General features: G+C 61.6%; 114 protein-coding genes, 2 pseudogenes and 1 riboswitch (1 of these 117 running past the window's edge). Of the genes and pseudogenes, 43 read left to right on the forward strand and 73 right to left on the reverse strand.

The genetic code is table 11. The features are described 5' to 3' along the window. On the reverse strand, positions 1–508 hold the start of the coding sequence (rmuC, locus tag PspS04_RS20455; RefSeq protein WP_162530235.1) for a DNA recombination protein RmuC. 857 nt of this gene lie to the left of the window's left edge; the window shows 508 of its 1,365 coding nt (coding positions 1–508); the start codon lies at positions 506–508; its stop codon lies off the left edge, out of view. 175 nt (positions 509–683) lie between these two features. Further along, on the reverse strand, positions 684–1,007 hold the full coding sequence (locus tag PspS04_RS20460) for a hypothetical protein (protein WP_095170322.1): 324 nt from the start codon (positions 1,005–1,007) through the stop codon (positions 684–686). An 870-nt stretch (positions 1,008–1,877) separates the two neighbouring features. On the opposite strand from PspS04_RS20460, the gene PspS04_RS20465 reads away from it, so the two are divergent. From PspS04_RS20465 to PspS04_RS20475, 3 genes are all read left to right on the forward strand, one after another. Continuing rightward, complete coding sequence (locus PspS04_RS20465; RefSeq protein ID WP_007898912.1) at positions 1,878–2,102, forward strand: hypothetical protein; 225 nt, start codon at positions 1,878–1,880, stop codon at positions 2,100–2,102. 277 nt (positions 2,103–2,379) lie between these two features. Further along, entirely contained in the window at positions 2,380–2,862 is a 483-nt protein-coding gene (locus PspS04_RS20470) for a hypothetical protein (RefSeq protein WP_095170323.1), read from the forward strand. A 145-nt stretch (positions 2,863–3,007) separates the two neighbouring features. Next, complete coding sequence (locus PspS04_RS20475; protein ID WP_159997458.1) at positions 3,008–4,279, forward strand: OmpP1/FadL family transporter; 1,272 nt, start codon at positions 3,008–3,010, stop codon at positions 4,277–4,279. Between the two features lie 87 nt (positions 4,280–4,366). Here PspS04_RS20475 and PspS04_RS20480 read toward each other — a convergent pair whose 3' ends face one another. The 14 genes from PspS04_RS20480 to cobO form a co-directional block, all read right to left on the reverse strand. Further along, positions 4,367–4,918 carry a glutathione peroxidase gene (locus PspS04_RS20480; RefSeq protein WP_159997460.1) on the reverse strand — a complete coding sequence of 184 codons (552 nt, stop codon included), beginning with the start codon at positions 4,916–4,918 and terminating at the stop codon, positions 4,367–4,369. A gap of 70 nt (positions 4,919–4,988) precedes the next feature. Further along, positions 4,989–5,111, reverse strand: a complete 123-nt coding sequence (locus PspS04_RS27945; protein WP_256585528.1) for a hypothetical protein — start codon at positions 5,109–5,111, stop codon at positions 4,989–4,991. Beyond that, the gene (locus PspS04_RS20485) at positions 5,108–6,307 is read right to left on the reverse strand and encodes an MFS transporter (protein ID WP_162530236.1); all 1,200 of its coding nucleotides are present in this window, start codon (positions 6,305–6,307) and stop codon (positions 5,108–5,110) included. The genes PspS04_RS27945 and PspS04_RS20485 overlap by 4 nt, the downstream gene beginning before the upstream one ends. Before the next feature lie 61 nt (positions 6,308–6,368). Next, entirely contained in the window at positions 6,369–6,773 is a 405-nt protein-coding gene (locus PspS04_RS20490) for a MarR family winged helix-turn-helix transcriptional regulator (RefSeq protein WP_095170327.1), read from the reverse strand. Positions 6,774–6,834: 61 nt separating this feature from the next. Further along, a complete protein-coding gene (locus PspS04_RS20495) occupies positions 6,835–7,566 on the reverse strand; it encodes an adenosylcobinamide-GDP ribazoletransferase (RefSeq protein WP_159997462.1) in 732 nt (243 codons plus the stop codon). Between the two features lie 2 nt (positions 7,567–7,568). Beyond that, positions 7,569–8,144, reverse strand: a complete 576-nt coding sequence (gene cobC, locus PspS04_RS20500) for an alpha-ribazole phosphatase family protein (protein ID WP_159997464.1) — start codon at positions 8,142–8,144, stop codon at positions 7,569–7,571. Next, on the reverse strand, positions 8,141–9,196 hold the full coding sequence (gene cobT, locus PspS04_RS20505) for a nicotinate-nucleotide--dimethylbenzimidazole phosphoribosyltransferase (protein WP_159997466.1): 1,056 nt from the start codon (positions 9,194–9,196) through the stop codon (positions 8,141–8,143). Before cobT ends, cobC begins: the two co-directional genes overlap by 4 nt. Then, the gene (gene cobU, locus PspS04_RS20510; RefSeq protein ID WP_159997468.1) at positions 9,193–9,714 is read right to left on the reverse strand and encodes a bifunctional adenosylcobinamide kinase/adenosylcobinamide-phosphate guanylyltransferase; all 522 of its coding nucleotides are present in this window, start codon (positions 9,712–9,714) and stop codon (positions 9,193–9,195) included. Before cobU ends, cobT begins: the two co-directional genes overlap by 4 nt. Positions 9,715–9,798: 84 nt before the next feature. Next, a complete protein-coding gene (locus PspS04_RS20515) occupies positions 9,799–11,250 on the reverse strand; it encodes a cobyric acid synthase (RefSeq protein WP_159997470.1) in 1,452 nt (483 codons plus the stop codon). Then, positions 11,238–12,239 carry a threonine-phosphate decarboxylase CobD gene (cobD, locus tag PspS04_RS20520; RefSeq protein WP_095170333.1) on the reverse strand — a complete coding sequence of 334 codons (1,002 nt, stop codon included), beginning with the start codon at positions 12,237–12,239 and terminating at the stop codon, positions 11,238–11,240. The genes PspS04_RS20515 and cobD overlap by 13 nt, the downstream gene beginning before the upstream one ends. After that, positions 12,232–13,140, reverse strand: a complete 909-nt coding sequence (gene cbiB, locus PspS04_RS20525) for an adenosylcobinamide-phosphate synthase CbiB (protein ID WP_095170334.1) — start codon at positions 13,138–13,140, stop codon at positions 12,232–12,234. The genes cobD and cbiB overlap by 8 nt, the downstream gene beginning before the upstream one ends. Continuing rightward, on the reverse strand, positions 13,137–13,787 hold the full coding sequence (gene bluB, locus PspS04_RS20530; RefSeq protein WP_095170335.1) for a 5,6-dimethylbenzimidazole synthase: 651 nt from the start codon (positions 13,785–13,787) through the stop codon (positions 13,137–13,139). Before bluB ends, cbiB begins: the two co-directional genes overlap by 4 nt. Further along, the gene (locus PspS04_RS20535) at positions 13,784–15,115 is read right to left on the reverse strand and encodes a cobyrinate a,c-diamide synthase (RefSeq protein WP_095170336.1); all 1,332 of its coding nucleotides are present in this window, start codon (positions 15,113–15,115) and stop codon (positions 13,784–13,786) included. Before PspS04_RS20535 ends, bluB begins: the two co-directional genes overlap by 4 nt. 10 nt (positions 15,116–15,125) lie before the next feature. Continuing rightward, the gene (cobO, locus tag PspS04_RS20540; RefSeq protein WP_095170337.1) at positions 15,126–15,737 is read right to left on the reverse strand and encodes a cob(I)yrinic acid a,c-diamide adenosyltransferase; all 612 of its coding nucleotides are present in this window, start codon (positions 15,735–15,737) and stop codon (positions 15,126–15,128) included. A gap of 81 nt (positions 15,738–15,818) precedes the next feature. Continuing rightward, a riboswitch (cobalamin riboswitch) is annotated at positions 15,819–16,055 on the reverse strand. Between the two features lie 137 nt (positions 16,056–16,192). Between cobO and PspS04_RS20545 the strand changes: the two genes are divergently transcribed. Then, positions 16,193–17,506: a PQQ-dependent sugar dehydrogenase gene (locus tag PspS04_RS20545; protein WP_159997472.1), complete on the forward strand. Its 1,314-nt coding sequence runs from the start codon at positions 16,193–16,195 to the stop codon at positions 17,504–17,506. Positions 17,507–17,515: 9 nt separating this feature from the next. Here PspS04_RS20545 and PspS04_RS20550 read toward each other — a convergent pair whose 3' ends face one another. From PspS04_RS20550 to PspS04_RS27465, 7 genes are all read right to left on the reverse strand, one after another. After that, a complete protein-coding gene (locus PspS04_RS20550) occupies positions 17,516–18,178 on the reverse strand; it encodes a class I SAM-dependent methyltransferase (RefSeq protein WP_159997474.1) in 663 nt (220 codons plus the stop codon). A 26-nt stretch (positions 18,179–18,204) separates the two neighbouring features. Beyond that, positions 18,205–18,738 carry a C40 family peptidase gene (locus PspS04_RS20555; protein ID WP_095170340.1) on the reverse strand — a complete coding sequence of 178 codons (534 nt, stop codon included), beginning with the start codon at positions 18,736–18,738 and terminating at the stop codon, positions 18,205–18,207. Between the two features lie 232 nt (positions 18,739–18,970). Beyond that, positions 18,971–19,594, reverse strand: coding sequence for a C40 family peptidase (locus PspS04_RS20560; RefSeq protein WP_159997476.1), 624 nt, complete (start codon positions 19,592–19,594; stop codon positions 18,971–18,973). Between the two features lie 213 nt (positions 19,595–19,807). After that, the gene (hda, locus tag PspS04_RS20565; protein ID WP_008033543.1) at positions 19,808–20,512 is read right to left on the reverse strand and encodes a DnaA regulatory inactivator Hda; all 705 of its coding nucleotides are present in this window, start codon (positions 20,510–20,512) and stop codon (positions 19,808–19,810) included. Positions 20,513–20,658: 146 nt separating this feature from the next. Further along, positions 20,659–21,732 (reverse strand): AI-2E family transporter, encoded by a 1,074-nt coding sequence (locus PspS04_RS20570; RefSeq protein WP_095170342.1) that lies wholly within the window; start codon positions 21,730–21,732, stop codon positions 20,659–20,661. Positions 21,733–21,766: 34 nt separating this feature from the next. Beyond that, positions 21,767–22,807, reverse strand: coding sequence for a DUF2066 domain-containing protein (locus PspS04_RS20575; RefSeq protein WP_174244592.1), 1,041 nt, complete (start codon positions 22,805–22,807; stop codon positions 21,767–21,769). Beyond that, positions 22,794–22,967 carry a hypothetical protein gene (locus tag PspS04_RS27465; RefSeq protein ID WP_162530191.1) on the reverse strand — a complete coding sequence of 58 codons (174 nt, stop codon included), beginning with the start codon at positions 22,965–22,967 and terminating at the stop codon, positions 22,794–22,796. The genes PspS04_RS20575 and PspS04_RS27465 overlap by 14 nt, the downstream gene beginning before the upstream one ends. 226 nt (positions 22,968–23,193) lie before the next feature. Here PspS04_RS27465 and purM point away from each other — a divergent pair, with 226 nt between their 5' ends. The 4 genes from purM (at position 23,194) to PspS04_RS20595 (ending at position 26,087) form a co-directional block, all read left to right on the forward strand. Further along, positions 23,194–24,252: a phosphoribosylformylglycinamidine cyclo-ligase gene (gene purM, locus PspS04_RS20580; RefSeq protein ID WP_095170344.1), complete on the forward strand. Its 1,059-nt coding sequence runs from the start codon at positions 23,194–23,196 to the stop codon at positions 24,250–24,252. Continuing rightward, complete coding sequence (purN, locus tag PspS04_RS20585; protein WP_095170345.1) at positions 24,252–24,902, forward strand: phosphoribosylglycinamide formyltransferase; 651 nt, start codon at positions 24,252–24,254, stop codon at positions 24,900–24,902. Before purM ends, purN begins: the two co-directional genes overlap by 1 nt. A gap of 8 nt (positions 24,903–24,910) precedes the next feature. Further along, positions 24,911–25,624, forward strand: a complete 714-nt coding sequence (locus PspS04_RS20590) for a DUF3108 domain-containing protein (protein WP_095170346.1) — start codon at positions 24,911–24,913, stop codon at positions 25,622–25,624. Positions 25,625–25,898: 274 nt separating this feature from the next. Beyond that, the gene (locus tag PspS04_RS20595) at positions 25,899–26,087 is read left to right on the forward strand and encodes a hypothetical protein (RefSeq protein ID WP_095170347.1); all 189 of its coding nucleotides are present in this window, start codon (positions 25,899–25,901) and stop codon (positions 26,085–26,087) included. Positions 26,088–26,143: 56 nt separating this feature from the next. On the opposite strand, the gene PspS04_RS20600 is transcribed toward PspS04_RS20595, so the two are convergent. The 8 genes from PspS04_RS20600 to PspS04_RS20635 form a co-directional block, all read right to left on the reverse strand. Next, the gene (locus tag PspS04_RS20600; protein WP_237234936.1) at positions 26,144–27,094 is read right to left on the reverse strand and encodes a hypothetical protein; all 951 of its coding nucleotides are present in this window, start codon (positions 27,092–27,094) and stop codon (positions 26,144–26,146) included. Positions 27,095–27,325: 231 nt separating this feature from the next. Further along, entirely contained in the window at positions 27,326–27,868 is a 543-nt protein-coding gene (locus tag PspS04_RS20605) for a DUF2058 domain-containing protein (protein ID WP_095170349.1), read from the reverse strand. A 24-nt stretch (positions 27,869–27,892) separates the two neighbouring features. After that, complete coding sequence (mazG, locus tag PspS04_RS20610; RefSeq protein WP_159997482.1) at positions 27,893–28,726, reverse strand: nucleoside triphosphate pyrophosphohydrolase; 834 nt, start codon at positions 28,724–28,726, stop codon at positions 27,893–27,895. 178 nt (positions 28,727–28,904) lie between these two features. After that, positions 28,905–31,148: a GTP diphosphokinase gene (gene relA / locus PspS04_RS20615; protein WP_095170350.1), complete on the reverse strand. Its 2,244-nt coding sequence runs from the start codon at positions 31,146–31,148 to the stop codon at positions 28,905–28,907. A gap of 122 nt (positions 31,149–31,270) precedes the next feature. Then, positions 31,271–32,623: a 23S rRNA (uracil(1939)-C(5))-methyltransferase RlmD gene (gene rlmD, locus PspS04_RS20620; protein ID WP_159997484.1), complete on the reverse strand. Its 1,353-nt coding sequence runs from the start codon at positions 32,621–32,623 to the stop codon at positions 31,271–31,273. After that, positions 32,623–33,525, reverse strand: a complete 903-nt coding sequence (gene cysM / locus PspS04_RS20625) for a cysteine synthase CysM (protein WP_095170352.1) — start codon at positions 33,523–33,525, stop codon at positions 32,623–32,625. Before cysM ends, rlmD begins: the two co-directional genes overlap by 1 nt. A gap of 126 nt (positions 33,526–33,651) precedes the next feature. Continuing rightward, positions 33,652–35,013: a sensor histidine kinase gene (locus PspS04_RS20630; RefSeq protein WP_159997486.1), complete on the reverse strand. Its 1,362-nt coding sequence runs from the start codon at positions 35,011–35,013 to the stop codon at positions 33,652–33,654. Then, entirely contained in the window at positions 35,000–35,722 is a 723-nt protein-coding gene (locus tag PspS04_RS20635) for a response regulator transcription factor (RefSeq protein WP_095170354.1), read from the reverse strand. Before PspS04_RS20635 ends, PspS04_RS20630 begins: the two co-directional genes overlap by 14 nt. A 207-nt stretch (positions 35,723–35,929) precedes the next feature. Between PspS04_RS20635 and PspS04_RS20640 the strand changes: the two genes are divergently transcribed. The 4 genes from PspS04_RS20640 (at position 35,930) to PspS04_RS20655 (ending at position 40,661) form a co-directional block, all read left to right on the forward strand. After that, on the forward strand, positions 35,930–38,680 hold the full coding sequence (locus tag PspS04_RS20640; protein WP_159997488.1) for a response regulator: 2,751 nt from the start codon (positions 35,930–35,932) through the stop codon (positions 38,678–38,680). 71 nt (positions 38,681–38,751) lie between these two features. Beyond that, positions 38,752–39,741, forward strand: coding sequence for a 2-hydroxyacid dehydrogenase (locus PspS04_RS20645; protein ID WP_159997490.1), 990 nt, complete (start codon positions 38,752–38,754; stop codon positions 39,739–39,741). Between the two features lie 81 nt (positions 39,742–39,822). After that, entirely contained in the window at positions 39,823–40,257 is a 435-nt protein-coding gene (locus tag PspS04_RS20650; protein ID WP_159997492.1) for a hypothetical protein, read from the forward strand. After that, a complete protein-coding gene (locus tag PspS04_RS20655) occupies positions 40,257–40,661 on the forward strand; it encodes an META domain-containing protein (RefSeq protein ID WP_095170358.1) in 405 nt (134 codons plus the stop codon). Before PspS04_RS20650 ends, PspS04_RS20655 begins: the two co-directional genes overlap by 1 nt. Positions 40,662–40,719: 58 nt before the next feature. Here PspS04_RS20655 and PspS04_RS20660 read toward each other — a convergent pair whose 3' ends face one another. Then, positions 40,720–41,187, reverse strand: a complete 468-nt coding sequence (locus PspS04_RS20660) for a TlpA disulfide reductase family protein (protein WP_159997494.1) — start codon at positions 41,185–41,187, stop codon at positions 40,720–40,722. Between the two features lie 116 nt (positions 41,188–41,303). On the opposite strand from PspS04_RS20660, the gene arsC reads away from it, so the two are divergent. The 4 genes from arsC to PspS04_RS20680 all read left to right on the forward strand — a co-directional run bounded on the left by arsC (position 41,304) and on the right by PspS04_RS20680 (position 44,746). After that, complete coding sequence (arsC, locus tag PspS04_RS20665; RefSeq protein WP_159997496.1) at positions 41,304–41,657, forward strand: arsenate reductase (glutaredoxin); 354 nt, start codon at positions 41,304–41,306, stop codon at positions 41,655–41,657. Next, positions 41,654–42,277 carry an NAD(P)H:quinone oxidoreductase gene (wrbA, locus tag PspS04_RS20670; protein WP_095170361.1) on the forward strand — a complete coding sequence of 208 codons (624 nt, stop codon included), beginning with the start codon at positions 41,654–41,656 and terminating at the stop codon, positions 42,275–42,277. Before arsC ends, wrbA begins: the two co-directional genes overlap by 4 nt. Further along, positions 42,270–42,695 carry a DUF2069 domain-containing protein gene (locus PspS04_RS20675; protein WP_095170362.1) on the forward strand — a complete coding sequence of 142 codons (426 nt, stop codon included), beginning with the start codon at positions 42,270–42,272 and terminating at the stop codon, positions 42,693–42,695. Before wrbA ends, PspS04_RS20675 begins: the two co-directional genes overlap by 8 nt. A gap of 498 nt (positions 42,696–43,193) precedes the next feature. Further along, positions 43,194–44,746 (forward strand): IS3 family transposase gene (locus PspS04_RS20680; RefSeq protein WP_194240661.1). Its coding sequence is split into 2 segments (ribosomal slippage): positions 43,194–43,656 and positions 43,656–44,746, totalling 1,554 coding nucleotides; the frame shifts between segments, so codons are not numbered across the junction. 321 nt (positions 44,747–45,067) lie between these two features. On the opposite strand, the gene PspS04_RS20685 is transcribed toward PspS04_RS20680, so the two are convergent. The 3 genes from PspS04_RS20685 to ttcA form a co-directional block, all read right to left on the reverse strand. Next, positions 45,068–46,372, reverse strand: coding sequence for an IS4 family transposase (locus tag PspS04_RS20685; protein ID WP_159994352.1), 1,305 nt, complete (start codon positions 46,370–46,372; stop codon positions 45,068–45,070). Positions 46,373–46,630: 258 nt separating this feature from the next. Beyond that, complete coding sequence (locus tag PspS04_RS20690; protein ID WP_159997498.1) at positions 46,631–47,302, reverse strand: DNA-3-methyladenine glycosylase I; 672 nt, start codon at positions 47,300–47,302, stop codon at positions 46,631–46,633. 67 nt (positions 47,303–47,369) lie between these two features. Beyond that, positions 47,370–48,194 (reverse strand): tRNA 2-thiocytidine(32) synthetase TtcA, encoded by an 825-nt coding sequence (gene ttcA / locus PspS04_RS20695; RefSeq protein ID WP_159997500.1) that lies wholly within the window; start codon positions 48,192–48,194, stop codon positions 47,370–47,372. Between the two features lie 299 nt (positions 48,195–48,493). Between ttcA and PspS04_RS20700 the strand changes: the two genes are divergently transcribed. Together PspS04_RS20700 and PspS04_RS20705 are read left to right on the forward strand one after the other, a co-directional pair. Beyond that, complete coding sequence (locus PspS04_RS20700; RefSeq protein WP_159997502.1) at positions 48,494–49,096, forward strand: Yip1 family protein; 603 nt, start codon at positions 48,494–48,496, stop codon at positions 49,094–49,096. Positions 49,097–49,278: 182 nt separating this feature from the next. Beyond that, the gene (locus PspS04_RS20705; protein ID WP_095169746.1) at positions 49,279–49,773 is read left to right on the forward strand and encodes a SprT family zinc-dependent metalloprotease; all 495 of its coding nucleotides are present in this window, start codon (positions 49,279–49,281) and stop codon (positions 49,771–49,773) included. A gap of 63 nt (positions 49,774–49,836) precedes the next feature. Here the strand turns inward: PspS04_RS20705 and PspS04_RS20710 are convergent, their stop codons facing one another. Both PspS04_RS20710 and PspS04_RS20715 read right to left on the reverse strand, forming a co-directional pair. Continuing rightward, positions 49,837–51,018, reverse strand: coding sequence for a CaiB/BaiF CoA transferase family protein (locus tag PspS04_RS20710; RefSeq protein WP_159997504.1), 1,182 nt, complete (start codon positions 51,016–51,018; stop codon positions 49,837–49,839). Between the two features lie 176 nt (positions 51,019–51,194). Further along, positions 51,195–52,529, reverse strand: coding sequence for a dicarboxylate/amino acid:cation symporter (locus PspS04_RS20715; RefSeq protein WP_095169846.1), 1,335 nt, complete (start codon positions 52,527–52,529; stop codon positions 51,195–51,197). A 336-nt stretch (positions 52,530–52,865) separates the two neighbouring features. On the opposite strand from PspS04_RS20715, the gene PspS04_RS20720 reads away from it, so the two are divergent. Beyond that, positions 52,866–53,864 (forward strand): AraC family transcriptional regulator, encoded by a 999-nt coding sequence (locus tag PspS04_RS20720; protein ID WP_159997506.1) that lies wholly within the window; start codon positions 52,866–52,868, stop codon positions 53,862–53,864. A 9-nt stretch (positions 53,865–53,873) separates the two neighbouring features. Here the strand turns inward: PspS04_RS20720 and PspS04_RS20725 are convergent, their stop codons facing one another. The 3 genes from PspS04_RS20725 to PspS04_RS20735 all read right to left on the reverse strand — a co-directional run bounded on the left by PspS04_RS20725 (position 53,874) and on the right by PspS04_RS20735 (position 56,609). Further along, a complete protein-coding gene (locus PspS04_RS20725) occupies positions 53,874–55,220 on the reverse strand; it encodes an ATP-binding protein (RefSeq protein ID WP_159997508.1) in 1,347 nt (448 codons plus the stop codon). Beyond that, on the reverse strand, positions 55,217–55,894 hold the full coding sequence (locus PspS04_RS20730; protein ID WP_095169750.1) for a response regulator: 678 nt from the start codon (positions 55,892–55,894) through the stop codon (positions 55,217–55,219). The genes PspS04_RS20725 and PspS04_RS20730 overlap by 4 nt, the downstream gene beginning before the upstream one ends. Before the next feature lie 115 nt (positions 55,895–56,009). Further along, complete coding sequence (locus PspS04_RS20735; protein WP_159997510.1) at positions 56,010–56,609, reverse strand: hypothetical protein; 600 nt, start codon at positions 56,607–56,609, stop codon at positions 56,010–56,012. 155 nt (positions 56,610–56,764) lie between these two features. On the opposite strand from PspS04_RS20735, the gene PspS04_RS20740 reads away from it, so the two are divergent. Further along, a complete protein-coding gene (locus PspS04_RS20740; protein WP_159997512.1) occupies positions 56,765–57,490 on the forward strand; it encodes a 4'-phosphopantetheinyl transferase family protein in 726 nt (241 codons plus the stop codon). A gap of 9 nt (positions 57,491–57,499) precedes the next feature. Here the strand turns inward: PspS04_RS20740 and PspS04_RS20745 are convergent, their stop codons facing one another. Continuing rightward, a complete protein-coding gene (locus tag PspS04_RS20745) occupies positions 57,500–59,116 on the reverse strand; it encodes an ATP-binding protein (RefSeq protein ID WP_095169753.1) in 1,617 nt (538 codons plus the stop codon). Further along, positions 59,113–59,838, reverse strand: a complete 726-nt coding sequence (locus PspS04_RS20750; protein WP_095169754.1) for a response regulator — start codon at positions 59,836–59,838, stop codon at positions 59,113–59,115. Before PspS04_RS20750 ends, PspS04_RS20745 begins: the two co-directional genes overlap by 4 nt. 731 nt (positions 59,839–60,569) lie before the next feature. Here PspS04_RS20750 and PspS04_RS20755 point away from each other — a divergent pair. After that, positions 60,570–63,464 (forward strand): ribonucleoside-diphosphate reductase subunit alpha, encoded by a 2,895-nt coding sequence (locus tag PspS04_RS20755; RefSeq protein ID WP_095169755.1) that lies wholly within the window; start codon positions 60,570–60,572, stop codon positions 63,462–63,464. Between the two features lie 265 nt (positions 63,465–63,729). Here PspS04_RS20755 and PspS04_RS20760 read toward each other — a convergent pair whose 3' ends face one another. From PspS04_RS20760 to rpoE, 4 genes are all read right to left on the reverse strand, one after another. Beyond that, positions 63,730–65,160, reverse strand: coding sequence for a DegQ family serine endoprotease (locus tag PspS04_RS20760; RefSeq protein ID WP_095169756.1), 1,431 nt, complete (start codon positions 65,158–65,160; stop codon positions 63,730–63,732). 249 nt (positions 65,161–65,409) lie between these two features. Then, the gene (locus PspS04_RS20765) at positions 65,410–66,369 is read right to left on the reverse strand and encodes a MucB/RseB C-terminal domain-containing protein (RefSeq protein ID WP_095169757.1); all 960 of its coding nucleotides are present in this window, start codon (positions 66,367–66,369) and stop codon (positions 65,410–65,412) included. Between the two features lie 8 nt (positions 66,370–66,377). After that, a complete protein-coding gene (locus tag PspS04_RS20770) occupies positions 66,378–66,965 on the reverse strand; it encodes a sigma-E factor negative regulatory protein (protein WP_095169758.1) in 588 nt (195 codons plus the stop codon). A gap of 31 nt (positions 66,966–66,996) precedes the next feature. Next, the gene (rpoE, locus tag PspS04_RS20775; protein WP_003172477.1) at positions 66,997–67,578 is read right to left on the reverse strand and encodes an RNA polymerase sigma factor RpoE; all 582 of its coding nucleotides are present in this window, start codon (positions 67,576–67,578) and stop codon (positions 66,997–66,999) included. A gap of 558 nt (positions 67,579–68,136) precedes the next feature. Here rpoE and nadB point away from each other — a divergent pair. Beyond that, positions 68,137–69,753, forward strand: a complete 1,617-nt coding sequence (nadB, locus tag PspS04_RS20780) for an L-aspartate oxidase (protein WP_095169759.1) — start codon at positions 68,137–68,139, stop codon at positions 69,751–69,753. On the opposite strand, the gene PspS04_RS20785 is transcribed toward nadB, so the two are convergent. Next, on the reverse strand, positions 69,722–70,171 hold the full coding sequence (locus PspS04_RS20785; protein ID WP_159997514.1) for a protein YgfX: 450 nt from the start codon (positions 70,169–70,171) through the stop codon (positions 69,722–69,724). The genes nadB and PspS04_RS20785 overlap by 32 nt on opposite strands. Next, complete coding sequence (locus PspS04_RS20790; RefSeq protein WP_095169761.1) at positions 70,155–70,409, reverse strand: FAD assembly factor SdhE; 255 nt, start codon at positions 70,407–70,409, stop codon at positions 70,155–70,157. Before PspS04_RS20790 ends, PspS04_RS20785 begins: the two co-directional genes overlap by 17 nt. Before the next feature lie 149 nt (positions 70,410–70,558). Between PspS04_RS20790 and ygfZ the strand changes: the two genes are divergently transcribed. The 5 genes from ygfZ (at position 70,559) to PspS04_RS20815 (ending at position 75,707) form a co-directional block, all read left to right on the forward strand. Beyond that, the gene (gene ygfZ / locus PspS04_RS20795; RefSeq protein WP_159997516.1) at positions 70,559–71,500 is read left to right on the forward strand and encodes a CAF17-like 4Fe-4S cluster assembly/insertion protein YgfZ; all 942 of its coding nucleotides are present in this window, start codon (positions 70,559–70,561) and stop codon (positions 71,498–71,500) included. Between the two features lie 36 nt (positions 71,501–71,536). Further along, positions 71,537–72,358 (forward strand): HDOD domain-containing protein, encoded by an 822-nt coding sequence (locus tag PspS04_RS20800; protein ID WP_095169763.1) that lies wholly within the window; start codon positions 71,537–71,539, stop codon positions 72,356–72,358. A 453-nt stretch (positions 72,359–72,811) separates the two neighbouring features. After that, positions 72,812–74,059: a ribonucleotide-diphosphate reductase subunit beta gene (locus PspS04_RS20805; RefSeq protein WP_095169764.1), complete on the forward strand. Its 1,248-nt coding sequence runs from the start codon at positions 72,812–72,814 to the stop codon at positions 74,057–74,059. 206 nt (positions 74,060–74,265) lie between these two features. Then, positions 74,266–75,225, forward strand: a complete 960-nt coding sequence (locus PspS04_RS20810; protein ID WP_159997518.1) for a hypothetical protein — start codon at positions 74,266–74,268, stop codon at positions 75,223–75,225. A gap of 164 nt (positions 75,226–75,389) precedes the next feature. Further along, the gene (locus tag PspS04_RS20815) at positions 75,390–75,707 is read left to right on the forward strand and encodes a helix-turn-helix domain-containing protein (protein WP_095169766.1); all 318 of its coding nucleotides are present in this window, start codon (positions 75,390–75,392) and stop codon (positions 75,705–75,707) included. Positions 75,708–75,728: 21 nt separating this feature from the next. Here PspS04_RS20815 and PspS04_RS20820 read toward each other — a convergent pair whose 3' ends face one another. Beyond that, on the reverse strand, positions 75,729–76,784 hold the full coding sequence (locus PspS04_RS20820; protein ID WP_159997520.1) for an MBL fold metallo-hydrolase: 1,056 nt from the start codon (positions 76,782–76,784) through the stop codon (positions 75,729–75,731). Positions 76,785–76,986: 202 nt separating this feature from the next. Here PspS04_RS20820 and PspS04_RS20825 point away from each other — a divergent pair, with 202 nt between their 5' ends. The 3 genes from PspS04_RS20825 (at position 76,987) to PspS04_RS20835 (ending at position 79,440) form a co-directional block, all read left to right on the forward strand. After that, positions 76,987–77,595: a TetR/AcrR family transcriptional regulator gene (locus PspS04_RS20825; protein WP_095169768.1), complete on the forward strand. Its 609-nt coding sequence runs from the start codon at positions 76,987–76,989 to the stop codon at positions 77,593–77,595. A gap of 188 nt (positions 77,596–77,783) precedes the next feature. Beyond that, entirely contained in the window at positions 77,784–78,842 is a 1,059-nt protein-coding gene (locus PspS04_RS20830) for a diguanylate cyclase (protein ID WP_095169769.1), read from the forward strand. 58 nt (positions 78,843–78,900) lie between these two features. After that, a complete protein-coding gene (locus PspS04_RS20835) occupies positions 78,901–79,440 on the forward strand; it encodes a DUF1003 domain-containing protein (RefSeq protein ID WP_095169770.1) in 540 nt (179 codons plus the stop codon). Between the two features lie 7 nt (positions 79,441–79,447). Here the strand turns inward: PspS04_RS20835 and PspS04_RS20840 are convergent, their stop codons facing one another. After that, positions 79,448–80,398, reverse strand: coding sequence for a LysR family transcriptional regulator (locus PspS04_RS20840; protein ID WP_159997522.1), 951 nt, complete (start codon positions 80,396–80,398; stop codon positions 79,448–79,450). 14 nt (positions 80,399–80,412) lie between these two features. Between PspS04_RS20840 and PspS04_RS20845 the strand changes: the two genes are divergently transcribed. Further along, complete coding sequence (locus PspS04_RS20845; protein WP_159997524.1) at positions 80,413–81,123, forward strand: CTP synthase C-terminal region-related (seleno)protein; 711 nt, start codon at positions 80,413–80,415, stop codon at positions 81,121–81,123. Next, the gene (locus tag PspS04_RS20850) at positions 81,120–81,443 is read left to right on the forward strand and encodes an antibiotic biosynthesis monooxygenase family protein (RefSeq protein ID WP_159997526.1); all 324 of its coding nucleotides are present in this window, start codon (positions 81,120–81,122) and stop codon (positions 81,441–81,443) included. The genes PspS04_RS20845 and PspS04_RS20850 overlap by 4 nt, the downstream gene beginning before the upstream one ends. Here PspS04_RS20850 and PspS04_RS20855 read toward each other — a convergent pair. Further along, complete coding sequence (locus tag PspS04_RS20855; RefSeq protein WP_159997527.1) at positions 81,440–81,766, reverse strand: DUF2025 family protein; 327 nt, start codon at positions 81,764–81,766, stop codon at positions 81,440–81,442. The two genes, PspS04_RS20850 and PspS04_RS20855, sit on opposite strands and share 4 nt — an antisense overlap. A gap of 236 nt (positions 81,767–82,002) precedes the next feature. Between PspS04_RS20855 and PspS04_RS20860 the strand changes: the two genes are divergently transcribed. After that, entirely contained in the window at positions 82,003–83,130 is a 1,128-nt protein-coding gene (locus PspS04_RS20860; RefSeq protein WP_159997529.1) for a glycerophosphodiester phosphodiesterase, read from the forward strand. Continuing rightward, a complete protein-coding gene (locus tag PspS04_RS20865) occupies positions 83,131–83,814 on the forward strand; it encodes a helix-turn-helix domain-containing protein (protein ID WP_159997531.1) in 684 nt (227 codons plus the stop codon). A gap of 4 nt (positions 83,815–83,818) precedes the next feature. On the opposite strand, the gene PspS04_RS20870 is transcribed toward PspS04_RS20865, so the two are convergent. Next, positions 83,819–84,706 carry a sterol desaturase family protein gene (locus tag PspS04_RS20870; protein ID WP_159997533.1) on the reverse strand — a complete coding sequence of 296 codons (888 nt, stop codon included), beginning with the start codon at positions 84,704–84,706 and terminating at the stop codon, positions 83,819–83,821. A 153-nt stretch (positions 84,707–84,859) separates the two neighbouring features. Between PspS04_RS20870 and PspS04_RS20875 the strand changes: the two genes are divergently transcribed. Continuing rightward, positions 84,860–85,180, forward strand: coding sequence for a PepSY domain-containing protein (locus PspS04_RS20875; protein ID WP_159997535.1), 321 nt, complete (start codon positions 84,860–84,862; stop codon positions 85,178–85,180). Positions 85,181–85,322: 142 nt separating this feature from the next. Beyond that, positions 85,323–86,507, forward strand: a complete 1,185-nt coding sequence (locus PspS04_RS20880; RefSeq protein ID WP_159997536.1) for a GAF domain-containing sensor histidine kinase — start codon at positions 85,323–85,325, stop codon at positions 86,505–86,507. Positions 86,508–86,519: 12 nt separating this feature from the next. Here the strand turns inward: PspS04_RS20880 and PspS04_RS28150 are convergent, their stop codons facing one another. Together PspS04_RS28150 and PspS04_RS28155 are read right to left on the reverse strand one after the other, a co-directional pair. Further along, complete coding sequence (locus PspS04_RS28150; protein WP_442966650.1) at positions 86,520–87,287, reverse strand: methyl-accepting chemotaxis protein; 768 nt, start codon at positions 87,285–87,287, stop codon at positions 86,520–86,522. A 165-nt stretch (positions 87,288–87,452) separates the two neighbouring features. Continuing rightward, positions 87,453–88,160: pseudogene (locus PspS04_RS28155) on the reverse strand (methyl-accepting chemotaxis protein); the annotation flags it as partial. A 195-nt stretch (positions 88,161–88,355) separates the two neighbouring features. Here PspS04_RS28155 and PspS04_RS20890 point away from each other — a divergent pair. Further along, entirely contained in the window at positions 88,356–89,378 is a 1,023-nt protein-coding gene (locus PspS04_RS20890; protein ID WP_159997540.1) for a transporter, read from the forward strand. 51 nt (positions 89,379–89,429) lie between these two features. Here PspS04_RS20890 and PspS04_RS20895 read toward each other — a convergent pair whose 3' ends face one another. The 6 genes from PspS04_RS20895 to PspS04_RS20920 form a co-directional block, all read right to left on the reverse strand. After that, positions 89,430–90,755: a purine-cytosine permease family protein gene (locus PspS04_RS20895; RefSeq protein ID WP_159997542.1), complete on the reverse strand. Its 1,326-nt coding sequence runs from the start codon at positions 90,753–90,755 to the stop codon at positions 89,430–89,432. Positions 90,756–90,866: 111 nt separating this feature from the next. After that, positions 90,867–91,841, reverse strand: a complete 975-nt coding sequence (locus tag PspS04_RS20900; RefSeq protein WP_095169783.1) for a biotin-dependent carboxyltransferase family protein — start codon at positions 91,839–91,841, stop codon at positions 90,867–90,869. Continuing rightward, the gene (locus tag PspS04_RS20905; protein ID WP_095169784.1) at positions 91,838–92,710 is read right to left on the reverse strand and encodes a 5-oxoprolinase subunit B family protein; all 873 of its coding nucleotides are present in this window, start codon (positions 92,708–92,710) and stop codon (positions 91,838–91,840) included. The genes PspS04_RS20900 and PspS04_RS20905 overlap by 4 nt, the downstream gene beginning before the upstream one ends. After that, the gene (locus tag PspS04_RS20910; protein WP_159997544.1) at positions 92,707–94,080 is read right to left on the reverse strand and encodes an acetyl-CoA carboxylase biotin carboxylase subunit; all 1,374 of its coding nucleotides are present in this window, start codon (positions 94,078–94,080) and stop codon (positions 92,707–92,709) included. Before PspS04_RS20910 ends, PspS04_RS20905 begins: the two co-directional genes overlap by 4 nt. A gap of 10 nt (positions 94,081–94,090) precedes the next feature. Beyond that, complete coding sequence (locus PspS04_RS20915) at positions 94,091–94,336, reverse strand: acetyl-CoA carboxylase (RefSeq protein ID WP_095079351.1); 246 nt, start codon at positions 94,334–94,336, stop codon at positions 94,091–94,093. Between the two features lie 93 nt (positions 94,337–94,429). Beyond that, on the reverse strand, positions 94,430–95,188 hold the full coding sequence (locus PspS04_RS20920) for a 5-oxoprolinase subunit PxpA (protein WP_159997546.1): 759 nt from the start codon (positions 95,186–95,188) through the stop codon (positions 94,430–94,432). A gap of 126 nt (positions 95,189–95,314) precedes the next feature. On the opposite strand from PspS04_RS20920, the gene PspS04_RS20925 reads away from it, so the two are divergent. After that, positions 95,315–96,232, forward strand: coding sequence for a LysR family transcriptional regulator (locus tag PspS04_RS20925; RefSeq protein ID WP_095169788.1), 918 nt, complete (start codon positions 95,315–95,317; stop codon positions 96,230–96,232). 29 nt (positions 96,233–96,261) lie between these two features. On the opposite strand, the gene PspS04_RS20930 is transcribed toward PspS04_RS20925, so the two are convergent. Then, on the reverse strand, positions 96,262–96,696 hold the full coding sequence (locus tag PspS04_RS20930; protein WP_159997548.1) for a multidrug/biocide efflux PACE transporter: 435 nt from the start codon (positions 96,694–96,696) through the stop codon (positions 96,262–96,264). Positions 96,697–96,785: 89 nt separating this feature from the next. Between PspS04_RS20930 and PspS04_RS20935 the strand changes: the two genes are divergently transcribed. Further along, positions 96,786–97,640 (forward strand): LysR family transcriptional regulator, encoded by an 855-nt coding sequence (locus PspS04_RS20935; protein ID WP_095169790.1) that lies wholly within the window; start codon positions 96,786–96,788, stop codon positions 97,638–97,640. 8 nt (positions 97,641–97,648) lie between these two features. On the opposite strand, the gene PspS04_RS20940 is transcribed toward PspS04_RS20935, so the two are convergent. The 4 genes from PspS04_RS20940 to PspS04_RS20955 form a co-directional block, all read right to left on the reverse strand. After that, positions 97,649–98,890 (reverse strand): RNA polymerase sigma factor, encoded by a 1,242-nt coding sequence (locus PspS04_RS20940; protein ID WP_159997550.1) that lies wholly within the window; start codon positions 98,888–98,890, stop codon positions 97,649–97,651. Next, on the reverse strand, positions 98,890–99,381 hold the full coding sequence (locus tag PspS04_RS20945) for an SRPBCC family protein (protein ID WP_159997552.1): 492 nt from the start codon (positions 99,379–99,381) through the stop codon (positions 98,890–98,892). Before PspS04_RS20945 ends, PspS04_RS20940 begins: the two co-directional genes overlap by 1 nt. A gap of 39 nt (positions 99,382–99,420) precedes the next feature. Next, positions 99,421–99,765 carry a YciI family protein gene (locus PspS04_RS20950; RefSeq protein ID WP_159997554.1) on the reverse strand — a complete coding sequence of 115 codons (345 nt, stop codon included), beginning with the start codon at positions 99,763–99,765 and terminating at the stop codon, positions 99,421–99,423. Positions 99,766–99,832: 67 nt separating this feature from the next. After that, entirely contained in the window at positions 99,833–100,267 is a 435-nt protein-coding gene (locus PspS04_RS20955; RefSeq protein ID WP_159997555.1) for a YybH family protein, read from the reverse strand. Between the two features lie 141 nt (positions 100,268–100,408). Between PspS04_RS20955 and PspS04_RS20960 the strand changes: the two genes are divergently transcribed. Then, positions 100,409–100,894: a GNAT family N-acetyltransferase gene (locus PspS04_RS20960; protein ID WP_095169794.1), complete on the forward strand. Its 486-nt coding sequence runs from the start codon at positions 100,409–100,411 to the stop codon at positions 100,892–100,894. 42 nt (positions 100,895–100,936) lie between these two features. Here the strand turns inward: PspS04_RS20960 and PspS04_RS20965 are convergent, their stop codons facing one another. From PspS04_RS20965 to PspS04_RS20975, 3 genes are all read right to left on the reverse strand, one after another. Next, positions 100,937–101,434 (reverse strand): GNAT family N-acetyltransferase, encoded by a 498-nt coding sequence (locus PspS04_RS20965; protein WP_095169795.1) that lies wholly within the window; start codon positions 101,432–101,434, stop codon positions 100,937–100,939. Positions 101,435–101,520: 86 nt separating this feature from the next. Further along, complete coding sequence (locus PspS04_RS20970; RefSeq protein WP_159997557.1) at positions 101,521–102,009, reverse strand: GyrI-like domain-containing protein; 489 nt, start codon at positions 102,007–102,009, stop codon at positions 101,521–101,523. 67 nt (positions 102,010–102,076) lie between these two features. Further along, positions 102,077–102,739, reverse strand: coding sequence for a LysE family translocator (locus PspS04_RS20975; RefSeq protein WP_159997575.1), 663 nt, complete (start codon positions 102,737–102,739; stop codon positions 102,077–102,079). Positions 102,740–102,889: 150 nt separating this feature from the next. Between PspS04_RS20975 and alaC the strand changes: the two genes are divergently transcribed. Further along, positions 102,890–104,098 (forward strand): alanine transaminase, encoded by a 1,209-nt coding sequence (alaC, locus tag PspS04_RS20980; RefSeq protein WP_095169798.1) that lies wholly within the window; start codon positions 102,890–102,892, stop codon positions 104,096–104,098. Positions 104,099–104,154: 56 nt separating this feature from the next. Here alaC and PspS04_RS20985 read toward each other — a convergent pair whose 3' ends face one another. Together PspS04_RS20985 and PspS04_RS20990 are read right to left on the reverse strand one after the other, a co-directional pair. Then, positions 104,155–105,507 carry a GntP family permease gene (locus tag PspS04_RS20985; protein WP_095169799.1) on the reverse strand — a complete coding sequence of 451 codons (1,353 nt, stop codon included), beginning with the start codon at positions 105,505–105,507 and terminating at the stop codon, positions 104,155–104,157. 82 nt (positions 105,508–105,589) lie between these two features. Then, positions 105,590–106,123 carry a gluconokinase gene (locus PspS04_RS20990; protein WP_095169800.1) on the reverse strand — a complete coding sequence of 178 codons (534 nt, stop codon included), beginning with the start codon at positions 106,121–106,123 and terminating at the stop codon, positions 105,590–105,592. A 215-nt stretch (positions 106,124–106,338) separates the two neighbouring features. Here PspS04_RS20990 and PspS04_RS20995 point away from each other — a divergent pair, with 215 nt between their 5' ends. Next, positions 106,339–107,370, forward strand: a complete 1,032-nt coding sequence (locus PspS04_RS20995) for a LacI family DNA-binding transcriptional regulator (RefSeq protein WP_159997577.1) — start codon at positions 106,339–106,341, stop codon at positions 107,368–107,370. 9 nt (positions 107,371–107,379) lie between these two features. Here PspS04_RS20995 and PspS04_RS21000 read toward each other — a convergent pair whose 3' ends face one another. Further along, positions 107,380–108,258, reverse strand: coding sequence for a LysR family transcriptional regulator (locus PspS04_RS21000; RefSeq protein WP_159997579.1), 879 nt, complete (start codon positions 108,256–108,258; stop codon positions 107,380–107,382). Positions 108,259–108,378: 120 nt separating this feature from the next. Here PspS04_RS21000 and PspS04_RS21005 point away from each other — a divergent pair, with 120 nt between their 5' ends. Further along, positions 108,379–108,810 (forward strand): PACE efflux transporter, encoded by a 432-nt coding sequence (locus tag PspS04_RS21005; RefSeq protein ID WP_159997581.1) that lies wholly within the window; start codon positions 108,379–108,381, stop codon positions 108,808–108,810. 58 nt (positions 108,811–108,868) lie between these two features. Here PspS04_RS21005 and PspS04_RS28160 read toward each other — a convergent pair whose 3' ends face one another. Together PspS04_RS28160 and PspS04_RS28165 are read right to left on the reverse strand one after the other, a co-directional pair. Next, a complete protein-coding gene (locus PspS04_RS28160; RefSeq protein WP_371917601.1) occupies positions 108,869–109,408 on the reverse strand; it encodes a methyl-accepting chemotaxis protein in 540 nt (179 codons plus the stop codon). A gap of 3 nt (positions 109,409–109,411) precedes the next feature. Next, positions 109,412–110,194, reverse strand: a pseudogene (locus PspS04_RS28165) (PAS domain-containing protein); the annotation flags it as partial. Between the last annotated feature and the right edge of the window lie 551 nt (positions 110,195–110,745).

Raw genomic sequence — 110,745 nt, forward strand, 5'->3', positions numbered from 1 at the left:
GGGAGAAACGCTCGCGCGCCTCGGCCTGATAACTTTCCTCGACGCGCTTTTCGAAGGATTGAATGCGCTCCTTCAGCGGGTCGAGCAACTGGCCCAGGCGCTGCTGGCTGGTCTCGGCAAAGCGCTGCTCGCGCTCATCGAAGATCTTCCCCGCCAACTCGGCGAACTGCGCGCGCAGCTCATCGCGCGAACCTTGCAGGTCGTTGAGGCGTTGCTGATGGCTGTCCTGTTGCTCACGCAATTCGGCATTCAGCGAAGCGGCCTGGGCGTCCAGGCGCCGCAGCTCGGTCTCTTTGCTGTTGCGCTCGAGGTTCCAGGCATGGGCCGCGTCACGGGCGTTGTCGCGCTCTATCTGCAGCAGTTCGACTTCCCGGCGCACAGCCGCCAGTTCGGCTTGCTTGCTGGCGTTGGCTTGTCCCAGGTCGCTGATTTCATCGCGGCAGGCGTCCAGTTGCGCGCTCAGGCCGTCCTGGGCCAACTGGGCGGTACCCAGGCGCTCTTCCAGCAGCGCCCGGTCGGCCTGTGCCAGGCTCAAGCGCCGCTGCAGTTGCCACGCCAGAAACAACAACGGCAACCCAGCGCCCGCCAGACCGAGCAACACACTGGTCAAGTCCATAGCCATGACGACTCCTGCCGAAGAATTAAAGCCCGAAGGTTAACCAAGCCGCCCGGGCTTGGACAGCTCAGTCTTCGATCTGCCCGAGCTCGCGCAGGGCCCGCCGGTCACCGGCACGTGCAGCCTGGCGCAGCAGGTCCTGGCCAATGCGGCGGTCGCGGGCATTGCCACATTCGCGGCACATCAATTGACCCAGGCGACTTTGCGCGGCCACCACCCCTTCACGGGCAGGTGCCTTGAGCAAACGCCCGGCAAAATGTTTGACGTTGGGGTTATCGCCCAGGCGGGGACTGTCAAGCAGCCACTCGGCCACTCGCATTGACATGCGCTTGGGGGCGGTAACACCTGAGGGTGGGGAGGTAACAGAAGTTGATACTGAGCGAAACTTCATAAAGCACTGTGGGACAGATCGGAAGGCGCGCCACTTTACTCCTTTTTTCGTACGGGTAAAGCCGAAAAAAACCCAGCACGCCCGTCCTAGAGCAAGCGCTCGGGACAATCCACAGAAGCTGTGGATAACTCAGTGGACAACCCGCCCCGAACTCGCCAGAAGCCCTGTGGAATGGGGCTCCCGCTCAAACTGACGATTTTTTCACCAGTAAAAAAAAGCGATGTTTTTCATTGACTTAAATTTTCACTACAGGCACCCACTGTACCCAGTGGGGAAATGTCGGCGGGGTGACACCCTGCCCGGCTATTGTGCACAAGTACCTGTGCACTGGTTATATCACCGCACTTTTTGCGTGCGTTTTGCCAAGCAGAGGTAACAACCCAGCAAACGTAAGCAAATGTTTTTTGCCTAACACACTTCCCTTAAGCATTTCAATCCGTTAGTATCCGCAGCGTTAGTACCAAGCTGAAAGTCAATTCTGGTCGAACACCTCCCGCGGTATACCTTCCCTAAAGAGAAGCTTCTACCGACATCACGGGATCGACCACCTCGATGGTTTCCAGGTAACGCTTGCGACAACACAGCCTTTGAATCGAATGCAAAGGGTGTTGCGAAGCTCACTTACTCTGACCGAACCAACCTGCAAATTGATCAGGATCTTCACCCCGGGCCCAGAACCTTTGCCCTTGATGTGTTGCCTGCCCTCCTAAGTACCTACCTGCCGGCCCAAGCGCGCACATTTAATAGCGCTTCAACTGGCTGCTTTGTTCCAGTCGGGTTCTTCGTTCGATCAATGGTGATCGACGTTACTGGAACGTTTTAACGCTGCACGGATCAGATTCCGTGTCATTTGCAGGAACACCAATAATTATGTCGACTCAAATCCATACTCAGGATGCCATTCGCACCCTAACCAACGCTTTTGCCCCAATGAACTGCCTGATCATGGCCGCTCGCAAAGGCTGCTTCAGCTTCACGCTGGTCAACGAACACGGGATCGCTCGTCACAGCGAACGCCTGTATCCCGACCAGTACTCCAGCGCCGAGCCGCTGCAGGCCGTGATCGAGCGTACTCGCCAGGCACTGGTTGCCTGAGACGCGAGAAAGGCTGAACACCACAAGAGCCCCGCTGAAAATGCGGGGCTTTTTATTGCCTGATATTTCCCATCGCCCCACCCTGGCTTAAGCACCAACCGATATAACGGTTATAACTGCGAGCTGGAAATATTTTAAAAACAGTCCTTTACAGCAAGAATATGACACTACACTTCAACTCAAGCGGCATGATCCGCTTCCGGCGAGCCTGAGTCGACCTACCGCTGCCAAGCCCCCCATTCAGGTATCGCCGCTCACTTAATGTTTCGAGGGCCTTATGGGTATCGCTGCCAGCGAACTGTGCCGTTTTGTGATCCGTCCTACCCTGATTTACCTGGGACGACATAGCACGACTGCCGAATCCCTGCTGCTGGGTGTCGCCGCCAGCCAGTCAGCCCTCGGCTCCGCCCTGCATGACCGCCGTGGCCACGGCCTGTACCGGATTGCCGAGCTTCGCCACCAGGCCCTGTGGGATGACTACCTGGCCCTGGATCCGGAACGTGCCAGCCTGGTGCGCGGCCTCGCCAGCCAGCATGCCTTTCTCAGTGGTCCGCACCTGGAACTGACGGTCAATCTGCGTTATGCCACGGCCATTGCCTGGCTGCTGATCGAAGAGCAAAACACCCCGCTGCCCGAACCCGACGACCTGTTGGGAATGGCCCGAATCTGGCGCCAGACCTTCCAACCCCAAGGACGCCTGCGCGACTTCACTTGTGCATGGCGCGACTGTGTTTCACCGATGAATCAGGTCGCCTGCTGACCGGGCAATTTGCAAGATCGGTGAAAACCCCGCGATTATGGTCGGATTGTCCTACAAAACCGCTCTATCTCAAGCATTACCGGCTATAGCGCTGAGTCGAAAATGTTGGTAATTTTCGCCCCGGTGATCACCCGGAGTTCTAATAATGAAAAAAGTCATGCTCAAAACCACCCTTAGCCTCGCCGTTACCTTGGCATCCACCCAGATCTTCGCAGCTGGCTTTGCCATCAACGAACAAAGCATCAGTGGGATGGGTACTGGTTTCGCCGGGCGTTCTTCTGTCGCCGATGATGCAAGCACAGTTTTCGGTAACCCTGCCGGCATGGCGCGCCTCAAGCGCGAACAAGTCACTGGCGGGGTCGCCATGCTCGATGCCCACACTGACATCAGCAATGCCACCTCCAGCCCTAACAATGGCACCAACCAGGGCGACATGGTTCCGTTCATTGCCGTTCCCATGGGCTACTACGTCAAGCCGATCGATGACCAATGGGCCGTCGGCGTTGGCATGTACGCGCCATTTGGCCTGGTCACCGACTACGAGAACGGTTTTGCCGGCAAATACTTCGGCAGCAAGAGCGACGTTAAAGTCGTGACCCTGCAGCCAACTGTTTCCTACGCATTCAATGACAAGGTCTCCATCGGTTTTGGTCCGACCATCAACCGTATCCAAGGCAAGCTGGAATCCGACCTGTCGATTACCCAGGCTGCTCCCGATGGCCACGTGCGCATCAAGGGCGACGATACCGCCCTGGGCTACAACATCGGGATCCTGGCCCAGTTGACCGACAGCACCCGCGTCGGCCTGACCTACCACTCGAAAGTGAAGTACAAGCTCGAAGGCAACACCAAGGTCAACTACGGCCTGCTGCCGCTGGCTGGCCAGAGCAAGGACCAGAAGTACGACGCGTCCCTGGACCTGACCACCCCTGAGTCCGTGGACTTCTCGGTGACCCACGCTCTGGACGACCAGTGGACCCTGTACGCAGGCAGCACCTGGACCCGCTGGAGCCGCCTGAAAGAAATCACCGTAGAGAACAAGGGTGTACCTGGCGTGCTGGGCTCGCAGTTCGGTGAAATCACCGAAGAGCAGAACTGGCATGACACCTGGGCGCACGCCGTCGGTGCTTCGTACAAGCTGAACAAACAGTGGGTACTGCGTACCGGCCTGTCGTTTGACCAGGCCCCGACCAACAACGTCGATCGCTCCCCACGCATCCCGACTGGCGACCGTACCATCTTCAGCCTGGGCGCCGGCTGGAGCCCAACGGAAGACCTGACCATCGACATGGCCTACTCCTACCTCAAGGAAGAAGCCGTCAAGGTCAACAATCAGAACGATCGTGGCCAGAGCTACAACGCCAAGTATGAAAACTGGGCAAACGGCTTTGGTGTGGGCGCGACCTACCGCTTCTGATTCACGGCGCGCCTGAATGGCGCGCTTGCTGAACAGCAAAAAGCCCCGCTCTCTGGTTCAGAGGCGGGGCTTTTTAATGGCTGGCATTCAGGGTTTCGAGGCCAGGGCCTGCTCCACCGCCGCGATGAATTCCGGGCTTTCGGGTTTGGTCAGGCTGGAGAAGTTGGCAATCACCTTGCCCTGGCGGTCCACCACGTACTTGTAGAAATTCCACTTCGGCGAACTGCTTTGCTCGGCAAGCACCTTGAACAGATGGATGGCGCTGGCACCGCGAACTTTCTGCGGCTCGGTCATGGTGAAGGTCACGCCATAATTGACGTAGCAGACCTTGGCCGTCTCCGCGCCATCCGCGGACTCCTGCTTGAAATCATTGGACGGCACGCCAAGCACTTCCAGCCCCTGCTCCTTGTAGCGCTGGTACAACGCCTCAAGGCCTTTGAACTGCGGAGCGAAACCACAGAAGCTGGCGGTATTGACCACCACCAGCGGTTTGCCGGCAAAACGCTGGCACAGCTCAATGGATTCCTTGGCATGCAGCTTGGGCAATGAGCCCGACAGCAGTGCCGGGCACTCAGCGGCCAACGCCGGGCCTGCGACCAGCAACAGCAGAGCGGGAACAGCTAGCCAGCGCATCAGCATATCGGGTGTCCTCGAGAAATCGTCAGAGGGCGACGTTACTCGCCCTGCACGAATGATGGCAAGTGGCTATTTAGCAAGCTCCCAGTCCCAGCTGCATCATGGCCAGGCCGCCCTGATGCCAGCCCCACCAGGCCAGCGCCAGCAGCAGCGCGACAACCGCCGTCGCCACCAGCCTCAAGGCGATCCACCTCATGCCGCGCTCGCCTGGGCTTGCAGGCGCGCCACCGGACGCTCACGCACAGGCCAGTTCAAGGCAGCCGCCAACAAGCTGAGGAGAATCGCCACTTGCCAGATCAAGTCGTAGTTTCCTGTTCGGTCATACACCACCCCGCCCAACCAGCCACCGAGGAACGAGCCCAATTGGTGAAAGAGGAAGACGATACCTCCCAGCATAGAGAGATTTCGCACACCGAACAGGGTCGCCACCGTACCGTTGGTCAAAGGCACCGTCGACAGCCAGAGGAAGCCCATGGCCATGCCGAACAGGTAGGCGCTGGTCTGGGTGACGGGCATCCACAGAAACAGCCCGATCACCACCGCGCGCAGCAGGTACAGGCCGGTCAGCAGGCGCGGCTTGGACATCCGCCCGCCGAGCCAACCGGCGGTGTAGGTGCCGAAGATATTGAACAGGCCAATCAAGGCCAGCACCGTGGTGCCGACGGTGGCCGGAAGATGCTGATCCACCAGGTAGGCCGGCAAGTGCACACCGATGAACACCACCTGGAAACCACAGACAAAAAAGCCGAACGCCAGCAGCCAGAAGCCGGAGTGCGAACAGGCCTCGCGCAGGGCCTCCTTCAGCGTCTGCTCATGGCCCAGCACTGGCAGCGGCTTGTCCTTGAGCATGCTCACCAGCGGCACAATCAGCGCCACCAGCACGCCCAGCACCAGCAGCGCGCTGGACCAGCCGAGCCAGCCGATCAGGCCCAGGGTGCCGGGCAACATGGCGAACTGGCCGAAGGAGCCGGCAGCACTGGCGACCCCCATGCCCATGCTGCGTTTCTCCGCCGGCAAGGCCCGCCCAACCACGCCGAGAATCACCGAAAAAGACGTCCCGGACAGGCCGATACCAATCAACAGGCCGGCGCTCAGCGACAGTGACAGGGGCGAGTCGGACAGCCCCATGAACACCAGGCCCACCGCATACAAGACACCTCCCACCAGCACCACTTTCGCGGCGCCGAAGCGATCGGCCAGCGCGCCGGTAAAGGGCTGCGCCAGGCCCCAGATCAGATTCTGCAAGGCGATGGCGAAGGCGAACACTTCACGCCCCCAGCCGAACTGCTCACTCATCGGCGGCAGGAACAGACCGAAGCCATGCCGCACGCCGAGGGACAACGCCAGAATCAGCGCACTCCCGAGTAAAATCCAACCGCTGGTACGCCACATCGATGTCATTGTTATTCTCCAATCGCGGGTATATACCCGCTTAAACTCGAAAAAACCCGCTTCATGCGAGTTCGTCCAGCAAGGCCAGCAATGTTGCGCGCTTCTCGGCGCCCAACCGATCGATCAAACGTTGTTGCGCCGCCTCCCAGGCCGGCAAGGCCGCCGCCAGGCGCTCACGCCCGGCCTCGGTCAATTGCACGATGCGGTTGCGCTGGTCTTCACCCTCGACCATCCGCACCAGCCCCTCACCTTCCAACACCCGCAGGTTACGCCCCAGAGTACTGCGATCCAGCCCCATGGCCTCGGCCAGGGTGGAAATACTCGGCTGATCCAGGCGCTGCAGATTGCACAGCAAAGAATACTGGGCAACGTTGATCCCGAAGCCGTCGAGGGCGCCGTCGTAATGCCTGCTGACGCCACGGGCGGCGCGACGCAGGTTGGTGCATAAACACTGAGAGGCTAGCATGGTGCGTGTATATACCCGCGTTTAACTTTATGCAAGCTTTGCTTACGATTTTCGCCTCCCCTCAAACCAGCGCCAAAGCCATCAGCACCGCCACTTCCAGCAATTCCAGCAACGCCCCCGCCGTATCCCCGGTTGTCCCGCCAAGGCGGCGCATCATCAAATGACGCACGCCGGCGAACACCCCGACCGCCACCACCAGCGCAATCACTCCACCCCAGCCCGCGATCAGTACACAGGCCAGCGCACTGAGCAGCAGCACCCGCCGGCCGGCCTGGCGTGGCAAGTGGTCAGCCAATGCCTGCCCCAGCCCCCCCGCCCGCACATAAGGCGTCGTCAGGAACAAGCCGAGCAAGGCCGTGCGCCCGAGCAGTGGCGCGAGGATCAGCGCGACCGTGGCCTGCTGTTCGATCAGTGCCAGCAAGGCGGCGAACTTGAGTAGCAGCACCAGCACCAGGGTGACCACGGCAATCGGTCCGCTGCGCGGGTCTTTCATGATGGTCAGGGTGCGTTCGCGGTCACCAAAACCACCGAGCCAGGCATCAGCACTGTCGGCCAGGCCGTCCAGGTGCAAGCCGCCACTGAGCACCACCCAGACCGTCAGCAGGATGGCCGCGTGCAACAGCGCCGGCGCGCCCCCCAATAGTCCGTTCAGGCCCCACAACAGCCCACCAAACAACAGGCCCACCAGCGGATAAAACAGCAGCGAGCGCCCCAGCTCCTGAGGTGACGGCATGCCCGGCAGGCGAATCGGCAGGCTGCTGAGAAATTGCAGGGCGATCCACATTGGCAACATGTCTACGCCTCTTCCCGAAGCATGGCGTCAGCCTCGACCCGCAGGAAAAACAGCCCGCCGTGGCCGACTTCGACGTTCAGCAACTGCTCGCGCGGCAGCCCGCGCGCGCGCGCCAGTAGCAGGCGCATGACACCGCCATGACTGACCAGCAACACCCGCTCACCGGCATAGGCCTGGTGCAAGCGCTGCACCGCCGCCAACACCCGCGCCGAGAAGTCGCTGACTGGCTCGCCCTCGGGCGGGGTAAAACCATAAGGGTCCGACCAGAACCGGCCAAGGGCATCAGCGTCAGTCTCCATCAACGCCGCCGCGCTGCGCCCCTCCCAGGCGCCAAAATGCAGCTCTTGCAGGTCCTGCTCCAGGCTTACCGGCAGGCCCAGTTGCGCGCCCAGTTCCTCGGCAAACCGCGCACAGCGTTGCAGGGGCGAACTCACCAGGCGGTCCCAGGGGCCAGCGCCTACGACGGCGTCGCGCATCTGCTGCCAACCCAGCGGCGTCAGCGTGTCATCCAGACTGCCTCGCAGGCCGCCACCCAGTTCGGTTTCACCGTGGCGTAGCAGGTCCAGGTGCAAGGTCATGCCGGGCGATCGGCAACCGCCGCCTCGGCAAAGGTCGCCATCTGTCCGTGCAGGTCGCAGGCCAGGCGCAACAAGGGCACCGCCAGCGCCGCACCACTGCCCTCGCCCAGGCGCAAGCCGAGTTCGAGCAGCGGTTGCGCATTCAACGCTTGCAGGACATACCGGTGACCCGGCTCCGCCCCGCGATGGCCGAACAGCAGCCACTCGCGACACGCAGGATTGAGGCGCACGGCAATCAGGGCCGCAACGCTGCAGATAAAGCCGTCCACCAGCACCGCCAGCCCCTCTTGGGCACAGGCCAGGTAAGCACCGACCAGCGCGGCGATTTCAAAGCCGCCGAGGTTGAACAGGGTTTGCAACGGATCACCTCGCTGCGCCGCGTGCAAGGCCAGGGCGCGTTCGATGACCTGGGTCTTGTGGCTGACGCCCGCCGTGTCCAAGCCAGTGCCCGGGCCGGTGAGGTGGGCCACCGGGCAATCCAGCAAGGCACAGGCCAAGGCACTGGCCGCAGTGGTATTGCCAATGCCCATCTCGCCGCCGATGAACAGCTCCGCGCCTTCGGCCAGGGCTCGCAACACCGTGTCGCGCCCGGCTTGCAAGGCTTGTGCGCCTTGGGCCGGAGTCATCGCCGGGCCACGGGCGAAGTTGGCGGTGCCAGGGCCCAGGTGCAGGTGGCGCACCCCCGGCAGATTCAGCGACGGGGTCACGGTGCCTAGGTCGACCACCTCCAGCCGGGCTTGCAGTTGGCGCGCCAGCACGCTGATGGCCGCGCCGCCGTTGACGAAGTTGCGCAACATCTGCCCGGTGACTTCCTGGGGGAAGGCCGAGACACCTTCGGCCACCACCCCGTGGTCACCGGCAAAAATCCCGATCCACAACTGGTTCACGCTCGGCTTGAGCCGGCCTTGCAACCCCGCCAACTGCACCGCCAGCGTTTCCAGCTGCCCCAGCGAACCGGCCGGCTTGGTCAGTTGCTGCTGCAACTGCTCTGCATCTTGCAGGGCTTGGCGATCAACGGCCTTGCACGGGTTCAGCCACCAGGATTGAGTCATAACGCAGTACCTTTCAAAGTCAGGGGCAGGCCGGCGACGGTCAACACGACACGCTGACAGCGCTCAGCCAGGGCTTGATGCAACCAACCGGCTTCATCGACATAACGGCGAGTCAATTCGCCCAGTGGCACGACCCCCATTCCGGTTTCGTTGCTGACCAGAATCACCTCTCCCGGCAACGACGCCAGGCAGTCCAGCAGGGCTTCACGCTCCTGGGCCAGACGCTCGGGGTTGTCGAGCATCAGCAGGTTGGTCAGCCACAGGGTCAGGCAATCCACCAACAGGCAACGCTCGGCACTGGCGGTTTCGCGCAGTATCCGAGCCAGCGCCAGGGGTTCCTCGATCAAGGCCCACTCGGCCGGGCGGCGTGCCCGGTGATGGGCGACCCGGGCATTCATTTCGCCGTCCAGCGGCTGGCTGGTGGCAATGTAGGTCACCGCCAGGGAGCTGTCGGCGGCGAGCTTTTCAGCCAGGCGGCTTTTGCCGGAACGGGCACCGCCGAGGATCAATTGCAGCATGGTCTTAACCTTCTATGAGCGGTATCAGGGTCGGCGGCTCTGTGTAGGAGCGGGCTTGCCCGCGAAGAGGCCAGACAGGTCACCCTACAAACCACAGAGCTCACGCAACAACCCGGTATCCAGATGCTTCTCCACCAGGTCCGCCAGGCGCTCGATATCGCGCTCGCGCAAGCCGTGATAATCGACTGCCTGCACATCCGCAAGCCCGGCCCAGCGCAACAGTGCACTGCACGCCGCCGGGGACTCGAACAAGCCATGCAGGTAAGTCCCGAGGACTTGTCCATCGGCACTCTGGGCGCCATCGCTGCGGCCATCGTCGAGTAATACAGCGGGCTGCTCCAGGGCCTCGCCACGGGTGACCCCGGCATGAATTTCATAACCACTGACCTCGGCGTTTTCCAGGAGCAGCCGGCCACGCACATTGCGCAGCTGCTTCTCGGCCTCAAGCACCGTGTCGAAGGCCAGCAAGCCGAGCCCGGCACTGGAGCCCGCGGCCCCTTCCAGGCCCAGCGGATCATGCAACTGCGCGCCGAGCATTTGCAGGCCACCGCAGATGCCCAGCAGCTTGCCGCCGTAGCGCAGGTGACGGACGATGGCGGTGTCCCAGCCATTGGCGCGCAGGTACGCAAGGTCGCTGCGCACGCTCTTGGAGCCCGGCAGGATGATCAGGTCGGCAGGCGGTATCGCCTGGCCCGGCCCGACGAATTGCAGGTCGACCTGGGGGTGCAGGCGCAGTGGATCGAAATCAGTGTGGTTGCTGATGCGCGGCAATACCGGCACCACCACCTTGAGCACCTGTTCGGCCTTGTCGGCCTGGCGCTGGTCGATGCCGTCCTCGGCCTCCAGGTGCAGGTCCATGACATACGGCAAGACTCCGATCACCGGCTTGCCGGTCCGCGCCTCCAGCCAGTCCAGGCCCGGCTGCAGCAAGGCGATGTCACCGCGAAAACGGTTGATGATGAAGCCCTTGACCCGCGCCTGCTCACTGGCCGAGAGCAACTCCAGGGTGCCCACCAGATGGGCGAAGACGCCACCACGATTAATGTCGGCAATCAACACCACCGGGCAATCGACGGCCTCGGCAAACCCCATGTTGGCGATGTCGCCGGCCCGCAGGTTGATCTCGGCCGGCGAGCCTGCCCCTTCCACCATCACCAGCGGATAGGCCGCGCTCAGGCGTTGGTGCGAGGCGAGCACCGCCTGCATGGCGATGGCCTTGTAGTCGTGGTAGGCGACGGCATTCATGCTGGTCACCGCGCGCCCGTGAATGATCACCTGGGCACCGGTATCGCTGTTGGGCTTGAGCAGCACCGGGTTCATGTCGGTGTGGGGTTCGAGGTTCGCGGCCTGGGCCTGTACCGCCTGGGCCCGACCGATTTCGCCACCGTCGGCGGTGACAGCGCTGTTGAGTGCCATGTTCTGCGGCTTGAACGGCACCACCGCCACTCCCTGGCGCGTCGCCCAACGACAGAGCGCCGTGACCAGAGTGCTTTTGCCGGCATCGGACGTGGTGCCTTGAACCATCAACGTTGGCATGGGGTTTCCTTGGCGTAGGCGACAAAGGCCCGCTCCAGGCGCAACCAGTCGGTTTCGTCGGCTGGCAGGCCGAAGCGCAGGCTGCTGTTGTGGCTGAACAGGCGCAGCAAAATGCCCTGGCGCGCCATGAATTCATACAAGTGCTCGGCCCGTTCGGTGCTCAACCACTGGAACAGCGCGCAGCCGCCCTGAGGCTTGAAACCATGGCGCTCCAGCAGTTCGACCAGGCGTTCGCTCGCCTCTTCGCTACGCTGGCGTTGCCGGCGATGACCTTCGCTGTCGAGCAGGCAGGCCTGCCCCAGCACCCGCGTCGGCCCGGCAACCGCCCAGGGGCCCACCTGCTCGGCGAGCAGATTGAGCAGCCGCCGTTCGGCCAGGACAAAACCCAGGCGCACCCCGGCCAGGCCGAAGAACTTGCCGAAGGAGCGCAACACGATCAGCCCGACCTGATGGGCAAAAGACGCCAGGCTCAGGTGCGGGGTGTTGTCCATGAACGCTTCGTCCACCACCAGCCAGCCGCCTCGCTGCGCCAAGCGGGCATGCCAGTCGAGCAGGCGCTCCGGGGTCAGGCTAAGGCCCGTGGGATTGTTGGGATTGACCACCACCAGCACGTCGAGGTTGTCGATGAAAAATTCCACCTCCTGCTCCAACACCTCGCGCACGATGTAGCCGTTACGCCGCCAGGCTTCGGCGTGTTCGGCGTAACAAGGCGACAGTACGCCGACCTTGCCGGCCCGCCGCAAACGCGGCAGCAACTGGATGGCCATCTGCGAACCGGCGACCGGCAGCAACTGAGTCGCGCCATAGTATTGCCGGGCGGCCTGCTCCAGGCCGTCCTCGGTTTCCGGCAAGCGGGCCCAGGCCCTGGCGGGAATCGGCGGGATTTCCCACGGCCAGGGCGCCAGCCCGCTGGAGAGGTCGAGCCAGTCGGCTTCGGCAATCCCATAGTGCAACGCCGCCTTGCGCAGGCGACCACCGTGTTCAAGCATAAAACTCAGCCCCCACACAGAGGATCAACAGCCATAACCATACCCCGCGCTGGACCAACTGCCAGCCACGGTCGATGGAGCTGGCGTCCGCCGGCACGCCTTCGCCCAAGGGTGGACGCTGGTGCAGCTCGCCATGATAGATCGCCGCCCCGCCCAGCTCGACGCCCAGCGCCCCAGCCCCGGCAGCCATCACCGGGCCGGCATTCGGGCTGTCCCAGGTCGGTCCCTGGGTGCGCCAGCACTTGAGGGCCAGCCGGGTCTTGCCGAGCACAGCGTAGGTCAGGGCCACCAGGCGTGCGGGAATGTAGTTGAGCACGTCGTCGATTTTCGCCGCCGCCCAGCCGAAGCGCTCGAAACGTTCGTTGCGATAGCCCCACATGGCGTCCAGGGTATTGCTCAGGCGATACAGCACCACCCCGGGCGCACCGGCCACGGCAAACCAGAACAGCGCGGCAAACACTGCGTCGCTGCCATTTTCCAGGACCGACTCGGTGGCCGCGCGAGCCACTTCAGTGGCGTCCAGCTCACTGGTCTGGCGGCTGACCAGGTAACTGACACGGGTGCGCGCTTCGTCCAGGTCATCGCTGCGCAGCGCCTGGGCCACCGGCTCGACGTGTTCGCCCAGGCTGCGCAAGCCCAGGGCGCAATACAGGGCCAGGATCTCGACGATCCAGCCGAGGTAAGGTAGCCAGGACAACGCCGTGGCCAGCAGGGTCAGCGGCACCACGGCCAGCACCCACGCGGTGACTCCATGACTGCGCCAGCCACGCCCGGCAGAATTGAAACGCTGCTCGATGCGCCCGGCAAATCGACCGAACGCCACCAGCGGATGCCAGCGCTTGGGTTCGCCCAGCAGCGCATCCAGCGCAACGGCAGCGACACTCAACAACGCCACACTCATTGATTCACTCCCCAGACATTTTCGTACAGCAGTTCATGCAGCGGACGCACGTGCGCCCAGCCTTCAAGGGCCAGCATCGGCGCCGGGTAAAAGGCCTTGACCGGGCCCAGGCAGAGAATCGCCACGGGCTTGGCTCCGGCCGGCAGTTGCAACAGATCGGCCAGTGCCTGGGGCTCGAACAGCGAAACCCAGCCCATGCCCAGGCCCTCGGCACGGGAGGCCAGCCAGAGGTTCTGGATTGCACAGGACAACGACGCCATGTCCATTTCCGGCAAGGTACGGCGGCCGAAAATATGCCGTTCGCGATCGTCCATCAACGCGGCAACCAGCACTTCGGCGCAGTCATTGATGCCTTCGACCTTGAGTTTCATGAACTCATCGCTGCGCTCGCCGAGGGCTTCGGCGGTGCGGATGCGCTCCTCCTCCACCAGCGCCTGGAGCTGCCCGCGCAAGGTCCGGTCGCTGATGCGAATGAAGCGCCATGGCTGCATCAGGCCAACACTGGGCGCCTGATGCGCAGCTTCAAGCAAACGACGCAGCAGCTCAGGCTCCACCGTGCCACCGCTGAAGTGGCGCATGTCACGGCGCTCGGCGATGGCGCGGTAAACCGCTGCGCGTTCGGCTTCGCAGAATGCGTTATTGCTCATGGCCTCTTCGCGAGCAAGCTCGCTCCCACCGGGTCTGGCGCAAACAACGCGGCTACAGCGCTGGGATTGGACGGAAAATAAAAGTGCACATAAGAAGCCGTCATCCGCCCCTCACGATAAACCGCCTCCGCTCCTCGCCCGCCGTTCGGGCTCAGTCCACGCGCAATCGGCTCAAGCTCGGTGCTGGTCAGGGAATGGTGATAGGTGTGCCCACGCAACGCGCCTTCCGGCAGCTCGACCGCCTGCAGCGCCAGCGCCGCCAGACGTTTTTGCATCGTCGCATCGCCTTTGAGCAAACCCACCAGTTCGGCCCGCGTGCCTTGCACGTCGGTCAGGGAATCCAGCAGATACAGCATGCCGCCGCATTCGGCGAGCAGCGGCTTGCCGGCGGCGTGATGACCACGAATGGCATCGAGCATCGCGGTGTTGCCTGACAAGGCCACATGGTGCAATTCCGGGTAGCCACCAGGCAGGTACAGGCTATCTGCCTCTGGCAACTGGCTGTCGCGGATCGGCGAGAAGAACCGCAGCTCGGCGCCCATCGCACGCAATAAGTCCAGGCTCGCGCCATAGGTGAAAGCAAAGGCTTCATCCCGGGCCACGGCGATCCGCACACCGGCCAGCAAAGGCTCGGCTGGGATCACGTCGGGCGCGGCAAATTCCACTGCGGGCGGCAAGGCCACCTGGCAACTGCTACCCAAGGCCTCGGCGGCTGCATCGAGGCGCAGGTCGAGGTCGTTCAGCTCACTGGCTTGTACCAGGCCCAGGTGCCGACTCGGCAATTCAATCCCGGTTTCCCGGGACAATGCGCCATACCAACGCAAGCCCTCGGTAAGGCTGCCTTCGAGTAACTGAGCGTGGCGCAGGGTGCCCACCCGATTGGCCAGCACGCCGGCAAATGGCAGGTCCGGCTGATAACGCGCCAGACCCAACGCCAGTGCACCAAAGGTCTGGGCCATGGCGGTGCCGTCGATCACCCCCAGCACCGGCACGCCGAAGTGGCGCGCCAGGTCGGCACTGGACGGGGTACCGTCGAACAAGCCCATGACCCCTTCGATCAGGATCAGGTCAGCCTCGGCGGCGGCTTCCCACAACAGACGGCGACTTTCCTGCTCGCCGACCATCCACATGTCCAACTGATACACCGGCTGGCCACTGGCACGTTCGAGAATCATCGGGTCGAGAAAATCCGGGCCGCACTTGAACACCCGGACCTTGCGCCCCTGATTGCGGTGCAAACGGGCCAGGGCCGCGGTGACGGTGGTCTTACCCTGCCCGGAGGCTGGCGCGGCGATCAGTACCGCCGGGCAAAAACGACTGCTGGTCATGAAAAGAGGCTCACAGCTCGACGCCTTTTTGCGCCTTGATCCCGGCCTGGAACGCATGCTTGATCACGCCCATTTCGGTGACGGTGTCAGCCAGTTCGATCATTTGCTCTTTGGCCGCGCGGCCGGTAACCACCACGTGTTGCATCGGCGGGCGGGCTTGCAGGTCGCTGAGCACCTGATCGAGATCGAGGTAGCCATGCTTGAGGGCGATGTTCAGCTCATCGAGCACCACCAGGCCGATGGCCGGGTCGCGCAGCAGTTCGCGGGACACCTGCCAGGCGGCCTCGGCAGCGGCGATATCGCGCTGGCGGTCCTGGGTTTCCCAGGTGAACCCTTCGCCCATCACATGAAACCGCACCTGCTCCGGGAAGCGCCGGAAGAACAGCTCCTCGCCCGTGCTGTTGCGGCCCTTGATGAACTGCACCACACCGCACTGCATGCCATGGCCCATGGCGCGGGCGAGCATGCCGAACGCCGAACTGCTCTTGCCTTTGCCGTTGCCGGTCAGCACCAGCAGCAGGCCACATTCGTTGGGTGAGTTGGCAATACGCTCATCGATCACGGCTTTTTTGCGCTGCATGCGCGCCAGATGGCGTTCGTCACGATCAGGGGAATCAGTCATGGGGGAGCTCTCCGTTGAGGCTGGATAACGGCGGGCAGGCATAGAAATAGACGGCAAGAAGCCTGGCATCGCCCACCGTGATGCCGCTGGATGGATCAGGCCGGTCTCCGGGCTCATGAGTGGCGCGCTGGCCGGACGACGCGCCTTCCCATATCGGACACCGATACAGTGGCTCAAAGCGTCGTTTTCACTCATTTACCGTTGCGGGGGCAGCGCCGGGATCGTCACCCGTTCTGTCATAGAACGCGCGCTCACCGGCTTCCCTGTTTCACTCGATCGACCCTGGGGTCACCGAGCACCTGAAACAAGTCGCGAAGGTTAGTGGGTTGGGGGTGGAGCGTCAATTAAAGCCGGGCTAATCGGCAGCAAGAATGCAAAGCGCCACCTGACGAATTGAACCTAAGGTCATGCTGACGCCTCTATGGCTTAAGCAGTGCATTCTAAGGGAGAGCCGCATGTCCACGTCCCGCCTCGTTGGTGTCATCGCCCTGGCCGCAGGCCTGGTCGCCTGTGGAGAATCCTCGAGCCTCAGGGTCGAGGATGGCACCGGGCCTTCGCCCAAGCTGCCTGAACCCAACAAAACCCTTATTCCCACGGTCAACATCGCGCCCGCTGTCGGCTGGGCCAATGGCGCCAAGCCAACCGCAGCGCCCGGCACCCAGGTAGTCGCCTTTGCCGAAGGATTGGAGCATCCGCGCTGGCTCTATGTACTGCCCAATGGCGATGTACTGGTCGCAGAAACCAATGCGCCAGCCAAGCCTGAAGATGGCAAGGGCATCCGTGGCTGGGTCATGGGCAAGGTCATGGACCGCGCTGGGGCCGCGGTGCCCAGCGCCAACCGCATCACCCTGCTGCGCGACAGCAACCACGATGGCGTGGCCGAAACCCGCAGCAGTTTTATCGAAAACCTCAATTCGCCGTTTGGAATGACCTTGGTCGGCAACGACCTATACGTCGCCGACACCGATCGTTTGCTGCGCTTCAACTATGTCGAGGGACAAACCTCGATCACCACCAAACCCATGAAAGTCATCGACCTGCCCGGTGGCACGCTGAATCACCACTGGACCAAAAACGTCATTGCCAGCCAGGACGGCAGCAAGTTGTATGTCACGGTGGGCTCCAACAGCAATGTCGGGGAAAACGGCCTGGAGCAGGAACAGGGCCGCGCCGCTATCTGGGAGGTGGATCGTGCCACCGGCAATCAGCGGATTTTCGCCTCCGGCCTGCGCAATCCCAACGGCATGGCCTGGGAACCGAGCTCGGGCAAACTGTGGACGGCGGTCAATGAGCGAGACGAGATCGGCAGCGACCTGGTGCCGGACTACATTACGTCGGTCATGGATGGCGGCTTCTATGGCTGGCCGTTCAGCTACTACGGCCAACACGTCGATGTCCGCGTCAGCCCGCAAGATCCGGATCAGGTGGCCAAGGCCATCGCCCCGGACTACGCAGTGGGCCCACACACAGCCTCCCTGGGCCTGGCCTTCGCCGAAGGCAGCACGTTGCCAGCCCCGTTCACCGAAGGCGCGTTTATCGGCCAGCACGGCTCGTGGAACCGCAAACCGCACAGCGGTTACAAAGTGATCTTCGTACCCTTCAGTGCCGGCAAGCCAAGCGGGCAACCGGTGGATGTGCTCAGCGGCTTCCTCAACCAGGACGAAGAGGCCATGGGGCGGCCGGTTGGCGTGGTGATCGATCGGCAGGGTAACTTGCTGGTGGCCGACGATGTGGGCAACAAGGTGTGGCGGGTATCCGCCCGCCAATGACCCCAGCGCCTAGCGTTTGCGGCACAGCGTCAGGCCATCCCCCAGGGGCAATAACGACAGGTCGACCCGCGGATCATCCTTCAAGGCCAGGTTGAGTGCCTGGATGGCGCGGGTATCGGCACTCTCGGGTTGGCGCTCCAGGACCCGGCCACTCCACAGGGTGTTGTCGAATACCGCCAGGCCGCCGCTGCGCAACAAACGCAGGGCGCTTTCCAGGTAGGCCGGATAGTTGGCCTTGTCGGCATCGATGAAAATCAAGTCGAAAGCGCCGCCCTGCCCTTGCTGCTCGATCTGCTCCAAAGTCTGCAACGCCGGCGCCAGGCGCAGTTCGATGCGCTCGCTGAGGCCGGCTTCCCGCCAGTAGCGCCGCGCTGTGGCGTTGTAGTCACCAATGATGTCGCAGCAGATCAGTTGCCCGTCGTCCGGCAGGGCCGCGGCCATGCACAGGGCGCTGTAACCGGTGAACGTCCCCACTTCTATCACCCGGCGCGCACCGCTGAGCTTGACCAGCAACGCGAGGAACTGGCCCTGCTCCGGCGCTACTTGCCAACGCGCCATGGGCAGCGCCTGGGTTTCGTCACGCAGACGACGTTGCAGCGGCGTTTCGCGCAGCGAGACGTCGAGCAGGTACTGATAGAGGGCATCGTCGAGATTGAGCGTACGCGCGGTCATTACCACCTCTGCCAACCCGTTGTGAACTAGGGATTGTGCGCCAGGTGCTCGGGTTGCAGTACGCGCTTGGCGCTCAGGTAGGCTTTTTGCCAATAGGCTTTGGACAAGCTGTCGAGCTTGACCGTACCACCGGTGGCCGGCGCGTGCACGAAGCGTCCTTCGCCGACGTAGATGCCGGCGTGACTGACCCGTGAGCCGCCGTTGGTGGCGAAGAAGATCACATCGCCAGTCTGCAGGGCCTCTTTGCCGACGCTCGGGGCCTGCATGCCGATCATTTCACCGGTGGTGCGCGGCAGGGAAATACCCGCTGCATCCCGGTAGACATAGCCAATCAAGCCACTGCAATCAAATCCCGAATCCGGAGTATTGCCGCCCCAGCGATAGGGAGTGCCTACCAGGCCCAGGGCGCGAAACAGCACGTCTTCGGCAGCCGGGGAGAAATTCTGGGTAGGGGCAAAAATCGGTGCGCGGACCACCTTGGCCGGTGGCGGCGTGCGACTGGCGCAGGCGCTGAGCAGCGCGACGCAGAACATGAGTGCAAGGCGGGCCGACATCGTCATTACCGAACATCCTGATCTGGCTGCGGCTGTCACTGCCGGGAGGCTGAAAACAAAACCGCGTAAGCAGGGCTTACGCGGTTAGTTGATCAACAATAGATCAGGATTCTAGCGGCTACGCGCCAAACTTCAAGTAAGACTTTAAGTTTGCACTACAAAAAGAAGGGGTATTGCCGGGAAGATGGTCTTTGCGCTGGCCGGCGCTCGCCTGGAGCGCCGTTGCCAGCCTGCCCGCTTACTTGCGGGCAGTGACCGTGGTCGGAGCCATGGCGAGGGCGCGCTTGGCTTCGATGAAGGTCTTGCTCCAGTAGCTGTCGCCCAGGCTATCGACCCGGACACCGCCGCTGCGGCTGCTGCTGGAGTGGATGAACTGGTTGTCACCGAGGTAGATCCCGGCGTGGCTGACACGCCCGCGACGACCATTGGTGGCGAAGAACAGCAGGTCGCCCGGTTCCAGCTTGCTGCGCGAAACCAGTGGCGCATCAACGTTGATCATTTCGCGGGTGGAGCGTGGCAGGTTCATGCCCGCTTCTTCGCGAAACAGGTAGCCGATGAAGCCGCTGCAATCGAAACCGGCTTCAGAGGTACCACCGAAACGGTAACGGGTACCGATCAGGGACATGCCACGTTCGAGGATGCTGTCGGCCAGGACCGGCATCTGGTAAGGCTTGCGGCCCGCAAACGCGGCCAGCTCTTTTTCGGTTGCCAGTTCTTCCTGATAAACAGCGGAAGACTGCGCGGTAACAGAGTTCTTGACCTGTTGCTGGGGCTCTTGCTGGGACACTGGGGAGTGTGCAGAGCAACCAAACAACAGGGTGACGAGTGCGAGAGGCACGAGGGGTGCGAAGCGCTTTAGCATGGGCACGACCGTGGCTGAATTGTGTAAAGAAGCCGAGACTATGCCTTCTATCACCCTCATTTGCAAATTCAATCGATTTAAATGTGACTTTGCAGTTTCGCCCCGCCATCTAAGCGCTTAAGCCCATTTTAAATCTGCACGCATGACGAACGCCGTTCGCCTGCGGGTTTTCTGACGCCTGAAATTTGCCGAAACGCGCTACAGGCCGCGGTTTTACCAGCCCAGGGTTTCTTTGAGGAAAGGAATGGTCAGCTTGCGCTGAGCCTGCAGGGACGCCTGATCGAGGCGTTCAAGCAGCTCGAACAGGGCACTCATGCTGCGGGTACCGCGAGTCAGGATAAAATGCCCGACCTCGTCGGTCAGGTGCAGACCGCGGCGCGAGGCACGCAGTTGCAGGGCGCGCAATTTGTCCTCATCGGACAGCGGACGCATCTGGAAAATCAACGCCAGGGTCAAACGGGATTTGAGGTCGGCCAGCTTGACCGGCAACTCCCGCGGCGAAGTCGACGCTGCGATCAGCAAACGCCGACCACTGTCGCGCAGCCGATTGAACAGGTGGAACAGCGCCTCTTCCCAGTCTGCTCGCCCGGCAACCGCCTGCAGGTCATCCAGGCACACCAGCTCGTACTGCTCGAGGTTGTCGAGGATCTCGATACCCCGGTCCAGCAATTCGGCCAACGGCAGGTACACCGCCGGCTCGCCCAACTGCTCGAAGCGCAGGCACGCCGCCTGCAACAAGTGCGTACGCCCCACGCCGTCCTTGCCCCACAGATAGATCAGGCTTTCGGTCCAGCCGGCGTCGGCTTCGCACAGGCGTTCGACATAGCCGAGTGCAGCGGCGTTGGCGCCAGGGTAGTAATTGATAAAGGTGGCGTCATCACGCAGACGCACACCTAGGGGCAGCTGAATCGGTTTCATGCTGACTGAACAGTTCCAAAGGAACCGTTAGTGGCCTCTGTGTAAAGTTTGCAAAGTTTATACCCGTGAAGCCAGCCGCACAATGCAACAGACCATAAGCAAAATCAAAGGTTTGCGTTAACTTGCCAGTATCGGGCCAGACGCGCTCACGCCTCGGGCCCCTGGGCCCCACTATACATTCCCGAATCCTTGTACAAATCTTGCACGTGACGCACCAGCACCATGATCACCGCCGCCACCGGTAACGCCAGCAGGATCCCGGTAAAGCCGAACAACTCGCCGCCGGCCAGGATCGCGAAGATCACCGCCACCGGATGCAGGCCAATCCGGTCACCCACCAGCAATGGCGTCAGTACCATGCCTTCCAGGGCCTGGCCGACCATGAACACCGCGACAATCCCGATCATCGGGTACGGGTCGCCACCAAACTGGAACAGTCCGGCAATCAACGCCGCGCCAATCCCGATCACAAAGCCCATGTAGGGCACGATGGCCGCCAGACCGGCAATCAGGCCGATCAACAACCCCAGTTGCAGGCCGACCAGCATCAGGCCCGCCGCGTAGATCACCCCCAACGCCAGCATCACCAGCAACTGCCCACGCACGAAGGCGCCCAGCACCTCATGGCATTCGCCGGCCAGCGACACCAGCCGCGCCTCACGATCACGCGGCAGCAGGCTGCGGATCTTGGCCATCATCACATCCCAATCACGCAGCAGGTAAAAGCTCACCACCGGGATCAACACCAGGTTGGCCAGCAATCCGATCAGCGCCAGGCTGGACGCCGTGGCCTGGCTCAGCACCACCCCGACGATGTCGGTGGTCTGCCCCATGTGCTCACTGATGGCAGCCTTGACCTTGTCGAACTTCCAGAACCCGTCCGCCAGCCCCAACTTGGCCTGCACCCATGGCATCGCGGTGTGCTGCAGCCAGTCGAGCATCTGCGGAGCCAGTTCGTACAGGCTGAACAACTGCTTGGCCAGCATCGGCACCAGCACCAGCAACAAGGCCATGACGATCAAGGTGAACACGGCAAACACCGCCACCACGCCCCAGGTCCGCGACAGACCGTACTTTTCCAGACGGTCGACCATCGGATCGAACAGGTACGCCAGCCCCAGCGCCACCAGGAAAGGCGTGAGGATCGGGTGCAACAGATAAATGAACAGACACAGCAGGACGACCCCACCCAGCCAAACCCAACGCCGCGAATCGGCCATGTACCACTCCTGCTTCTATATAGGAAAAGAAAAACTACCAGCGAAAACTCAATTGCGCCTTGGGTGCTGCCGCCACTGCCGCAGGCGTACCCTCGGCGCCCGGGGCCAGTGGTGCAGGCGCCGCTACGGGCACCTCCTGCAACTTGGCCAGGCTCAACTGCGCACGCAGTTGCTCGCTGCTGCCATTGACCCGATACACGATCCGGTCACCCTCCACCCGCTGCAAACGGGCACCAAAGGGCTCCAGCAAGCGCCCCAGCGCAGCATAGCGCTCAAGGTTCATGCCCTGCACTTCAAGCACCTGCTCGCCGGACGCCCCCGGCTTGGAGGCAAAGCGCGGCGCCAGGCGCTCACTCACTGCCAGCAACACCGCGTCGGCAACCGCCGCGCTGTCCGCCCCCTGCACGCTGCCCTGCTCACGCTGGTCCCCCAGCCACAGATGCCATTTGGCCTGCCATGCACCGCCATCCTCACGCGCATGTACCGCCAGCAGGCCATCGGCACCATAACGCTCGGAGGCGCTGCGCAGCGCAGTGGCATCGCTACCTTGCAGATTGGGTGCGGTGGCGACCAGTTGCTCGCTCAGGTCGGCCAGCGGCAGGCGCAAGGGTAACCCACGATGCTGGGCCGCACGGCGCAAGGGCTCTGCACTGGACTGGCCGTCCCCCACCAGACTCGAGCCTTCACTGGAGTCGTTGAGCCACCAACCGAGGATCGATGGCCGATTGGCGCCCCACACCGCCAACCCGGCCTGGCGCAACGCGCGATCGGTGCTCGCCGGATCGAATTCGACCTGCAGGCTTTCCGGCGGCCCGGCATCGTAGCCGTACTGACTGATAATTTGTTGCGGGTCCTTGCGCAAGGCGGCCAGGCCGGGGCTTTGCAAGGCCTTGGCATCTCCGGTAAGGCGCAACACCAGGGTGTCGAGCGCACGCTGGGTGGCCTGGTCGCGCTCTTGCGGGGTCTGGTTGCTGACCGGTTCGCGCACCTGATAGAGACCTTTGACGGTTTGGGCCTGGCTGGCCAGGCTGAGCACTGACAACACACCGGCAAACAACAATTTACACAGACGCATGGAAGATTCCCGACGACAGAAAGCGGCTGGAACGCACCGCATGAATCAATTTGAACAGGGCTGTGACCACGCGCCCCAGCAAAACATTCACGCGATCGCTGGAAGTTTTTACTCCGTCATAACCATAGACGGTAAACAGCTCTACCTTATACAGCGACACACGAGATCACCAACGCTGGCATTTTTTGCTTTTTTTTGCCGATATGCCCCTGCCCGTCGGCCCGAGGATGGCCGCTGCCCCTCAAGCCTGATAAAATCGCGCGCCTTCGCAGACCGGCAATGGCCGGGTGATCTGAAATGTTTTGCGCGGCACTCCCGCCAGGACGCTTTCAGCCTTCCCGCCAGACTCGGTCGTTACCCCTGAATCCCCCCTAAAGGCCTGGATCATGAGCAAGCAACCCTCCCTGAGCTACAAGGACGCCGGTGTAGACATCGACGCCGGTGAAGCATTGGTCGAACGCATCAAGAGCGTCGCCAAGCGCACTGCGCGCCCGGAAGTCATGGGCGGCCTGGGCGGTTTCGGCGCCCTCTGCGAAATCCCGGCCGGCTACAAGCAGCCTGTACTGGTTTCCGGCACCGACGGTGTTGGCACCAAGCTGCGCCTGGCACTGAACCTGAACAAGCACGACAGCATCGGCATCGACCTGGTGGCCATGTGCGTTAACGACCTGGTGGTGTGCGGCGCCGAACCGCTGTTCTTCCTGGACTACTACGCCACCGGCAAGCTCAACGTCGAAACCGCCACCCAGGTGGTCACTGGCATCGGCGCTGGCTGCGAACTGTCCGGCTGCTCCCTGGTTGGCGGCGAAACCGCTGAAATGCCTGGCATGTACGAAGGCGAAGACTACGACCTGGCCGGCTTCTGCGTCGGTGTGGTCGAGAAAGCCGAGATCATCGACGGCTCGAAAGTGGCCGCCGGCGACGCCCTGCTCGCCCTGCCTTCGTCCGGCCCGCACTCCAATGGCTACTCGCTGATCCGCAAGATCATCGAAGTATCCGGTGCCGACATCGAGAACATCGAACTCGATGGCAAGCCGCTGACCGACCTGCTGATGGCGCCGACCCGTATCTACGTCAAGCCGTTGCTCAAGCTGATCAAGGACACCGGCGCCGTAAAAGCCATGGCCCACATCACCGGTGGTGGCCTGCTGGACAACATCCCGCGCGTCCTGCCAAAAGGCGCACAAGCCGTGGTTGACGTTGCGAGCTGGACCCGTCCTGCCGTGTTCGACTGGCTGCAAGAGCAAGGCAACGTCGACGAAAACGAAATGCACCGCGTGCTGAACTGCGGCGTGGGCATGGTCATCTGCGTCGCTCAAGAGCACGTTGAAACCGCGCTGAACGTACTGCGTGAAGCCGGCGAGCAGCCTTGGGTCATCGGTCAGATTTCCACCGCTGCCGAAGGCGCGGCTCAGGTTGAACTGAAGAACCTCAAGGCTCATTGATGTCCAAGACCTGTGATGTGGTGGTGCTGTTGTCCGGCACCGGCAGTAACTTGCAGGCCTTGATCGACGACGCACAGCATGCGGACAACCCTGTCCGCATCCGCGCCGTGATCTCGAACCGCGCCGATGCCTACGGCCTTCAGCGCGCCAGGGACGCGGGTATCGACACCCGCGCCCTGGATCACAAAGCTTTCGAAGGCCGCGAGGCCTTCGATGCCGCCTTGATCGAACTGATCGATGAATTCCAGCCCAAGCTGGTGGTACTGGCCGGTTTCATGCGCATTCTCAGCGCTGATTTCGTGCGCCACTATCAGGGCCGCCTGCTCAATATCCACCCTTCGCTGCTACCCAAATACAAAGGGTTACACACTCATCAGCGAGCGTTGGAGGCCGGCGACACTGAACACGGATGCAGCGTGCACTTCGTTACCGAGGAACTCGACGGCGGCCCACTGGTCGTACAGGCAGTAATACCGGTAGAGTTGCATGATTCGCCGCAAAGTCTGGCGCAACGCGTACACGTACGCGAGCACCAGATTTATCCGTTGGCTGTTCGCTGGTTTGCCGAGGGCCGCCTGAGCCTTGGCGAAGAAGGTGCTTTACTGGATGGCCAGTTGCTCGAGGCCAGCGGTCACTTGATTCGTAACTAGGAGATTTTATGCGTCGCGCCCTGCTCTTCGCTTGCGCTCTGTTCGCCCTGCCACTCGCGCAGGCTGCAGACCTTCAACCGTTCTCCGCCAGCTACACCGCCGACTGGAAACAGCTGCCGATGAGCGGCACTGCCGAACGCAGCCTGGCCAAACAAGCCAATGGTGTCTGGAAGCTCAGCTTCAAGGCCTCCATGATGATTGCCAGCCTGACCGAAGAAAGCACCCTGACACTCGACAAGGACACCCTGCTGCCGCAGTCGTATCATTTCGAGCGTGGCGGCCTGGGCAAGGCCAAGAAGGCTGATCTGGATTTCGACTGGACCACCAAGATGGTCACCGGCACTGATCGCGGTGACGCGGTCAAGATCCCGCTGAACCGCGGCATGGTCGACAAATCCACCTATCAGCTCGCCCTGCAGCACGATGTCGCCGCCGGCAAGAAAAGCATGAGCTACCAAGTGGTCGATGACGGCGAAGTCGATACCTACGACTTCCGCGTCCTGGGCTCCGAGAAAGTCGACACCAAGGCCGGCCAGATCGACGCGATCAAGGTGGAGCGCGTACGCGACCCGACACAAAGCAAACGCATCACCGTGATGTGGTTCGCCAAGGACTGGGACTACCTGCTGGTTCGCCTGCAACAGGTCGAAACCGACGGCAAGGAGTACAACATCATGCTCCTGGACGGCACCGTCAACGGCAAGTCGGTCAAAGGCAGCTAAGCCTGGAAACACCCAAAAGCCTCGCGAAAGCGGGGCTTTTTTTCGCCTGTAGATTCGCCGTCACCGGCCCGCGAAGCCCTTCGGCTCATGAAACTTCTGTCATGAAACTTTCCAGCCTGCGACCGAATGTCACGCCCTGCGCGGGCTGCAGGACTTTCTCAATTTCTGCAACAGACCGTTACCGATTCTGCCGATTTACTTAGCAAGCTATCAAAATATATAACAAAGGCCTGCACACGCCTTGCTGCAGATCAATCAGGATTGGAGCTAGCAGATGACAGTTAAAGTGACAGAACGCGACGATTCACACATGTCCCACGAAGGGGTAGCCGCCGGTATCCGCATCTGGGATGTGCATCAACAAGACTTACTGGTGGGAATGTTTCATTCCGAAAGCGACGCCCACAGCTATCGCATCGAATTGGAAACCCTGGAGCAGCAACGCGAAACCGCTACGCGCTGACCTTTGAAAACTGCAGCCGCCAACCCAGCCAAGCGCCGAGGCTGGCGGCTGCAGACTCAGCTCAGTTCCAGTTGCACAAAGTGCAACGTCTCCTCGACTTTCATAGCCTGCAGTTCGTGGCTGATCCGGCCGCAACTGACTTTAGCGAACTGACAATGCCCCTCGCCCATGCCATCGTTCCTGACCGCAAACTGCACACTCGGCGGGTACGGTCGGTTTTGATCAAACGGCATGCCACAGGCGATCAGAAAATCAATTTTCGCCTCGATCTGCTCCGTCTCTTCATCTCGCTCACCCTCTTCGAGTTGCGCGTAGTCCAGGCACACATTGATACTAAAAGGGCACTGTTCGATCATCGAGTTAAACAACATCGGACCATAACCCTGCGCCGTATTGTGCTCGGACAGCGCCGAACTGAGCTTGCGCACTTTGACTTTCAAGTTATTGGAAAGCTGAAAGTACCAATAATACTCATCACTGCCGACATTACTGCCAAAGTCGATACCGGAAACATGACGCTTTGGCCACATCGATAGCTCCGGGAAGCCGTCGCCCAGAAACTTGAAGTTACTCGCCAGCAACACTGAGTTGACCACTTCAAAATACTCACCTTGAGGATCCTCGACCTTGATCAAGCTGGCACAGGTGCCGGCCATCAGGACGACCCTGCCATAGTCGTTGAGCGGCAGCCACTTGATGAGCTGCGCGATACTCCCCGGCAGTTGCTCCAGGTAACAACTGCTCAGCTGCAGCAGCTCCTCCTCGGTGCCTGCACTGGCCCAGGGTACGTTCCAGAAGAACTCGGGCAAGGTGAAGAACAGGCACTGACTGTCGACGTAATCATTGATGGTCAGTTCGGCACTCAGGTTCAGCCTGTCACTGACGAATTGAACTCGCCGATCGAGTTCCTGGGTGACATAACTGACGATGCTCTGGCCCGGTTTACGCGCCCAGGAGAATTCCGAATGAAAGGTGGGTTGTTGCAAAGACGCAATAGTCACAAACATTAAGCACCTCAGAATCATTAATAGATCAAATACTCTCCTTGCCGTTGGGCCATTAAAAGATCAACCGCAGGATCGGTATTACACCGACCTGAAGCCAGACATAAATAAATATTAACCGCCGTATAACAGAAGAGCCCGAAAGAGCGTAGCGATACACTCTTTCGGGCTCAACATGTTTGACCGCCTGAAGTACTAACGCGTGTGTAGTTGTCGCCAACTACCCATGTCGTATTACCACATCAGATCATCAGGAATCTGATAGGCCGCGTACGGATCGTCCTCGGCATCGACCTCTTCGGTCTGCACGTTCATCTGCACGATGCGCTGTGGATCGCGCTCCTGGATCTTCAGCGCAGCCTCACGTGGGATCACTTCGTAGCCGCCGCCATGGTGCACGATGGCCAGCGAGCCGCTGCTGAGTTTGTTGCGCATCAGGGTGTTGACCGACAGGCGCTTGACCTTCTTGTCGTCAACGAAGTTGTAGTAGTCCTCGGTGGTGAGCTTGGGCAGGCGCGAGACTTCGATCAGTTGCTTGATCTGTGCGGCACGGGCCTTCTGCTCGGCTTTCTCCTGCTGCTGGCGGTTGAGCTCCTGGTCGCGCTTGACCTTCTCGGCCATGGCTTCCTGGGCCAGGCGTTGCTGGCTGTCGTCGAGCTCGATCTGGCCTTTGTGGGCCAGGCGTTGTTGCTTCTGCTTTTCTTTACCGACCTGCTTGGCCTGCTTTTGATTGACCAGCCCTGCTTTGAGCAACTGGTCGCGAAGGGAAATGCTCATGTGCTTACTCACTTAGGCAACTGCTCAACCGCAGCTGGGCAAATTCTTTTCCTGACGTTTGGCTTCGCCCCACAAGGCGTCCAACTCTTCGAGGGTGCAATTTTCTATGGGTTGGTGCGTGTCGCGCAATGCCTGTTCGATAAATCGGAAACGTCGCTCAAACTTGGCATTGGCCCCGCGTAGCGCGGTTTCCGGGTCGACCTTGAGGTGCCGCGCCAGATTGACCACGGAAAACAACAGGTCGCCGACCTCGTCACTGATCGCCGCCTTGTCGTTATCGGCCATGGCCTCAAGCACTTCATCGAGCTCTTCACGCACCTTGTCGAGCACCGGCAACGCATGCGGCCAATCGAACCCTACCTGCCCGGCGCGCTTTTGCAACTTGGCCGAACGCGACAGCGCCGGCAGCGCACTGGGCACATCGTCGAGCAAGGACAACTGCTCGGGTGCCTGGGACTTCTCGGCCCGTTCTTGCGCCTTGATCTGCTCCCAACGCTGCTTGACCTGCTCCTCGTCGAGGCGCGGGACATCCAGCGGCGCGTGCAGGTCGCCAGTGGGAAACACGTGGGGATGACGGCGGATCAACTTGCGGGTGATGCTGTCGATGACGCCGGCAAACTCGAAACGCCCCTCCTCTCGGGCCAACTGGCTGTAGTACACCACCTGGAACAGCAAGTCGCCCAACTCACCCTGCAAGTGATCGAAGTCCCCGCGTTCGATGGCGTCAGCTACTTCGTAGGCTTCCTCCAGGGTGTGCGGGACGATGCTCTTGTACGTTTGCTTGATATCCCACGGACAGCCGTACTGCGGGTCGCGCAGACGGGCCATGAGGTGCAGCAGGTCTTCAAGTGAATACATCAAAACGGCCTCTGCCCGCTTACTGTAGGAGCGAGCCTGCTCGCGATGGACATTAACGATGACGCGCGTCATCTGAATAAATGCGTCGCCCTCAAATCCTTCGCGAGCAAGCCGCAAGCGGGCGCCGCAAGCGGGCGCCGCAAGCGGGCGCCCGCTCCTACAATAAAGCTCTTGCGTCTTATGGCGTACGGTTACGCCGGGTCTCAATGATGTTCGGCAACTGGGAAATTCGCCCCAGCAGCCGCCCCAAAGCGTCCAGCCCCGGAATCTCGATGGTCAGGGACATCAACGCAGTGTTGTCCTCCTTGTTCGAGCGGGTGTTGACCGCCAGCACGTTGATCCGCTCGTTGAGCAGCACTTGCGAGACGTCACGCAGCAGACCGGAGCGGTCGTAGGCACGGATGATGATGTCCACCGGATAGGTGAGCACCGGCACCGGGCCCCAGCTGACCTGGATGATCCGCTCGGGTTCGCGCCCGCCCAGTTGCAACACCGAGGCACAGTCCTGGCGGTGAATGCTGACACCGCGGCCCTGGGTGATGTAGCCGACGATCGCGTCGCCTGGCAGCGGCTGGCAGCAGCCGGCCATCTGCGTCATCAGGTTGCCCACGCCCTGGATCTGGATGTCGCCGCGCTTGCCGGGCTTGTAGCCGGTGGCCTTGCGCGGGATCAGCTCCAACTGTTCGTTGCCGCGTTCCGGCTCCACCAGTTGCTGCGCCAGGTTGACCAGTTGGGCCAGGCGCAGATCGCCCGCGCCCAGGGCTGCGAACATGTCCTCGGCGGTTTTCATGTTGGCCTTGTCGGCCAGCTTCTCGAAATCCACCTGCGGCAGGCCGAGGCGATTGAGCTCGCGCTCGAGCAAGGTCTTGCCCGCCGCGACGTTCTGATCGCGCGCCTGCAACTTGAACCAGTGGACAATCTTGGCCCGGGCCCGCGAGGTGGTGATGTAGCCCAGGTTCGGGTTCAGCCAGTCACGGCTCGGGGTGCCGTGCTTGCTGGTGATGATCTCGACCTGTTCACCGGTTTGCAGGCTGTAGTTGAGCGGCACGATACGCCCGTTGATCTTTGCGCCACGGCAGTTGTGGCCGATCTCGGTATGCACGCGATAGGCAAAATCCAGCGGCGTCGCGCCCTTGGGCAGGTCGATGGCATGGCCGTCGGGGGTGAAGATGTACACCCGGTCCGGCTCGATATCGACCCGCAACTGTTCGGCCAGGCCACCGATGTCCCCCAGCTCCTCGTGCCACTCGAGCACCTGGCGCAACCAGGAGATTTTCTCTTCGTAGTGGTTGGAGCCGGACTTGACGTCGGTGCCTTTGTACTTCCAGTGCGCACAGACCCCCAGCTCGGCTTCTTCGTGCATGGCGTGGGTGCGGATCTGCACTTCCAGCACCTTGCCCTCGGGACCGATCACCGCCGTGTGCAACGAGCGGTAGCCGTTCTCCTTGGGGTTGGCGATGTAGTCGTCGAATTCCTTGGGAATGTGCCGCCACAGCGTGTGGACGATGCCCAGCGCGGTATAGCAGTCGCGCATTTCCGGCACCAGCACGCGCACCGCGCGCACGTCGTAGATCTGGCTGAACTCCAGACCCTTGCGCTGCATTTTGCGCCAGATCGAATAGATGTGCTTGGCTCGGCCGCTGATGTCGGCATCGACACCGGTGGCCTGCAACTCGCTCTGCAACTGGTTCATCACGTCGCTGATGAAGCGCTCGCGGTCGAGGCGCCGCTCATGCAGCAACTTGGCAATCTGCTTGTACTGGTCCGGTTCCAGGTAACGGAAGGACAAGTCCTCCAGCTCCCACTTGATATGACCGATGCCCAGGCGATGGGCCAGCGGCGCGTAGATATCAAAAACTTCCCGGGCGACCCGGTTGCGCTTTTCGTCGTCGGCGGTTTTCACCGCGCGGATCGCGCAGGTGCGCTCGGCGAGCTTGATCAGGGCCACACGGACGTCGTCGACCATGGCCACCAGCATCTTGCGCAGGTTTTCCACCTGGCCCTGGGTGCCCAGCACCATGGACTGGCGCGGGCTCAGGCTGGCGCTGATGGCCGCCATGCGCAGCACGCCGTCGATCAGCTTGCCGACCACCGGGCCAAAGCGCTGGCTGACGTTGGGCAGCTGGATCTGGCCTTCGCGCACGCCACGGTAAAGGATCGCCGCGACCAGGGAGTCCTGGTCAAGCTTGAGGTCGGCGAGAATTTCCGCGATCTCAAGCCCGGTGCGAAAACTCGAGGTGCCTTCGGACCACAGGTTCTTCGCTGCATTGTCTTGCTGTTCGGCCTGTCGAGCGAACTCGCAGGCTTCCTTCAAGGCTTCGCGATCCAGTGCCGGATCGACACTGACCGCATGATCGAGCCAAGCCTCGAGATTGATACTGCCGTCGGTGTTGATCGGCTGGTGTGCTCTCACCTGTACCATCTTGCTTACCTTCCCTACGACGCAGATTCAATGCGTCAAATCGCTGACCTTCGTTGCCCATGCGCCCTCGCTGGGCTGCTGCGAGTGCGGCATGGGCGGCCCAGTCGGACCAGACGAGCATCCTAGCTCGCTTCAAATAACGCCATGGCCTCGACATGTGCCGTCTGAGGAAACATATCGAGGATCCCGGCACGTTTTAACCGGTAGCCCTGCTTGATCAATTCGACCGTGTCGCGCGCCAGCGTTGCCGGGTTGCACGACACGTATACCAGGCGCTTGGCGCCGAGCGAGGCGAGTGTGCGCACCACCTCGAAAGCACCATCACGCGGTGGGTCCAAGAGTACCGCACAAAAGCGTTCCTCGGCCCATTTGGCATCAGCCAAAGGCTGGGATAAATCGGCCTGAAAAAACCTGGCGTTATGCAGATTGTTGCTAGCGGCATTGGCAGCAGCGCGCTCGACCATGGTTTGCACGCCTTCCACGGCTACCACTTCGCGCACCTGCTGGGCCAGCGGCAAGGCAAAGTTGCCCAGGCCGCAGAACAGATCCAGCACCCGTTCCTCAGCCGTCGGTTGCAGCCAGTCCAGGGCCTGGGCCACCATCGCCTCGTTGACCGCGGCATTGACCTGGACAAAGTCCCCCGGCCGATACGCCAGCTCCAGGTTCCAGCGTTCCAGTCGATAGCCCAGCACCTGGCCGGCATCCACCGGTTGAGGTTCACCTTCGCCATGCAGCCACAACTGGGCTTGATGGAAGGCGCAGAATTCCTTGAGGATATTCAGGTCAGCTTCGGACAACGGTGCCATGTGCCGCAGCAACACGGCCAACGAAGAACCGGCGAACAACTCGACATGCCCCAGGGCCTGGGGTTTGCTCAAGCGCCGAAGCATCTCGGGCAAACGGCTCATGATCGGCTGCAAGGGCTGTACCAACACCGGGCAATCATCGATGCCGACGATGTCCTGGCTACCGGCAGCACGGAACCCGACTTCCAGCTTCTTCGCCTTGATGTCCCAGCGCACTGCCACTCGGGCGCGACGTCGATAGGCAAATTCCGCCCCGCTCAGCGGCGCAGCCCACTCTTCGGGCTCGACCCCGGCGACCTTCGACAACTGCTCGGCGAGCATGCGCTGTTTCAGGGCCAGTTGTTCGTTATGGGGCAGATGCTGCACGCTGCAGCCACCGCAGCGCCCGGCATGGACGCAGGGGGCAGGACGGCGCAGGTCATTGGCGACAAACACTCGTTCGGTACGGGCCTCGACGACTTTGCCGTGGGCGCCAAGGACCCTCGCCTCGACCTCCTCGCCCGCCAGGGCGCCGATGACGAACCAGGTGCGTCCTTCGAAAAACGCGATGCCACGACCGTCATTGGCCAGGCGCTCGATGCTCAAGCGCTGCTTTTTACCGGTCGGGATTTGCGGGGCCTTGCTGCCGCCCGTGGGCTGGAAACGCAGGCCTCTCGGTTGCTTGGCCATCAGTTGGGCGCATCGAAAATACCGGTCGACAAGTAACGGTCGCCCCGGTCGCAGATGATCGCGACGATCACCGCGTTTTCAACTTCCCGGGACAGCCGCAGCATCGCCGCCACCGCGCCACCCGAGGAAACGCCACAGAAGATGCCTTCCTCGCGGGCCAGTCGACGGGTCACGTCTTCGGCTTCGCTCTGGGCCATGTCGACGATCCGGTCGACACGCTCGGCCTGGTAGATCTTCGGCAGGTATTCCTCGGGCCAGCGGCGGATGCCCGGGATCGCCGAGCCTTCCATCGGCTGCAGGCCGACGATCTGCACGCTGGCGCTCTGCTCTTTCAAGTAGCGCGAAACGCCCATGATGGTCCCGGTAGTGCCCATGGAACTGACAAAGTGGGTAATGGTGCCCTGGGTCTGGCGCCAGATCTCCGGGCCGGTGGTGGTGTAGTGCGCCTCGGGGTTGTCACCGTTGGCGAACTGGTCCAGCACCTTGCCACGGCCCTCGGCCTCCATGCGCTGGGCCAGATCGCGGGCGCCTTCCATGCCCTCCTCCTGGCTGACCAGGATCAGCTCGGCACCGTAGGCCGTCATGGCGGCCTTGCGCTCGGCGCTGGAGTTGTCGGGCATGATCAGGATCATCTTGTAACCCTTGATCGCCGCCGCCATGGCCAGGGCGATCCCGGTGTTGCCGGAGGTCGCCTCGATCAGAGTGTCGCCGGCATGGATCTGCCCACGCAACTCGGCACGGGTGATCATCGACAACGCCGGACGGTCCTTGACCGAACCCGCCGGGTTATTGCCCTCAAGCTTGAGCAGCAGGGTGTTGCTGGTCTCGCCAGGCAGGCGCTGCAAACGGACCAGCGGGGTGTTGCCGACGCAATCGGCGATAGTTGGGTACTGCAAGGTCATGGCGTATTCGCAATCCAGACTGCGGGGGCGCCCATCATACCGGCAAACGTGCGCGGGCCATATCACGCAAAGTACGGTGCTTATGGCTGATAGCTATAAGCAGCTATTACGCTGTCGAGCGCCCGATCAGACGGCAGAGGGATGAGCCAGCAGGCGCAGGTGCAGGCACAATCCCCCTCCGGTGTTCTGCGCCCACAACTGCCCGCCCTGGCGTTGCACGGCATTCCTGGCAATGCTCAAGCCCAGCCCGAAACCGCCATTGCCCGGGCGCGAGCCGTCGAGGCGGGTGAAGGGCAGGAAGATCCGTTCCAGGTCGGCCTCCGCCACCCCACCGCCCTGATCCTCCAGCCAAAGGTGCCAGAACTCGCCGTCACGGCGACCGTCGAGGCGTACGCAGGCGCCCTCGGGGGAATGCCGGATGGCGTTGCGCAGAATGTTTTCCAGGGCCTGGGCCAAGGTGTTGAGGTTGCCGCGCACCCAACACTCAGCGTCGACCGCGCATTGCAGTTGGGTACTGGGCCAGGCACTTTCGTAGCAGGCGTTTTCCGTGAGCATTTCCCACAGCGCCTGCACCTGGATTGCCTCGTCCGGCAGGGGCGCACGCTCGGTATCGAGCCAGGCCAGTTGCAGGGTGTCTTCGACCAGGCGCTGCATGCCATCGACTTCACGGCCGATGCGGTCACGCAGTTGCGCCAGGTCCTGTTCGCTTTCGCTGGCCACTCGCAGGCGACTCAGCGGGGTGCGCAGTTCATGGGACAGGTCACGCAGCAACTGCTGTTGCAGCGCCACCGTGCTTTGCAGCCGTTCGGACATATGATCGAAGGCGCGCCCCAGTTCACCCAACTCATCCTTGCGATTGGTGGTCTGGCTCGACAGGCGCACGCTCAACTGGTCCGCCCGCCAGGCATTGGCCTGCTCGCGCAGATTGTTCAGCGGTACCACCAGCAAGCGGTACAGCCCCACGCACAGGAGCAGGGTGAACAGCCCGGGAATCACCCCGTTGGTGATCACCCGCCAGAACACTTGGTAGCGCCCAGGCATGAAGCGCTTGGGCAATTCGAGCACCAGGCTGCCGACGCTCGAGTCCTGGGGAAAGGGAATACGCAGCCCGGGCAGGCGCTTGGCGTGGATCGGCCACTCCATGTCACGCAAAAACGTCAAACGCTGGATTTCCGGAGCGGTGAGTTCATGGCTGCTCAAGGATTGCAGCTCATTACTGATGACCCCCACCCAGCCTTTCTCACGCTGAGCCATGCCCTGCAGCCAGGCATCAACGCCGGCGCGCTGGCCCTGTTGCCAGGCTTGCTCGGCCTCGGCGGCGTAGCCCATGAGGGTAGCCCGGGCCTCGTGGGACAGAAACTGGTTCTGCTTTTCCATGTAGCGGCCCCAGGACCAGCTCAGCCAGATCATCAGCAGGCAGAAGGCAACCAGCAGGCACGCCAGTTTCCAGAACAGCGAATGTTTGCCGGGGAGGTCAGACCACTTCATCGACGGCGCTCAAGACGTAACCTTTGCCCCACACGGTGCGCACTTCGCGCTCGCTGTAGCCGATGGCCTTGAGCTTGCGCCGGATCTGGCTGATGTGCATGTCCAGGCTGCGGTCGTGGGGTGCGTAGCCGCGTTGCAATACATGCTGGTAAAGGAAGGCCTTGCTCAGGACTTCGTCGCCATTGCGGTTCAGGGTTTCCAGCAGCCGGTACTCACTGCGGGTCAGGCCAGCCCACTGCTGGCCAAAATGCACATCGCACAGTTCGTCGTCGAACCGCAGGCTGTGGGCTTCCGTATTGAGAGTCGGTGGCACGTGGCGGCGGTCCAGGGCCACCCGCCGCAGGATGGCTTCAATGCGCACGCGCAATTCGGCCATGCTGAACGGCTTGGGCAGGTAGTCGTCGGCGCCCAGGCGAAAACCGCTGATGCGATCCGCTTCCGCGCCCAGCGCGGACATCAGCAGCACGGGCGTCGAGTCACTGGTACGCAGGTCGGTCAGTACCGCCAGGCCGTCCATGCCCGGCAACAGGATATCCATCAACACCACGTCGAAGGCCTGGGCACGGGCCAGCGCCAGCCCTTCCTTGCCGTTCTGGCACCAGGTGACCTGGAAACCACAACGTCCCAGGTGCTCATGCACATAAGCGCCGAGCACAAGGTCGTCTTCAATCGCCAGGATCCGGGGAGAGCCAACAGGTACGGGAGTCATTAGCTTCTGCAAGTAATTCTCAATCAGTGATTATTCAAGATTGCCCGGCCATGAGCAACCCGCGCGGCTGCCCGACGTCACGCAGCTGTCGGCGGTGCCGGGCAATTTGCCGAGATTGCCTGCCTGCAAATCGCTACACTGCGCAGGTATTGCGTGCCAGATAGGCGCATCGATGATCGATGAACGACGTAAGAGCAGGAGAGTGGCGTGCTGAAGAAAATGGGGATCAAAGGTCGCGTGCTCCTGCTGACCTTGCTGCCGACCAGCCTGATGGCCCTGGTCCTGGGTGGTTATTTCACCTGGATGCAGCAGTCCGACCTGCAGACCCAACTGCTCAAGCGCGGAGAAATGATCGCCGAACAACTGGCACCGCTGGTGGCGCCAGCAATGGGCCATCATAACGAAGAGTTGCTGGAACGCATCGCCACCCAGTCGCTGGAACAACAGGACGTGCGCGCCGTGTCGTTCCTCGCCCCTGACCGCAGCCCTGTGGCGCACGCCGGCCCCTTGATGCTCAACCCGGCACCGACCGGCGACAACTCGCACCTGCTGCGCCGCTCCGGCAGCGATGCCACCCGCTACCTGCTGCCGGTGTTCGGCAAGCACCGCAACCTGGCCGGCGAAGTGATCCCCGATGAAGCCGATCGCCTGCTGGGCTGGGTCGAACTGGAGCTGTCCCACAACGGTATGTTGCTGCGCGGTTATCGCAGCCTGTTCGCCAGCCTGCTGCTGATCGTCGGAGGGCTGATCTGCACCGCCCTGCTCGCCCTGCGCATGGGCCGCACCATCAACAACCCGCTCAACAGCATCAAGCAGGCCGTGGCCCAGCTCAAGGACGGCCACCTGGAAACCCGTCTGCCCCCGCTGGGCAGCCAGGAACTGGATGAACTGGCCTCGGGCATCAACCGCATGGCCAGCACCCTGCAAAATGCCCAGGAAGAATTGCAGCACAGTATCGACCAGGCCACCGAAGACGTGCGCCAGAACCTGGAGACCATCGAGATCCAGAACATCGAGCTGGACCTGGCGCGCAAGGAAGCCCTGGAAGCGAGCCGGATCAAGTCCGAATTCCTCGCCAACATGAGCCACGAGATCCGCACCCCGCTCAACGGCATCCTCGGCTTTACCCACCTGCTGCAAAAGAGCGAACTTACGCCGCGCCAGCTGGATTACCTGGGGACCATCGAAAAGTCCGCCGACAGCCTGTTGGGGATCATCAACGAGATTCTCGACTTCTCGAAAATCGAGGCCGGCAAGCTGGTGCTCGACAGTATTCCGTTCAACCTGCGCGACCTGCTGCAGGACACCCTGACCATCCTCGCCCCCGCCGCTCACGCCAAGCAGCTGGAACTGGTGAGCCTGGTATACCGCGACACGCCGCTGTCGCTGGTGGGGGATCCGCTGCGCCTCAAGCAGATCCTGACCAACCTGGTGAGCAACGCCATCAAGTTCACCCGCGAAGGCACCATCGTCGCCCGCGCCATGCTGGAAGACGAGTTCGAAGACAGCGTGCAACTGCGCATCAGCATTCAGGACACCGGCATCGGCCTGTCCAACCAGGATGTCCGAGCCCTGTTCCAGGCCTTCAGCCAGGCCGACAACTCCTTGTCCCGACAGCCCGGCGGCACGGGGCTGGGGCTGGTGATCTCGAAGCGGCTGATCGAACAGATGGGTGGCGAGATCGGGGTCGACAGCACCCCGGGCGAAGGCTCGGAATTCTGGATCAGCCTGAGCCTGCCCAAGACTCGCGACGACATCGAGGACCTACCGGCCCCGCCACTGTTGGGACGTCGCGTCGCAGTCCTGGAAAACCACGAACTGGCGCGCCAGGCCTTGCAGCACCAATTGCAGGACTGCGGCCTGGAAGTCACCCCGTTCAACACCCTGGAAAGCCTGGCCAACGGCGTCACCATTGCTCATCAGACCGAGCAGGCGATCGACCTGGCGGTCCTGGGCATCACCTCCAACGACATGCCTCCGGAGCGGCTCAACCAGCACATCTGGGACCTCGAGCACCTGGGCTGCAAGGTGCTGGTGCTGTGCCCGACCACCGAACAGACGCTGTTCCACCTCTCGGTGCCCAACCCCCATAGCCAGTTGCAGGCCAAGCCGGCCTGCACCCGCAAGTTGCGCCGGGCTTTGTCCGACCTGGTCACCCCACGCCAGGTGCGCAGTGAACCTGGCGAGCCGCTGTCCAGCCGTCCCCCCAAAGTGCTCTGTGTGGACGACAACCCGGCCAATCTGTTGCTGGTGCAAACCCTGCTCGAAGACATGGGGGCCAAGGTCCTGGCGGTGGAAAGTGGTTACGCGGCGATCAAGGCCGTGCAGACCGAAACCTTCGACCTGGTGCTGATGGATGTACAGATGCCCGGCATGGACGGGCGTCAGAGCACCGAAACCATTCGCCAGTGGGAAAGTGAACGGCATTGCACGCCGCTGCCGATCGTCGCCCTCACGGCGCACGCCATGGCCAACGAAAAACGCGCGCTGCTGCAAAGCGGCATGGATGATTACCTGACCAAGCCCATCAGTGAGCGCCAACTGGCGCAGGTGGTATTGAAGTGGACGGGACTGGCGCTGCGCAATCATGCGCCGGAGCGCGCCGACACCTATGGCAGCACCAGCGACCTGCTGGTACTCGACCCGGATGAAGGCCTGCGCCTGGCCGCCGGCAAGGCCGACCTGGCCGCCGACATGCTGGCAATGCTGCTGGCGTCTTTGGAGGCTGACCGCGAGGCGATTCGCGTGGCCCGCCAGAGCCATGACCACAATGCCTTGATCGAGCGGGTCCACCGCTTGCACGGCGCCACGCGTTATTGCGGGGTACCGCAGCTGCGCGCGGCCTGCCAACGCAGTGAAACCCTGCTCAAGCAGCAAGACCCCAAGGCCCATGCCGCGCTGGAAGAACTGGAACGCGCGATCAACCGCCTGGCCCTGCAAGCCCGGATCAGCGCCTGATCCAGGGCAATGGCGCCGGGCGCTCGAGGGATTAAACTCAACCTTTTGCCCGTCGATTCCAGGAGGACCGCATGCGCACCATTCTCTTCAGCAGCCAGACCTACGACCGCGACAGCTTTCTCGCCGCACCGGCCAACGCCAGTATCGAGCTGCACTTCCAGGCTGCACGCCTGAGCCTGGACACCGTGGCCCTGGCCGAGCGGTTCGAGGTGGTCTGCGCCTTTATCAATGACGACCTCAGCGCGCCGGTGCTGGAGCACCTGGCGGCTGGCGGCACCCGCTTGATCGCCCTGCGCTCGGCCGGCTACAACCACGTCGACCTGGCGGCCGCCAAGCGCCTGGGCCTGAGCGTGGTCCGCGTGCCAGCCTACTCGCCCCATGCGGTGGCCGAACATGCGGTGGCGCTGATCCTGGCGCTCAACCGGCGCCTGCACCGCGCCTACAACCGCACTCGCGAAGGCGACTTCACCCTGCACGGGTTGACCGGCTTTGACCTGTACGGCAAGACAGTGGGAGTCGTCGGCACCGGGCAGATTGGCGCTACGTTCGCCAAAATCATGGCTGGCTTCGGCTGCCAGTTGCTGGCCTATGACCCCTACCCCAACCCTGAAGTGCAAGCTCTCGGCGCACGCTACCTGCCCCTGGCTGAATTGCTCGCCGAGGCACAAATCATCAGCCTGCACTGCCCGCTGACCGCCGACAGCAAGCACCTGATCAACAGCCAGTCACTGGCGCACCTGCAACCCGGGGCCATGTTGATCAACACTGGACGCGGCGCCCTGGTGGACACCCCGGCGCTGATCGAAGCCCTGAAAAGCGGACAGTTGGGCTACCTGGGGCTGGACGTGTATGAAGAAGAAGCCCAACTGTTCTTCGAGGACCGCTCCGACTTGCCCTTGCAGGACGACGTCCTGGCGCGATTGCTGACCTTTCCCAATGTGATCATCACCGCCCACCAGGCGTTCCTCACCCGCGAGGCCCTGGCGGCCATTGCCGCGACTACGTTGCAGAACATTACCGAGTGGGCCGCAGGTACCCCGCAAAACCGCGTCGAAGGCTGAGATTGGCTGATCGAAGGTCACATCCACGGGCCATGGGCGAGGGTTTCGCGTGCTAGCATATCGGCCATATTTGGAGGACCCATGGTCGAACACGATTTCCGCTATAGCCTGATGAACCCGCAACACACCCTGATCGAATGCCGCACCCTCGCGCCGGGGCGTTATCAAGTCACCGGCAACGGTGGCTCGATTCGCGCCGACGACGTGTTGCTGGTCACCCTCAAGGGCAGCAAGGACTTGTCCATGCGCCTGACCGTCGAGAATGTGCGTCACCTGCTCAAGCCGATGGGCCAGTGGGTTGCCATGGCCAGCGGTCCGGTGTTCGGGGAGTTGGCGATCCACAGCTGGCAGGTCAACTGCGACAGCTGCGCCAAGGAGCTCAAGTTCGAGTTCGCGGTCGACACCTCACACGGTATCAAGGCCGAAAAGCCGGCCGCCACCGCGCGGATCGCCGAACTGGGCTGGACCACCGCTGGCGAGAAGCACCTGTGCCCGAAATGCCAGGAGCCCGCGTGATGAAACACCTAGTGCTGGCCGGGATGGCGGCTGTGGGCTTGTTGGGGTGCGCGGCCGAGCCGATGAAACTGCAACAGGAGCGCAGCTACATCCTGGAGTGGATTGGTGAGCGTCCGCTGATCGACAGCAGCCACCTGACCATCACCCTGGGTGAAGACGGCCGGGCCTACGGCAACGGTGGCTGCAACCATTGGTTCGCCCCCTACACCCTGGACGGCAACCAACTGAGCTTCGGCAAAGTCGGCAGCACCCGCAAGCTGTGTGCACCGGCCTTGATGGAGCAGGAAAGACGCTTCCTGCAGGCGCTGGAAACCGTGCAACGCTGGGACATCTCGCCCATCGAGCAAGTACGCTTCTGGCCCGCCACCGGCAAACCCCTGCGCTGGTGGCCGGAAGAAGGCTGACCGGCCGATGATCGTTCCCACGCCCCGTGGGAACGATCAAGTGACACCAAGCGCCGCTTCAGTTCTTCGCTTGCAACGCTTGCAACTTGGCGATCACCCCCGCCGCCGTCTGCTCGCCCATCAACTGCTCACGCACCTTGCCCTTGTCGTCGATGATGTAGGTCACCGGCAGCGCTTCGCTGCGCGGTAATTCAAAACGTTCGGCCGGATCCTGGGCCAGGACGGTAAAGTCGATGCCCAGTTTGTTGCTGGCGCTCTTGAGTTCCTCGCCCTGCACGTTGTCGAAGTTGACCCCGAAGACATTTATCTTCTGACTCTTGAGCTGTTCGGCCAGGGCGTTGAGCTCAGGGATCTCGGTCCGGCAGGGGCCACACCACTCAGCCCAGTAGTTGAGCACCAACCATTTACCGTCCAGGCGCTCCGAGGCCACCTTCTGGCCCAACTGATCGGTGCCGTAGTCGTAACCACAGCCTGCCAGCAGCAGGGTGGTGAAAAGTGCCAATGCCGCGCTCAATCGCCTTGTCATGGGGCTGATCCTTACTCGATAAATAAATTGCGCTGCGACCCATTGCCCCTGAAGGTTCTGGACTGCTCGCCGCACAGGTAGAATAGCCGCCACCTTACGCAAGATGCGACCCGCTCATGACCGATCTGACGCTTTATCACAACCCGCGCTGCTCGAAATCCCGCGGTGCGCTGGAACTGCTGGAGGCCCGCGGCCTGACGCCGACCGTGGTGCGCTACCTGGAAACCCCGCTCAATGCCGAGCAGTTGCACGGCCTGCTGGGCAAACTGGGCATCAGCGCCCGGCAATTGCTGCGCACCGGTGAAGACGAATACAAGAGCCTGAACCTGGCCGATGGGAACCTCAGCGAGGCACAGCTGATCGCCGCCATCGCCGCCCACCCCAAGCTGATGGAACGCCCGATCCTCGAAGTCGGCGACCAGGCCGTGATCGGCCGGCCGCCAGAAAAAGTACTGGAGATCCTGCCGTGAGCGCGCCGTACATCCTGGTCCTGTATTACAGCCGCAATGGCTCGACCAATGAAATGGCCCGGCAGATCGCCCGCGGCGTCGAACAGTCCGGCATGGAAGCGCGTCTGCGCACCGTGCCGGCGATTTCCAGCGAATGCGAAGCCGTGTCGCCGGATATCCCTGACGAAGGCCCGCTGTATGCCAGCCTCGACGACCTGAAACACTGCTCGGGCCTGGCCCTCGGCAGCCCGACCCGCTTCGGCAACATGGCGGCACCGCTCAAGTACTTTCTTGACGGTACCAGTAACCTGTGGCTGACCGGCGCCCTGGTGGGCAAGCCAGCCGGGGTGTTCACCTCGACTGCCAGCCTGCATGGCGGCCAGGAAACCACCCTGTTGTCGATGATGTTGCCCTTGCTGCATCACGGCATGCTGATCACCGGCCTGCCCTACAGCGAGTCGGCCCTGCTGGAAACCCGTGGCGGCGGCACGCCCTATGGCGCCAGCCATCACGCCGGGGCCGACGGCAAGAGCGGCTTGAACGAACATGAAGTGGCGCTGTGCCGGGCCCTGGGCCTGCGCCTGGCGAAAACTGCACAGCAACTTGCCAGCGTCCAGCCAATGGAGAACCACCGTGGCTAAAAAGCCCAAGATCCTGCCGGCCATCGAGTGGCTGGAGCCACGCGTGCGGATCAGCCGCACCGCCAGCCTGCTGTGCTTCTTCGCCCTGGTCGGCCTGCTCTGCGCCTACTACCTGGTGTTTGCCGACCTGCACGGCGCACGACCCTGGGTGATCCTGTTGATCGAGCTGGTGCCCTTGCTGTTGCTGGCGCCGGGGATGATCAGCGGCAGTGCGCGCGGACACTCATGGATGTGCTTTGTGGTGAACCTGTACTTCATCAAGGGCGCGATTGCCGCCTTCGACCCCAATCGCCAGGTGTTCGGCCTGCTGGAAATGGGCGCCAGCCTGGCGCTGTTCTGCTCGGCTTTGCTGTATGTGCGCTGGCGCTTCCAGCTCAACCGCAAGCTGGCGGGAGAAGGCGAAACCTGCGCCGCCTGACAGGACCCTATCGCGGCATAGGTATCTACACAACTGTGGTGCGACGTTGCACCTGTGGGCCTCTGGGGTGTTGGATTAGACCGAGTACATATCCATTTCTTCGGTAACGGCCACTTATGGTTCCGCTCTGACAGCGGCTCACTTTTGAGAGCGCAAAAGTAAGCAAAACGCTCTTGCCCCACCACTCGGTGCCTCGCTTAGGCTCGGCATGCCCGTACTCCGACATTGATTTGGGGGGCCGCCGCAATGGGCCCTCCCTGGCCCAGTGCGGCTAAACCGGCGTCCTGCCGGTTTACCCCCCAAATCAATATCGGACTCCGGCCAGCGTGGTTAACGGGCGCCCAGGATCAAAAACAAAGCGAGGCGGCCTTAGAGCCGACCTGATCGTTGGAGCATGCGCGGTGTAGCTTCTACTTCCTAAGACGCTCCCCCGGTGTCAGGGTAGTTGTCGTGTCCTCCGCTTTTTAAAAGTATTCCGGGGGCGGCAAGAGTAAGGTCATGCCTTTCTATTCAGAAGAACGCAAAGCTGCGTTGTTGAAAATGATGCTTCCGCCCCTGAGCCTTTCAGCGTCGGAGGTCGCGCGCCGTGAAGGTTGTAGCGACATGTCTCTTCATTATTGGCGTAAGCAAGCTGCTGCCAGAGGTTCCCAGTTGTCCGAAAACAAGCAGTCGCCTGAAAATTGGTCTGCCGAATCCAAGCTCATGGCAGTCATCGAATCATCAGCTTTGTCGGAGCTGGAGCTGAGTGAGTATTGCCGTCGCAACGGTATTTTCCCTGAGCAAATTGATGGCTGGCGCAAAGCTTTCATTGCCAACAGTACTAATCATTCAGCGCTGAAAAAAGGAATCGCTGGGGAGACCAAGGAGGATAAAAAGCGGATTCGGGAACTGGAGCGCGAGCTGCGCCGAAAGGATGCAGCACTGGCTGAAACAGTCGCATTGCTGGTGCTGCGAAAAAAGCTCAATGCCTACTGGGGGAGCGACGACGAGGTCAATTGACCTTGTTGCCAGAACGGCATCTTCTCGTCGACTGGCTCAACGAAGCCATCACGGCGGGCGCCCGCAGGGCGCCTGCGTGTCTAGAAGTCGGTATTTCGCTACGCACGCTACAGCGCTGGAGCCTGCCCGAAGCAATGTTGGCAGATGGGCGCACCACGACGGTGAGGCCAGTGCCGAGTAACGCCCTGAGTGATCTTGAGCGCCAAGCTATCCTGGTCTTGTGCAACAGCAAGGCCTACGCACATCTGCCACCGAGCCAGATCGTGCCACGGCTCGCTGACGAGGGACGTTACATGGCATCGGAGGCAACCTTTTACCGAGTGCTGCATGCGGCAGATCAGCAGCATCATCGTTCCCGCGCCAAACGCCCGCATCGCCATGAAGCACCCACCACTTACGCGGCGACAGCCGCCAATCAGGTGTGGTCTTGGGATATTACGTACCTGCCGTCGCCGGTTCGTGGGAAGTTTTACTACCTCTATTTGATCGAGGATATCTACAGCCGAAAGGCCGTGGGCTGGGAAGTTTACGAGGCAGAAAGCGGTGAAAAAGCAGCCGTCCTACTGCAACGAAGTGTCACTCGAGAGAAGTGCTGGCGTCAGCCGCTGGTGCTTCACTCGGACAATGGCGCACCGATGAAATCGGTGACGTTACTGACCAAGATGTACGACCTGGGTATCACGCCATCGAGAGGAAGACCTCGGGTAAGCAACGACAATCCTTACTCGGAGTCGCTGTTTAGAACGCTGAAGTACTGCCCGCAGTGGCCGCAGGATGGATTTAGCAGCCTGGATGACGCGCGTATCTGGGTGAGGAATTTTATGGCCTGGTACAACACCGAGCATCGTCATAGCCGAATCCGCTTCGTGACACCCGCCCAGCGCCACGAGGGAAATGACCGGGAAATCTTGGCCCGGAGGGCGGCAATCTATGGGCAAGCGAGAGAAAAAAGGCCTGAAAGATGGTCAGGTGAGACACGCAACTGGAACCCAATCGGGACGGTGTATCTCAACCCCGAAAGGGAGCTGACAGTTGTCGTGAAGGTCGCCTAGCAAGACGGGCGACACGACAACTACCTTGAAAAACGCCGCGCTGACGAAGTCAGCAATCTTTTGATCTGGCTTTGGCTTTGGCTTTTGATCCTGGGGCGCCCCGTTAACCACGCTGGCCGAACGCAGGCTTGAATCCGTGGGTAACCCGGCAGGACGCCGGGTTAGCCGCCCCGCGCCATGGATGGCGCGTGGCGGCGGCCCACGGATTCAAGCCGGAGTGAGGGCACACCGAGCCTAAGCGAGGTGCCGAGTGGTGGGGCAAGAGCCTTTTGCTTACTTTTGGGCTCCTCCAAAAGTGAGCCGCTGTAAAAGCCAGCCCTTTCAAGGTCTTTTGACTTTAGCGGCCTTGAGCACCCGATCCGTCGACACGTGGGCATTCGCGGCTTTGCCTTCAAGCCACTCCTTTGGTTTGGGCACCTTCGGACCTCGTTTACTCTTGACGACCGCTTTGGGCTGGATGTTTCGAGCGAGTGCAAGCAGATACTGAGCCAGCCCTCCTGCGGGGATCGGAATGGATGAGTGTTCTGCTGGCAGGGCTATTTGCATACCCTCGTAACCGCTGCGTACCTGTACCGTCAGGTGGAAAATCGATGCTTCCCAATCGTCGGGCAGGGTCTGGCGATGAGCCTGTTCAACGCTGTGCTTGAGCACGGCCAAGACGTTGTAAGCCAACACGGCCGACGCAAATCCCAGCAGGGCGGCCTTAGGGTTGCCCAAGGTTTCGATTTCGCTGTCCAGCACCGATTCCAGACGCTGGAACATCCCTTCGATGCTCCAGCGACGGCGGTACAAATCGGCGATTTGCTCGGCACTGATGGAGTCGGGCAAGTTGCTCCAGAACAACAGCGTGGTGTCGCCAGATTCGGTGGGGTTTTGCAGATTCAGTTCGACACGCCGCCACTGGCGACCACCTTTGACCTCGATGATTTGCTCGCGCACGCTGCCTACCCCGACCGCGACAGACTCCTGCCAGTCGCTTTCCTTAAGTAGACGTGGATGCTTGCTCGGTTCGCGAATGATGAACGAGGCTCCGGACTCTTCGCAGGCGTCCATGACGGGGAGCGTGCAATAGAGTCGATCAGCCATCCACAGCTGCCCCGCACAGGCTTTTTCCAGCAACGGCAGAACGCTGACGCGCTCACTGGCATAGGCATCTTCACAGGGCTGAAGATCGACGACCTGATCCAGATCGGGGTCGTAAACCACTACTGAAAAACCAGGCCGGGCGGCCCCTCGTTCACGGCGCAAAGCGCCCAGGCGTTTTTCGCTGGAAGGCAGGTGATTGCCGTCGACGACCCGCAGTTGCCAGCCAGGCAAAATGGCTGAGTGCCCCAGCTCTTTTATCGTCGGGGCCAAGCGCTCTGCGCTGCCGGTGACCAGGGCGCGCAGCAGCGCAGGTTCTGTGCGGCTGACCTTGTCATACAGCGCCGCCAAGCTGACGGGAAGATCCTCCATCTGCCGTGCAGCAGCATGTAGCGATGGTCGCAAGCCCAATGAAACAAGGGACATCAGTTCAACGATGGTTGAGAACAGAAGCTCACGCGGGTATTGCCGCTGACGATGTTCTTCGAACACCTGATCGACCCATGTGGCAGGAACAGCCTGCTCCAGTATCACTCTGGTCATGACACTGGCCGGTGTTTTTTTCTCAAACCGCGCTAGAACTTCTGCCCACATCGCTTTCGTCACCCTGACTGGAGTTTTGGGGGATTTTATCAAAGACCTTGAAAGGGCTGGCTGTAAAAGCGGAACCATAGGTGGCCGTTACCGAAGAAATGGATATGTACGCGGTCTAATCCAACATCCTGGCCGGCCCCCAGGTGAGCGAACTTCATGTGGGAGCCGCCGGGTGGCGCTCTGCTTGCCCGCGATTGGAGCGACTGCTCAATGATTGACGGTAAACGCCAGCATCATCGAGATCTGGCACATCGGCCGGCCACTTTCAGCGTGCCACTGGTTGAAGGCGTCCTGCACCGTCGCCAGATCCCGCAGACTGGTGGGGACCTTGTCGATGATCTGCTGGGCATTCAACGCCGCGACCACGTCATAGCTGGGCACAAAGGTGTCCTTGCCGACCATGCGCAAAAACCGCGGCGCCGACAAGCCGCCCATCTGATGCCCGTGCTTGGCCAGGTATTTCCACAGGCCGACGATGTCGGTCACCGGCCATTGGGCGATCAACTCGCCGAAGCTGCCCTTGTCCTTGGCTACATCGAGGATGAACTGGGCGTTGCGCGGCACACTCTTGAGCTTGCCCAGGTGGCGGATGATCCGCGCGTCCTGCATCAGGCGCTCCAGGTGTTCGGCGCCCATCAACACCACCTTGTGCGGGTCGAACTTGAAGAATACCTCCTCGAATGCCGGCCACTTGGCGTCCACCAGGCTGTGCTTGAGGCCTGCACGGAAGACCCGCAGGGCCATGGTCGACAGGTAGCGATCATCACTGATCTTGCGCAATTGTGCCGGGGTCTTGGGGACTGGCAGATGGGCTTCCAGTTCGGCTGCCGAACCAAAGCGGTTCAGACAGTATTCGTGCAGCCACTTGTAATCGCGCATGCCCTCTCCTTTGCAAACAAATAAAAACGGCGCCCGCGAGCGCCGTCATGCCCAACCAGTGATCCGGTCAGAGATTGACCACATTGACGAAACGCGAGGCCGCGCTTTCGTCGATCTTCAGGCTGGTGAAGTCAAACAGGTTACGGTCCGCCAGTTGCGACGGGATCACATTCTGCAGGCTGCGGAAGATGCTTTCGCTGCGGCCCGGGGTCTTGCGCTCCCAGTCCTGAAGCATGTCCTTGACCACCTGGCGCTGCAGGTTTTCCTGGGAGCCACAGAGGTTGCACGGAATGATCGGGAACTGCTTGAAGTCGGAGTAGGCCTGGATGTCCTTCTCGTTGCAGTAGGCCAGCGGGCGAATCACCACGTTGCGCCCGTCATCGGCGCGCAGTTTCGGCGGCATGGCCTTGAGCGAACCGTTGAAGAACATATTGAGGAAAAAAGTCTCGACGATGTCATCGCGATGGTGACCCAGGGCCATCTTGGTCGCACCGATTTCGTCGGCAAAGGTATAGAGCGTACCGCGACGCAGGCGCGAGCACAGCGAGCACGTGGTCTTGCCCTCCGGGATCAGCTCCTTGACCACCGAATAGGTGTCCTTTTCGACGATGTGGTACTCCACCCCCAGCTCCTTGAGGTAGGCGGGCAACACATGCTCGGGGAAACCCGGCTGCTTCTGGTCCATGTTCACCGCGACGATCTCGAACTTGATCGGCGCCACCTTCTGCAGGTGCAGCAGCACGTCGAGCATGGTGTAGCTGTCCTTGCCGCCGGACAGGCAGACCATGACCTTGTCGCCATCCTCGATCATGTTGAAGTCGGCAACGGCCTCCCCGGCCTGGCGGCGTAGACGTTTCTGCAGTTTGTTCTGGTTGACCGTAAGAGTGCCCATGGCGCTTGAAATCCGCGAGGTGTGACGAAAGGCCGGCATTTTACGCAAAAACCCGGGGCGGGCGAAGTGCCCTGCGTCTTCTACGGTTATCGACTAACCAGCAGGGCTGCTGTCATGCAGCACAGCGATTAAGCCCGGGGTTTACAGCGCGATTTGCTCTAAAGCCCCTGCTCCTGCGTGTTCCAGTCCTTTCTATACTGCGACATAAGGTCGCACACCTGAAGACCTTTACCGACTTGGCCACTGGCCCGTAGGCGCTCCGTTGGGGGGCGACAGCAATCACGTAGGAGTGACTGACTATGATCCATCACGTCGTGGGGCTTTTCACCCACCCAGATCAAGAATGGAAAGAAATCCGTGGCGACCAAGAGGAAAGCATCAGCCACATGTACCTCACCCACACGCTGATCCTGGCGGCGATTCCGGCAATTTCCGCGTTTATCGGCACGACCCAGGTGGGCTGGGTCATCGGCAGTCGGGCGCCCGTCATGCTGACCATGGAAAGCGCACTCTGGATGACCATCATGTCGTACCTGGCGATGCTGGGCGGGGTCGCGGTCATGGGCGCGTTCATTCACTGGATGGCCCGCACCTATGACGCTACACCGAGCCTGGCGCGCTGTGTCGCCTTTGCCACATACACCGCCACGCCGTTGTTCATCGGCGGCCTGGCCGCGCTGTATCCACATATGTGGCTGGGCATGATCGTCGGCACCGCGGCTATCTGCTACACGGTCTACCTGTTGTATGTCGGCTTGCCGACCTTCATGAACATTCCAACGGACGAAGGGTTTCTCTTCTCAAGTTCAGTGCTTGCCGTAGGGCTGGTGGTGTTGGTGGCGATCATGGCCTTCACCGTCATTGTCTGGGGCCTGGGCGTCGGCCCGGTCTATACCAACTAAACCAACATTCAACGCAAGCCGCTGGAGCGAGCAAGGGACGCCGCCCATGAAACAAACGAGGATCTGCCAATACCGGCCGCCGCAAGGCGGCCTTTTGCTGGGACCACGACCATTCGGCAGCCAGGCGATACGCAATGGCCTGGGTTTGCAGCATACTTGTGGCCTCTGGAGATCCGTTAAGCATGCCCGAGCAACTCAATACCCGCGTCGAAGACTGTTTCCAACAAGCCGAATCCTTTTTCAAACGCCCTTTCAAGCGCCCGGTGGTCAGCCTCAAGTTGCGCGGGCAGAAGGCCGGCGTGGCACACCTGCACGAAAACCTGCTGCGCTTCAATCCGCAGTTGTACCGCGAGAACAGTGAAGATTTCCTCAAGCAGACCGTGGCCCACGAAGTCGCGCACCTGATCGCACACCAGTTGTTTGGCGAGCGCATTGCACCCCACGGTGAGGAATGGCAACTGATCATGCGCGGCGTCTATGAACTACCGCCCGATCGTTGCCATACCTACGCTATTAAACGCCGCAGCGTGACCCGCTACATCTACCGCTGCCCGTGCGCCAACAGCGACTTCCCGTTTTCGGCCCAGCGCCATAGTCTGGTACGCCAGGGCCGGCGTTACCTGTGTCGGCGTTGTCGGCAGACATTGGTGTTTACCGGGGAGTCGCGGGTCGAATAGTGGGATAGGCAGAGCCTTCCCTGGCCCTATCGCGAGCAGGCTCGCTGCGAACCTGCGTCACCTCTAGAGAATGACCTTGGTCCGCCGCAAATCGTCGATCCGTTGCTCGCTGTAACCCAACTCGTGCAACACCTGATTGGTGTGCGCGCCCAGCGTCGCACCGATATTGCGTGGTTGCGGCAAACCTTCGGAGAACTTCAACGGGCAAGCCATTTGAGCCTGGCTGCTGCCATCGCCGCGCGGCACCTGGATCACCAGCTCCCGAGCCTTGAGCTGGGGATGGGCCACCGCTTCGGCCACGCTGAGTACCGGCTCGACACAGGCATCGACGTCGGCAAACAGCGCACACAGGTCGCTGAATTCGCGCTTTTCGAATTCGATCTGCAAGGCCAGCTTCAGGGCCTGTTGCTGTTCGGGTTTAGGCGACAGCCCCTGGGCCGCCAACTCGGGACGACCGAGGGCGGTGCACAATTGCTGCATGAAGTTGGGCTCAAGGCTGCCCACCGACATCCAGCGTCCATCCCGGCTGCGGTAGTAGTCGTAGAAGCTGCCACCGTTGAGCATCTGCTCCTCGCACCCCGGCTCCACGCCACACGCCAGGTACCCCGCCCCGGCCATCGCGTTCAGGCTGAATGCGCAGTCAGTCATGCTCACATCCAGGTGCTGGCCCTGCCCGCTCTGCTGCCGGGCAATCACCGCGGCCAACAGGCCGATCACCCCGTGCAGTGAACCACCAGCGATGTCCGCCGCCTGGAACCCCAGCGGTAACGGCCCGCTGTCGGCACGCCCGGTGTAGCTGGCCAGGCCAGCCAGCGCCAGGTAGTTGAGGTCGTGCCCGGCGCGGTCCTTGTAGGGGCCGGTCTGGCCGTAGCCGGTGATCGACACGTAGATCAGTCGCGGGTTGATCGCCCTCAGCGCCTCATACCCCAGCCCCAGCCGTTCCATTACCCCGGGGCGAAATTGCTCCAGCAAGATGTCGTGGTCCTGCAGCAGTTGCTTGACCACCTCCAGCGCCGCGGGTTGCTTGAGGTCCAACGCCAGGCTGCGCTTGTTGCGGTTGAGGTAGGCGTGGCTGGCCGAGATGCCCTGGTCATGGGGCGGTAGCACCCGCAGCAGGTCCATGCGGGTTGGCGATTCGATGCGCAGCACCTCGGCCCCCATGTCCGCCAGCAACAGCGAGGCGAAGGGCCCCGGCAACAGTGTCGAGAAATCCAGAACCTTGAGTGATGCCAGTGGACCCTGCATAAGCCATCTCCTTGAGCGATACCTGCAGACTAGGCAGCCGTCCGCCTGACGGCAATCACCTTAACCGTCAGGACGGGTGACCTTTGCGCTCAGGGCGCTGCCGCGAGCAGGTTTGGCTCCCGCCCCGCAGGCAACAAAAAACCCGCCGTAGCGGGTTTTTCATTGACGTGCGTGAGTTACTTCAAGGAAGTCGGGGCCGGGCCTTCGGCCACACCCAGGTCATCCATTTCACGATCATCGGAGATACCACGACCACCGGACGCCAGCTCGACTTGCAGCTTGTCTTCGTCCAGCTCCTTGACCCACTTGGCCACCACCAGGGTCGCAACAGCGTTACCCACCAGGTTGGTCAGCGCCCGCGCTTCGGACATGAAGCGGTCGATACCGAGGATCAGCGCCAAGCCGGCGACCGGCAGGTGGCCTACAGCCGAGAGGGTTGCAGCCAACACGATGAAGCCGCTACCGGTCACGCCTGCAGCACCTTTGGAGGACAACAACAGCACCAGCAGCAAGGTGATCTGGTGAGTGATGTCCATGTGGGTGTCAGTCGCCTGGGCGATGAACACGGCCGCCATGGTCAGGTAGATCGAAGTACCGTCCAGGTTGAACGAGTAGCCCGTTGGAATCACCAGGCCTACCACCGATTTCTGTGCGCCCAGGCGTTCCATTTTGATCAGCATGCGTGGCAGCGCCGATTCGGACGAGGAAGTACCCAGTACGATCAACAGCTCTTCACGGATGTAGCGGATCAGTTTCAGTACGCTGAAGCCGTGAGCACGGCAGATCGCACCCAGTACCAGCACCACGAACAGCACGCAGGTGATGTAGAAGCAGATCATCAACTGGCCCAGTTGCACCAGCGAACCGACGCCGTAGGCACCGATGGTGAAGGCCATGGCACCCAGCGCACCGATTGGCGCCAGTTTCATGATCATGTTGATGATGTTGAACATCACGTGGGCAAAACGATCGATGAAGTCCAGCACCGGCTTGCCGTAGGCACCCAGGCGGTGCAGGGCGAAACCGAAGATCACCGAGAACATCAGGACCTGCAGGATGTCACCGTTGGCGAAGGCGCCGACAATGGTGTTCGGGATCACGTTGAGAATGAAGCCGACGATGCTCTGGTCCTTGCCGGCCGTGACATAGGCCGCGACTTTGGAGGCGTCGAGGGTGGTCACATCGATGTGCATGCCGGCGCCCGGTTGCACCACGTTGACCACGACCAGGCCGATCAGCAGGGCGATGGTGGAAACGATTTCGAAGTAGAGCAGCGCGTAGCCGCCGGTTTTGCCCACCGACTTCATGTTCTGCATGCCCGCGATACCGCTGACTACGGTGCAGAAGATGATGGGTGCAATGACCATCTTGATCAGTTTGATGAACCCGTCACCCAGTGGCTTGAGCGCCACCCCGGTCTGCGGATAGAAGTGACCGAGCAAGATGCCGATAACGATGGCAACGATTACCTGGAAATACAGGGATTTGTACAGTGGCTGACGAGTCGTCATTGCAAAGTTCCTCAAGAGCACCGCGTTGTCATCATCCATCTGATGCAAACGACGCCTAAAGTGCGAACCCTCCTGCACTGGAGGGATTTGTTGTGGCGAGCTGCGCGCTGGCAGACCTCTTGGCCTTATTGCAGAGCTCGTGCCACCTTTGCCAAATCCCTCACAAGCCGCTTGCCACAAGGGCTGCAGCACTTTCCATGGTGCGGCGCGCAGGAGCCACTTGGCGGATTCCCGCCCAATGCCCGAATCGAGCCCTGCAATTTGGCGGAAATCCGCCTTGTTCCATCCGGGAGGGCTGGCTAAGATCCGCCACTCAATGGCCGGACCCCACTCCCCATGCGCGAACGCACCATCGCCAGTCATTTCGCCCGCGCCGCCACCGGTGGCGCCCGGCGGATGGGCTATGACTATGCAGAGCTGTTGCACCAGCTCGGGATCAGCGCCGAATTGCTCGACGAGCCCCGCGCCCGGATCGCGCCTGAGCAGTTCAGCGCCCTGTTGCAAGGCCTGTGGCTGGCGCTGGATGACGAGTATCTGGGCTTGGCCCGCAGTCCCAGCAAGCGCGGGACTTTCGCCATGATGTGCCACGCTCTGATTCACTGCAGCACGCTGGAGAAAGCCTTGGGGCGCGGCCTGTTGTTTTACAGCCTGTTTGCCGACTCGCCAGGCCTGACCCTGACCCGGGAAGAGCAATGGGTGCGCTTGAGCCTGGATGATTCACAACTGCGCGACCCCGATCACTTTCTCAGCGAAAGCCTGCTGGTGATCTGGCATCGCCTTGGCAGTTGGTTGATCGGCCAGCGCATCGCCCTCGAGCAGGCCAGTTTCAGTTACCCGAAACCCGGACATGGCGCCGAATACGACCTGCTGTTCCCTTGCCCACTCGAGTTCGGCGCCCAGCGCACCAGCCTGCTGTTTCACAGTCGCTACCTGGGCATGCCGCTGTTGCAGGACGAACGAACCCTCAAGCACTTTCTGGAACGCTCACCGGCCGACCTGCTGTCACGCCCGGATGACGGCGACAGCCTGAGCAGTCAGTTGCGCCGCCTGCTCAGCCGCGACAGCAGTCGCTGGCCCGACCTGGAAGCCGTGGCGGCGCACCTGCACATCAGCCCGCAAACCCTGCGTCGGCACTTGCGCGAAGAGGGTTCGAGTTTTCAGGAATTGAAGGATCAGTTGCGCCGCGACATCGCGATCTATCATCTGCGTCGCGCCGACCTGTCGTTGCAACAGATCGCCTGGCAATTGGGCTTTTCCGAACCCTCGGCGTTTCACCGGGCGTTCAAGAAATGGACCGGCCTGACCCCGGGCGCCTATCGCGCCCAGGACAGTTGAAGCGCGGCTTCACGCCAGCGGGAAATGAATCCGGAAGGCCGCCCCACCCAGGGTCGAATCGCCAAGGGTCAGCTGGGCACCGTAGCTTTCGATGATGTCCTTGACCACAGCCAGGCCAATGCCCTGCCCCGGATGCTGGCGGTCCAGGCGTTCGCCACGCTGGAGGATCCGCGCCCGTTGATCCTCTGGTACACCCGGCCCGTCGTCTTCAACGCAGACTTCGATGCTGGCACGGGTCTGACGCAGGCTGATCCGCACTTCGCCGAGGCATAGCCGGTAGGCGTTTTCCAACAGATTGCCGAGCATTTCCAGCAAGGCACCCTGCTCGATCGGCACATAGCAGGACTGCGGCAAGTCGAAGCTGGTACGCACCCGTTTGTCGCGATAGACCTTGTCCAGGGTGTCGCACAGGCTCTTGAGTACTGGCTGTAACTGCACCTGGTGCCGCACCAGCCCGCTTTTGCGCAGGCTGGCACGCTGCAACTGGTAGCTGATCTGCTGGCTCATGCGCTCGATCTGCGTTTGCAGGACCCACGCCTGCTCGCGCTCTTCGGGACGCTGGGCCATGTCCTCGCTGACGCCTTGCAGGACTGCCAGGGGGGTTTTCAGACTGTGGGCCAGATCGTCCAGCGAGTCGCGGTAGCGGCTGCGTTGTTCGCGCTCGCTGCGCAGCAAGCGGTTCAGCGAGCCAGTCAGGCGCAACAGTTCGCGCGGGTGTTCTTCACTGAGGCTTTCCAGGTCACCGCTTTCAATCTGGTCGAGCTCCTGGCTCAGGCGCCGCAACGCGCGCAGGCCCCAGGTCAGGCCGATCCACAGCAGCGCCAGCAACACCAGCAAGGCTGCGCCAAAACCCAGGTAGAGATTTTCCCGCAGGCCTTCGAGTGTCTGCTGGTACTCGCGCACCGGCTGCAGCGCAACGATACTGAATGCCGCACTTTTGCCGCCCAGCAGTTTGACTTCGACGTCATAGACGAAGAACTCCTGGCCGTCGGCCTCACGAATACGCGCAAACTCATTGCCGCGCCCGTCATAACGCGGCTTGTAATTGATGTGTTCGTCCTGGGTCGCCCGCGAGCGCCAGACCAGTTGCCCTTCGCGGTCGTAGATGTAGCCCAGCAGGCGACTGTCGGCGAGATTGAAGCGCTCGTCCGGCAACTGCGAGGGCATCATCAACTGTTTGTTCTCGATCCGTGCCGCAGAAATCAGCGTGGTGACGTCCGAGGCCAGGCGCTGTTCGATCGAGTCTTCCAGCGCCAGGCTGAAGGCGCCCTGCATGGCCGGCAACAGCGCCAGCATGAACAGCACCGCCAGGGTGGTGGCCGCCAGCATCAGGCGCAGGCGAAGGGAGCGAATCACTGGCAGCGCTCGTTGAACAGGTAGCCCAGGCCTCGCACGGTCTCGATCGGCTTGAACCCGGCCGGCGCTTCAAGCTTGCGCCGCAAACGCCCGACCAACACTTCAATCACGTTCGGATCGCGCTCGTCGTCATCCGGGTAGAGCTGTTCCATCAGGCGGTCCTTGGCGACCACTTGCTGGTGATGGCGCATCAGGTACTCGAGAATCCGGTATTCATAGGCGGTCAGGGCCAACGGCTGCTCGTCGAGGCTGGCCTGCTTGCGGTTGAGGTCCAGCAACAGCGGGCCGGCGATTATCGTCGACTGGGTAAAACCGCTGGAGCGGCGCAGCAAGGCATTCAGGCGCGCATCCAGCTCTTCGAACTGGAATGGCTTGACCACGTAATCATCGGCACCAGCGGCCAGGCCTTCGACCTTGTCCTGCCAGTTGCCGCGTGCGGTGAGGATCAGGATCGGGAAGGTCTTGCCTTGCGATCGCAACTGGCGAATCAGGTCCAGCCCCCCCATGCCCGGCAGGCCGAGGTCGATCACTGCCAGGTCATGGTTGTATTGGCCGGACTGGTACAACGCCTCTTCGGCGTTGGCCACGGACTCGACCACATGGCCATTTTCAGTCAGGCGGGTATGCAGATGATGGCGCAATAGCGCCTCGTCTTCGACGACCAGTAATTTCATAACGCTCTCCCAGGCAAATCAACCACTCCACGGGTGCCATGCACCCAGCTTACCGACATGCCTGCGCCGGATCACCTCTAGGGCCGATCCGGCGCAGGTCCTGCTTGCCCGATGATTAGAAAGCGTAGTTGGCGGACAGATAGGTCTGGGCGCTGCTGTCCAGGCTCAACGAGCCCTGCTTGGTGCCTTGGGTACTCATTTCAGTGCTGGCATTGCTGCGCAGGTAACGGTACCCCAATTCCACCGAGGCGTTCTTGGAAACCTGTTGCAGGACACCGCCTTGCACGCCCAGGGCATAACCAATGTCGCTGTCGCGGCTGTAGCCCGGCGAATCCTGGGTGAGTTTGGTCAGGCCGGCGCTAGCGCCACCGAACAGCTTGGTGCTGCTGGTCACGGGCAGGAACAGGTCGTAACTGCCGAGGAGGTTTTCCTGGCGCAGCTTGATGCCGTTGTGGCTGCCGGAAACGTTGTCGTAGGTGGCGTAGTAACGACGGTCATTGTTCTGCTGACCGAGACGCAGACCCCAGGTGGTGTCCTTGCCAATCACGCCATTGGCATTCGGGTGATCGAGGTTGCTGTTCAACAGGCTGGATTTTTTCACCTTGTCGCTGGTCTGCCCCAGGGTCAGGCTGGCGAAGTTGTCGTCAGCGGCGTGAACCACGGCGCTGGCGCCCAGGACAGTCATGGCCAGAATGAGCTTTTTGAAGTGGGTCATGTTGAGTTTCCTCGTTCGCAATGTGTTTTTAGGTGATGCGCTCAGGTTAACTACCCCCCACTGAACTCCCCCTGAACACACGCTGAACCCTGGCTGAACGAGCTCGACACTCCTCAGCACTACCCAGCCACGCGACTAATCGGCAAAATGCCGCGATGAATCCGCTCCCCTCCCTGCCCGCCTGCTGCACGCCGCTCGACGACCAATGGCCGTTGCCTGATTCGCTGCCTGGCACAGTCCTGCTCAGCACACGCTTCGATCCCTCATTACTGGCGCTCGACGATTTCCGTCGCAGCCAGATCGAGCCGCCACCGAGCATCCAGCGCTCGGTGGCCAAGCGTCAGGCCGAGTTTCTTGCGGGGCGACTGTGTGCACGTGCTGCACTGCAAAAATTGCAGGGCCTGGACTGCAGTCCGGCAATTGGCGAAGACCGGGCGCCGGTCTGGCCGCCCGGCATCTGCGGCTCGATTACCCACAGCACTGGGCACGCCGCCGCCATCGTTGCGCAAAACACCGACTGGCGCGGCCTGGGCATGGACCTGGAAAACCTGCTCACCACCGAGCGCGCCGAACGTCTGGCCGGTGAGATTCTCACCCCGGCGGAGCTCAAGCGGATGACGGCCGGCCGGCGCGAACAACTGGCCTTGTGGGTGACCCTGACGTTCTCGGTCAAGGAAAGCCTGTTCAAGGCCCTGTACCCCATCGTCCAGAAACGCTTCTACTTCGAGCATGCCGAAGTGCTGGAATGGAACGACCGCGGACAGGTGCGCCTGCGCCTGCTGACGGACTTGTCCGGTGAATGGCGCAATGGTACCGAGCTGGATGCGCAGTTCGCGGTAAAAGCGGGGCAATTGTTGAGCCTGGTGAGTATCCGGGCCTGATTAGACAGGTCAGCGCTCGGGCTTTTCCTGGTTGCGCGGCCAGCTCAGGCTGAAACACGCCCCGCCCAGGTTCTTGCTCTGGCTGATCAACGCGCGCCCACCATGCCAGTGCACGATCCGGCGCACGATGGACAACCCCAGACCGTGCCCCCCCGAGGCTCGGGTGCGGCTGTCGTCCAGGCGCAGAAAGGGTGTGAAGATTTTTTCCCAGGCACTTTCCGGCACTCCCGGGCCGTCATCCTCGACATCCACCCGGCAGCGCTGCTGGCCGACCTGATAGCTGATCGAGACCTGCCCCTGGGCATGGCGCATGGCATTGCCCACCAGGTTCTGCAACGCCCGGTGCAGGTAACGCGGCTCGGCCTCGACCCAGGCGCCGTCGCAGTCGGCTGCCGACAGGCACAACCCGCGCTGCACCCGGACCTCGGCGCGTAGTGGTGCCAGTTCGCTGATCACCTGATTGACCAGGGCATCGAGGTCGACCCGCTGAAAAACCAGCGCCGGCGAACCCTGCTCCAGCCGTGCATAGGTGAGCATCTCGTCCACCAGGCCATCGAGGTCCTGGATGTCGTGGTCCATGCCTTCGAGGTACTTGTCCCGCGCTTGCGCGGTGGACGCCGTGCTGATCATCTCCAGGCCAAACCGCAAGCGCGCCACCGGCGTACGCAACTCATGGGACACCGCACGCACCAGTTCGCGCTGGATCGCCAGCAATTGCTGCAAGTGCTCGGCCATGCCGTTGAACGCTGCCGCCAGCCGCCCTACCGAGTCCGCGCCCCGGGTCGGCACGCGGGTTTCCAGGCTGCCCTTGGCGATGCGCGTGGCGGCCGACTCCAGGCCACTGAGGCGCCGCTCCAGTTGACGTACCAGCAGGTAGACGATCAGGCCGATCAAGCTCAGCCCCAGGGCCGCAATCAACACCAGCCACTGCGGCGGATACGGATTCATCTGGTACAGGGGGCCGATTTCCAGCACCCATGGCGTGCCCACCATCCCGGCAAACACCCGGATCGAATCGCCCTCCTTGCCCAGCGCCATCACGGTGTCGCCCTCGGACACCCGGCGGCTCTGGTCTTCGTCCATGTCCGCCTGGTCCACCGTGACCAGTTGCAGCTCGAAGCCAAACCCCTTGTCTTTTTTCAAGGCCTCCAGGCGCTTCGGTTGTTCGGCCACCGGGTAGCGCACCAGTTCATCAGCCAACAGATAAATAGTCGCCCGTGCCAGTTGCTCGCTGATCTGCTGCACTTCCCCCGTCAGCACCAACTGCTCCTGCTCGCTGACCAGCCGGTAGACCTTTGCCGCATGAGGCCCGGTCTGTTCCACCAGCGCCTGGCCACGCAATACCCGGGTGCGTTCGCCCAGATCGAGGCCGGTCTGGCTGAAGGTCTGCAGGTTGAGGGGAATACCCAGCAAGCGCTCCCACACCAGCAGCGCACGACGGCGCTCGGTGAGGTTCATCGGCTGCAGGTTGTCGGCCATCAGGGAAAACGTACCGTGGGCCAGGCGCTCGCGGTATTGCTCGCTGCGCACTTCGTTGAGCAGGTGCAAGGCCAGGACCCCGAGGGCGGCCACCAGAATCAGCGCCGCACACATGCCGCCGTAGATGCGCAGGAAGATCGAGTTCACAGCGGCTGGTCTACGCAGGCTTCGGGAACGAACAGGTAGCCCTTGCTGCGGATGGTCTTGATCAGGCGCGGGTGGTCCGGGTCATCGCCGATTTTCGGGCGGATGCGTGAAATGCGCACATCGATGGAGCGATCCTGGCCGTCATAGCCGATACCGCGCAACGCGGTGAAAATTTCCTCGCGGGACAAAATTCGCCCGGCATTGGCCACCAGCAGCCAGAGCAGGTCGAATTCGGCACTGGTCAATTCGATGCCCTGGTCATGCAGCCAGGCTTCGCGCAGGGCGTTGTCGACCACCAGCGGGCCGAACTGCAGGCGCCGCAGCTTTTGCGGCGCGGCCGGTTCGGGCGCCTCGCTGCGCCGCAGCAAGGCCTGGATGCGCGCCAGCAGCAGCCGCGGACGCACCGGCTTGCACACGTAGTCATCGGCGCCCATGTCCAGGCCCTGGATCTGATCCATGTCGTCGGTGCGCGCCGTGAGCATCAGGATCGGCCCATCGTAGTGGTCGCGAACCTTGCGGCAGATGGTCAACCCGTCTTCGCCGGGCAGCATCAGGTCAAGGATCACCAGGTCCGGCTGCTCGGCAATGATTCGCGCCGCCGCCAATGCGCCGTTGCCTTCGATGGTTACCTGCAATCCATTGCTTTCCAGGTACTCACGAGTCAACTCAGCCAGGCGCTGGTCGTCCTCGACAATCAATACCTGCCAGGCTTCTTGCTCCACGGGTGACCTCTGCTTGCCAGAACACTATTAAGGAAGGCTCCACTCATCTTTTTGTCATCTTTGAAGTGGATAAGACTGCTTACACAGCGCCCGATTGTAGCAACGCCCACCCTTGAGAACACAAGCTGGCAAATGCGCTCGGTAACCGGGATTTTTTGTGGTAGGGTTCGCGCCCGCAAAAATCCCCCCAGGCTATTTTTCTGGGTAATAAACAGTGACAAACGGTCGACCCCAGCAGGGTCGCGGCCTACACGACGATTGGCTGTTTCATACACATTTTACGCACAGCTTTATCCACAGGTAGTACGTTGCAATCACCCCCCAAAACGCATTATCTTGTAGCTCGCGCTCAGAAAAACCCTACATATAGGGTTTTGAGGCAAAAACCAAACACAAATCAGACAAGAAACTCAAGTGCTTTTCTTGCATGTTTTTGGTTGAACCAAACTCTTTTTCAGAAGCCCAAACCGCTCCCGCGGATGGCAACTGTTTTTCCGCCCAAAACGGCAAAAACGGTACGGGTGTTGCAGTCGTTTACTGTCACCCCAACGGAATTCGGTTTCCAGCCCCTGGCTTGAAACCAAAGACTTCGGCATGGAAGCGGCGCCCGACGGCCCCTTCCTACTGTCCCGAAGTTGTTATGCCCGGCGCTTGCCGGTTGTAGTGCTTCAGGACGGAACGGTGGGCACCTTCATGGTGCCCAAACAAACATAGAGAATGTGGAGACACCCATGCAAACCGACACAACTCGCGAGAACCCGCAGGGCACCTTGCCGCAGGGCGCAGATTCGAATTCCGATCTGTCCGCCACTGCGCCAGGCCAACTGCGCGTGATCAAGCGTAACGGCACTGTCGTTCCTTACACCGATGACAAGATCACCGTCGCCATCACCAAAGCGTTTCTCGCAGTTGAAGGCGGCACCGCTGCCGCCTCGTCGCGAATCCACGACACCGTTGCGCGCCTGACCGAGCAGGTCACCGCGACCTTCAAGCGTCGCATGCCATCGGGCGGCACCATCCATATCGAAGAAATCCAGGACCAGGTCGAACTGGCCCTGATGCGTGCTGGCGAGCAGAAAGTAGCTCGCGACTACGTGATCTACCGTGACGCCCGCTCCAAGGAGCGCGCAGTCCGCGCCCCGGCCGAAGACGCGGTGCAGGCGCACCCTTCGATCCGCATCACCCGCGCCGATGGCACTTTCGCGCCACTGGACATGGGCCGCCTGAACACCATCGTGACCGAGGCCTGCGAAGGCCTGGAAGAGGTCGACGGCGACCTGATCCAGCGCGAAACCCTGAAAAACCTGTACGACGGCGTGGCCCTGACCGACGTCAACACCGCCCTGGTGATGACCGCGCGGACCCTGGTCGAGCGTGAGCCGAACTACTCGTTCGTCACCGCCCGCCTGCTGATGGACACCCTGCGTGCCGAAGGCCTGGGCTTCCTCGGCGTCGCCGAAAGCGCGACCCACCACGAAATGGTCGACCTGTACGCCAAGGCACTGCCGGCCTACATCGCCAAGGGTATCGAATTCGAATTGCTGAACCCGATCCTGGCCACCTTCGACCTGGAAAAACTCGGCAAGGCGATCAACCACGAGCGCGACCAGCAGTTCACCTACCTGGGCCTGCAAACCCTGTACGACCGTTACTTCATCCACAAGGATGGCGTGCGCTTCGAACTGCCGCAGATCTTCTTCATGCGCGTGGCCATGGGCCTGGCGATCGAAGAGAAGCACAAAGAAGACCGTGCGATCGAGTTCTACAACCTGCTGTCGTCCTTCGACTACATGTCGTCGACCCCGACCCTGTTCAACGCCGGCACCCTGCGTCCACAGCTCTCGAGCTGCTACCTGACCACCGTGCCGGATGACCTGTCGGGCATCTACCACGCGATCCACGACAACGCCATGCTGTCGAAATTCGCCGGCGGCCTGGGCAACGACTGGACTCCGGTACGTGCCCTGGGTTCGTACATCAAGGGCACCAACGGCAAGTCCCAAGGCGTGGTTCCGTTCCTCAAGGTAGTGAACGACACCGCCGTAGCCGTCAACCAGGGTGGCAAGCGCAAAGGCGCTGTGTGCGCCTACCTGGAAACCTGGCACATGGACATCGAAGAGTTCATCGAGCTGCGCAAGAACACCGGTGATGACCGTCGTCGTACCCACGACATGAACACCGCCAACTGGATCCCTGACCTGTTCATGAAGCGCGTCTTCGATGACGGCCCGTGGACCCTGTTCTCGCCGTCCGAAGTGCCAGACCTGCACGACCTGACCGGCAAGGCCTTCGAAGAGCGCTACGAGTACTACGAAGCCCTGTCCCAGTACCCGGGCAAGATCAAGCTGTTCAAGACCATCCAGGCCAAAGACCTGTGGCGCAAAATGCTCTCCATGCTGTTTGAAACCGGCCACCCATGGCTGACCTTCAAAGACCCGTGCAACCTGCGTAGCCCGCAGCAGCACGTAGGCGTGGTCCATAGCTCGAACCTGTGCACCGAGATCACCTTGAACACCAACAAGGACGAGATCGCCGTTTGCAACCTGGGCTCGATCAACCTGCCGAACCACATCGTCAACGGCAAGCTGGACACCGCCAAGCTGGAACGCACCGTGAACACCGCCGTACGCATGCTCGATAACGTTATCGACATCAACTACTACTCGGTGCCACAAGCGCAGAACTCCAACTTCAAGCACCGTCCGGTCGGCCTGGGCATCATGGGTTTCCAGGACGCCTTGTACCTGCAGCACATCCCTTACGGCTCCGACGCTGCCGTCGAATTTGCCGACAAGTCGATGGAAGCGGTCAGCTACTACGCGATCCAGGCCTCCTGCGACCTGGCCGACGAGCGTGGCGCCTACGAGACGTTCCAGGGTTCGCTGTGGTCCAAAGGCATCCTGCCACTGGACTCGCAACAGATCCTGATCGAAGCCCGTGGCCAGAAGTACATCGACGTTGACCTGAACGAATCCCTGGACTGGGCACCGGTACGTGCCCGTGTACAGAAAGGCATTCGTAACTCCAACATCATGGCCATCGCACCGACCGCGACCATCGCCAACATCACTGGCGTATCGCAGTCGATCGAACCGACCTACCAGAACCTCTATGTGAAATCGAACCTGTCGGGCGAATTCACCGTGATCAACCCGTACCTGGTTCGCGACCTCAAGGCTCGTGGCCTGTGGGACTCGGTCATGATCAACGACCTGAAGTACTACGACGGTTCGGTGCAACAGATCGAACGCATCCCGCAAGAACTCAAAGAGCTCTACGCGACTGCCTTCGAAGTGGACACCAAGTGGATCGTTGACGCGGCCAGCCGTCGTCAGAAGTGGATCGACCAGGCCCAATCGCTGAACCTGTACATCGCTGGCGCATCGGGCAAGAAGCTCGACGTGACCTACCGCATGGCCTGGTACCGTGGTCTGAAAACCACTTACTACCTCCGTGCCCTGGCCGCGACCAGCACCGAGAAGTCGACCATCAACACCGGCAAGCTGAACGCTGTTTCCAGCGGCGGCAACCACGGTGACGACTCGGTCCTGGCAGCTCCAGCAGGCCCTGCACCAGTGCCGAAGGCTTGCGCCATCGACGAGCCGGATTGCGAAGCTTGCCAATAAGCTGAGCCCGTAGGCGCCACCCGGCGCTTACCCAAAACCCCCGCCAGGTCCTCCGGACTTGCCGGGGGTTTTCTTTTGCCTGCCCATCCGTAGGAGCAAGGCTTGCCCGCGAACAGCCCCTGCGGACGCTGACTACCAGCGAATATCGTATTGTTGCTGAGTGCATCGCGGGCAATGGTCGACTCGTTGGTGGTTGAAGGTACATTCTCCAGACCAAAAAAAAACCGCCTCGATCGAGGCGGTTTTTTTGTTGCGAGTAACCGGGTTATTCAGCCAGCTTGAAGGTAATGAAGCTGGCGCGCCCCTGGCGCAGGACCCGCATCGACACCGAACGATTCTTCGGCAGTGCCTTGGCGATCTCCGTGAACTCCTTGGCCGATACGATCGCCTGATTGTTCAGATGCGTGATCACATCGCCTGGCTGCAGGCCGATCAATGAAGCAGGACCGTCCTGGACCTCCTTGATCACCACGCCGCCCTTGAGGTCGAACGCCTTCTTCTGCTCGTCGCTGAGCTCAATCACGGCCACGCCCAGACGATTACTGCTGCGCTCGACACCGTTTTTGGCCAGTGCATCGAGCTCCTTGCCTTCTTCCGGAATCGCGCCAACCGTCAACTCGACGTTTTTGCGCTTGCCGTCGCGAATCACTTCAAGGTTTGCCTTGGCGCCGGCCTTGAGTGCGCCCACCAGGTGCGGCAGGTCTGCCGACATGACGATCGGCTGATCGTTCATGCTCAAGATCACGTCACCCACCTGCAAACCACCCTTGGCTGCCGGACCGTCGTCCTGGATCTGGGCCACCAGCGCGCCGGCCGGCTTGTCCAGGCCGAAGGACTCGGCAAGATCCTTGTTCACTTCCTGGATCACCACACCCAACCAGCCACGGCTGACTTTGCCACCGCTTTTGAGCTGGTTGGAGACATCCATTGCCACATCGATTGGAATAGCGAACGAGACGCCCATGAAACCACCGGAACGGGTGTAGATCTGGGAGTTGATCCCCACCACTTCGCCCGCCAGGTTGAACAGCGGGCCACCGGAGTTGCCCGGGTTGATCGGCACGTCGGTCTGGATGAACGGTACGTAGTTCTCGTTCGGCAGGCTACGGCCGATCGCGCTGACGATGCCTTGGGTCACGGTATGGTCAAAGCCGAACGGCGAACCGATGGCGACTACCCATTGCCCGGCCTTGAGGTCCTGGGATTTACCCAGCTTCAGCACCGGCAGGTCCTTGCCTTCGATTTTCAGCAGCGCCACGTCGGAACGCGGGTCGGTGCCGATCAACTTGGCCTTGAGTTCACTGCGATCAGCCAGGCGCACGAGAATTTCGTCGGCATCGGCGATCACATGGTTATTGGTCAGGATGTAGCCGTCCGGGGAAATGATGAAGCCCGACCCCAGGGATTGCGCTTCACGCTGGCGGCCACCGCCAGGGGAACGCTGCTGTGGCGGCATACCGCGCTCGAAGAACTCGCGCAGCATCGGTGGCAAGCCTTCCAGGTCAGGCATCTGCTGGTTAGACACTTTGCGGTCGGGCAATTTTTGCGTGGTACTGATGTTCACCACGGCTGGCGAGGCTTGCTCGACCAGTTGGGTGAAGTCCGGCAGTTCGGCTGCCTGGGCAGCAACGGTCTGACCCAGCACCAAGACGGTGGCAAAAATAGTCAGGTAGGATTTTAAACGTGGTATCGACATACGGCTCCCGTTACGACGAGCATGGTTAAGCGATAGGGAACAAGAAACACCAGGCAACCGCCATCGGTACTTTTGTTCCGGGAACAACTATACAAGGCCAGAGCCGAGGGGCTCTGACCTATAGAAAATTTTAAGAAGTTTTGCAAACTGAAATGCTCACCAAACATTTCGACATCTCGATTGTGGAACCAGCCATGACTGACCTTTTCCACAACCAACCCGTCGTTCGATGAGCGGCACTGGGTCGACTTACTGCTTGGACGTCGATGGAGCGGTGCGCATGGACAGCGCGATCCGTTCGGCGGTACCGATCGGAATTTCCCCCACCACGGTCACCATCATCTCACCATCGGGGGTGGTCAAGCGCCGTGAAACGGCAACGGTGGGCCCAAGCTGGGTTCGAGTATCAGTGACTACTTCGCCATTGAGCGGCTCGAGGAACACCGAGAAACGCGCCAGGCCGTCGTCATACATCAGGCTACTAACCTGAGCCTTGGTCTGCGGATCCTTGTGGGCGCTGCTGCTGGTCAACTCGAAGCCCGGCGGTAACCAATCGGAGTGCCAGGCCTGGGCGGTCTTCGCGGCCGTGGCCTTGTTACTGTCCAGCGCCACGGTCTTGCACTCGTCACTGGCCTGCAGGTCCTGGTCGCCCGGCACGTCGGCGGTGTCCAGGCGGGTAAACTGGAAGCGCTCCAGCAACTGGCCTTTTTCATTGAGTAGCAAGGATTTGAGCGGCAGACCGGTTTCCCGATCCAGGTGCAATTCAAAACCGTAACGGTGCTGGTCACGGGGCGTCAGCGAAACAATCACCGCCGCGCGCCCGGCCACGCGCGACTTGCCGATGACGGCAAGGTCGTACCAATTCTTCAGCTTTTGTGGGTCAAGTGCTCGAGCGGACGCGTCGGGGGTGTCCTCCAGCCCTGCCACCAAGCTGCCGCTCACGCATTGAGTACGTCCATCAATGCGTACGACTTCCTGGGCCGAGCCGTCGAGCTGCAGCAAACGCTCGCGGACTTTGCCATCCTGGACACGATGCCAGATGTTGTGGGTAGAAAAACTACCGTTACGCTCGTAAATGAAAGTGCCTTGAAAGCTCTGCTGCTGCTCGGCCTGGCTCAGACGGTTCAACCAGTCTTGAGCCTCATCGGCATGGGCTGGAACAACGAACCAGCCACTGAGCAAAAGCGTAAGTAGAGGTATGGCGCGCATGATCCTCCTTAACGGGTTTCCTGGCTCGCTGCACGAGCATAAGGCAGGGCACTTTCAGTACCTTTGAGTGCAGCTTGTTGAGCATGTTGACGCAGATAACCCGGCAGACGCTGATCGTGCCAGCCTGGCTGACCTTGCAAGACACCATTGGCCATCGGGCCTGTGGCTTGCGAACTCTCATTGTAGCCTGCCAAAACGGCTGGGCCCTTGACTTGAGGAACGGTCAGACCCGGTTGAGTGGATTGCTGGGCCAATTCGACGCCGGCGATCTCATCCTGGTTGTACAGACGCACACCTGCCAGCACCGCAACCGTCACGGATGCTGCAACGGCCAGGCGACCCAAGCTACGCCACGGTCCACGGCTGACTTTCGCTGGCACGGCTTCATCAGCCAGCGCTTGCGAGACGGCCGAAGCCAGGTCCAGACGGGGGATCAGCAAGTCCTTGTGCATCACTGCCCGGGCAATCTGGTAACGCGCCCAGGTTTCGCGGGTTTCAACATCGTCGAAGGCATTCAACACCCGACGCAATTCCAGTTCGTCCGCTTCGTTATCCATCACTGCGGACAGCGATTCCTGCAGGGCTTCCCGACTCATGGCGTTCCTCTCTTGGCTGTCGCCGCTGTCTTTAGTTTTCCTGCAACAGTGGTTGCAGGGCTTTATCGATGGCCTCCCGAGCGCGGAAGATCCGGGAGCGCACGGTACCCACCGGACATTGCATGACGCTCGCAATGTCCTCGTAACTCAGACCATCAAACTCACGTAAAGTTAGAGCGGTACGTAAATCTTCTGGCAGTTGCTGAATGGTTCGATGGACGGTGCCTTCGATCTCATCCCTCAGCAATGCACGCTCTGGTGACTCGAGATCCTTGAGGCCGTGATCGCCGTCGTAGAACTCCGCATCTTCAGAGCTAACATCGCTATCCGGCGGCCGGCGGCCGCGTGAAACCAGATAGTTCTTCGCCGTGTTGATGGCAATGCGGTAAAGCCACGTATAAAACGCGCTGTCCCCGCGAAAATTCCCCAGTGCACGGTAAGCCTTGATAAAGGCCTCTTGCGCAACATCCTGGGCTTCATGGGTGTCGTGCACAAAACGCACGATCAACCCGAGAATTTTGTGCTGGTATTTCAGCACTAGCAGATCGAAAGCACGCTTGTCGCCGCGCTGAACGCGTTCGACCAGCTGCTGATCCTCTTCCTGGGTTAGCATGAACACTCCTCGATAAACTCGGAGGAGGCTTGCATGGCTAATCGTTCAGGCTTGCAAACATAGACTCGGGCTTTTCGCAAAAGTTCTCCCCCTCCAAGCAAGTTTCCTGCGCGCGCTGATTTGGCACACACGAAAAACGCAGCACCGGCTTGGCCGGCTGCGCGAATAATCTTGTTGTCGAATCCATACGCATTGACCGGAACACAGATCCTGCGTGAAACCGACGTCGTCCCTCGTTTCAGGCAACCTTCTATTGAGTTTAGGGCCTTGGTAAAAGTTCCCAATCTTTATAGCCGGGTGAAACCAACAATGTGCAACCACGAAGCGAAAAAGCGGGGTTTGTCGCCGAAAACTTGAGCATTTCGCCTACTCACGAGGTAAAACACCCGACATAGGCATCCGTCTTTTGCGTCACAGTAGTTTCACATTGCCACGAAGGCTCGGCTATTGTGCCGATCCACCCCTCTATATACTAGTGCGCTGTGTGGCTGTCTCGACTCGCCGATTCAGGTGTCTTGCGCCAACCCCGTCCCGGGTCGCTTTGAGCGGAATCCTGAAATGAGCCAACAGTTTCAACACGATGTTCTGGTGATTGGCAGCGGCGCTGCCGGTCTGAGTCTGGCACTGACGTTGCCTGATCATTTGCGCATTGCGGTATTGAGCAAAGGCAACCTCGCCAACGGCTCGACCTACTGGGCCCAGGGCGGTGTCGCTGCCGTGCTGGACGATACCGATACCGTTGAATCTCATGTCGACGACACCCTCAACGCCGGCGGTGGCCTGTGTCACGAAGACGCGGTGCGGTTCACGGTAGAGCACAGCCGCGAAGCCATACAGTGGCTGATCGACCAGGGCGTGCCCTTCACCCGCGACGAACAGTCGGGCACCGAAGACGGCGGTTTTGAGTTCCACCTGACCCGTGAGGGTGGTCATAGCCATCGGCGTATCATTCACGCCGCCGATGCCACCGGCGCCGCAATCTTCAACACCTTGCTGGCGCAAGCGCGGCTACGCCCGAACATCGAACTGCTGGAGCAACGGGTCGCCGTTGACCTGATCACCGAAAAACGCCTCGGCCTGGAAGGCGATCGCTGCCTTGGTGCCTATGTGCTCAATCGCGGCACCGGCCAGGTCGACACCTACGGCGCGCGGTTCGTGATCCTCGCCTCCGGTGGCGCGGCCAAGGTCTACCTCTATACCAGCAACCCCGATGGCGCTTGTGGCGACGGCATCGCCATGGCCTGGCGCTCGGGCTGCCGGGTGGCCAACCTGGAGTTCAATCAGTTCCACCCGACCTGCCTGTACCACCCGCAAGCCAAGAGTTTCCTGATCACCGAAGCCCTGCGCGGCGAGGGAGCGCACCTCAAGCTGCCCAACGGCGAGCGTTTCATGCAGCGCTTCGACCCACGGGCCGAGCTGGCACCACGGGATATCGTGGCCCGGGCCATCGACCACGAAATGAAGCGCCTGGGGATCGACTGCGTCTACCTGGACATCAGCCACAAGCCCGAAGCCTTCATCAAGAGTCACTTCCCAACGGTCTATGAGCGCTGCCTGGAATTTTCCATCGACATTACCCGCCAGCCGATCCCGGTCGTCCCGGCGGCGCACTACACCTGTGGCGGCGTGATGGTCGACCAGCAGGGGCGCACCGACGTCCCCGGCCTCTATGCCATCGGCGAAACCAGCTTCACCGGCTTGCACGGCGCCAACCGCATGGCCAGCAACTCGCTGCTGGAATGCTTCGTCTATGCCCGCTCGGCAGCCGCGGACATTCTTGCGCAACTGCCCCAGGTGTCGATCCCCTGCGCCCTGCCTGTTTGGGACGCCAGCCAGGTTACCGACTCCGACGAAGACGTGATCATCGCCCACAACTGGGATGAACTGCGGCGGTTCATGTGGGACTACGTCGGCATCGTGCGCACCAACAAGCGCCTGCAGCGCGCCCAGCACCGCGTGCGCCTGCTGCTGGACGAGATCGACGAGTTCTACAGCAACTATAAAGTCAGCCGCGACCTGATCGAGTTGCGCAACCTGGCCCAGGTGGCCGAACTGATGATCCAGTCAGCCATGGAGCGCAAGGAAAGCCGTGGCCTGCATTACACCCTCGATTACCCGGACCTGTTGCCGCAAGCGCTGGACACTATCCTGGTGCCGCCCACCTACGCCGACTGAACTTGAGCCGTACCCGCAGGCGCCGGTGAACATCCGGCGCCAGGGCATCGCGCGGCACACAGATCGAACGCACCCAGCGCTCGCCACTCAGGCGAAAGCGCAGCACCACGATCAACGGCAAGGCCAGGCTGTCGGGGCGCAATTGCACGGCCTGCCAGCCACCGGCCCGGCTCCACAACTGCCAGCCATCGGCATCGCGGCGCAAGCCACTGAAGGCTGTGGGATGAGTCAGGAGAATCTGCCGCGGCAACACCCAGGCGCCGTGCGCCAGGCACAGCAAGACACCCGCCAGGCGGGCCCACAGGGCAACATCGAGTAGAAACAGCGAGCCCAGCGCGAACAGCTGGGCCAGGAGATAGGCCGCCAGCAGTTGCCGTGAGGCCTGCCAGCGGCATTCGAAACTACTTGGGCTGGACACGATCCAGGATCATCCGGACCATACGTTGCAGCTCGGGATCTTCCGATTCGGAACGCTCCATGAACCAGCCGAACATGTCCTGATCTTCGCATTCGAGCAACCTGACGTAGCAGTCGCGATCGACCTGGTTCAGGTGCGCATAAACCTCTTTGACAAAGGGCACCAGCAACACGTCAAGTTCAAGCATGCCGCGGCGGCTGTGCCAATAGAGGCGATTGAGTTCAACATCTTCGACCATGGAGCGCTCCTCAAATAGAGCGCAAGTATACAGCCCCGATCCCGGTCGAACAGTCGGCTTTGGTCGGGCGCCTCCAGGCTTTTGTAAACTACCCATTTCCAGAGCACCCCCTTATGATGTCCTCCAGACCTTTTACCCTGCGATGACCCATGGCTGATTCCGCTTTTTTCTGCACCTTGTCCCATGAAGGCGTGCTCGCCGTCCGCGGCAGCGATGCCAGCAAGTTTCTTCAGGGCCAATTGACCTGCAACCTCAACTACCTGAGCGACACCCAGGCGAGCCTCGGCGCCCGCTGCACCCAAAAGGGCCGCATGCAGTCGAGCTTCCGCATCCTGCTGGAGGGTGACGGGGTGTTGCTGGCGATGGCCAGCGAGTTGCTGGAGCCGCAACTGGCCGACCTGAAAAAGTACGCCGTGTTCTCCAAGTCCAAACTCACTGATGAAAGCGCCGCCTGGGTTCGTTTTGGCCTGGTAGAGGCCGATACCGCACTGACGGCACTGGGGCTCGACCTGCCGCCAGACACCGACTCGGTCGCCCGCCACGCCGGCCTGATCGCCATTCGGGTCTCCCCTGGCCGCACTGAACTCTGGGCCCCGGCCGCACAGGCACAGAGCCTGGCGACACAACTCTCGAGCACCCTCGCGCAAGGCAGCCTCAATGATTGGTTGCTGGGCCAGATCCGCGCCGGCATTGGCCAGGTGATGCCCGCCACTCGCGAGCTGTTCATTCCGCAGATGCTCAACCTGCAGGCGGTAGGCGGCGTGAGCTTCAAGAAAGGCTGCTACACCGGCCAGGAAATCGTCGCACGCATGCAATACCTGGGCAAACTCAAGCGCCGCCTGTATCGCCTGCAACTAGACGCCAGCGACTTGCCCGAGCCAGGCACCGCCTTGTTCGCGCCAACCCACGGCAGCTCCATTGGCGAAGTGGTCCTCGCCGCACACGCCGAACAGGGCATCGAACTGCTGGCAGTGCTGCAAGCCGAAGCGGCCGAAGGTGCCAACCTGCACCTGGGCGCGCTCGAAGGCCCGACCCTGCACCTGCTCGAACTGCCTTACCAACTGGATCGCGATCGCGAGATCCAGCGTTAATCCGCAGTACTTTGTCGCAACACCTAGAGAAACGAAATGAGCAAGCTGGCGGAAAAGGTCCAACAGGATTTGGTTGAGGCCATCGATAATGATGACCTGGTTCTGCCAACGTTACCGGAAGTGGCCCTGCAGATTCGTCGGGCCGCCGAAGACCCGGATATCAGCGTCACCACCCTGAGTAAAGTCATCGGCCGCGACACCGCCCTGTCGGCGCGCCTGATCAAAGTGGTCAACAGCCCCCTGCTGCGCGGCGCCCAGGAAGTCACCGACCTGTACACGGCCATTACTCGGCTGGGCATCAACTACAGCAGCAACCTGGCCATCGGCCTGGTCATCGAGCAGATCTTCCATGCCCGCTCCGATGTGGTCGGCCAGAAAATGCGCGACGTCTGGCGCAAGAGCCAGGAGATCGCCGGCATCAGCTACTCGTTGTGCCGTAGCCACACTCAGCTCAAGCCCGACCAGGCGGCGCTGGGTGGCCTGGTACACCAGATCGGCGTGCTGCCAATCCTGACCTACGCCCAAGACCACTATGAGCTGCTCTCGGACCCGGTCAGCCTCAACCATGTGATCGAGCGCATCCACCCGCTGCTTGGCGACAAGCTGCTGCAGGTCTGGGAGTTTCCGGAAATGCTGGTCCACCTGCCGGGGCAATACCTGGACTTCAAGCGTCAGCCCGAGGCTGTCGACTACGTCGACCTGGTGCAAGTGGCGACCGTGCATGCCCATCTGGGCAGCCACCACCCGCTGGCCCAGATCGACATCAGCAGCCTGCCCGCCTTCAAACGGTTGGGGATCAACCCGAACAAGCCCATCCCCTGTGCCGAACTGGAAGACTCGCGCACGATGTTTTATTGAGCCGCACGCCCGCCCCGGCGGGCTTTGCGTGGAGCTGGCGGGACAGCTGGCTGTGGTTGGCAAAAATTTACCGATACCCGGCAAAAAAAATCTATGCCGGCCAAAGCCCCATAAACTCTCGCTCTGCCCGAAAAAGCAGGTCTCATGGCCACTAACTGGGCTACTTCGTCGCACCACAAGCCGTAAAAAACACCTATAATGCGCCGGTAAATCGGGCCTGCAACACCTCCTTACATGAGGGTGAAAGCCGTGCTGAAGCCATCGCCGGATGCTGACCATGTCGACTCCGCCCTTCAGCGACTTCAGGACACCCGTAGACATTTCTGTTTTTTGCCTGCGTACCGCTGCAACAAACGATTCCTTTAGATCCACCGCGGCCACCAGGCCGTGTGAATAACCGACCTTCAGAGTTTTCACACGGGCAACTGGCCCTCACGCAGGAGACGACACGTCATGCTGAGCTGGGACGAATTCGATAAAGAAGACGGCGAAGTTGTCGCCAAAGGCGCCAATGCTGGCCACGCAACAGAAGCCAACATGGACCGCCTCGACAGCGCCGGTGGTGCTGCTGCGCTGGAAGCGCGCGCCGTGACTGCCAGCGACTCGGCCGCGATCGTTCGCGCCAAGGCTGCCCTCGACAAACTCGACGTCGCCGAAGGCCTGGCCGAACTCGAAGGCGCCTCTGCCCGCGTTGCGGTCGACGAGAAGCGCATGATCAACTGCCGCGCCGACCTCAACCAACTCGTCCCATTCAAATACGACTGGGCCTGGCAGAAGTACCTGGACGGTTGCGCAAACCACTGGATGCCGCAAGAAGTCAACATGACCGCCGACATCGCCCTCTGGAAAAACCCGGAAGGCCTGACCGACGACGAGCGCCGCATCGTGATGCGCAACCTGGGCTTCTTCTCCACCGCCGACTCCCTGGTTGCCAACAACCTGGTTCTGGCCGTGTACCGCCTGATCACCAACCCGGAATGCCGCCAGTACATCCTGCGCCAGGCGTTCGAAGAGGCGATCCACACTCACGCCTACCAGTACTGCATCGAATCGCTGGCCATGGATGAAGGCGAGATCTTCAACATGTACCACGAGATCCCATCGGTCGCGAAAAAAGCCACCTGGGGCCTGAAGTACACCCGTTCGATCTCCGATCCGAAGTTCGAAACCGGCACCGTCGAAACCGACAAAGAGTTGCTGCGCAACCTGATCGCCTACTACTGCGTTCTGGAAGGCATCTTCTTCTACTGCGGCTTCACCCAGATCCTCTCCATGGGTCGGCGCAACAAAATGACCGGCGTCGCCGAGCAGTTCCAGTACATCCTGCGCGACGAATCCATGCACCTGAACTTTGGCATCGACGTGATCAACCAGATCAAGATCGAAAACCCGCACCTGTGGGATGCCGAGATGAAGGAAGAAGCCAGCCAGATGATCCTGCAGGGCACCCAACTGGAAATCGAATACGCACGCGACACCATGCCGCGCGGCGTACTGGGCATGAACGCGGCGATGATGGAGGACTACCTCAAGTTCATCGCCAACCGTCGCCTGTCGCAGATCGGTTTGAAGGAAGAGTACCCAGGCACCACCAACCCATTCCCATGGATGAGCGAGATCATGGACTTGAAGAAAGAGAAGAACTTCTTCGAGACTCGGGTTATTGAATATCAGACTGGCGGGGCATTGAGCTGGGATTGATTCCTGACGCTCATCACTGCTGAGTCGATGATCTTAAAGAGCCCTGGATGCGTAATGCCTCCAGGGCTTTTTTGTGAGCCTTTACTGGTTGCTCCACTGATAACGGCAACCGCGGGCAAGCCTTGCTCCTACATCGGTGCACCAGGGTTGAAAACCATCAGCGCATCCCGCTATTAATACCTCTCCCCTCCAGGACTCGCGCCGCCATGAAATTCGACCTCGCCTACTGCATCAGCCTCGACGCCAAGCTGTCGATCTATGACGTGCGGGACCTGAATTTTGACGAGACGATGGCGTTCGACTCTGCGAAGGAACACTTCCAGTGCCCCAACGATGCCTGCCGCTTGGCCTTTGGAACCACCAATGTGCTGGGGACGATCAATGCCAAGAGCGTGAATTACATCCGCACGCCGCATTTCAAGAATGTGCCCAGCACCCGGCATGTGGAGGGCTGTCCATATGTCAGCCTGAAGACGTCGAGTACCGAGGGAGTGGAAACGGATGACGGGATTGAGGAGCATTTCCCGTCAGAACTGTTGCTGACCCGGCGTCAGTATGTGCGCATGCCCGCTAGCACCGAGGTGACTGCCGACAGGGTGCAGGATCAGATGCCAGCGACTCCGTACATCAGCCAGGGCGAGCACCCGATAGCAGAGTCAACGCCAGACAAGACCAGCGTGTTTGCCCATCCGGTGGAGTGTTTCGTTTCCAATTTCGAGAACAAGGACCTGCTCAAGCGCATGCCGCTGAAGATTGGCGAGCACACGGCGTCCTACGCCTCGTTCTTCAAGAAGATCGAATACCTGCAGGACAACAAGGGCCTGATTTACTGGGGCAGGATCAAGGAGATCAAGGACTACACCCAGAGCTTTCGCATCGACTTCGAGAAAAAGGCCTGGCTCGAGAAGAAGCCCTACTCGGTGACCCTGTACCTGGGCAAGAAGCTGATCGACAGCTACCGCAAGCGCCAGGCGTTCCTCGAGGAGATCAAGCACGCCATCGAGAGCGAGCAGGAGCTGTATTGCTTTTTCTACGGCGTGACGCCGGAGTTGAAGCAGGTGCCAAGCAAGAAAAACCCCGAGCAGACGTTCGGGGTGTTCAGTGCCAACATCGAGAATCTGGATCACTTCATCATTCGGCAAGCGCCGCAGTTGCACGCCAAGTAGTCGTGGCGTGACGCTCAATTCATCGAATACCGGCACAAGCGTCTAGCGCCTGCCTCGACCGCACGATATCGCATCAATCAAAAAATGAGTTTGATCCGGGCGCAAAACAACTGTACAAAAACACAGTGCTAATTGATTTGCCACTCTCGAGCCCGGAGAAACCCATGGCCTCTATTGCGATGAAAATCACCCTGGAACGTATCGCCCTGTTCCAGTTCACCCCCAAACACAGCGCCCAGGCCCGTGCGATGCTGGGTTGGTCACTGGAGCAATTGTCCCGCGAGTCCGGGGTCAGCGTAGAAGCGATAGCGCGGTTCGAAGCCGGCGCCGAAGTGCTCGACGTCACCCGCCTGGCCCTGGCCTACAGGCTGGAGGCCGAGGGCCTGGTGTTCTTTCCCGGTTTTGCCCCAGGTCGGGGCATGAGCGTCAGGGGATCGGCACCGGATCCGGTGGGGCGAGCGGATTTCGCGATGATCGAGTGATCAACTCAAGTATTGCCAGCCCTAGCCATTGGCAACTGCCTGCTCACCCTGCTCTTCAACCTCAAGCCACCAAGCCTGCCCGTGTTGCGGCTGGTTGAGGTTGAAGGCTTCACCCATTTGTGGGGTGGTGATGGACACATTGTGTTCCCAGGCCAGGGCCAGGATACGGTCGAAAGGTTCGTGCCAGGCGTGCATCGACAAATCGAAGGTGCCGTTGTGAATCGGCAACAGCCAACGCCCCTTGAGGTCGAAGTGGGCTTGCAGGGTTTGTTCCGGTTGCATGTGGACCAGTGGCCAGTCGACGTTGTAGGCGCCAGTTTCCATCAGCGTCAGGTCGAAGGGTCCAAACTGTTCACCGATCGCCTTGAAGCCGTCGAAATAGCCGGTGTCACCGCTGAAGAAGATGCGCTTGTCGCCGTCGATGATCACCCATGAAGCCCAGAGGGTACTGTTGCCATCGAACAGACCACGACCGGAAAAATGCTGGGACGGTGTGGCGATGAAGTGAATCCCGTCGATCTGCGTGCCTTCCCACCAGTCGAGTTGACGCACCTTGTTGGCATCGACACCCCACTTGATCAAGGTCTCACCTACGCCCAACGGTGTGATGAAGTGGCGGGTCTTGTCTGCCAGCTCGATGACGGTCTGATGGTCGAGATGATCGTAGTGATCGTGGGACAGGATTACTGCTTCGATCTCAGGCAACTCATCAAGACTGATCGGCGGCTGATGAAAGCGCTTGGGTCCGGCCCACTGAACCGGGGAAGCACGCTCGGCGAAGACCGGGTCGGTGAGCCAGAACTTATCGCGCAACTTCAGCAGGACAGTGGAGTGGCCTAGCCGGAACACGCTGTGGTTGGGCGCGCTGTGCAACTGCTCGCGGGTCAGGCCTTGCACCGGAATCGCTCCGACTGGCCGAGTGTTACGCGGTTTGTTGAACAACATGTTCCAGAAGATTTGCACAGTCTTGCGCAAGCCAGGTTGGCGTACCGCTGTAGGGTTGCGGTAGCGGCCCTGCTCCTGGCGGGAGGTTTTCAGTTCTGTGGCGCTGTCCGCCTGGTAAGAGAAAGTGGCCATGTTCAAATGACTCCAGAAAAACCGCTGTAGCCGGTGATTTTCTTTTTCGGACAATAAAGGGCCAATGCACGCACGCGTCAGCCGCAAACTCTAATTTTTACCGCACAACTACACTGCACGGTGTAGTTTCAAGATTGCAACAAACCCTGGAATAAGTAAACTGCTGAGTGTAAGTGCTCACCCACTCTGCCGAAGCGTATTTATGACAGCTCCCCAGCGCCTGACCGACCGAAAACGCGAAGCCATTGTCCAGGCGGCGATCAGCGAATTCCGTAGCAACGGTTTCGATATCACCAGCATGGACAAGATTGCGGCGACGGCGGGGGTATCCAAGCGCACCGTGTACAACCACTTTGCCAGCAAGGAAGAGTTGTTCGCCGAAATTCTCCAGCGTTTGTGGACCAACATTTGCGCCCAGGAAGACAGCGTCTACAGTCCCGGACAACCGCTGCGTGAGCAACTCGGGCAGCTACTGCACGGCAAGCTGGCGCTGTTGGCAGACAACAGCTTCCTCGACCTGGCTCGAGTGGCTATCGCCGCCACTATCCACTCACCCGAGCGTGCCCAGGACATTGTCCTGCGCATCGGCGAACGCGAGGAAGCCCTGACCGCCTGGATTCGTGCGGCACAGGCTGACGGCACACTCAAGCCGGTCGATCCCGACTTCGCCGCCCAGCAGTTGCATGGGATGCTCAAGGCTTTCGCCTTCTGGCCACAGATCTCCATGAACCAGCCAGTTCTGTCCGCCGAGATGCAGAGCACTGTCATCGAGTCGGCGCTGGACATGTTCCTGGCCTGTTATCAGCGCTGATCCGCCGCGCCAGCTACCCTGTACTACGCTGTCATGCCGCGGGCAAGTGCCGGGTGCGTGCACCTGGCCATCATCTGGCTGATGATCGCATCTGCAATAAATGACACTATTGACCTGTTTCTTCGATGGATCGCAGCCCAGGGTAAAACACCACAAAGTGTTTCAGGGCGACATGAGCGCAGTGAGCTATGCAAAATCAACGTGGCAAAGGCCTGTCATTTGCCAAACGTATCTATAAACCGCGGATTATTGGCCTGGGCATTGGCTGCATCAGTGTCGCCGCGGCGCTTTATCCCTTGGGAGTGCCCACCTGGGTCTGGGTACTGTTGGGCTTCAATGCCGTGTGCTGGGCGCACCTGGCCTATCATCTGGCGACCCGCTCCGCGTTCCCCTACCAGGCGGAACGTCGCAACCTGCTGGTCGACTCGTTGCTGGGCGGTTTCTGGGCCGCGACCATGCACTTCAACCCGCTGGCCACCGTGACCATCCTCTCGATGATGGCCATGAACAATGTGGCCGCCGGTGGGGTGCGCCTGTTGGTCCAGGGCAGCCTCGCCCAACTGCTGGGCATCGGCATTTCATGGGCGCTGCTGGGGGCCGGCTTCTCACCGCAAGTCAGCCAGCTCCAGGTGTATGCCTGCCTGCCGATGCTGACCCTCTACCCGCTTGCGGTGGGCATGGTCTGCTATCGACTGACGATCAAGCTGTCCGAGCACAAACGCGCCCTGAGTGCCTTGAGCCGCACAGACAGCCTGACCGGCCTGCTCAATCACGGCGCCTGGAAAGACCTGCTGCAAGACAGCTTCCACGAGTGCCAACGGCAACAAGTCCAGGCCACCATTGGCCTGATCGACATCGATCACTTCAAGGCCATCAATGACACCTACGGGCATATTGTCGGCGACGGCGTATTGCGCCAACTCAGCGCCGAACTCAAGCTCAACCTGCGGCAAAACGACCTGGCGGGACGCTACGGCGGCGATGAATTCTGTGTGATTCTGCCGAACCTGCCCCAGGACCAGGCCATCGAGGTGATGGAGCGTCTACGCCTGGTCTTCGCCGACTATCGCCACCCTGCCATCGCGCAGTTGAAGGTCAGCCTGAGCATTGGCCTGGCCACCTATCAGACGAATTTCAGCGAGGCCGGGCAGTGGCTCGAGGCTGCCGACAAGGCGCTGTACAGTGCCAAGAGCAATGGTCGCAACAGAACCAGCAGCGCCCACGCCAGCACCACAGATCCGGCATGAGTGCAGCGCCGTGGGGGTTATAGTGAACCTCAGTCCCCCCGGCCCTGCAGAGACCCTCATGAACCCAACCAAAACGCCGACATCCCCCGCAGCCCCCGTCGACCACCTGCGTTTTCACCGTCCCCATGCGCATCTGGCCGCGACCTTCGGTAACGATACCTTCGCCTTGAAAGCCGAGGCCTTTGCGCGCTTTTTCGGCACACCGACCTTTCTCGGTGCCCAGACCCTGATCGTCGCCGCCTGGATCGTCCTCAACGTTACCGGGGTGACCCGCTTCGATGTCTACCCATTCATCCTGCTCAACCTGGCATTCAGCCTGCAGGCGGCCTACGCCGCGCCTTTGATCCTGCTGGCGCAAACCCGTCAGGCCGCGCGCGACAAGGCCCAGTCCGATGCCGACGCGCAACACCGAGAAGCGCTGGCCGTGGCCAATGCCGAACGCCAGGCGCAAGCGGCGCAGAATGCCGCCCAATTGCTGGAACTGCTGGAACAGAACACCCGACTCACAGAAATGACCAAGACCCTGACCGAGCGCATTGAAAACCTCACCTCACAGGTGCATCAGCACGTCCTGGGCCAGCAACCACCCCAAGCCTGACGCCACCCTAGGCGGGCAAACGAATGGCCCGCGCCAGCTCATCGAACAGGGTCACTACCGAGCGCAGCGCGCGGCAGTCCGGACGGGTCAGCAACCACAGGCTGGTGTCGTAGCCCATCAAGGGTTCGGTCAGCGGGCGCAGCCCCTGGCCTGGATCGATCAGAAAGTCCGGCAAGGCCGCGACCCCCAACCCCGCCCGCACCAACTCAGTCACCGCGAGCATGCTGTTGCAGCGATAGCTCGGCTGCACGCCCGGTAGTTGCTGGCGTCGCCAGGTGACGGTGGGATGGTCCGGGAGGAAGTCATCCGGCGCGATCCAGCTCAGGCGTGCGAGGTCGCCCGGATCGACCGACTGCAGGTAATTCACGCTGGCGCACACCCGATAGGACACGGTCGCCAGGCGTCGGCCCACCAGATGCTCTGGTGGCGCCCGGGTCAGGCGCAGGGCAATGTCGGCATCGCGGCGGCTGAGGTTGGCAAAGTCGTTGGAGGTGCTCAGCTCCAGGGTCAACGCCGGATAGCCCGGCATGAACTGCGCCAGGGCTGGCAACAACAAGGCGTGCAGGACCGAGTCGGTGCAAGTCAGGCGCACCGTGCCGCTGATGACTTCACCGCCTTGCTCCACCCCGACCCGCGCCGCATCCAGCGCCTGTTCGGCACGTTCGGCCTGCTCGGCCAGGGTTTGCGCGAGGCTGGTGGGCAAGTAGCCGGCACGGCTTTTCTCGAACAGCGCCTGGCCCAAGCCGGCCTCCAGGCGCCGGACCGCACGAAACACCGTCGAGACGTCAACCTTGAGTAATCCGGCGGCTCGGGCCAGCGAACCGCCGCGGACCAACGCCAGGACCAGCACCAGGTCGGGGTAGTCCAGTTGATAGTGCGTAGCTGCATTGATCACTTGGGTAAACGCCAATATTGATTGCGTGAACGCCAATCTATAGTGCCCCCCAACCACCGACAAGTCTTGGAGACGCCATGTCCAATCCAGCCCACCTGCGCATTGCCCTGATCGGCGACTACGACCCGCAGGTCCTCGCCCACCAGGCCATTCCCCTGGCCCTGAACCTGGCCGCCCAACACACGGGGCGGGACGTGCAGTCGCAGTGGCTGGCCACAGAGCGGATCGACAGCCAGACCCGCTTCAGCGACTTCGACGGCTTCTGGTGCGTGCCCGCCAGCCCTTACCGCAACACCGACGGTGCGTTGCGGGCGATTCAGTTTGCGCGGCAAGCGCAGCGGCCGTTCCTTGGCACCTGCGGTGGATTTCAACACGCGGTGCTGGAGTTCGCCCGCCATGTCCTGGGCTGGACCGATGCCGAGCATGGCGAAACCTCGCCCGAAGCCACGCGCGCCGTGATCACGCCCCTGGCCTGTGCCTTGGTCGAGGCCGTCGACAGCATCCAGTTGCGCGAGGGCTCGCTGATTGCCGCGGCCTACGCCAGCCAGCACATCAGCGAAGGCTACCGCTGCCGCTACGGGATCAACCCCGAGTTCGCCGACGCCCTGCAGAGCCACGGCCTGCGCGCCACGGGCCATGACTCTGGAGGTGATCTGCGGGTCATCGAATTGCAGGGTCATCCGTTCTTCGTCGCCAGCCTGTTTCAACCCGAACGGGCTGCGCTCAAGGGCCGGTTACCGCCCTTGGTCAACGCCTTTGTCGAGGCCTGCGCGAGGAATCCGCGATGATCGCCAGCACCCCAGCCGCCCCCTATTACGCGGTGATCTTTACCTCGCTGCGCACGGCAGGCGATCACGGCTACGACCAGGCGGCCCAGCGCATGGTCGAGCTGGCCCGCGAGCAACCGGGGTTTCTCGGCGTGGAATCAGCACGTGGTGAGGATGGCCTGGGCATCACGGTTTCCTACTGGAGCGACGAAGCGGCGATCCTCGCCTGGAAGCGCCACGCCGAACACAGCGCCGTCCGCGAGCAAGGCCGCGCCACCTGGTATCAGGCGTTTCACACCCGGGTGTGCAAGGTCGAGCGCTCGTATGCCTTCGCAACCTAAGCCGGTACCCGCTGGCGCAGCGCCGAAATCTCCGGCACATCGGCGCGGCGCATGTATACCCGCAGAGGCTCGCTGATGTTGATTCGGTCGTCGATGTTCTGATCCAGCAACAGCTGGATCAATGGGCGCTTGAGGGTCATGGCCTGATCCGGGCCTGGGGCCCAGACGAACTCGCTGGTGGGGATGATGCCGTCATCGGCGACGTCCATGCCGAACGAGTCTTCGCTGAAGCGCACGATGTACTGGCCAGTCTTGCGGTTGAGGCCGACAAAGCCGTGGAGTTGGTCGGCGGCCTGGCAGATGAGTTGCGAAGTGATGCGCATGATAAACCTCACGAAAGGTCCCAATGGACCGCTGATCAATGGTTTACACGCAGGGCAAGCATCCGGGTTTCCCTCTGCCGGGGAAACTGCCGGGGCCAAGAATACTGCAAAGTCGCGCACAAAAGCGCGGAAAAAGCGTCTGGAGCGGGGTTTATGTCGGTGCTGCGATAGCACAACTGTCGCTCAGTTGTTAAAAGGTAGTCCTTTGCAAAACGACTGACGAAAGGACCTCGACCATGCCTGTCAACTTCACCCACAGCGCCCTGCTGCTGAGCCTGATGCTCGGCGTCGGCCAGGCACAGGCTCTCAGCCAACCCGGTCCGAACGCGCTGGCCACCGCCAACGGCATCCCGCACCCGGCCGTGATCGCCCACCGCGGCGCCTCCTTCGATGCCCCGGAATCCACCGCCGCCGCTTACAAACTGGCGCGCGACCTGGGGGCCGACTACCTGGAACTGGACCTGCAACGCAGCAAGGACGGCGTGTTGTTCGCCCTGCACGACGACGACCTGCAACGCACCACCGACGTTGCCAGCAAATTCCCTGATCGCAAGGACAGCCCGGCCAACGCCTTCACCCTCGCCGAGCTGAAAACCCTCGATGCTGGCAGCTGGTTCAACAGCGCCTACCCCGATCGCGCCCGCCCTGCGTATGCAGGCCTGAAAATCCTCACGCTGGACGAAGTCATCGACATCGCCCAAGGCAACCCGCTGCACAAACCCGGCTTATACATCGAGACCAAGGAGCCCCAGCAATTCCCGGGGATCGAACGCGACCTCAAGGACAAGCTGCAAGACCGCGGCTGGCTCAGCCCTGCCGGCTCCAAGCTGGCCAAGAGCGCGCTGGGCGTGGGCCAGGGCAAAGGCAAGGTCGTGCTGCAGACCTTCGACAAGAACAGCCTGCAGATGCTGCACCAGGAAATGCCGCAGGTGCCGAAGATCCTGCTGCTGTGGGTCGCCGAGGGCAGCATCGAGCCCAAGTCCAAGGTCAAGTTCGCCGAGTCCGGGGACAAGGACAAGGCCACCTTCTATGCCAGGCAGCAACCCAAGGACAACGCCGCCTTCGAGCAATGGGTCGACTACGCCAAGGCCCAGGGCGCAATCGGCACGGGCCCGTCCGCGACCCTGACGCACCTCGGTGACCAGAGTTATGCCAACCTCGTACAGCCCTGGATGAACCAGTACACCCACGACCAGGGCCTGCTGGTGCACGTCTACACCATCGACGAAGACGTCGACTTCCAGAAAGTGATGGACGCCGGAGTCGACGGCATCTTCACCAACCGCGCCAGCGAACTGCTCAAGTACTACCAGCGCCCGGCAACCGGCAGCGTGGCCCAGTTGCTTGAACGCAACGGCTACTGAGTGAGCAACGAGCACGAGTGGAGGGGCCAACTGTGGCTGGGCCGCGACTATGGCCTGGTCCACGGCAGATTGGGGCGCACCGCGCCCCATGCGCACTACGCCCATCAGTTGATCATCGCTGGCGGCCAACCGCTACAGGTCAGCCTGGAGGGTACCCCCCAGGTCACCGGCCGGCTGTTTATCGAATCGCTGCGCACGCACGCCATCATGCACGGCTCGGACAACGTCCTGTGTATCTACGCCGAGCCCTTGATGTTCGAGGCCCAGGCCCTGCAGGACTGCCTGGCCGACGTCGAGCCGTCCTTGCCGGCCATTGCCCAGGCTGTGCTGCAGTGCCCACGGCGCCCTTTCAACGATCCACGCATCGGCCGTGCCCTGCAGGCCCTGGATGGCTTGCTGGCAGGCAAGGTCTCGGCAGCGTCCCTGGCCGCGCAGGCCCATGTATCCCTGAGCCAATTGGAGCGGCTGTTCGCCCGCCAGGTTGGCCTACCCGTTCGGCGCCTGGTGCTCTGGCGCCGTCTGCGCCTGGCCATGGCGCTGATGCTGTCTGGCAGCAATCTCACAGTGGCCGCCCACGATGCGGGGTTCGCCGACGCCGCGCACCTGTCGCGCAGCCTGAAGAAAATCTTCGGGGTGACCGCCAGCCAGGGCTTGAACGGCCTGGATATCCGCCTGCTCGACTGAGCCGTTAGCGACGCAACGCCTCTGGCACCTGCGGCTCGTCAGTGAATTGCTCGGGCTTGAACGGCTCCAGCAGTTGCTCGACATACCCCTGGGGATAATCCGCCCGATTGCCAATCCCCAATTCACCCTGCCTGATCGAATACGCGCCGGCGTGCAGGGCAGTGCCGAGCAAACGGTCCCACAGATTGAAAAACAGACCGAAATTCACATTGCCCGCTGCACCGTACTTCATATGGTGCAGGCGGTGGACCGGCGCCCAGGCGAACACCTGGGACAACACTCCCGGGGTCATGTCGACGTTGGAGTGCTGCAACAGCAACTGCAGACTGATGGCGAACGCCAGCAGCAAGGCCACGTCCAGCGGAATACCCAGCACGATCAAGGGCAAAAACCCCACCGCCGCCTCGAGCATCTGGTGCAGCGGATGTTTCATCAAGCCGTTGAAGCCATAGAGCCGCTGGACACTGTGATGCACCGCATGCAACCGCCACATCCAGGGCACGTGGTGACTGACGTAGTGGGTCAGGCTGACGCCCGCATCGGCAATCCCGATCGCCAGCAGCAACTGCCCCCACAGCGGCCAACTGCCGGGCCACAGGCCCTCGAACGACAACAGCGCCACCAGCCCCGGTAAAATCAGCAACGCCAGCCCATTGCAGGCTTCGTTGACCAGTGCATGGGCCACATCGCGCCAGCCATCACCCTGGTTGCGGTTCCACTGCGGTTCATACGGCAGCGCCCGTTCGGCCAGGAACGACACCAGCAGGGCACAGAGAAAAATCACCAGCAGCCACCCGGGCGAACGGCCTGCGACACCGACTACAGCGATACCGAGAGCGAGGAATCCACCCAGGAAAACCGGGGCATACAGCGTTGTAAACCAGCGTTTCATATGAACCTCCCTTGACGTGGGTCCAGCATGAAACGCTTTGATATGCGAGGATTGAACAAATGGCGCAAAGCGCGGCCGGCGTGGATTAAGGATCAATTAAGTTGCGCCGGTTAACCTGATCCCACTTAAACAGCTCAACCAAGGAATGACCCCATGAAAAAGTTGACCACCCTGTTCACCGCCGCTGCCCTGACCCTGACCGCCGGTTTCGCCATGGCTGACGTGCGCCCGGACCAGATCCCGGGGCTGCTCAAGGCCGGCACCGTCATGGACTTTGAAAAGCTCAACCAGGCGGCCCTCGCCCAACACCCAGGCACCACCGCGGCCAACATCACCGACACCGAGCTGGACCATAACGCCACCACCGGCGCCTATGTCTACGAAGTGGAAATCCGTGATACCAAGAATGTCGAGTGGGACGTCAAGCTCGACGCCAAGACCGGCGCAGTCCTGAGCAACGTGCAAGACAAGTAAAAACACGCTGCAAAAAAGCCGCACAACCTTTGGGATGTGCGGCTTTTTTACGTGGACGAAATAGCCACACCTCAAAACTGCACAAGGCGTACGCTGGTTGGCTAGACTCCGACCAGCCTCCCTTTGCAGAGACCCTTGGCCCATGAGCCCAACAGTGGCAGCCGATATCGCGACCATCGGTCGCATCAGTGCAGTGCCCGCCATGCTCCAGGTCATTCGAGACATGACGGGCCTGCGTTTCGCGGCGGTGGCGCGGGTCACCGGAACCTCCTGGACCGCCTGTGCGGTGCTCGACCAGCTGGATTTCGGCCTGTTGGTGGGCGGCGAACTGGACATTGCCAGCACCCTCTGCCACCAGGTTCGCGCCAGCCATCTGCCGGTGGTGATCGACAAGGCCAGTGACGATCCCCTGTATTGCCAGCACCACACCCCCAGGCTGTACCAGTTCGAAAGTTACATCTCGGTGCCGGTGTTCCGCACCGATGGACGTTTCTTCGGCACCATTTGCGCACTCGACCCCAATCCCGCCGAGCTCAGGTCCAGCACCATCCAGAGCACCGTGGAATCTTTTGCGCGCCTGCTGTCGTTGCAGATCGAGGCCGAAGAGAACCTGCAGCAAACCGAGGCCCAGCTACGCGAGGAACGCCACTCGGCCGAGTTGCGTGAACAGTTCATCGCCGTGCTCGGCCATGACCTGCGCAACCCGCTGTTTGCCATCACCATGGCTGCCGAGCGCGCGTTGCACAAACATCCCAACCCGACCACCGACACCCTGCTCCAGCACATACTCGACAGCGGACGCCGGGCCTCGCAACTGGTCGAGGACATCCTCGACTTTGCCCGTGGGCGCATGGGTGGCGGGATTCCGGTGGTGATCGCCGCCTGCCCGGACCTCGAACAAACCCTGCAGCAGGTGATCAGCGAAGTGCGTTGTGTCCATCCACGGCGCCAGATCATCGCCCGTTTTGGCGAGCTGACGGCCATTCACTGTGACCGCGAAAGAGTCGCACAACTGCTCTCCAACCTGGTCGCCAACGCGGTCGTCCATGGCGCCGCCGACGGCACCATTGAAGTCAGCGCACAGATCGAACAGGGGCGTTTTGTGCTCCAGGTGAAAAACCAGGGCCAGATTGCCGAATCAGTCCTGCCCCAGTTGTTCCAGCCCTACTCCAGACCGGCCAGCGGAACACCCCAGGCCGGCCTCGGCCTGGGCTTGTACATTGCCAGCCAGATCGCCCGCTCCCATGCCGGGGACCTCGAGGTAACCTCCTCTGAACAGGACGGCACCCTGTTCACCTTCAGCCTGCCGCTCACTGCCCAGCACTGAGCGGCCAACGCCTCAGGCACTCAGGCGCGCCGTCACTGCATTGAGTTGGCCAGACAAACCGTGCAGGTTATTGCTCGCCGCTTCAGTGCGCTGCACGTTGTCCAGGTTGGTGCTGGCGATGCTGGTGATCTCGGTCAGGTTGCGTGAAATATCCTCGGCCACCGAGGTCTGCTCCTCGGCTGCGGTGGCGATCTGGCGGTTCATGTCGCGAATCGCTTCCACCGACTCGGTGATGCGCTCCAGCATCAGCCCGGCCTGGGTCACCTGCTCGACGCTCTCGTTGCTGCGCGACTGACCGTTTTCAATCGCCAGTGCCGCGTCCACGGCACCGGTCTGCACGCTCTGGATGATCTGGTTGATCTCGATGATCGAGGCCGCCGTGCGTTGGGCCAGGCTGCGTACTTCATCGGCGACCACGGCAAAACCGCGCCCGGCTTCACCGGCGCGCGCCGCTTCGATGGCCGCGTTGAGCGCCAGCAGATTGGTCTGTTCGGCAATCCCGCGGATCACTTCCAGGACCTTGCCGATACGCCCGCTGTCGGTTTCCAGGCGGCGGATCACGGTGGCGGTGTTGGCAATTTCCCCGCGCATCTGGGTGATCGAATCAATGGTGCTCTGCATCACCAGTTCCCCCTGCTGGGCCGACTGGTCCGCATCATCCGCCGCCCGCGCGGCAGCGGCGGCATGGCGCGCAACCTCCTGGGCGGTGGCGGACATTTCGTTCATCGCGGTCGCCACCTGATCGGTACGACTGAACTGCTCGTTGGTGCCCTGGGACATCAGCCCGGCGATGGAATTGAGTTCGCCGCTGGCGCTGTCCAGGTCCGTGGCACTGCGCTGCAGGCGGGCAAAGGTTTCAGCGAGAAAATCGCGCAGGGTGTTGGCGGCGACCGCCAGGCGACCCAGCTCATCCTGTCGATCACTGGCAACCCGGGCGCTGAATCGGCCCTGGCTCAACTGGGCAACATAGTCGATCAATTGGCGGATCGGCTCCACCAGATGACGATTGACCAGCCACAGGCTGAACAGCCCGATCAGCAGCGCCGAGACCAGCATCACCACCATCCCCAGCAGCACGGTGCGCTCGGCACTGGCGCTGATCTGCAGTGATTGCTGGTTGCCGCGCTGGCGCAACTCACTGACCAACTCGCTCATCTGCTCGCTGGTGGCACGGTCCACCCCCTTGACCGCATTGTCGCCGGCGGCTGGATCGGCACCCGCCGCCAGATACGCCGCGCGACCTTGCTGGTAGGCGCCACCCAGGACTCGATGGGCCTCGCGCAGACTATCGATGCGCGCCTTCAGCGCGGGCTCGAGCCCGGGTTGGCGCACCAGTTCGCCAAGGATGTTCTGCACGTCGCCCTGGCGCGCCTGGAACTGCGCCCAGTACTTGTCCCCTTCAGCCGGTTGCTTGCCGCGCAACAGCACGTTTTTCCACTCCTGGACCTGCACCTTGAATTGCAGGTTGGCCTCGTCGATCAACTGCGAGGTATGCAGGGGACCTTCGATCAGGTTGCGGTAACTCTGCACCCCGGCGGAGAGGAAGTGAAAGCTGGCCAGGGCGATCAACAACATCGCCAACAGGCTACCGCTCAGCAACGCGAGGATTTTGGCTCTCAGGGATTTTTGCAAAAACATCGAGTGATATCTCATGACAGGAATAAGGCGGACACCGAAGTGCGCAGACCAGCCTAGCCGTCATCGGCCCTGACGAGGATTTCTTGAATCGCGCTGACCAGCGGTTTAGAGCCTCGGCCGCCGTTCGTCAAAGCGTCACGAAACGGTCAGATTGGCTTGCCATGATGCCGCTCAAGCGCCGCTGTGAATTGCATGGCGGCCGGAGACGCCATGAACCACAGCATCGACCAACGCCACCGCGACGCCGATCTTTTTGGCCTGCTCTACGGGTTCAGCTTTCGCCCCGGCGAACCCGCTCGGGAAATCACCTCGGCCCAGGCCCTGCAGCGCCTGCAACAGCCCGACAGTGCCGATGAGTTTCTCTGGCTGCACCTGAACCTGGCCCACGCGGCCTGCGAGCGCTGGATGAAAGCGCACCTGGCGTTACCCGAAGAATTCTTCGAAGCCCTGCATGAGGGCTCGCGCTCGACCCGCATCGAGCACGTCGACTCGGCCTTGCTGGCGGTGGTCAACGATGTGGTGTTCAACCTCAGCAACCTGGTGTCATCGGATGTCTCGACCCTGTGGGTCTGCGCCCGCAGTCGGCTGATCATCAGCGCACGCCTGCAACCGCTGCACTCGGTGGACAAACTGCGCTCCTCGGTCAAGGCCGGTGAGCGCTTTCGCTCACCCCTGGAGTTGCTGGTGCATCTGCTGCGCGACCAGGGCGAGGTGCTGACCCAGATCGTGCGCAAGACCAGCCTCAGCGTGGATCAGGTCGAGGACCAGTTGCTGTCCTCGCGACTGTCCACCAACCGTGCCGAACTCGGTGCCAACCGTCGCGTGCTGGTGCGCCTGCAACGCCTGCTGGCGCTGGAACCCGGTTCCCTGCTGCGCCTGCTCAACCGTCCGCCGCAGTGGTTGCAGAAGGACGACGTCAAGGAGCTGCGCAAATCCACCGAAGAATTTGCGCTGATCATCAATGACCTCACGGCCCTGGGCGAGCGGATCAAGCTGCTGCAGGAGGAAATCGCCGCCAACCTCAACGAACAGAGCAACCGCACCCTGTTCACCCTGACCGTGGTCACCGTACTGGCCCTGCCGATCAATATCATTGCCGGCTTCTTCGGCATGAACGTCGGCGGCGTACCGCTGTCTGGCGACCCGCACGGGTTCTGGGTGTTGGTGGCGCTGGTCGCCAGCTTTACCGTGATTGCCGGACGCTGGGCGTTTCGCAAGCGTGGGGATTACTGACGCCGTCTGTGCACTGCGGCCGTTAATTCAGCCTCGCGGGCTCGACAGCTGCTACAAGGTTGGGGTCACCACGGTTGTCGCCTGCCTGCGCGAGAGTGCGAACTGCAGCCCGAACGCCAGCACCCCGGTCAACGGCGCGGAGAAGCTGCTCAGCCCCGGACCGGCAAACATCAGCATCAGCCCCAGCGCCGTGCCGCCAAACCACGCCACCAAACCTGCCGGGTTGTAGGCCGAGACACGCGCAAGCGACGCCACATCACTGCGCCCATAGAGGATCTGCGCCAGCGCCACGCCGACCCAGGCCACCACAAAAATCCCTTGATAGGCCAGCGCCTTCAGCAGGTAGGCAAACACATCGGCCAGCATCAGGGCGTAGACGATCACCCCCACCGCCAGCGCCCACACCAGGTACGAACCCCGTACACCGAACCGGCCGAAAAACGCCTGCATGTTCAGCGTCGCCAGGTAGTAGTTGGCGGTGTTGATCCGGGTCTGCGTGGCCCAGACAAACAACAAGCCCCACAGCCCCATCAGTTGCAGGATTGCCATTACCACCGAGACTTCGTTCAACGCGCCCTCATGGGGAATGCTGCTGACCAGGTAAATCCCCGCCGCGCCATTGAGCAAAAAAGTCACCGCATAGAACGGCATGCCGAAGTTCCAACGGCCGTGGTACGTCTGATCCTCGGGTTTGCCGAAGCGGGCATAGTCGAAGGTGAAGAGCATCAACACCCAGACGCCCATGTACGCGACGAAGCAATCCCACCAGCCAAACGCACTGGGATTGGCCGGCCCGAAATCCAGCCACTGCGGCTGGTAACCGTAGCGACTGATGGACAAACCCACCGCCACCAGCAGACCGCCGAGATAGATCGGCAATAACACGCCATTGAGCTTGTCCAGCCAGTGCTGCACGCTCCCCAGGATCATCGGCACGCTGTACAGCACCACCAGCAAGGCGGCCAGCGGGTAGACCAGTTCCGGGTACAAGTGGTTGAGCGCCACGGCGATCACCGAACCCTCGAACACCGCGTAGTAGATCGCCGTAGAAAAGAAGATCAGCGTCGCCAGGCAGGCACCGGTGCTGCCAAACAACAACCGCGAAAACAGCGCCACGGACAGGCCGCTGCGAATCGCAAACCGACTGAGCACACTGTTGATCAGCCCGTAGCTGAGCACCGACAGGAGCATGCCGATCAGCGCATTGCGGGAGCCATAGGATAAAGCCAGCGACGCGCCGACCACGATGTAGAACATGGCGCTGCACACGGCCCACCAGGCCATGGTCAGGGACAGTCGGCCCATGCGTGCGCCAGCGGGGACTGGGTGGTTGGCCGGGTCCTGCCCGGTTTGACTCGATTGCGATAAAGCAGCCATATGCGTGAACTCCAGAACCAGTCAAAGGTTGAAGCGCGGGCAGCCGTCACCGCACCGAAGTGCGGCGTTGGCGTACCGTTTGGCATGGCCCGCGCGATGCGGCGGGCAGAATCAGGAAGGGAACAGCTTGCTCAGGCAGCTGAGTTTTTTCTTGTAGGAACGTCGTGCTTCCAGCGCCTGCTCCAGGGTCACCGCGACAAACCGCGCCTTCTGGTTGGGCTGCATCTGGCCGATCAGGTCGAGGTCGGCACTGATCACCGTACCAATCATCGCGTAGCCACCACCGGACACCGCATCGCGGTGCAGCACGATCGGTTCGAGCCCGGCCGGAACCTGGATCGAGCCGATCGGGTAACAACTGTCGACGATGTTCGACGGATCGGAGCCGGCCCCGAACGGCTGCTCCCGGGGTTGGAAACTCAAGGCGCTGCCACCCTTGAAGCGATAGCCGATGCGGTCCGCCTCCGAGCCGACCGTCCAGGGCTCAGCGAAAAAGCTGCTGGCCGCTGCTTCGCTCAAGCGCTCGTAGTACAGGCCCGGCACCACCCGCAAGCTGATTTCGCCCCCCAGCGACTGCCGCAAGGCCATGGGCAGACTGGCCCCCGCACGGCTCTTGCCACTGGCAACACCCACCGGCAACTCGTCACCGGCGACCAAGCGGCGACCCTGGAACCCGCCCAGCGCTCCCAACGCATAGGTTGAGCGACTGCCCAACACCAGCGGCACATCAATGCCACCGGCCACCGCCAAGTACGCGCGGGCACCGGCCTTGGGGAAATCAAAACGCAGCACTTGGCCGGCCTTGACCGTGAACGCGGTGTCGGCATGCATTTCCACGCCATCGACCCGTGGTGTCATGTGCGCACCGCACACCGCCACCAACGCGTCTTCGGCAAACTCCAGCTCCGGCCCCAGCAGCGTGCACTCCAGCGCCGCTGCCCCGGCCGGGTTGCCCACCAGTTGGTTGGCGGCGCTCAAGGCGTATTGGTCGAGCGCACCGGAGGGCGGAATCCCCAGGTGGTAAAAACCTTCGCGGCCCAGGTCCTGTACCGAGGTGGCAAGACCGGGTTTGAGTACCTTGATCATGCCAGCACCTCCTGCAACGACTTGGGATAACCAACGGGGTCGGCGAGGAACGCGTCCAGGGAAAACTCCACCGGTCGAATCCGCAGGTCGAAGCGCCCCGCATCCACTTCGGCCACGGCCTGGTCATAGGCCGCGCGGTCCATGGGCTTGAACTGCACGATGTCGCCGGGGCGGAAAAACACCATGTGCTCTTTCAGGTACGCCAGGTTCTGCTGCGGATCGTAGATCGGTGCCGGCGTCACGCCAAACATCTGATAACCACCGGCGCCACGCACCGAGTAGATGCAGCCGAAGCAGCCGCCGTGGCCCAGGGTCAGCTTCGGCGTGTCGGTGCGCGGCCGCAGGTACTTGGGCACCTGTAACTGGCGCTCGCGCTCGACCATCTGGAACATGAACGGCAGGCCGGCGACAAAGCCGACCATCGAGACGAACCAGGGCGCACCACTGTGGGCGGCAATGAACGCATCGACGTCCGCCAGGCCATTGATTCGCGCCGCGTACTCCAGGTCCGTGGCACTCGGGTCCTGATGCCGGTCGCGAAAACGCATCAGGGTCTCGTGGGTCCAGGGGTCGTTGTAGAGCACCGGAATCTCGATGATCCGCGTGTGCAGGGTGCGTTCGGCAATCGCTTCGGCCTCTGCGCCCTTGACCGCTTCGAGCAGGTCATGGGGCGCGATGCGGTCCGGATCGAAGCGGATCTGGAATGAGGCGTTGGCCAGGCACACATCCAGCACGCCATCCAGGGCCAGGCGCTCGACCGCACGGGTCACGGCCATGCCCTTGAAGAATGCTTCCAGAGACATGCTGTCACTGACTTCGGCGAACAGATGTTCATCGGCGCCAAAGCTGTAGCGGATCGGCTTGTTCATGCTGCACCTCCACTGCGGCGCGCGGCCAGCCAGGTTTCCAGGGTGCCGGTGTGGAAGTCGGCGTCGTGCAGCCAGGGTTGCTCCAGCAGCTCGGCATGCAACCCCAGGGTCGTCGCCATGCCGCTCAAGCGGGTCTGGGCCACGGCAACCCGCGCCCGGGCCAACGCTTGGGCGCGGTCGCGACCGTGGACAATCAGCTTGGCCAGCAGCGAATCATAATACGGCGGCACCCGATAGCCTTGATACAGATGGCTGTCGACCCGCACGCCCGGACCTTGCGGCCACGACAACGCTTCGACCAGGCCTGGGCTGGGGAAGAAGTCCCGCGCCGGGTCTTCGGCATTCAGGCGCATTTGCAGGGCCGCGCCATTGAGTCGGATATCACTCTGGCGCAAGCCCAATGGCTCGCCGCCGGCGATTCGCAACATCGCCTGAACCAAGTCGATGCCGGTGATCAGCTCGCTGACCGGGTGCTCGACCTGGATCCGCGTGTTCATCTCGATGAAGAAGAACTCGCCGCTGGCGTCGTCATACAGGTACTCCAGGGTCCCGGCGCCTTGATAGCCGAGGGACTCGGTCAAGCGTACGGCGCTGGCACAGAGGGTTTCGCGCTGTTGCTGATCGAGGGCCGGCGACGGCGCTTCCTCGAAGATCTTCTGCCGCCGCCGTTGCAGCGAACACTCGCGCTCGAACAGGTGCACCGCGTGTTTACCGTCGCCCAGCACCTGCACTTCAATGTGCCGGGCACGGCTGATGAAACGCTCCAGGTACACCGCGCCATTGCCAAAGGCCGCCTGGGCTTCGCGCTGGGAACGGGGGAACTCTTCACGCAGTTGCGCGGGACTCTGCGCCAGGCGAATACCCCGTCCGCCACCACCGGCCGAGGCTTTGATCAGCAGGGGGAAACCCACCAGTTCGGCTGCCGCGAGTGCGGCCTCGACGTCAAACAACTCACCAGGCGAACCCGGCACCACCGGCACGCCCGCCGCTTGTGCGGTGCGACGCGCCTCGGCCTTGTCGCCCATGCGGCGGATCGTTTGTGGGCTGGGCCCGACAAAAATTGCCCCGGCGGCCTGGACCGCTTCGGCGAAGTCGGCGTTCTCCGAGAGAAACCCATAGCCTGGGTGCACCGCGTTGGCCCCAGTGGCCTTCAAGGCGCCCAGCAGGGCCTCGACATTCAGGTAGCTTTTGTCGGCACGGGCCGGGCCGAGCAGGTGCACTTCGTCGGCCAAACGCGCGGCCTGGGAATCGAGGTCTGCCTCACTGCACGCGGCAACGGTGGGAATTCCCAGTTCCTGGGCGGCGCGGATAATCCGCACGGCGATTTCGCCACGGTTGGCGACCAGCAGTTTCGTGATGCCTTGGGTCATGATCGTGCCCTCACTCGTCGTCGAGTGTTGCGACGACCTGACCCGGTTCCACCGGATCGCCGTCTTCTACCAGGAATGCACTCAGGCGACCGGCCGTCCCGGCGGTCAGTTCGGAAAACTGCTTCATGACCTCGATCAGGCCAATCACCGTGTCGGCGCTGACCTGCGCACCGACCTCGACGAAGTTCGCCGACTCCGGCGTGGCTTTGCGATAGAAGGTCCCTGGGAGTGGGGTGATAACTGTGTGTTCGGCCATGTCTGTTCCTTTTGGAATAGTTGTAGAAAGGCAGGCAAAAAATTCATCGATGGGCAGCCCGGACGTCTGTAGCGCCCGGTACCAAACCCAGCTTCAGCGAGGGGCGCGCACCGTGATCCCGGCTGCGTCCAGCGCCTTGCGTGTCGCCTCGACCAACGCCAGGGCACCCGGCGTATCGCTGTGCAGGCAAATTGAGTCGAAGTCGATCGCCAGGTCCTGGCCCTCGACCGTGCGCACCAGGCCTTCCTGGCAGGCACGCAGCACTCGCGCGGCGACCTGGTCCGGATCGTGGGCGCGCACATTGCGGGTAAAGACAATGGAGCCGCTGAGGTCGTACTCGCGGTCGGCGTAGAACTCGCGAATCACCGGCTGGCCGAGTTCTGTCGCGACGCGCCAGATGACTGAGCCGGGCATGCAATACAGCAGCAGGTCGGGCTCCAGGCGCTGCAGGTTTTGCACCAGCAATCGGGCCGCTTCCTCGTCCCGTGCCAGGTGCATGTACAACGCGCCGTGGGGCTTGATGTGTTGCAGGGCCACGCCCTGGACTCGCGCCAGTTCGCGCAGGGCGCCGAGTTGATAGAGCATGTCGTCGACCAGCTCCTGGGCCGGTGCATTGATGTGCCGGCGACCGAAACCTACCAGGTCGCGGAACCCCGGGTGTGCGCCAATGGCCACGCCGAGGCGCTTGGCCTGTTCGACGGTGCGGCGCATGGTACCGGGGTCGCCGGCATGGAAACCGGTGGCGATATTGGCCGAACTGATGAACCCCATCAGCTCAGTGTCGACACCATCGCCGATGGTCCATGGGCCGAATCCTTCACCCATGTCCGAATTGAAATCTACTGCCTGCATGACACGTGCTCCTGACGCTTGTGACTTCATGCAGGCCACGTTAAATTCCGCTCACCCCCCTTGGGAAGATCTATTAACAGATAGGGTATCTTCTGAAAAACAGATACCTGTTCGATCGGAGTCTCAATGTCACTGACCCTGCGCCAGGTCCGCTATTTCGTCGCCACCGCCGAGATTGGGCAGATTTCCCAAGCGGCGATTCACTTGAATATCTCGCAGTCAGCGGTGACCACCGCGATCAAGGAGCTGGAGGGCATGCTCGGCACCCTGCTGTTCCAGCGCTCGGCCCAGGGCATGAGCCTGACCGATGCCGGCCGGCATTTTCTCAACCGCGCCTACGTGATTCTGCGCAGCGTCGATGATGCCCTCAACAGCCCGCTGCCGGATGTACGGGCCAGCGGCCGGCTGCGCCTGGCAGCCAGCTACACGGTCATCGGCTACTTCCTGCCCCACCATCTGCAACGCCTGGAACACTGGCACCCGGACGTCGCCATCGAAGTCCACGAACAGGAACGCCAGGCCATCGAACAAGGCTTGCTGGAGGGACGTTTCGACATGGCGGTGGTGCTGACCGCGAACCTCACGCACCCCGATATCGTCTCGGAAATCCTGTTCAACTCCGAGCGGCGCCTGTGGCTGCCCAGCCATCACCCGCTGTGCGAGCGCTCGGCTGTCAGCCTGGCTGATGTGGCCCAGGAGCCCTACATCCTGCTGACCGTCGACGAGGCCGAGCAGGCGGCAATGCGCTACTGGGAACACGCCCACCAGCAACCGAAAGTGCGGGTGCGCACCAGCTCCGTGGAAGCGGTGCGCAGCATGGTCGCCAATGGCAGCGGCGTGGCGATCCTCTCGGACCTGGTGCACCGCCCCTGGTCACTGGAGGGCAAGCGCATCGAGACCCTCACCATCACCGATCCAGTGACCCCCATGAGTGTGGGCCTGGCCTGGCACCGCGAGCGGGAATTTACCCCGGCGATGCAGGCGTTCCGGGATTACTTCCACGATGCGTTCCTGGCCCCGCAACAACTGTCGAGCAGACGCTGAGGTGGGGCGCACTTGCAAGATCAGGTCAATCACTGCACTGCCCGTGCCAGCAACATCCGCTCCCGCAGCACGTCATAAACCCAGTGGTAGACGTAGGTGTACGGCAGAAAAAACAGCAGCACCCCGATGTCGAGAATCAGCGCCTGCAGCAGGCTGACGTTCAGCCACCAGGCAATCAGCGGCACACTGATCGCCACCAGGCCGCCCTCGAACAGCAAGGCATGCAACACCCGGGTCGCGGCACTGGGCACCAGCGCCAGACGCTTGAGCAAGCGGTCGAACAGACCGTTGAACAACACGTTCCAGGCCAGGGCAATCAGGCCGATGGCAATGGTCGCGACACCCATGTCGACCAGCGGCTTGTCCATCAGCCACGCCAGCAAAGGCGTACACAGCATGACCGCCAGCAGTTCAAAACCGATGGCTTGCAACACACGTTCAGTGAGGGATTTATGAGGACTCATGAGCCGGCTCCGGTGGGTGAATGTGTTGCCATCATCCGGCACAGCACCGATACTTCATAACCATTAACCATCGATCAAGGCGATAGTTCATGGCCTCACATGAAGTCCTGCTGGCATTCGTCCAGGCAGCCACCCAAGGCTCGTTTTCCGCGGCGGCGCGCAAGCTGGGCAAGAGCCAGTCGACCATCAGCGCGGCGGTGGCCAGCCTGGAAATCGACCTCGACCTGACACTGTTCGACCGCAGCAGCCGCAAGCCCGCCCTGACCTTGGCCGGGCATGTGTTGTTGCAACGCGCCGAGGACATCCTCGCCGCCACCAGCCGCCTGGAAATGAGCGCCGCGCAATTGTCCCTGGGAGTTGAACCGAAACTCACCGTTGCGCTTTCCGACACCTATCAATCGGATCGCTTCGAAGCCGCCTTGCAGGCTTTCGAACAGCGTTATCCGGACCTCGAGCTGGAATGCCTGATCGCCGAATGCGACGACTTGATTGCCTTGGTGCAACGCGGGCGCGCGCACTTGGCCTTCGCCGAAATGCAGGAGCGCTACCCGCCGGACCTGGACAGCGCCACCGTCGATGAACACACCGAGATCGCCCTGTTCGTCGCGCCCACACACCCGTTGGCGAGCCTGCAGAAAATCGATCGGCAAACCCTGCAACAACACCGCGAATTGCGCCTGGCGACCATCATCAATCCGTATGAGGTCCGGGCCCAGGGGCGGGTCTGGTCGGCCCCCAGTTACCTGATGCTACTGGAAATGGCCCAGGGTGGGTTCGGTTGGGCACCCCTGCCGCGTTGGCTGGTCGAGCGTTTTGGCGCCGGCACTTTGCAGGAGCTCAAGGTTCGCGGCTGGCCCCGACCGGTCTCGGTGGATGCGCTCTGGTCACGCTTGCACCCGCCGGGTCCGGCAGGCCGCTGGTTGCTGGACAGGATGCTCGAGTGACGCCCGCCTCAGGTGCGCGCCAACTCGGCCAGGCGCCGCTCGATGAAACGGCGCTCCGGCACTTGCTGGGTCAGTTCCAGCGCACGCTGATAGGCCGCCCTCGCCTCCGCAACGCGACCCAATTGCCGACAGAACTCGGCACGCGCCGAATGCGCCAGGTGGTAATCGAGCAACTCGCCACGCTGCAAAATCCCATCGACCAGGGTCAACCCCGCCAAGGGCCCGTCACGCCGGGATAGCGCAGCGGCCCGATTGAGTTCAATCACCGGCGACGGTAGCGCCTGCAGCAAGACGTCGTACAAACCGACGATCTGCGCCCAATCCGTGTCCCCGGCGGTGGGTGCCTCGGCATGCACCGCCGAGATCGCCGCCTGCAGGCAATACGGGCCGATTTCCCCCCGGCCCAGCGCATGCTCGATCAAGGCACAGCCCTCGGCGATCATCTGCGCGTCCCACAGCGAACGGTCCTGTTCATCGAGCACGATCAACTCTCCGCTGGCCGAGGTGCGCGCCGGGCGCCGCGACTCGTTGAGTAGCATCAGGGCCAGCAACCCCATCACCTCCGGCTCCGGCAGCAACTCCAGGAGCAGGCGCCCCAGGCGAATCGCCTCGCGGGTCAGGTCTTCGCGGGTCAGCTCACTGCCCACCGAGGCCGAATACCCTTCGTTGAACACCAGGTAAATCACCCGCAGAACGCTGTCCAGGCGCTCGGGCAACTCAGCCAGGGACGGCACTTGATAGGGGATTTTGGCGTCGCGAATCTTGGCCTTGGCCCGCACGATTCGCTGGGCAATGGTGGCCGGCGCGGCGAGAAAGGCGCGGGCAATTTCTTCGGTGGTCAGGTCGCAGACTTCACGCAGCGTCAGCGGCACTTGCGCATCGGCGGCCAGTGCCGGGTGACAACAGGTGAAGATCAAGCGCAAGCGATCGTCTTGCACGTCCTCGACACTCCATTGCGCTTCCTCGAGTTCTTCGAGTTGCGCCACCAATTGCGCCTGGGACGCGGCAAACCGGGCCCGCCGACGCAGGCCGTCGATGGCTTTGAAGCGCCCGGTGGACACCAGCCAGGCCCGCGGATTGTCCGGCACCCCGTCCCGCTGCCAGCGTTCGACCGCGACGAAGAAGGCTTCCTGCAGGGCCTCTTCGGCCAGGTCGAAATCCCCCAGCAAACGAATCAGGGTGGCGAGGATACGCCGCGAGTCGTTGCGGTAGACCGTCTCGACCAGCGCCTTGACCGCCTCGTCCGGCATCAGTCCGGCATGCCGCTGGTCACCAGGGCCTCCAGCCGGTCGAGGCTCTGGCCCCAACCGTCATGAAAACCCATGCCCTCGTGGGCCTGCCGATCGGCCTCGCTCCAGTGCATGGCGCGTGCGGTGTAGAGGGTCTTGCCGTCGACGTCGTCAAAGGTCACTTCAGCGGTCATGAACGGTTTGCCCGAAGGAATCCAGCCAGGTGCATAGGCATCGGTGAACACCAGCCGCTGCGGCGCATGAATCTCCAGGAACACCCCGCTGGTGGGGTACTCGCTACCATCGGGTGCGCGCATCAGGGTGCGAAACCGGCCGCCGACCCACAGGTCCATTTCGCACTCCGGCGTGGTCATGCCGTGCGGCCCCCACCATTGGGCGAGCCACTGCGGCTCCGTCCAGGCACGGAACACCTTGCTGCGCGGCGCATCGATCAGGCGGCTGATGGACAACTCGAAGGCTGCTGGCTCAGCGCCAGCGTGAGGGATGCTCATACATAGACTCCTGCTTGATTATTGTTCTTAGGGGGGTGATCAGGGATTCAGCTGGCGTACCGGACGCACTTCCACGCTGCCGACCCGGGCCGCCGGGATCTTCCCGGCCACCTGGATCGCCTCATTGAGGTCCTTGGCCTCGATCAGGTAGAAACCGGCCAATTGCTCCTTGGTTTCGGCGAACGGACCGTCGGTGATCGACAGCTTGCCGCCCCGCAGGCGCACCGTGGTGGCGCTTTGCACTGGCTGCAAGGCCTCGGCGGCGAGCATCCGCCCACTGCCCTGGACCGACTCGGCATACGCCATACACTCAGCGTCTTCGGGGCTGTCAGGTGAACTGTGCAGCACACGCTCGTCGCTGTAGACCAGGCATAAGTATTTCATCAGGCTCTCCCACATCAGGCTGATCAACTATGGCTGCAGATTGCAGGTTGGGTAAAAAACCCGACGATCAGGGCTGCAGTTCGAACAACGCCGCGCCACTGGCCATGTCGAAGGGCGCCGACCAATGCTCGTGGACGATTCGCCATTGCCCGCCGATCCGCTGATAGCCGGCGGTGGCACGCATCCAACTGCCCTTGACTTGACCCTGCTCATCCGCCCCGCCGCAGTGCACCAGCCAGTGGGCGAAAGCCAGGTCCTGGCCTTGCGCCACCTGCAGTTGTGCGAACTCGAACAGGTGCGGTCCCGGGCAATAGTTCATGCACTCCTCCCAGTGTGCGCGGTAAGCCGCCTTGCCCTTGAATTGCAGGGCCTTGACCGCATCGAACGAGACGATGTCGTCGGCATAAAAGCCCATCAGCGCTTCAACGTCCTTGGCGACTATCGCTTGTCGGTAGCGTTCGATCAGGGTCTGGATCTCAGTGTTTTCGGTTAACGCATTCATGACGCAACTCCGAGTGTTTACTGTGAAGACACTCTTAGTCGACTGGTGCAAAGGCAAATCGACAGGCCAAAAAAAATAATTGCGAGTGCGCCAAACTGGCTAAAATCCGAGCCTCAGTTTTTCGCCGCAGGGATCCCGCCAATGGCCACGCACCTCGTGCCCTACCAACAGCTTTCGGCGCTGCAACGCCAACAGGTGGAATGCATCGAGATCGATCCGTTGCAGAAGTCATTCGCCGGCGATATCCATGGCGCGCTGCACTCGCTGAGCGCAGCCGCAGGCGATGCCATCCGCGGTTTTGCGTTGGTCGCCGACGACATCCCCGTGGCCTTCCTGCTGCTCAAGCGCCCGCCCTTCCTGCCGGCCTGGGCCAGCCAGGACACCGCCACCCTGCATGCCTTGCAGGTCGACCGTCGCTGCCAGGGCCAGGGTTACGGCAAGGCCTGCCTGCAAGCCCTGCCCGAGGTTGCGCGGCAGGCCTGGCCCGAGATCAATGGCCTGGAATTGTCCGTGGATACCCACAATGAGGCGGCGCTGGGGCTTTATCTCAAGCAGGGCTGGATCGACAGCGGCGACGCCTACAAAGGCCGGATCGGCTATGAGCGGCGCATGGCCCTGGCCTTCTGAATCAACCACACGTGCTGTGCATCACTGAGCGGACGCCAGTCCCTACAGGTCCAGCGCCATCTCGTGCCAGGCCAACCCGCCATGCTCCGAGGCGGACTCCTTGAGGTAGGCAAAACCGAACCCGGCATACAGGCCAACGTGCTGCTCGCGGCACATCAGGTTGATGCGGATCTTGCCCAACTCGCGCATGTGCGCGATAAACGCGCTCATCAACTGCTTGGCCAGGCCCAGCCCCTGGAAGTCCGGGTGCACCACCACCGACATGATCACCACCTGTGGACCGTCGGGGTCATGGCCGATCATTTCCTTGAAGGCTTCGTCGGCCATTTCCACCTGGTAGGCGGCGCCGGAATTGATGAAGCCCGCCACGACACCCTCGACCTCGGCCACGATAAAACCCTGTGGCCAGGTCTCGATGCGGGTGGCGATTTTCTCCCGGGTGGCCGCTTCATCGCCCTCGTAGGCCTCGGTTTCGATGGCGAAACAGCGGTCCAGATCAGCCGGCGTGACCTGGCGAATGACAGTCGTGGGAGCGTTCATGGCGGGGGTCCAGTCAGCGAAAAAAGGGGGCGCAAGCATAATTCAATCCGCCGCGCATATCGATCCTGCCCCCGTTCTCGCGTGGCTCAAGCGGCTTTGAGGGGTACCCAGATCTCCAGCACGCCCTGCCCGGTTTGCGGGTCGAAGTCGGCGCTGTAGCGCTCGAACTCGGGTGCATCCGCGGCCTCGCGGCCTGAGGCCGGCAGCCAGTTTTTCCAGATGTACTCAAAGGTTTGCGCCAGGCTGTCGAGGCCACCTTGATGGGTGAACACTGCATACTGCTGGGGCTGGATTTCCACCCAGCGATAGGACTCGGGCAGGTCGTCGAGCTTGCTGATTTCGACCCCGGCGACGTACTCGAAACCACCCTTGCCATCCGGGTTGCAACACACGCCGTAGGTCAAGTCGCCCGTTTGCCCCGGCACCTTGCCGATGTGCGGAATAAAACGGTCCCAGAGCTTGGGAATGCCCTCGGTGGCGTCCACGGCAAATCGTCCGCCCAGTCCGGCGATCAGCATAAAATGCCCCGTTTCGAAGCGCGGCTGTGCCGCTACCTGCTGTTTTGGCTGATCCACGAATCACCTCCTGCCACTGAAAATTGGGTTCGGCTGGGAGTATAGAAGCGAAACCGGATTCCCCCAGTCAAAGCCCAGGAAGTTCTGCCACGCCAGCCGCGCCGATAAACTCCTGGTAACCCGATAGGATCACGTAGACCGCGAAATAGCAGAAGATCGCTGCAGATGCCAGGTAGCTATAGCGCAGCAGTTTATCGCCCAGCAACTTGCCGCCCTGGGTCGCAGCCAGGCACAAGGCCAGGCACCAGAGAATTCCGGCGCAAAAGAACCCGGCCAGGAACAACCCGGCACTGGCCAGGCTGTTGCCGCCTGCGCGGGCAATCAGGGTCCCGCCCACCGCGGCGAACCAGAGAATGGCACTGGGCGAGGACATCGCCAGGAAAATCCCGCGAAAGAACTCCCGACGATGGGAGCCGCCACTGACCTCTGCTGTCTGCGCCAGGGCGGCGCTGTGGTGGATCGCCGAGTAGATCATCTTCGCCGCGAAGTACAGCAACAGCAGCGAACCGCCGACCCACAACACCCAGCGCACCGCCGAGTACTGCAGCAGAACGGTCATGCCGGCCAGCGCCAGCACCGCGTAGACCAGGTCGCCGACACAGGTGCCCAGGCCCAGGGCAAACCCTTGGAAATAGCCGCGCTGCATGGCCAGGGTGATCATTGCAATGTTGGCCACGCCGATATCCAGGCACAGCGAAAGGCTCAGTAAAAAGCCGCTGGAAAACTCCATTTTTTTATCCTGTTGCTGTCAGTGCCGGGGAAAAAAGTTGCTGGGTGCCTCTGGACAAGCGGCCATCGGCGCCCTTATCGTGCGCCCAGACCACCGCAGTGGTCGGCGTCGCTCGGACGGTTCCGGGCGCTCACGTTATCAGAGGCAACAATGGCAGACCAAGGTTCGCCGCGCCGCTTTGCGCGCATAGATCGACTCCCCCCTTACGTATTCAATATCACTGCCGAGCTGAAGATGGCCGCCCGTCGTCGTGGCGAAGACATCATCGACTTGAGCATGGGCAACCCCGACGGCCCGACCCCGCCCCACATCGTCGATAAATTGGTCACCGTCGCCCAGCGCGAAGACACCCACGGCTACTCCACGTCCAAAGGCATTCCCCGCCTGCGCCGGGCTATTTCCCGCTGGTACAAGGATCGCTACGAGGTCGACATCGACCCGGAAAACGAAGCCATCGTCACCATCGGTTCCAAGGAAGGCCTGGCGCACCTGATGCTCGCCACCCTCGACCAGGGCGACACGGTACTGGTGCCCAACCCGAGCTACCCGATCCACATCTACGGTGCCGTGATTGCCGGTGCCCAGGTGCGTTCGGTGCCGCTGATTCCGGGCGTGGACTTCTTCGCAGAGCTGGAGCGAGCCATTCGTGGCTCGATCCCGAAACCGAAGATGATGATCCTCGGGTTCCCGTCCAACCCTACCGCGCAGTGCGTGGAGCTGGATTTCTTCGAACGGGTAATCGCCCTCGCCAAGCAGTACGACGTCCTCGTCGTGCACGACCTGGCCTACGCCGACATCGTCTACGACGGTTGGAAAGCCCCCTCGATCATGCAGGTACCGGGCGCCAAGGACATTGCCGTGGAGTTCTTCACCCTGTCCAAGAGCTACAACATGGCGGGCTGGCGCATCGGCTTCATGGTCGGTAACCCGGAACTGGTCAACGCTCTGGCACGGATCAAGAGCTACCACGACTACGGCACCTTCACCCCGCTGCAAGTGGCGGCCATCGCGGCACTGGAAGGCGACCAGCAATGCGTCAAGGACATCGCCGAGCAATACCGGCAACGCCGCAACGTGCTGGTCAAGGGTCTGCATGAACTGGGCTGGATGGTCGAGAACCCGAAAGCTTCGATGTACGTCTGGGCAAAGATCCCCGAAGCTTATGCCCACCTGGGTTCGCTGGAATTCGCCAAGAAGCTGCTGGCCGAGGCCAAGGTCTGTGTATCGCCCGGGGTGGGTTTTGGTGAGTACGGCGACGACCACGTGCGCTTCGCCTTGATCGAGAATCAGGACCGGATTCGCCAGGCAGTGCGGGGGATTCGCGGGATGTTCCGCGCGGATGGGTTAGTCACTAAGTAAGACGATCAGCCACAAAAAAACCGCATCGCTGCGGTTTTTTTGTGGCTGCGAAACGCTTAGACGAACAACGACAACAGCAGGATAAAGCCCAGCGCGACGATGGACAGGATGGTTTCCATCGCGGTCCAGGTCTTGAAGGTTTCCGCCACGGTCATGTTGAAGTACTGCTTGACCAGCCAGAAGCCCGCGTCGTTGACGTGGGACAGGATCAGCGAGCCGGCACCGGTGGCCAGCACCAGCAGCTCACGGTTGACCCCTGGAATCATCCCCACCACTGGCACCACGATGCCCGCACCGGTAATGGTTGCGACAGTCGCCGAACCGGTCGCGATACGAATCACTGCCGCCACCAGCCATGCCAGCAGGATCGGCGAAATCTGGGCGCTTACGGCCATATGCCCGATCACATCACCCACACCGCTGGTCACCAGCATCTGCTTGAAGCCACCACCGGCACCGATGATCAGAATGATCGCGGCGGTTGGTGCGAGGCTGGCATCCAGCAGCTTGAGGATGCGTTTGGAGTCGATGCCCTGGCGATGGCCGAAGGTGTACAGCGACAGCAGCAACGCCAGCAGCAGCGCCGAGATCGGGTGACCGATCATGTCCATCCAGGTGCGGAAGAAGTTGCCGTCCGGCAGCGCGACGTCAGCGAAGGTCTTGAGCAGCATCAGGAACACCGGCAACAGCACGGTGAACAGGGTGATGCTGAAGCTTGGCAGGCTGGCCGAATCCGGTTCGCGGGCCAGTTGATCCACCAGTTCCTGGTTAGGGTGACCGGGGATGTACTTGGCAATGAACGTACCGTAGATCGGACCGGCAATGATCGCCGTCGGCAGAGCCACGATCAGGCCGTACAGAATGGTTTTACCGATATCGGCGCCAAATACCCCAATGGCCAGCAACGGCCCCGGGTGTGGCGGCACCAGCCCGTGCACCGCCGACAGGCCGGCCAGCAGCGGGATACCGATCTTGATGATCGACACGCCCGTGCGCCGGGCCACGATGAACACCAGCGGGATCAGCAGCACGAAGCCGATTTCGAAGAACAGCGGAATGCCCACCAGGAACGCGGCAAACATCATCGCCCACTGCACCCGCTCTTTACCGAACGAGCGGATCAGGGTCTGGGCGATCTGGTCGGCCCCGCCCGATTCGGCCATCATTTTGCCGAGCATGGTCCCCAGCGCCAGGATGATGCCGACAAACCCCAGTACCCCGCCAAAGCCGTCCTGGAACGCCTTGATGATGGTGCCGATCGGCATGCCCGATGTCAGGCCGAGGAACGCCGCGGCGATGATCAGCGCAATGAAGGGGTGGAACTTGAACTTGGTGATCAGGACAATCAAGCCGATCACCGTGACCACTGCATCAAGCAGCAGGAACGAGTCGTGGGACATGCCGAACATTAGGGGTGACTCCTGGTTGTTGTTGTTATTAAAGCGGGTAATTCGAAAGCCATCAGGACAGCGCTACCTTTAAAAACAAAACTCATACGGCGAGCTTCAGGCCATGCCCAAGCCACCAATGGTGGGCTTGCGCGGCCAATTGCTCGACGCTGTGGGTCGAAGCATCCAGCGCCAGGGTCAGCGCTTCGCCGACCGGGGACTCGAGCGTGGCGAACTGGCTGTCGATCAGGGTCGACGGCATGAAGTGGCCCGGACGGTGGGACACCCGATCCGCGGCCACTTCCCGGGTCAGTTCCAGGAACACGAAGCCCAGGCCCGGCAAGGCGCTACGCAAGCGCTCGCGATAGCTGAGCTTGAGCGCCGAACAGGTCAGCACCGGGCGCTGGCCCGTGGCGTCGACGCGACGCAATTCGGCGCACAGGCTGTCGAGCCAGCCGGCACGGTCGTCGTCGTTCAGGGGAATACCGGCGCTCATCTTTTCGATGTTGGCCGCAGGGTGAAAGCTATCGCCTTCGATGCCGGTCGCGCCGCTGAGCTGGCACAAGGCCTCGCTGACGCTGGACTTGCCGCAGCCGGCCACGCCCATGATGACCAGGGCGGAGATTGGTTGACTCATGTAACACCTCAGCGCGAAGACAGCGCTACCTTTGCTCATTGAGACTCTAGTGCAAACGCAGCCATCGTCGACGTCTTCTTGTCATTTTTATGGGTTGCAGCACGTTCTTGCTCAACGCCAAATTGTAGGGATCAGGCAACCCCCGCTCATTCATTTGCAGACGCATCGAGACAGCGCTACCTTAGTGCCTTGAATTTTGTTTGGCAAGCCGCCCGATGACCTCCACTAAAAACGATAAAAATCCCCGCACCACTGGCCGCCCTACCCTCAATGAAGTTGCTCGCCTGGCGGGGGTCAGCCCGATCACCGCTTCCCGCGCCCTGCGTGGGGTCAGTACGGTGGCCACCGAACTGGTGGAAAAGGTCCAGCAGGCCGCCCTCGAACTCAATTATGTGGTCAACCCGGCCGCGCGTGCGCTGGCCTCGGCCCAGAGCCATTCGGTGGTGGTGCTGGTACCCTCGCTGTCGAACCTGCTGTTCATCGAAACCCTGGAAGCCATTCACCAGGTACTGCGGCCCAAAGGCTTCGAAGTGCTGATCGGCAACTTCCACTACTCCCGTGACGAAGAAGAAAACCTGCTGCGCAACTACATGGCCTATCAGCCACGCGGTTTACTGCTGACCGGTTTTGATCGCACCGAAAGTTCGCGACGGATGATCGAGGCCAGCAACATCCCCTGCGTGTACATGATGGAACTGGACCACGCTGCCGGGGTGAACTGCGTCGGTTTTTCCCAACTCAGCGCCGGCGAAACGGCGGCCGAGCACTTGTTGTCCCGCGGCCGCAAGCACCTGGCGTACATCGGCGCGCAGCTGGATCAGCGCACCTTGCTGCGCGGTGAAGGGTTCCGCCGGGCCTTGCAGAAGGCCGGTCGCTACGACCCGGACCTGGAAGTACTGACCCCGCGCGCGTCTTCCGTGGGCCTGGGCGGCGAGTTGTTCCTGCAACTGCTGGCGGCCCAGCCGGATGTCGACGGGATCTTTTTCGGCAACGACGACCTGGCCCAGGGCGCATTGCTTGAGGCCCTGCGCCATGGCATCCAGATTCCCCAGCAGGTGGCAATTCTCGGTTTCAACGACTTGCCGATGTCCGAGCACATGGTGCCGCGCCTGAGCAGCATCTATACCCCCCGCGAAGCCATTGGCCGGCGCGCGGCGGAACAGATGCTGACGTTGATGGCGGGCAACAAGGTGGCGCGGCCGGTGGAAGACATGGGGTTTGAGCTGAAGATTCGCGAAAGCAGCTGAGACTGGCGCCTACACCGTCTGGCCGAGCAGATCGACCAGGGCCAATGCGCCCTTTTGCAGCGGCTGGCTCTTGAGCCATACCGCATGCACCGGCAGCACCAGGCCGTTTTCGATATTGCGGAAATTCAGCCGTTTCAAGCGCCCTGAATCCAGGCGTGCCTGCACCACCGACAGCGGGAAATTGCCCCAGCCCAACCCCGCCTCGACCATCTCCAGTGCCGTTTCCAGGTTGTCGGTGCGCCAGCAGGATTCGGCCACCAGCGGCCGGGTCTCGCTGATCGGCAGATCGCGGCTGGCGACGAAAATCTGCCGCACGTGCACCAGGTCCTCGAGAAACAGATCCTGTCCCTGCAGCAACGGACTGTCCGCCGCCAGCGTGGCGATCATGCGTTCGCTGCCGACGAATTGAAAGCGCTCCAGCACATTCATGCTCAGCCCGGCAAACGCCAGGCACAGGCTGACGCGCCCACTGTGCAGCATCGCCAGCACGTCATCCTGCGGCGCCGTCAGCACTTCGACGTCGAGCAACGGATGACGCTCGGCAAGCACCTTGATCGCCGCCAGCAAGCGGCGCCGATCGATGTCCGCGACCACGCCAATCGACAGCTTGCTTTCCAGCCCCAGCGACAACTGCACCGCGTGCACCTGCAACTGCTTGAGCTGCCCGGCAATCAGCCGTGCGTGGGGCACCAGCGAATTGGCCATGGCGGTGGGTTGGGGTTCGCGGTGGCTGCGGTCGAACAATGGATAACCGAGCTCTGCCTCCAGATTGGCAATGCCCATGCTCACCGCCGAAGGGACCTTGCCCAAGGCCCGGGCGGCCGCGGAAAAAGAGCCGCGCTCAATCACGGCGAGAAACAGTTCGATGCTGTCGCTGTTGAAGTTCACTGGATCAACCTATCAATAAAACTGAAAGCTACTGACTTTTTCTGTCATCTCCATTGAAGCTATCTTTCGTCGCCTGCGCCAGCCCCACTGGCCATCAAGCACTGAAAAAGAGGCAACTCCATGCAAGGCGTCAAACGCAAACTGGTCTACGTTTCACTCTACGAGGTGATCGGCATGACCTTCTCCGCCCTCGGCCTGGCCTTGCTGTCCGGCACTTCGCCAGGCAGCACCGGGCCGCTGGCGGTGATCATCACCAGCATCGCGGTGAGCTGGAATTTCATCTACACCTCGCTGTTCGAGCGCTGGGAAAGTCGCCAGGTGTCACGCACCCGCACCGTCAAACGGCGGATCGCCCATGCCGTCGGTTTTCAACTGACGTTGATCGTATTCCTGATCCCGTTGATTGCCTGGTGGATGCACATCAGCCTGGTCCAGGCCTTCCTGCTGGACCTGGCGCTGATCATCTTCATCCCCTGCTACACCTTTGCCTTCAACTGGCTGTTCGACCGCACCTTTGGTTTGCCAACCTCGGCACTGCCCGACCCAGCCTGAAGCCAGAGGCACGGACAAGGCTGGCGAACACTTGCGCAGCCTTCGCCCCCCTCACCCGTCAGTGCAACTGCAGGGTCTCATTGAACTGGCTGATGGCATCCACCACATGCCGTGACCCCTGCTGGATCTCCAGGATTACCTCGCCGGCCTCGTTGGCCAACTCCACCCCCAACCCGGTACGGCTCAAGCTCGATTGCATGCTCGACACCGCACTCAACGAGAGGTCGTGGTTCTTGCGCACCACGTCGACAATTTCCAGGGTCGCCTTGCTGGTACGCGCCGCCAGGCTGCGCACTTCGTCGGCCACCACGGCAAATCCGCGTCCATGCTCCCCGGCCCGCGCGGCTTCGATAGCGGCGTTGAGGGCTAGCAGATTGGTCTGGTCGGCGATGCCGCGAATGGTCTGCACGATGGTGCCGATGATGTCTGACTGCTTGCTGACCGCATCGATGCTCAGCGCAGCCTCGTTCAAGTCCTGGGAGATCTGCTCGATGATCTGCACCGTCTGCTGCACCACCTGCGAGCCCTTCTGGGCACAGGCGTCGTTTTGCACCGAGGTCGAATGCGCGGCTTCAGCAGCAGATTGCAGGGTGGTCACCTGCTGGGTGATGTCGCTGGCAAACTTGACCACCTTGTACAGCCGGCCCTTGGCGTCGAAGATCGGGTTGTAGGAGGCTTCCAGAAACACGATGCGCCCGAACTTGTCGACCCGCTCGAAGCGGTGTGAGTGATATTCGCCACGGTTGAGCGAGGCCCAGAATGCCTTGTAGGCCGACGACTCGCTTTCCGCACGGTGACAGAACAGGCTGTGGTGCTGGCCCATCACTTCGCCCGCGGAGTAATGCATGGTCTGCAGGAAGTTATCGTTAGCACTGATGACTTTGCCGTCGGGGGAGAACTCGATCACCGCCATCGCCCGGCCCAAGGCATTCACCAGTGCCTGGTTCTCATGCTCCTTGATGATTCGGGCGGTGATGTCCGTGGCCACCTTGATCACGCTGTGCACCTGCCGGTCGGCACCGATCACCGGCATGTAGCTGGCTTCGAGCCAAACCTCCCGCCCATGCCTGTCCAGGCGCTGGAACGTCCCGCTGTTGGGTTCGCCACGCTCCAGTTCACGCCAGAAGCGTTGGTATTGCTCGCTCTTGGCGTAATCGCCCTCGCAAAAGATCCGATGGTGCTTGCCGCGTATTTCTTCGAGGGAGTAACCCATTGCCTTGCAGAAGTTTTCATTGGCATCGAGGATCACCCCGGCAGGGTCGAACTCGATCATCGCCATCGAGCGACTGACCGCCGCCAGCTTGGCGTTGGCCTCGCTCAAAGCACAACTGAAGCGTTGGATTTCGAGCAGGTCAGACTTGTGATGTAGGTTAAACATGGTCATATCACCCTAAGCGCGGTCTTTTGATTGATGAAAGTACTTCGGTCTTTCAACGGATCCACCACAACGTTCCATGGAACAGGTACACGCCTTCCTCCAGCGCAAGGACAGATAAGGTGATAAATGATGGGTAATCGGAGAGTCCGTGGGGGCAACGTTCTGGCCCGGACATCCTGATCAGGAAGATCAGTGCTGAGCATAGACAGGCTCGGCATGGATGCAAGGCCATTAATAAGCCACCATCGAGGACAAAATCGGTTCAGCACCTGCCCGGCGTCAGTACATCAGCGCAGGAAAATCTGGCAGCGAGGGGTTGTTGGCTTGGAACTGAACACGGAGCCCGCTTGCCGGGCTCCGTCGAGATGGGTCTGACTAGTGGCCGAATATGCCGACCTTCTTGGCTTTCTTGTCTGCGCGTTTTTCATCGGCGCTTTTTGCCGGTTTTTTCTTCGCGGCTTTTTTTGAATCCATGCCTTTGGCCATGATACTTACTCCACTCATACAGGATGTGAGTTCAGGTATACACCTATCGCAGAGCGCCCGTTCTTTTATAA

The sequence above is a fragment of the Pseudomonas sp. S04 genome (assembly GCF_009834545.1).
GTDB lineage: Bacteria > Pseudomonadota > Gammaproteobacteria > Pseudomonadales > Pseudomonadaceae > Aquipseudomonas.

Coding starts and splice junctions, on each gene's coding strand:
- PspS04_RS20460 (WP_095170322.1), bottom strand. CDS start 1,007: ATGAAGTTTCGCTCAGTATCAACTTCTGTTACCTCCCCACCCTCAGGT.
- PspS04_RS20465 (WP_007898912.1), top strand. CDS start 1,878: ATGTCGACTCAAATCCATACTCAGGATGCCATTCGCACCCTAACCAAC.
- PspS04_RS20470 (WP_095170323.1), top strand. CDS start 2,380: ATGGGTATCGCTGCCAGCGAACTGTGCCGTTTTGTGATCCGTCCTACC.
- PspS04_RS20475 (WP_159997458.1), top strand. CDS start 3,008: ATGAAAAAAGTCATGCTCAAAACCACCCTTAGCCTCGCCGTTACCTTG.
- PspS04_RS20480 (WP_159997460.1), bottom strand. CDS start 4,918: ATGCTGATGCGCTGGCTAGCTGTTCCCGCTCTGCTGTTGCTGGTCGCA.
- PspS04_RS27945 (WP_256585528.1), bottom strand. CDS start 5,111: ATGAGGTGGATCGCCTTGAGGCTGGTGGCGACGGCGGTTGTCGCGCTG.
- PspS04_RS20485 (WP_162530236.1), bottom strand. CDS start 6,307: ATGTGGCGTACCAGCGGTTGGATTTTACTCGGGAGTGCGCTGATTCTG.
- PspS04_RS20490 (WP_095170327.1), bottom strand. CDS start 6,773: ATGCTAGCCTCTCAGTGTTTATGCACCAACCTGCGTCGCGCCGCCCGT.
- PspS04_RS20495 (WP_159997462.1), bottom strand. CDS start 7,566: ATGTTGCCAATGTGGATCGCCCTGCAATTTCTCAGCAGCCTGCCGATT.
- cobC (WP_159997464.1), bottom strand. CDS start 8,144: ATGACCTTGCACCTGGACCTGCTACGCCACGGTGAAACCGAACTGGGT.
- cobT (WP_159997466.1), bottom strand. CDS start 9,196: ATGACTCAATCCTGGTGGCTGAACCCGTGCAAGGCCGTTGATCGCCAA.
- cobU (WP_159997468.1), bottom strand. CDS start 9,714: ATGCTGCAATTGATCCTCGGCGGTGCCCGTTCCGGCAAAAGCCGCCTG.
- PspS04_RS20515 (WP_159997470.1), bottom strand. CDS start 11,250: ATGCCAACGTTGATGGTTCAAGGCACCACGTCCGATGCCGGCAAAAGC.
- cobD (WP_095170333.1), bottom strand. CDS start 12,239: ATGCTTGAACACGGTGGTCGCCTGCGCAAGGCGGCGTTGCACTATGGG.
- cbiB (WP_095170334.1), bottom strand. CDS start 13,140: ATGAGTGTGGCGTTGTTGAGTGTCGCTGCCGTTGCGCTGGATGCGCTG.
- bluB (WP_095170335.1), bottom strand. CDS start 13,787: ATGAGCAATAACGCATTCTGCGAAGCCGAACGCGCAGCGGTTTACCGC.
- PspS04_RS20535 (WP_095170336.1), bottom strand. CDS start 15,115: ATGACCAGCAGTCGTTTTTGCCCGGCGGTACTGATCGCCGCGCCAGCC.
- cobO (WP_095170337.1), bottom strand. CDS start 15,737: ATGACTGATTCCCCTGATCGTGACGAACGCCATCTGGCGCGCATGCAG.
- PspS04_RS20545 (WP_159997472.1), top strand. CDS start 16,193: ATGTCCACGTCCCGCCTCGTTGGTGTCATCGCCCTGGCCGCAGGCCTG.
- PspS04_RS20550 (WP_159997474.1), bottom strand. CDS start 18,178: ATGACCGCGCGTACGCTCAATCTCGACGATGCCCTCTATCAGTACCTG.
- PspS04_RS20555 (WP_095170340.1), bottom strand. CDS start 18,738: ATGACGATGTCGGCCCGCCTTGCACTCATGTTCTGCGTCGCGCTGCTC.
- PspS04_RS20560 (WP_159997476.1), bottom strand. CDS start 19,594: ATGCTAAAGCGCTTCGCACCCCTCGTGCCTCTCGCACTCGTCACCCTG.
- hda (WP_008033543.1), bottom strand. CDS start 20,512: ATGAAACCGATTCAGCTGCCCCTAGGTGTGCGTCTGCGTGATGACGCC.
- PspS04_RS20570 (WP_095170342.1), bottom strand. CDS start 21,732: ATGGCCGATTCGCGGCGTTGGGTTTGGCTGGGTGGGGTCGTCCTGCTG.
- PspS04_RS20575 (WP_174244592.1), bottom strand. CDS start 22,807: ATGCGTCTGTGTAAATTGTTGTTTGCCGGTGTGTTGTCAGTGCTCAGC.
- purM (WP_095170344.1), top strand. CDS start 23,194: ATGAGCAAGCAACCCTCCCTGAGCTACAAGGACGCCGGTGTAGACATC.
- purN (WP_095170345.1), top strand. CDS start 24,252: ATGTCCAAGACCTGTGATGTGGTGGTGCTGTTGTCCGGCACCGGCAGT.
- PspS04_RS20590 (WP_095170346.1), top strand. CDS start 24,911: ATGCGTCGCGCCCTGCTCTTCGCTTGCGCTCTGTTCGCCCTGCCACTC.
- PspS04_RS20595 (WP_095170347.1), top strand. CDS start 25,899: ATGACAGTTAAAGTGACAGAACGCGACGATTCACACATGTCCCACGAA.
- PspS04_RS20600 (WP_237234936.1), bottom strand. CDS start 27,094: ATGTTTGTGACTATTGCGTCTTTGCAACAACCCACCTTTCATTCGGAA.
- PspS04_RS20605 (WP_095170349.1), bottom strand. CDS start 27,868: ATGAGCATTTCCCTTCGCGACCAGTTGCTCAAAGCAGGGCTGGTCAAT.
- mazG (WP_159997482.1), bottom strand. CDS start 28,726: ATGTATTCACTTGAAGACCTGCTGCACCTCATGGCCCGTCTGCGCGAC.
- relA (WP_095170350.1), bottom strand. CDS start 31,148: ATGGTACAGGTGAGAGCACACCAGCCGATCAACACCGACGGCAGTATC.
- rlmD (WP_159997484.1), bottom strand. CDS start 32,623: ATGGCCAAGCAACCGAGAGGCCTGCGTTTCCAGCCCACGGGCGGCAGC.
- cysM (WP_095170352.1), bottom strand. CDS start 33,525: ATGACCTTGCAGTACCCAACTATCGCCGATTGCGTCGGCAACACCCCG.
- PspS04_RS20630 (WP_159997486.1), bottom strand. CDS start 35,013: ATGAAGTGGTCTGACCTCCCCGGCAAACATTCGCTGTTCTGGAAACTG.
- PspS04_RS20635 (WP_095170354.1), bottom strand. CDS start 35,722: ATGACTCCCGTACCTGTTGGCTCTCCCCGGATCCTGGCGATTGAAGAC.
- PspS04_RS20645 (WP_159997490.1), top strand. CDS start 38,752: ATGCGCACCATTCTCTTCAGCAGCCAGACCTACGACCGCGACAGCTTT.
- PspS04_RS20650 (WP_159997492.1), top strand. CDS start 39,823: ATGGTCGAACACGATTTCCGCTATAGCCTGATGAACCCGCAACACACC.
- PspS04_RS20655 (WP_095170358.1), top strand. CDS start 40,257: ATGAAACACCTAGTGCTGGCCGGGATGGCGGCTGTGGGCTTGTTGGGG.
- PspS04_RS20660 (WP_159997494.1), bottom strand. CDS start 41,187: ATGACAAGGCGATTGAGCGCGGCATTGGCACTTTTCACCACCCTGCTG.
- arsC (WP_159997496.1), top strand. CDS start 41,304: ATGACCGATCTGACGCTTTATCACAACCCGCGCTGCTCGAAATCCCGC.
- PspS04_RS20685 (WP_159994352.1), bottom strand. CDS start 46,372: ATGACCAGAGTGATACTGGAGCAGGCTGTTCCTGCCACATGGGTCGAT.
- PspS04_RS20690 (WP_159997498.1), bottom strand. CDS start 47,302: ATGCGCGATTACAAGTGGCTGCACGAATACTGTCTGAACCGCTTTGGT.
- ttcA (WP_159997500.1), bottom strand. CDS start 48,194: ATGGGCACTCTTACGGTCAACCAGAACAAACTGCAGAAACGTCTACGC.
- PspS04_RS20700 (WP_159997502.1), top strand. CDS start 48,494: ATGATCCATCACGTCGTGGGGCTTTTCACCCACCCAGATCAAGAATGG.
- PspS04_RS20705 (WP_095169746.1), top strand. CDS start 49,279: ATGCCCGAGCAACTCAATACCCGCGTCGAAGACTGTTTCCAACAAGCC.
- PspS04_RS20710 (WP_159997504.1), bottom strand. CDS start 51,018: ATGCAGGGTCCACTGGCATCACTCAAGGTTCTGGATTTCTCGACACTG.
- PspS04_RS20715 (WP_095169846.1), bottom strand. CDS start 52,529: ATGACGACTCGTCAGCCACTGTACAAATCCCTGTATTTCCAGGTAATC.
- PspS04_RS20720 (WP_159997506.1), top strand. CDS start 52,866: ATGCGCGAACGCACCATCGCCAGTCATTTCGCCCGCGCCGCCACCGGT.
- PspS04_RS20730 (WP_095169750.1), bottom strand. CDS start 55,894: ATGAAATTACTGGTCGTCGAAGACGAGGCGCTATTGCGCCATCATCTG.
- PspS04_RS20735 (WP_159997510.1), bottom strand. CDS start 56,609: ATGACCCACTTCAAAAAGCTCATTCTGGCCATGACTGTCCTGGGCGCC.
- PspS04_RS20740 (WP_159997512.1), top strand. CDS start 56,765: ATGAATCCGCTCCCCTCCCTGCCCGCCTGCTGCACGCCGCTCGACGAC.
- PspS04_RS20755 (WP_095169755.1), top strand. CDS start 60,570: ATGCAAACCGACACAACTCGCGAGAACCCGCAGGGCACCTTGCCGCAG.
- PspS04_RS20760 (WP_095169756.1), bottom strand. CDS start 65,160: ATGTCGATACCACGTTTAAAATCCTACCTGACTATTTTTGCCACCGTC.
- PspS04_RS20765 (WP_095169757.1), bottom strand. CDS start 66,369: ATGCGCGCCATACCTCTACTTACGCTTTTGCTCAGTGGCTGGTTCGTT.
- PspS04_RS20770 (WP_095169758.1), bottom strand. CDS start 66,965: ATGAGTCGGGAAGCCCTGCAGGAATCGCTGTCCGCAGTGATGGATAAC.
- rpoE (WP_003172477.1), bottom strand. CDS start 67,578: ATGCTAACCCAGGAAGAGGATCAGCAGCTGGTCGAACGCGTTCAGCGC.
- nadB (WP_095169759.1), top strand. CDS start 68,137: ATGAGCCAACAGTTTCAACACGATGTTCTGGTGATTGGCAGCGGCGCT.
- PspS04_RS20790 (WP_095169761.1), bottom strand. CDS start 70,409: ATGGTCGAAGATGTTGAACTCAATCGCCTCTATTGGCACAGCCGCCGC.
- ygfZ (WP_159997516.1), top strand. CDS start 70,559: ATGGCTGATTCCGCTTTTTTCTGCACCTTGTCCCATGAAGGCGTGCTC.
- PspS04_RS20800 (WP_095169763.1), top strand. CDS start 71,537: ATGAGCAAGCTGGCGGAAAAGGTCCAACAGGATTTGGTTGAGGCCATC.
- PspS04_RS20805 (WP_095169764.1), top strand. CDS start 72,812: ATGCTGAGCTGGGACGAATTCGATAAAGAAGACGGCGAAGTTGTCGCC.
- PspS04_RS20810 (WP_159997518.1), top strand. CDS start 74,266: ATGAAATTCGACCTCGCCTACTGCATCAGCCTCGACGCCAAGCTGTCG.
- PspS04_RS20815 (WP_095169766.1), top strand. CDS start 75,390: ATGGCCTCTATTGCGATGAAAATCACCCTGGAACGTATCGCCCTGTTC.
- PspS04_RS20820 (WP_159997520.1), bottom strand. CDS start 76,784: ATGGCCACTTTCTCTTACCAGGCGGACAGCGCCACAGAACTGAAAACC.
- PspS04_RS20825 (WP_095169768.1), top strand. CDS start 76,987: ATGACAGCTCCCCAGCGCCTGACCGACCGAAAACGCGAAGCCATTGTC.
- PspS04_RS20830 (WP_095169769.1), top strand. CDS start 77,784: ATGCAAAATCAACGTGGCAAAGGCCTGTCATTTGCCAAACGTATCTAT.
- PspS04_RS20835 (WP_095169770.1), top strand. CDS start 78,901: ATGAACCCAACCAAAACGCCGACATCCCCCGCAGCCCCCGTCGACCAC.
- PspS04_RS20845 (WP_159997524.1), top strand. CDS start 80,413: ATGTCCAATCCAGCCCACCTGCGCATTGCCCTGATCGGCGACTACGAC.
- PspS04_RS20850 (WP_159997526.1), top strand. CDS start 81,120: ATGATCGCCAGCACCCCAGCCGCCCCCTATTACGCGGTGATCTTTACC.
- PspS04_RS20855 (WP_159997527.1), bottom strand. CDS start 81,766: ATGCGCATCACTTCGCAACTCATCTGCCAGGCCGCCGACCAACTCCAC.
- PspS04_RS20860 (WP_159997529.1), top strand. CDS start 82,003: ATGCCTGTCAACTTCACCCACAGCGCCCTGCTGCTGAGCCTGATGCTC.
- PspS04_RS20870 (WP_159997533.1), bottom strand. CDS start 84,706: ATGAAACGCTGGTTTACAACGCTGTATGCCCCGGTTTTCCTGGGTGGA.
- PspS04_RS20875 (WP_159997535.1), top strand. CDS start 84,860: ATGAAAAAGTTGACCACCCTGTTCACCGCCGCTGCCCTGACCCTGACC.
- PspS04_RS20880 (WP_159997536.1), top strand. CDS start 85,323: ATGAGCCCAACAGTGGCAGCCGATATCGCGACCATCGGTCGCATCAGT.
- PspS04_RS28150 (WP_442966650.1), bottom strand. CDS start 87,287: ATGTCCCAGGGCACCAACGAGCAGTTCAGTCGTACCGATCAGGTGGCG.
- PspS04_RS20890 (WP_159997540.1), top strand. CDS start 88,356: ATGAACCACAGCATCGACCAACGCCACCGCGACGCCGATCTTTTTGGC.
- PspS04_RS20895 (WP_159997542.1), bottom strand. CDS start 90,755: ATGGCTGCTTTATCGCAATCGAGTCAAACCGGGCAGGACCCGGCCAAC.
- PspS04_RS20900 (WP_095169783.1), bottom strand. CDS start 91,841: ATGATCAAGGTACTCAAACCCGGTCTTGCCACCTCGGTACAGGACCTG.
- PspS04_RS20905 (WP_095169784.1), bottom strand. CDS start 92,710: ATGAACAAGCCGATCCGCTACAGCTTTGGCGCCGATGAACATCTGTTC.
- PspS04_RS20910 (WP_159997544.1), bottom strand. CDS start 94,080: ATGACCCAAGGCATCACGAAACTGCTGGTCGCCAACCGTGGCGAAATC.
- PspS04_RS20915 (WP_095079351.1), bottom strand. CDS start 94,336: ATGGCCGAACACACAGTTATCACCCCACTCCCAGGGACCTTCTATCGC.
- PspS04_RS20920 (WP_159997546.1), bottom strand. CDS start 95,188: ATGCAGGCAGTAGATTTCAATTCGGACATGGGTGAAGGATTCGGCCCA.
- PspS04_RS20925 (WP_095169788.1), top strand. CDS start 95,315: ATGTCACTGACCCTGCGCCAGGTCCGCTATTTCGTCGCCACCGCCGAG.
- PspS04_RS20930 (WP_159997548.1), bottom strand. CDS start 96,696: ATGAGTCCTCATAAATCCCTCACTGAACGTGTGTTGCAAGCCATCGGT.
- PspS04_RS20935 (WP_095169790.1), top strand. CDS start 96,786: ATGGCCTCACATGAAGTCCTGCTGGCATTCGTCCAGGCAGCCACCCAA.
- PspS04_RS20940 (WP_159997550.1), bottom strand. CDS start 98,890: ATGCCGGACGAGGCGGTCAAGGCGCTGGTCGAGACGGTCTACCGCAAC.
- PspS04_RS20945 (WP_159997552.1), bottom strand. CDS start 99,381: ATGAGCATCCCTCACGCTGGCGCTGAGCCAGCAGCCTTCGAGTTGTCC.
- PspS04_RS20950 (WP_159997554.1), bottom strand. CDS start 99,765: ATGAAATACTTATGCCTGGTCTACAGCGACGAGCGTGTGCTGCACAGT.
- PspS04_RS20955 (WP_159997555.1), bottom strand. CDS start 100,267: ATGAATGCGTTAACCGAAAACACTGAGATCCAGACCCTGATCGAACGC.
- PspS04_RS20960 (WP_095169794.1), top strand. CDS start 100,409: ATGGCCACGCACCTCGTGCCCTACCAACAGCTTTCGGCGCTGCAACGC.
- PspS04_RS20965 (WP_095169795.1), bottom strand. CDS start 101,434: ATGAACGCTCCCACGACTGTCATTCGCCAGGTCACGCCGGCTGATCTG.
- PspS04_RS20975 (WP_159997575.1), bottom strand. CDS start 102,739: ATGGAGTTTTCCAGCGGCTTTTTACTGAGCCTTTCGCTGTGCCTGGAT.
- alaC (WP_095169798.1), top strand. CDS start 102,890: ATGGCAGACCAAGGTTCGCCGCGCCGCTTTGCGCGCATAGATCGACTC.
- PspS04_RS20985 (WP_095169799.1), bottom strand. CDS start 105,507: ATGTTCGGCATGTCCCACGACTCGTTCCTGCTGCTTGATGCAGTGGTC.
- PspS04_RS20990 (WP_095169800.1), bottom strand. CDS start 106,123: ATGAGTCAACCAATCTCCGCCCTGGTCATCATGGGCGTGGCCGGCTGC.
- PspS04_RS20995 (WP_159997577.1), top strand. CDS start 106,339: ATGACCTCCACTAAAAACGATAAAAATCCCCGCACCACTGGCCGCCCT.
- PspS04_RS21005 (WP_159997581.1), top strand. CDS start 108,379: ATGCAAGGCGTCAAACGCAAACTGGTCTACGTTTCACTCTACGAGGTG.